The organism is Serratia sp. UGAL515B_01, assembly GCF_033095805.1.
Taxonomy (GTDB): domain Bacteria; phylum Pseudomonadota; class Gammaproteobacteria; order Enterobacterales; family Enterobacteriaceae; genus Chania.
In genome coordinates this window covers 2,879,675-2,995,017 of the sequence record NZ_CP109901.1, presented here as the reverse complement: position 1 = coordinate 2,995,017, position 115,343 = coordinate 2,879,675, and the positions used below count along the sequence as shown (strand labels likewise).

Annotated in this window: 99 protein-coding genes, 1 other RNA gene, 3 pseudogenes and 1 other annotated feature (2 of these 104 running past the window's edge); of the genes and pseudogenes, 64 read left to right on the top strand and 39 right to left on the bottom strand. The window is 47.9% G+C overall.

Features of this window, described 5'->3' with window-relative positions; translation table 11 throughout:
- The 6 genes from OK023_RS13460 to ppnP form a co-directional block, all read left to right on the top strand.
- Positions 1 to 182, top strand: the 3' portion of a protein-coding gene (locus OK023_RS13460; protein ID WP_317693221.1) for an ABC transporter ATP-binding protein. The gene continues 73 nt to the left of window position 1, outside the view; only the last 182 of its 255 coding nucleotides appear in the window; the start codon falls outside the window, past its left edge; the stop codon is at positions 180 to 182.
- Positions 183 to 306: 124 nt separating this feature from the next.
- The gene (locus tag OK023_RS13455; RefSeq protein WP_317693220.1) at positions 307 to 1,077 is read left to right on the top strand and encodes a class I SAM-dependent methyltransferase; all 771 of its coding nucleotides are present in this window, start codon (positions 307 to 309) and stop codon (positions 1,075 to 1,077) included.
- Between the two features lie 560 nt (positions 1,078 to 1,637).
- Positions 1,638 to 2,105 carry a type VI secretion system amidase effector protein Tae4 gene (locus OK023_RS13450; RefSeq protein ID WP_317693219.1) on the top strand — a complete coding sequence of 156 codons (468 nt, stop codon included), beginning with the start codon at positions 1,638 to 1,640 and terminating at the stop codon, positions 2,103 to 2,105.
- Positions 2,090 to 2,449, top strand: a complete 360-nt coding sequence (locus OK023_RS13445) for a T6SS amidase immunity protein Tai4 family protein (RefSeq protein WP_317693218.1) — start codon at positions 2,090 to 2,092, stop codon at positions 2,447 to 2,449. Before OK023_RS13450 ends, OK023_RS13445 begins: the two co-directional genes overlap by 16 nt.
- 631 nt (positions 2,450 to 3,080) lie before the next feature.
- Positions 3,081 to 3,605, top strand: a complete 525-nt coding sequence (aroL, locus tag OK023_RS13440) for a shikimate kinase AroL (protein ID WP_317693217.1) — start codon at positions 3,081 to 3,083, stop codon at positions 3,603 to 3,605.
- Positions 3,606 to 4,047: 442 nt separating this feature from the next.
- Positions 4,048 to 4,338 (top strand): pyrimidine/purine nucleoside phosphorylase, encoded by a 291-nt coding sequence (ppnP, locus tag OK023_RS13435; RefSeq protein ID WP_317693216.1) that lies wholly within the window; start codon positions 4,048 to 4,050, stop codon positions 4,336 to 4,338.
- Between the two features lie 34 nt (positions 4,339 to 4,372).
- Here the strand turns inward: ppnP and rdgC are convergent, their stop codons facing one another.
- On the bottom strand, positions 4,373 to 5,284 hold the full coding sequence (gene rdgC, locus OK023_RS13430) for a recombination-associated protein RdgC (protein ID WP_317693215.1): 912 nt from the start codon (positions 5,282 to 5,284) through the stop codon (positions 4,373 to 4,375).
- Between the two features lie 255 nt (positions 5,285 to 5,539).
- Here rdgC and mak point away from each other — a divergent pair, with 255 nt between their 5' ends.
- Positions 5,540 to 6,448, top strand: a complete 909-nt coding sequence (gene mak / locus OK023_RS13425) for a fructokinase (protein WP_317693214.1) — start codon at positions 5,540 to 5,542, stop codon at positions 6,446 to 6,448.
- Between the two features lie 95 nt (positions 6,449 to 6,543).
- Here mak and licT read toward each other — a convergent pair whose 3' ends face one another.
- From licT to sbcD, 3 genes are all read right to left on the bottom strand, one after another.
- Complete coding sequence (gene licT, locus OK023_RS13420) at positions 6,544 to 7,401, bottom strand: BglG family transcription antiterminator LicT (RefSeq protein ID WP_317693213.1); 858 nt, start codon at positions 7,399 to 7,401, stop codon at positions 6,544 to 6,546.
- A 225-nt stretch (positions 7,402 to 7,626) separates the two neighbouring features.
- Positions 7,627 to 10,878, bottom strand: coding sequence for an exonuclease subunit SbcC (gene sbcC / locus OK023_RS13415; protein ID WP_317693212.1), 3,252 nt, complete (start codon positions 10,876 to 10,878; stop codon positions 7,627 to 7,629).
- Positions 10,875 to 12,104, bottom strand: a complete 1,230-nt coding sequence (gene sbcD, locus OK023_RS13410; RefSeq protein ID WP_317693211.1) for an exonuclease subunit SbcD — start codon at positions 12,102 to 12,104, stop codon at positions 10,875 to 10,877. The genes sbcC and sbcD overlap by 4 nt, the downstream gene beginning before the upstream one ends.
- A gap of 204 nt (positions 12,105 to 12,308) precedes the next feature.
- Here sbcD and phoB point away from each other — a divergent pair, with 204 nt between their 5' ends.
- The 5 genes from phoB (at position 12,309) to malZ (ending at position 20,150) form a co-directional block, all read left to right on the top strand.
- Positions 12,309 to 12,998 (top strand): phosphate response regulator transcription factor PhoB, encoded by a 690-nt coding sequence (gene phoB / locus OK023_RS13405; protein WP_317693210.1) that lies wholly within the window; start codon positions 12,309 to 12,311, stop codon positions 12,996 to 12,998.
- Between the two features lie 24 nt (positions 12,999 to 13,022).
- Positions 13,023 to 14,339, top strand: a complete 1,317-nt coding sequence (phoR, locus tag OK023_RS13400) for a phosphate regulon sensor histidine kinase PhoR (RefSeq protein WP_317693209.1) — start codon at positions 13,023 to 13,025, stop codon at positions 14,337 to 14,339.
- Positions 14,340 to 15,244: 905 nt separating this feature from the next.
- Complete coding sequence (gene brnQ / locus OK023_RS13395) at positions 15,245 to 16,564, top strand: branched-chain amino acid transport system II carrier protein (protein ID WP_317693208.1); 1,320 nt, start codon at positions 15,245 to 15,247, stop codon at positions 16,562 to 16,564.
- A gap of 71 nt (positions 16,565 to 16,635) precedes the next feature.
- Positions 16,636 to 18,042 carry a proline-specific permease ProY gene (gene proY, locus OK023_RS13390; RefSeq protein ID WP_317693207.1) on the top strand — a complete coding sequence of 469 codons (1,407 nt, stop codon included), beginning with the start codon at positions 16,636 to 16,638 and terminating at the stop codon, positions 18,040 to 18,042.
- A 281-nt stretch (positions 18,043 to 18,323) separates the two neighbouring features.
- Positions 18,324 to 20,150 carry a maltodextrin glucosidase gene (gene malZ, locus OK023_RS13385; RefSeq protein ID WP_317693206.1) on the top strand — a complete coding sequence of 609 codons (1,827 nt, stop codon included), beginning with the start codon at positions 18,324 to 18,326 and terminating at the stop codon, positions 20,148 to 20,150.
- Between the two features lie 51 nt (positions 20,151 to 20,201).
- Here the strand turns inward: malZ and ggt are convergent, their stop codons facing one another.
- The 3 genes from ggt to OK023_RS13370 form a co-directional block, all read right to left on the bottom strand.
- On the bottom strand, positions 20,202 to 21,965 hold the full coding sequence (ggt, locus tag OK023_RS13380; protein WP_317693205.1) for a gamma-glutamyltransferase: 1,764 nt from the start codon (positions 21,963 to 21,965) through the stop codon (positions 20,202 to 20,204).
- A 211-nt stretch (positions 21,966 to 22,176) separates the two neighbouring features.
- A complete protein-coding gene (locus OK023_RS13375) occupies positions 22,177 to 22,779 on the bottom strand; it encodes a peroxiredoxin C (protein WP_317693204.1) in 603 nt (200 codons plus the stop codon).
- A 367-nt stretch (positions 22,780 to 23,146) separates the two neighbouring features.
- The gene (locus OK023_RS13370) at positions 23,147 to 23,728 is read right to left on the bottom strand and encodes an ACP phosphodiesterase (RefSeq protein ID WP_317693203.1); all 582 of its coding nucleotides are present in this window, start codon (positions 23,726 to 23,728) and stop codon (positions 23,147 to 23,149) included.
- Positions 23,729 to 23,924: 196 nt separating this feature from the next.
- Here OK023_RS13370 and queA point away from each other — a divergent pair, with 196 nt between their 5' ends.
- The 5 genes from queA (at position 23,925) to secF (ending at position 29,762) form a co-directional block, all read left to right on the top strand.
- Entirely contained in the window at positions 23,925 to 25,013 is a 1,089-nt protein-coding gene (gene queA / locus OK023_RS13365; protein ID WP_317697705.1) for a tRNA preQ1(34) S-adenosylmethionine ribosyltransferase-isomerase QueA, read from the top strand.
- Positions 25,014 to 25,168: 155 nt separating this feature from the next.
- Positions 25,169 to 26,296, top strand: a complete 1,128-nt coding sequence (gene tgt / locus OK023_RS13360; protein ID WP_317693202.1) for a tRNA guanosine(34) transglycosylase Tgt — start codon at positions 25,169 to 25,171, stop codon at positions 26,294 to 26,296.
- Positions 26,297 to 26,577: 281 nt separating this feature from the next.
- On the top strand, positions 26,578 to 26,910 hold the full coding sequence (yajC, locus tag OK023_RS13355; RefSeq protein ID WP_015671164.1) for a preprotein translocase subunit YajC: 333 nt from the start codon (positions 26,578 to 26,580) through the stop codon (positions 26,908 to 26,910).
- A gap of 25 nt (positions 26,911 to 26,935) precedes the next feature.
- Entirely contained in the window at positions 26,936 to 28,783 is a 1,848-nt protein-coding gene (secD, locus tag OK023_RS13350) for a protein translocase subunit SecD (RefSeq protein ID WP_317693201.1), read from the top strand.
- Between the two features lie 10 nt (positions 28,784 to 28,793).
- A complete protein-coding gene (gene secF, locus OK023_RS13345) occupies positions 28,794 to 29,762 on the top strand; it encodes a protein translocase subunit SecF (protein WP_317693200.1) in 969 nt (322 codons plus the stop codon).
- 75 nt (positions 29,763 to 29,837) lie between these two features.
- Here the strand turns inward: secF and OK023_RS13340 are convergent, their stop codons facing one another.
- Positions 29,838 to 30,392 (bottom strand): DUF3251 domain-containing protein, encoded by a 555-nt coding sequence (locus OK023_RS13340; RefSeq protein WP_317693199.1) that lies wholly within the window; start codon positions 30,390 to 30,392, stop codon positions 29,838 to 29,840.
- Positions 30,393 to 30,632: 240 nt separating this feature from the next.
- On the opposite strand from OK023_RS13340, the gene nrdR reads away from it, so the two are divergent.
- The 6 genes from nrdR to pgpA all read left to right on the top strand — a co-directional run bounded on the left by nrdR (position 30,633) and on the right by pgpA (position 34,825).
- Complete coding sequence (gene nrdR, locus OK023_RS13335) at positions 30,633 to 31,082, top strand: transcriptional regulator NrdR (RefSeq protein WP_317693198.1); 450 nt, start codon at positions 30,633 to 30,635, stop codon at positions 31,080 to 31,082.
- Between the two features lie 10 nt (positions 31,083 to 31,092).
- On the top strand, positions 31,093 to 32,202 hold the full coding sequence (ribD, locus tag OK023_RS13330) for a bifunctional diaminohydroxyphosphoribosylaminopyrimidine deaminase/5-amino-6-(5-phosphoribosylamino)uracil reductase RibD (protein ID WP_317693197.1): 1,110 nt from the start codon (positions 31,093 to 31,095) through the stop codon (positions 32,200 to 32,202).
- Between the two features lie 187 nt (positions 32,203 to 32,389).
- Positions 32,390 to 32,860, top strand: coding sequence for a 6,7-dimethyl-8-ribityllumazine synthase (ribE, locus tag OK023_RS13325; protein ID WP_317693196.1), 471 nt, complete (start codon positions 32,390 to 32,392; stop codon positions 32,858 to 32,860).
- 21 nt (positions 32,861 to 32,881) lie between these two features.
- Positions 32,882 to 33,298: a transcription antitermination factor NusB gene (gene nusB, locus OK023_RS13320; RefSeq protein ID WP_317693195.1), complete on the top strand. Its 417-nt coding sequence runs from the start codon at positions 32,882 to 32,884 to the stop codon at positions 33,296 to 33,298.
- A 46-nt stretch (positions 33,299 to 33,344) separates the two neighbouring features.
- Positions 33,345 to 34,331 carry a thiamine-phosphate kinase gene (gene thiL / locus OK023_RS13315; RefSeq protein ID WP_317693194.1) on the top strand — a complete coding sequence of 329 codons (987 nt, stop codon included), beginning with the start codon at positions 33,345 to 33,347 and terminating at the stop codon, positions 34,329 to 34,331.
- A complete protein-coding gene (pgpA, locus tag OK023_RS13310; protein ID WP_317693193.1) occupies positions 34,328 to 34,825 on the top strand; it encodes a phosphatidylglycerophosphatase A in 498 nt (165 codons plus the stop codon). The genes thiL and pgpA overlap by 4 nt, the downstream gene beginning before the upstream one ends.
- A gap of 39 nt (positions 34,826 to 34,864) precedes the next feature.
- Here the strand turns inward: pgpA and dxs are convergent.
- The 3 genes and pseudogenes from dxs to xseB all read right to left on the bottom strand — a co-directional run bounded on the left by dxs (position 34,865) and on the right by xseB (position 37,932).
- Positions 34,865 to 36,726 (bottom strand): annotated as a pseudogene (gene dxs, locus OK023_RS13305) (1-deoxy-D-xylulose-5-phosphate synthase).
- 34 nt (positions 36,727 to 36,760) lie between these two features.
- Entirely contained in the window at positions 36,761 to 37,663 is a 903-nt protein-coding gene (gene ispA, locus OK023_RS13300) for a (2E,6E)-farnesyl diphosphate synthase (protein ID WP_317693192.1), read from the bottom strand.
- A 5-nt stretch (positions 37,664 to 37,668) separates the two neighbouring features.
- Positions 37,669 to 37,932 carry an exodeoxyribonuclease VII small subunit gene (xseB, locus tag OK023_RS13295; RefSeq protein ID WP_317693191.1) on the bottom strand — a complete coding sequence of 88 codons (264 nt, stop codon included), beginning with the start codon at positions 37,930 to 37,932 and terminating at the stop codon, positions 37,669 to 37,671.
- 292 nt (positions 37,933 to 38,224) lie between these two features.
- Here xseB and thiI point away from each other — a divergent pair, with 292 nt between their 5' ends.
- The gene (gene thiI, locus OK023_RS13290; RefSeq protein ID WP_317693190.1) at positions 38,225 to 39,673 is read left to right on the top strand and encodes a tRNA uracil 4-sulfurtransferase ThiI; all 1,449 of its coding nucleotides are present in this window, start codon (positions 38,225 to 38,227) and stop codon (positions 39,671 to 39,673) included.
- A gap of 61 nt (positions 39,674 to 39,734) precedes the next feature.
- Here thiI and yajL read toward each other — a convergent pair whose 3' ends face one another.
- Together yajL and panE are read right to left on the bottom strand one after the other, a co-directional pair.
- Complete coding sequence (gene yajL / locus OK023_RS13285) at positions 39,735 to 40,325, bottom strand: protein deglycase YajL (RefSeq protein ID WP_317693189.1); 591 nt, start codon at positions 40,323 to 40,325, stop codon at positions 39,735 to 39,737.
- Positions 40,288 to 41,199, bottom strand: a complete 912-nt coding sequence (panE, locus tag OK023_RS13280) for a 2-dehydropantoate 2-reductase (RefSeq protein ID WP_317693188.1) — start codon at positions 41,197 to 41,199, stop codon at positions 40,288 to 40,290. Before panE ends, yajL begins: the two co-directional genes overlap by 38 nt.
- A gap of 168 nt (positions 41,200 to 41,367) precedes the next feature.
- Here panE and OK023_RS13275 point away from each other — a divergent pair, with 168 nt between their 5' ends.
- Entirely contained in the window at positions 41,368 to 41,859 is a 492-nt protein-coding gene (locus tag OK023_RS13275) for a YajQ family cyclic di-GMP-binding protein (RefSeq protein ID WP_317693187.1), read from the top strand.
- A 35-nt stretch (positions 41,860 to 41,894) separates the two neighbouring features.
- Here OK023_RS13275 and OK023_RS13270 read toward each other — a convergent pair whose 3' ends face one another.
- The 8 genes from OK023_RS13270 to OK023_RS13235 all read right to left on the bottom strand — a co-directional run bounded on the left by OK023_RS13270 (position 41,895) and on the right by OK023_RS13235 (position 50,941).
- Complete coding sequence (locus OK023_RS13270) at positions 41,895 to 43,259, bottom strand: MFS transporter (protein ID WP_317693186.1); 1,365 nt, start codon at positions 43,257 to 43,259, stop codon at positions 41,895 to 41,897.
- A gap of 251 nt (positions 43,260 to 43,510) precedes the next feature.
- Positions 43,511 to 44,401, bottom strand: coding sequence for a heme o synthase (cyoE, locus tag OK023_RS13265; RefSeq protein WP_317693185.1), 891 nt, complete (start codon positions 44,399 to 44,401; stop codon positions 43,511 to 43,513).
- Between the two features lie 17 nt (positions 44,402 to 44,418).
- Complete coding sequence (locus OK023_RS13260; RefSeq protein WP_317693184.1) at positions 44,419 to 44,757, bottom strand: cytochrome o ubiquinol oxidase subunit IV; 339 nt, start codon at positions 44,755 to 44,757, stop codon at positions 44,419 to 44,421.
- Entirely contained in the window at positions 44,757 to 45,371 is a 615-nt protein-coding gene (locus tag OK023_RS13255; protein ID WP_317693183.1) for a cytochrome o ubiquinol oxidase subunit III, read from the bottom strand. Before OK023_RS13255 ends, OK023_RS13260 begins: the two co-directional genes overlap by 1 nt.
- On the bottom strand, positions 45,361 to 47,352 hold the full coding sequence (gene cyoB, locus OK023_RS13250; RefSeq protein ID WP_317693182.1) for a cytochrome o ubiquinol oxidase subunit I: 1,992 nt from the start codon (positions 47,350 to 47,352) through the stop codon (positions 45,361 to 45,363). The genes OK023_RS13255 and cyoB overlap by 11 nt, the downstream gene beginning before the upstream one ends.
- A 4-nt stretch (positions 47,353 to 47,356) precedes the next feature.
- Positions 47,357 to 48,292, bottom strand: coding sequence for a cytochrome o ubiquinol oxidase subunit II (gene cyoA / locus OK023_RS13245; protein WP_317693181.1), 936 nt, complete (start codon positions 48,290 to 48,292; stop codon positions 47,357 to 47,359).
- Between the two features lie 433 nt (positions 48,293 to 48,725).
- Positions 48,726 to 50,204, bottom strand: a complete 1,479-nt coding sequence (gene ampG / locus OK023_RS13240; protein ID WP_317693180.1) for a muropeptide MFS transporter AmpG — start codon at positions 50,202 to 50,204, stop codon at positions 48,726 to 48,728.
- A gap of 158 nt (positions 50,205 to 50,362) precedes the next feature.
- Positions 50,363 to 50,941 carry a lipoprotein gene (locus OK023_RS13235; protein WP_317693179.1) on the bottom strand — a complete coding sequence of 193 codons (579 nt, stop codon included), beginning with the start codon at positions 50,939 to 50,941 and terminating at the stop codon, positions 50,363 to 50,365.
- A gap of 382 nt (positions 50,942 to 51,323) precedes the next feature.
- Here OK023_RS13235 and bolA point away from each other — a divergent pair, with 382 nt between their 5' ends.
- The 9 genes from bolA to OK023_RS13190 all read left to right on the top strand — a co-directional run bounded on the left by bolA (position 51,324) and on the right by OK023_RS13190 (position 62,108).
- Positions 51,324 to 51,638, top strand: a complete 315-nt coding sequence (gene bolA, locus OK023_RS13230; RefSeq protein WP_317693178.1) for a transcriptional regulator BolA — start codon at positions 51,324 to 51,326, stop codon at positions 51,636 to 51,638.
- Between the two features lie 365 nt (positions 51,639 to 52,003).
- The gene (tig, locus tag OK023_RS13225) at positions 52,004 to 53,308 is read left to right on the top strand and encodes a trigger factor (protein ID WP_317693177.1); all 1,305 of its coding nucleotides are present in this window, start codon (positions 52,004 to 52,006) and stop codon (positions 53,306 to 53,308) included.
- 431 nt (positions 53,309 to 53,739) lie between these two features.
- Complete coding sequence (clpP, locus tag OK023_RS13220; protein WP_317693176.1) at positions 53,740 to 54,363, top strand: ATP-dependent Clp endopeptidase proteolytic subunit ClpP; 624 nt, start codon at positions 53,740 to 53,742, stop codon at positions 54,361 to 54,363.
- Positions 54,364 to 54,510: 147 nt separating this feature from the next.
- Positions 54,511 to 55,782: an ATP-dependent protease ATP-binding subunit ClpX gene (gene clpX / locus OK023_RS13215; protein ID WP_317693175.1), complete on the top strand. Its 1,272-nt coding sequence runs from the start codon at positions 54,511 to 54,513 to the stop codon at positions 55,780 to 55,782.
- A gap of 196 nt (positions 55,783 to 55,978) precedes the next feature.
- Complete coding sequence (gene lon / locus OK023_RS13210) at positions 55,979 to 58,333, top strand: endopeptidase La (protein WP_317693174.1); 2,355 nt, start codon at positions 55,979 to 55,981, stop codon at positions 58,331 to 58,333.
- Positions 58,334 to 58,549: 216 nt separating this feature from the next.
- Positions 58,550 to 58,822 carry a nucleoid-associated protein HU-beta gene (hupB, locus tag OK023_RS13205; protein WP_024913884.1) on the top strand — a complete coding sequence of 91 codons (273 nt, stop codon included), beginning with the start codon at positions 58,550 to 58,552 and terminating at the stop codon, positions 58,820 to 58,822.
- Between the two features lie 249 nt (positions 58,823 to 59,071).
- A complete protein-coding gene (gene ppiD / locus OK023_RS13200; protein WP_317693173.1) occupies positions 59,072 to 60,955 on the top strand; it encodes a peptidylprolyl isomerase in 1,884 nt (627 codons plus the stop codon).
- A 138-nt stretch (positions 60,956 to 61,093) separates the two neighbouring features.
- Positions 61,094 to 61,486, top strand: coding sequence for a ComEA family DNA-binding protein (locus OK023_RS13195; RefSeq protein ID WP_317693172.1), 393 nt, complete (start codon positions 61,094 to 61,096; stop codon positions 61,484 to 61,486).
- Between the two features lie 208 nt (positions 61,487 to 61,694).
- Entirely contained in the window at positions 61,695 to 62,108 is a 414-nt protein-coding gene (locus tag OK023_RS13190; protein WP_317693171.1) for a YbgC/FadM family acyl-CoA thioesterase, read from the top strand.
- Positions 62,109 to 62,373: 265 nt separating this feature from the next.
- Here OK023_RS13190 and queC read toward each other — a convergent pair whose 3' ends face one another.
- Both queC and OK023_RS13180 read right to left on the bottom strand, forming a co-directional pair.
- Positions 62,374 to 63,072 (bottom strand): 7-cyano-7-deazaguanine synthase QueC, encoded by a 699-nt coding sequence (queC, locus tag OK023_RS13185; RefSeq protein WP_317693170.1) that lies wholly within the window; start codon positions 63,070 to 63,072, stop codon positions 62,374 to 62,376.
- Between the two features lie 370 nt (positions 63,073 to 63,442).
- Positions 63,443 to 64,369, bottom strand: coding sequence for a DMT family transporter (locus OK023_RS13180; protein ID WP_317697702.1), 927 nt, complete (start codon positions 64,367 to 64,369; stop codon positions 63,443 to 63,445).
- 284 nt (positions 64,370 to 64,653) lie between these two features.
- Between OK023_RS13180 and OK023_RS13175 the strand changes: the two genes are divergently transcribed.
- The 5 genes from OK023_RS13175 (at position 64,654) to amtB (ending at position 70,672) form a co-directional block, all read left to right on the top strand.
- On the top strand, positions 64,654 to 65,115 hold the full coding sequence (locus tag OK023_RS13175) for an Lrp/AsnC family transcriptional regulator (RefSeq protein ID WP_317693169.1): 462 nt from the start codon (positions 64,654 to 64,656) through the stop codon (positions 65,113 to 65,115).
- A gap of 72 nt (positions 65,116 to 65,187) precedes the next feature.
- Positions 65,188 to 66,963 carry a SmdA family multidrug ABC transporter permease/ATP-binding protein gene (locus OK023_RS13170; RefSeq protein WP_317693168.1) on the top strand — a complete coding sequence of 592 codons (1,776 nt, stop codon included), beginning with the start codon at positions 65,188 to 65,190 and terminating at the stop codon, positions 66,961 to 66,963.
- Positions 66,956 to 68,734 carry a SmdB family multidrug efflux ABC transporter permease/ATP-binding protein gene (locus tag OK023_RS13165; RefSeq protein ID WP_317693167.1) on the top strand — a complete coding sequence of 593 codons (1,779 nt, stop codon included), beginning with the start codon at positions 66,956 to 66,958 and terminating at the stop codon, positions 68,732 to 68,734. The genes OK023_RS13170 and OK023_RS13165 overlap by 8 nt, the downstream gene beginning before the upstream one ends.
- 275 nt (positions 68,735 to 69,009) lie before the next feature.
- Positions 69,010 to 69,348: a P-II family nitrogen regulator gene (gene glnK, locus OK023_RS13160; RefSeq protein WP_317693166.1), complete on the top strand. Its 339-nt coding sequence runs from the start codon at positions 69,010 to 69,012 to the stop codon at positions 69,346 to 69,348.
- Positions 69,349 to 69,385: 37 nt separating this feature from the next.
- Positions 69,386 to 70,672 (top strand): ammonium transporter AmtB, encoded by a 1,287-nt coding sequence (amtB, locus tag OK023_RS13155; protein ID WP_317697699.1) that lies wholly within the window; start codon positions 69,386 to 69,388, stop codon positions 70,670 to 70,672.
- Between the two features lie 71 nt (positions 70,673 to 70,743).
- Here the strand turns inward: amtB and tesB are convergent, their stop codons facing one another.
- Together tesB and OK023_RS13145 are read right to left on the bottom strand one after the other, a co-directional pair.
- Positions 70,744 to 71,607: an acyl-CoA thioesterase II gene (gene tesB, locus OK023_RS13150; RefSeq protein ID WP_317693165.1), complete on the bottom strand. Its 864-nt coding sequence runs from the start codon at positions 71,605 to 71,607 to the stop codon at positions 70,744 to 70,746.
- 123 nt (positions 71,608 to 71,730) lie between these two features.
- Positions 71,731 to 72,048, bottom strand: a complete 318-nt coding sequence (locus OK023_RS13145) for an MGMT family protein (RefSeq protein WP_317693164.1) — start codon at positions 72,046 to 72,048, stop codon at positions 71,731 to 71,733.
- A 152-nt stretch (positions 72,049 to 72,200) separates the two neighbouring features.
- On the opposite strand from OK023_RS13145, the gene ffs reads away from it, so the two are divergent.
- An RNA gene (gene ffs / locus OK023_RS13140) (signal recognition particle sRNA small type) lies at positions 72,201 to 72,297 on the top strand.
- Between the two features lie 1,354 nt (positions 72,298 to 73,651).
- Here the strand turns inward: ffs and OK023_RS13135 are convergent.
- From OK023_RS13135 to OK023_RS13110, 6 genes are all read right to left on the bottom strand, one after another.
- Positions 73,652 to 73,855, bottom strand: coding sequence for an HHA domain-containing protein (locus OK023_RS13135; RefSeq protein WP_317693163.1), 204 nt, complete (start codon positions 73,853 to 73,855; stop codon positions 73,652 to 73,654).
- 51 nt (positions 73,856 to 73,906) lie between these two features.
- On the bottom strand, positions 73,907 to 74,275 hold the full coding sequence (tomB, locus tag OK023_RS13130; protein ID WP_317693162.1) for an Hha toxicity modulator TomB: 369 nt from the start codon (positions 74,273 to 74,275) through the stop codon (positions 73,907 to 73,909).
- 831 nt (positions 74,276 to 75,106) lie between these two features.
- Positions 75,107 to 75,247, bottom strand: coding sequence for a type B 50S ribosomal protein L36 (gene ykgO / locus OK023_RS13125; RefSeq protein ID WP_317693161.1), 141 nt, complete (start codon positions 75,245 to 75,247; stop codon positions 75,107 to 75,109).
- Positions 75,248 to 75,259: 12 nt separating this feature from the next.
- Positions 75,260 to 75,517 carry a type B 50S ribosomal protein L31 gene (locus OK023_RS13120; RefSeq protein WP_317693160.1) on the bottom strand — a complete coding sequence of 86 codons (258 nt, stop codon included), beginning with the start codon at positions 75,515 to 75,517 and terminating at the stop codon, positions 75,260 to 75,262.
- Between the two features lie 160 nt (positions 75,518 to 75,677).
- Entirely contained in the window at positions 75,678 to 78,824 is a 3,147-nt protein-coding gene (acrB, locus tag OK023_RS13115) for a multidrug efflux RND transporter permease subunit AcrB (protein ID WP_317693159.1), read from the bottom strand.
- Positions 78,825 to 78,841: 17 nt separating this feature from the next.
- Positions 78,842 to 80,038, bottom strand: coding sequence for an efflux RND transporter periplasmic adaptor subunit (locus tag OK023_RS13110; RefSeq protein WP_317693158.1), 1,197 nt, complete (start codon positions 80,036 to 80,038; stop codon positions 78,842 to 78,844).
- A gap of 142 nt (positions 80,039 to 80,180) precedes the next feature.
- On the opposite strand from OK023_RS13110, the gene acrR reads away from it, so the two are divergent.
- The 4 genes and pseudogenes from acrR to OK023_RS13090 all read left to right on the top strand — a co-directional run.
- Positions 80,181 to 80,843, top strand: coding sequence for a multidrug efflux transporter transcriptional repressor AcrR (gene acrR, locus OK023_RS13105; RefSeq protein WP_317693157.1), 663 nt, complete (start codon positions 80,181 to 80,183; stop codon positions 80,841 to 80,843).
- A gap of 14 nt (positions 80,844 to 80,857) precedes the next feature.
- The gene (locus OK023_RS13100) at positions 80,858 to 81,211 is read left to right on the top strand and encodes a DsrE/DsrF/TusD sulfur relay family protein (protein ID WP_317693156.1); all 354 of its coding nucleotides are present in this window, start codon (positions 80,858 to 80,860) and stop codon (positions 81,209 to 81,211) included.
- A gap of 22 nt (positions 81,212 to 81,233) precedes the next feature.
- Positions 81,234 to 81,371 carry a hypothetical protein gene (locus OK023_RS13095; RefSeq protein ID WP_317693155.1) on the top strand — a complete coding sequence of 46 codons (138 nt, stop codon included), beginning with the start codon at positions 81,234 to 81,236 and terminating at the stop codon, positions 81,369 to 81,371.
- Positions 81,372 to 81,385: 14 nt separating this feature from the next.
- Positions 81,386 to 81,899: pseudogene (locus OK023_RS13090) on the top strand (hypothetical protein); the annotation flags it as partial.
- A gap of 47 nt (positions 81,900 to 81,946) precedes the next feature.
- Here OK023_RS13090 and rsmS read toward each other — a convergent pair.
- Positions 81,947 to 82,135, bottom strand: a complete 189-nt coding sequence (gene rsmS, locus OK023_RS13085) for a pleiotropic regulatory protein RsmS (protein WP_317693154.1) — start codon at positions 82,133 to 82,135, stop codon at positions 81,947 to 81,949.
- 153 nt (positions 82,136 to 82,288) lie between these two features.
- Positions 82,289 to 82,825 carry a primosomal replication protein gene (gene priC, locus OK023_RS13080; protein WP_317693153.1) on the bottom strand — a complete coding sequence of 179 codons (537 nt, stop codon included), beginning with the start codon at positions 82,823 to 82,825 and terminating at the stop codon, positions 82,289 to 82,291.
- A 229-nt stretch (positions 82,826 to 83,054) separates the two neighbouring features.
- On the opposite strand from priC, the gene OK023_RS13075 reads away from it, so the two are divergent.
- The 10 genes from OK023_RS13075 to OK023_RS13030 all read left to right on the top strand — a co-directional run bounded on the left by OK023_RS13075 (position 83,055) and on the right by OK023_RS13030 (position 94,303).
- Complete coding sequence (locus OK023_RS13075; protein ID WP_317693152.1) at positions 83,055 to 83,435, top strand: DUF454 family protein; 381 nt, start codon at positions 83,055 to 83,057, stop codon at positions 83,433 to 83,435.
- 146 nt (positions 83,436 to 83,581) lie between these two features.
- Complete coding sequence (gene apt, locus OK023_RS13070; RefSeq protein ID WP_317693151.1) at positions 83,582 to 84,133, top strand: adenine phosphoribosyltransferase; 552 nt, start codon at positions 83,582 to 83,584, stop codon at positions 84,131 to 84,133.
- 155 nt (positions 84,134 to 84,288) lie between these two features.
- The gene (dnaX, locus tag OK023_RS13065; RefSeq protein WP_317693150.1) at positions 84,289 to 86,241 is read left to right on the top strand and encodes a DNA polymerase III subunit gamma/tau; all 1,953 of its coding nucleotides are present in this window, start codon (positions 84,289 to 84,291) and stop codon (positions 86,239 to 86,241) included.
- Positions 85,574 to 85,638, top strand: a sequence feature (DnaX frameshifting element). Its footprint overlaps the gene before it by 65 nt.
- A 40-nt stretch (positions 86,242 to 86,281) precedes the next feature.
- Positions 86,282 to 86,611, top strand: coding sequence for a YbaB/EbfC family nucleoid-associated protein (locus OK023_RS13060; RefSeq protein WP_004940264.1), 330 nt, complete (start codon positions 86,282 to 86,284; stop codon positions 86,609 to 86,611).
- Positions 86,611 to 87,216, top strand: a complete 606-nt coding sequence (gene recR, locus OK023_RS13055) for a recombination mediator RecR (protein WP_317693149.1) — start codon at positions 86,611 to 86,613, stop codon at positions 87,214 to 87,216. Before OK023_RS13060 ends, recR begins: the two co-directional genes overlap by 1 nt.
- A 264-nt stretch (positions 87,217 to 87,480) precedes the next feature.
- Positions 87,481 to 89,346, top strand: a complete 1,866-nt coding sequence (gene htpG / locus OK023_RS13050; RefSeq protein WP_317697697.1) for a molecular chaperone HtpG — start codon at positions 87,481 to 87,483, stop codon at positions 89,344 to 89,346.
- A 311-nt stretch (positions 89,347 to 89,657) separates the two neighbouring features.
- Positions 89,658 to 90,302: an adenylate kinase gene (adk, locus tag OK023_RS13045; RefSeq protein ID WP_317693148.1), complete on the top strand. Its 645-nt coding sequence runs from the start codon at positions 89,658 to 89,660 to the stop codon at positions 90,300 to 90,302.
- A 403-nt stretch (positions 90,303 to 90,705) separates the two neighbouring features.
- Complete coding sequence (locus OK023_RS13040; RefSeq protein WP_317693147.1) at positions 90,706 to 91,854, top strand: glycerate kinase; 1,149 nt, start codon at positions 90,706 to 90,708, stop codon at positions 91,852 to 91,854.
- Positions 91,855 to 91,972: 118 nt separating this feature from the next.
- Positions 91,973 to 92,935 (top strand): ferrochelatase, encoded by a 963-nt coding sequence (hemH, locus tag OK023_RS13035; protein WP_317693146.1) that lies wholly within the window; start codon positions 91,973 to 91,975, stop codon positions 92,933 to 92,935.
- Positions 92,936 to 92,998: 63 nt separating this feature from the next.
- Positions 92,999 to 94,303, top strand: a complete 1,305-nt coding sequence (locus tag OK023_RS13030; RefSeq protein ID WP_317693145.1) for an inosine/guanosine kinase — start codon at positions 92,999 to 93,001, stop codon at positions 94,301 to 94,303.
- A 63-nt stretch (positions 94,304 to 94,366) separates the two neighbouring features.
- Here the strand turns inward: OK023_RS13030 and ybaL are convergent, their stop codons facing one another.
- Entirely contained in the window at positions 94,367 to 96,058 is a 1,692-nt protein-coding gene (gene ybaL, locus OK023_RS13025; protein ID WP_317693144.1) for a YbaL family putative K(+) efflux transporter, read from the bottom strand.
- Between the two features lie 235 nt (positions 96,059 to 96,293).
- Positions 96,294 to 97,508, bottom strand: coding sequence for an MFS transporter (locus OK023_RS13020; RefSeq protein ID WP_317693143.1), 1,215 nt, complete (start codon positions 97,506 to 97,508; stop codon positions 96,294 to 96,296).
- Positions 97,509 to 97,744: 236 nt separating this feature from the next.
- On the opposite strand from OK023_RS13020, the gene ushA reads away from it, so the two are divergent.
- Positions 97,745 to 99,397 (top strand): bifunctional UDP-sugar hydrolase/5'-nucleotidase UshA, encoded by a 1,653-nt coding sequence (gene ushA, locus OK023_RS13015; RefSeq protein ID WP_317693142.1) that lies wholly within the window; start codon positions 97,745 to 97,747, stop codon positions 99,395 to 99,397.
- A gap of 188 nt (positions 99,398 to 99,585) precedes the next feature.
- Here ushA and OK023_RS13010 read toward each other — a convergent pair whose 3' ends face one another.
- Positions 99,586 to 99,774, bottom strand: a complete 189-nt coding sequence (locus OK023_RS13010) for a hypothetical protein (protein WP_317693141.1) — start codon at positions 99,772 to 99,774, stop codon at positions 99,586 to 99,588.
- Between the two features lie 1,178 nt (positions 99,775 to 100,952).
- Here OK023_RS13010 and OK023_RS13005 point away from each other — a divergent pair.
- The 8 genes from OK023_RS13005 to OK023_RS12970 all read left to right on the top strand — a co-directional run bounded on the left by OK023_RS13005 (position 100,953) and on the right by OK023_RS12970 (position 112,761).
- Positions 100,953 to 101,525 carry a LuxR C-terminal-related transcriptional regulator gene (locus tag OK023_RS13005; protein ID WP_317693140.1) on the top strand — a complete coding sequence of 191 codons (573 nt, stop codon included), beginning with the start codon at positions 100,953 to 100,955 and terminating at the stop codon, positions 101,523 to 101,525.
- Positions 101,526 to 101,915: 390 nt separating this feature from the next.
- On the top strand, positions 101,916 to 102,515 hold the full coding sequence (gene ecpA, locus OK023_RS13000) for a common pilus major fimbrillin subunit EcpA (protein ID WP_317693139.1): 600 nt from the start codon (positions 101,916 to 101,918) through the stop codon (positions 102,513 to 102,515).
- A 64-nt stretch (positions 102,516 to 102,579) separates the two neighbouring features.
- Positions 102,580 to 103,263 (top strand): hypothetical protein, encoded by a 684-nt coding sequence (locus tag OK023_RS12995; protein WP_317693138.1) that lies wholly within the window; start codon positions 102,580 to 102,582, stop codon positions 103,261 to 103,263.
- 199 nt (positions 103,264 to 103,462) lie between these two features.
- A complete protein-coding gene (locus tag OK023_RS12990; protein WP_317693137.1) occupies positions 103,463 to 105,973 on the top strand; it encodes a CS1-pili formation C-terminal domain-containing protein in 2,511 nt (836 codons plus the stop codon).
- 11 nt (positions 105,974 to 105,984) lie between these two features.
- Complete coding sequence (locus tag OK023_RS12985; RefSeq protein ID WP_317693136.1) at positions 105,985 to 107,574, top strand: fimbrial protein; 1,590 nt, start codon at positions 105,985 to 105,987, stop codon at positions 107,572 to 107,574.
- Between the two features lie 5 nt (positions 107,575 to 107,579).
- On the top strand, positions 107,580 to 108,251 hold the full coding sequence (locus OK023_RS12980; protein ID WP_317693135.1) for a hypothetical protein: 672 nt from the start codon (positions 107,580 to 107,582) through the stop codon (positions 108,249 to 108,251).
- Between the two features lie 440 nt (positions 108,252 to 108,691).
- On the top strand, positions 108,692 to 109,456 hold the full coding sequence (locus tag OK023_RS12975) for a hypothetical protein (RefSeq protein WP_317693134.1): 765 nt from the start codon (positions 108,692 to 108,694) through the stop codon (positions 109,454 to 109,456).
- A 281-nt stretch (positions 109,457 to 109,737) separates the two neighbouring features.
- The gene (locus OK023_RS12970; RefSeq protein ID WP_411569358.1) at positions 109,738 to 112,761 is read left to right on the top strand and encodes an autotransporter outer membrane beta-barrel domain-containing protein; all 3,024 of its coding nucleotides are present in this window, start codon (positions 109,738 to 109,740) and stop codon (positions 112,759 to 112,761) included.
- Between the two features lie 508 nt (positions 112,762 to 113,269).
- Here OK023_RS12970 and OK023_RS12965 read toward each other — a convergent pair.
- Positions 113,270 to 113,696, bottom strand: a pseudogene (locus tag OK023_RS12965) (IS1 family transposase); the annotation flags it as partial.
- Between the two features lie 764 nt (positions 113,697 to 114,460).
- On the opposite strand from OK023_RS12965, the gene OK023_RS12960 reads away from it, so the two are divergent.
- Positions 114,461 to 115,000 (top strand): fimbrial protein, encoded by a 540-nt coding sequence (locus tag OK023_RS12960; RefSeq protein WP_317693133.1) that lies wholly within the window; start codon positions 114,461 to 114,463, stop codon positions 114,998 to 115,000.
- 77 nt (positions 115,001 to 115,077) lie between these two features.
- On the opposite strand, the gene OK023_RS12955 is transcribed toward OK023_RS12960, so the two are convergent.
- Both OK023_RS12955 and OK023_RS12950 read right to left on the bottom strand, forming a co-directional pair.
- Positions 115,078 to 115,206, bottom strand: a complete 129-nt coding sequence (locus OK023_RS12955; protein ID WP_317693132.1) for a hypothetical protein — start codon at positions 115,204 to 115,206, stop codon at positions 115,078 to 115,080.
- 4 nt (positions 115,207 to 115,210) lie between these two features.
- Positions 115,211 to 115,343, bottom strand: a protein-coding gene (locus OK023_RS12950) for an IS3 family transposase (RefSeq protein ID WP_317692555.1); it runs 1,033 nt beyond the window's last position. Within the gene, positions 115,211 to 115,343 belong to an annotated coding region that runs on past the window's edge; the region does not span the whole gene.

The following is a 115,343-nucleotide window of genomic DNA, read 5'->3' as shown; positions in this document are numbered from 1 at the left end:
GGGTGGCAATTGTTTCGGCGGTTTATTTTGTATTAATGCTGTTTTACGGCCATCCGATCGGTGTTCTTGCCATGTCCGGTTCGATTTTTATTGTTTCTGCTGCCACTTGGTTTAAGAAGCGTCAGAAGGTAAAAGCCTATCGCCTCGCGTTAGCCAAGATCAGCAATAGCGAAACGCCCTGATCTGCATTTAGCACTGAGGTCGTGTCCCTTAATCTCGCAGTCCCAAAAGCTCATTTGAGTGATGGATATAATACGGTGTAAGTCATCCGGCACAGGTATAGACCAGATAAAGATGGTAGTCACTATGAGTATCAGCAACAGCCATAAAAATGCGGTTGAACGTCAGTTTGGTGAACAGGCTAATGCCTACTTAAGCAGCGGAGTACATGCGCAAGGCAGAGATCTGCAGCGCTTAGCTGTCCTGTTGGCGGACAATTCCTCTGCCCGGTTACTGGATCTGGGATGCGGAGCTGGTCATGCCAGTTTTACCGCCGCATCTAATGTGGCTGAAGTTGTCGCGTATGATCTCTCGCCGCAAATGCTGGAGGTTGTTGGCCACGCAGCCCAGCAAAAAGGGCTGGCGAACATTCAGGTGCAACAAGGTGTGGCGGAATCGCTGCCATTCGATGATGCGAGTTTTAGCGTAGTGATTAGCCGTTATTCTGCACACCACTGGCATGATGTTGGCCGGGCCTTACGCGAGGTGGAACGCGTGTTGAAGCCAGGTGGAAAGGCCATCTTTATGGATGTGATATCGCCTGGGCACCCGTTACTGGATATCTATCTGCAAACCGTCGAAGTTTTACGTGATACCTCGCATGTAAGGAACTATGCGCCAGGGGAATGGCTGGGTATGTTCACTGAGGCAGGGTTGTTGGTGCGGGAGGCTACTGCTGACCGCCTGGATCTGGAATTCAGCAGTTGGATAGCTCGAATGCGAACACCGGATCATTTTGTCACAGCTATTCGCGCGTTACAGCAAGGTGTAGCGGAGGAAGTTCGCCAGCACTTTGCTATTCAGGACGATGGCTCGTTTACCAGCGACATTATGATGTTTGTCGCGGTGAAAGGATAAATTGGTCACCGTGTCATAAGCGGCAACTGTCCCAAAATGTCATCAAAGTGTGATGGAAAAAGGGCATCGGAGAATTGATAGGTTCTTTAATGTCCTGTTCCCGGCAAATTTGTCTTGGTGGCGCAGTGAGTGATTTTTGGCCTTGCTACCTTGATGCAAGGTCAAGTATGATGCCAAGCACTCGTCAATACTTCAGATCGCATGTGCGTTGGCTACACTCGTTTGCTCCTGTTACATAGCTATCTATACCCAAGTTCATTCAAGTTGCAGTTAGGCGTCAACTGAGCGAAGCCCTAGGTGCTTGATAAACCAAGGTGACTGGGGGATTGATGGCAACCAACACCGTTGAATGGTGAAGGCTATATACCAAGTTACGTCAAGATGTAGGTAAGTGGCAACGGAATGAAACTTGCTGGTGTGCTGAGCAACATAACCAATCCCTCTACAACTTGAAGTCCAGCGTATGTGTTCTTGGGACTCTCGAATTTGCTACTTTCTTGCAACTTGAAAGGCGATGGGGTTAGATAATTAAACATATACAATATAAAAAGGAAATTCAAATGGCATCAAGGCCTAGTTTTAATAGTATGTGGAGTAGCTTTTCAAAGGTTAATGTAGCTGTTCCCCAAGTTGGAAATATCATTGGTGGAAAAGTCAAAGCCAATATAGATAGTGGTATATTCCAAAATGCTTGCGCGATTCGCATGAGCTACGCGTTAAATAATGCAGGCATTAACATACCTAGAAATGAGAGCAAGTGGAAAACGTCATCTGGCGCTGATAATAAATGGTATATATATCGGGTCGAAGATATGATTAAATTCCTTAATGATCAGTTCTATCAAGCAGATGTGATAAGCAAACTGAGTGTTAATAAAAGTGATTTTAGTAATAAGAAAGGTATTCTTGCATTTAACGTTAATTGGAGTGATGCAACAGGTCATGTCACACTGTGGAACGGGGTTTTGTGTTCTGATTCCTGTTACTTCGAAAAAGCAGGTGGTGCTCAATTATGGCTTCTAAAATAATAGCACTTATATTTTTATTTTCTTTCTCTGTTATTGCTGGAGAAAATGATAAAAATAATGATCCACAGAAATATAATTTAGAAAACTATGCTTTAAGCATGTGTTTAGCTAAAGGCTTTACCGATGGTGAAATAAATAAGGAGGCATTTTCTGCTGTTGGTGCTTATGTGGAACTAGGCCCTTATCCTGTTGAAGCTTATGAAGAAGTTAGTGAGCTTGCTAAAAGGTTCTTGGCTAAGAATTATATAAGTAAAAATGGTAATTCAAAGCTTACGGTAATGAAATGCATTGACTTATCGAGAAGTGAACAGTTAAAAGCGATTAAAGATAAGTATGCCCAGTAAGGGGACTCGACTTTACCGTATTAACGCTATTAAAGTGGGTGAGTACTGCGCTACTGATTTATTCAGTAGCTAACCCTTGTATCTTGAGTGGTGATGGGTATTTACTCAAGTTTATAGGCAGAGGGCAGTTGAACGATAAATCGGTTAAGCATCGATTTGAACTGCGTTTGAGTTACTGGTATGAGTGAAATTCAAGGATGATACACGTTCCCACGGACGGGGCGATTATGTGCCGGTATTCCTCACACTCCACCGGCCTGAAGCTTAAAGTAAAACGTTATTAAGTAAACTCCTTGTCGAAAACATTTCACTGGATGAGATGCTCCGTGGTATACCGCTTTTTTTGTTGCGGTTACTGCAGCGTAATCTTTTATTGCCATCGTTAGTTTCTGCCGTCGATAAAATCTGTTTAAATATGGCTTCTTGACTTAAACAAGGAGTAAGCGATGCGAAAAGATGAAACAGATTTTGCTTTTAGTCGCAGTAGAGCAATTTAGTTTACACTGTTGTAAATATCTAAATGCAAAAGTAAGGGGCATGATGAATCAACAGCGGCAATTTTTGCCCTGGCTGCTAACACTCTCGCATGCAAACCCATGCATTCGAGCCATCGTATAAAGGACGACCCGTAATGACACAAACCATTTTTATGGTAGGCGCTCGCGGAGCAGGTAAAACAACGATAGGCAGCGCATTAGCGCAGACATTGGGTTATCACTTTATTGATACCGACCTGTTTATGCAGCAGACAGTGCAAATGAGCGTGGCAGAAATCGTTTCGCAGGAAGGTTGGCAGGGTTTTCGACGCAGGGAAACGCTTGCTCTGCAAGCGGTAACACAACCGTCAACCGTTGTTGCTACCGGTGGCGGGGCAATCCTGGCCGAAGAAAATCGGCATTTCATGCGGCAGCATGGGACGGTAATTTACCTGCGTGCACCAGCCAGCATTTTGGCACAACGTTTGGAAGAGGTTCCCGAGGAAGGGCAACGTCCAACCTTGACCGGAAGGCCTATCGCCGAAGAAATCTCAGAAGTGCTTACCACGCGCGAAGCGTTATATCAAAATGCTGCACATCACGTTATTGATAGCAGTGCTAATCCGCAGCAAGTCGTTGAGCAGATCCTCACTGTACTTCGTATCGTAGCGATAAAGTAAATGTTATTGGTCATGAGGCTATTTGAACGCGCTATGCTGTGTTATTTATGCTCACTTGGCCCACCAAACCTTATACTCTTTTCTTTGTATCGTGCGTATATGCCCCGTGAAGTCGGCGAGATCACCGGGGATTTACCTGTCAGCCAACCCAATGGCGAAGCCCTTTTTAATTTAATATGAGCGCTGCTGGCGGTCATCTGAGTACAAGGTGATGCGTGAGCTGCGCTGTAAAGTGGGCCAAATAAGCGACGAACGATGCAGACGATGGGCTTTTGGGGTATTGAAGGCACTACGGCCAATTAAACTATACAACCTAATTATTTCATCCTGTTGATGTTTTGTCGTGCGCTGCGATCGCATTTTGTACGAAAAATCAGTGACAGACCTACTTCCATCCCCCAATATGGATCTTCCACAAAGTTAATTACGCGGGTGCCAGTCTATGCTGAAAGTAAACGAATATTTTTCAGGAAAAGTTAAGTCTATCGGTTTTGATAGTAGCAGCATCGGTCGTACCAGCATTGGGGTTATGGAAGAAGGGGAATATACCTTCAGTACCGCGCAACCGGAAGAAATGACGGTGATTACCGGTGCTTTAAAAGTACTGTTACCGGGAGCGCCTGATTGGCAAGTGTTTACGCCAGGTGAAAAGTTCTTTGTGCCTGGACAGAGTGAATTTAATCTGCAGGTTGCCGATGCAACGTCATACCTGTGTCGTTATCTGAGTAAATAAATGTGTGCCGGGCTAACCCCGGCTTTCCGCTGCCTTAGCGCTGTGCTTCTCCTCCTAAGGCTTCAATTGTATTGCCGATCATTGCTGCCAGTTCGCTGGTCATCAGAATGAAATCTGCATCGAAACGCTGCGCATAATCGTCACGATCAATATCATCGTTTTGATCGCGTAAGGTATCGGCAAACTTCAGGCGTTTGAGTGAACCGTCATCGGTCAGTACCACTTGAATGCGTTCCTGCCAGTCTACCGCCAGTTTGGTGACCAGTTTACCGGCCTCAATATGTACGGCAATTTCATCGCTGATCAGGTTTTGTTTTTTGCAGCGGATCACACCACCATCCTCCAGAATCGCTTTGAGTTCAGCTTCATCCTGAATAATAAAACCGGCTGGCAGTTGGCCAGAACGAACCCACTCTGTCAGCGTCAGTTCAATCGGGCTTTCCATGGTGAGAGGGACAACGGGTAATGAACCTAAGCTTTTACGCAGCAGTGCCAGCGTGTCTTCTGCGCGTTTGGCACTGGCTGCATCCACCATAATCAGGCTGTTAACGGTATCGATCCACATAAAAGTCTGGTTAAAACGACTGAAGGCGCGTGGTAGCAGGCTGTGCAGCACTTCATCTTTCAGGGAGTCTTTCTCGGTTTTTTTCAACTTGCGGTGCTGCTCACCTTCCAGTTTTTCGATCTTTGCCTGCAATTCTTGTTTGATTACCGGCGAGGGTAGAATTTTCTCTTCTTTACGGGCGCAGATAATAATTTGACCGTTAACTGCATGCGTTAGAGAGTCGCTGTGTGAACCCATTGGGGAAACCCAGCCGGTTTTCGCCATGTCTTGGCTGCCGCACGGGGTGAAAGCAAAGGCACTGAGCTGTTTTTCCATTTCATCCGCATTTAGCGTAACGTCGCGGCTCAAACGGTAAACCATCAAATTCTTAAACCACAGCATAGTTTTATCCCCTGGCTGGGCGTGCATTTGGCACGCTATTTCGTCAAAAGCAAGGCGACATGATAACGAATTGATGATGAAAAATCGCCTTATTCCCGCTGATTTGCCTCCGCTCCCGTATTTTTACCGTGATCATGCGAATGCGATGCAAAAATCGCCATCGTGGTTACACTTTGGTGCAATGCGTGATTCGAACACTAGGTTGTATTAGGCTGTGGCAGAGAGTCTTGTCGTTGTGCTTTTAGGAGAGAAATTGTGCGGATTGGTGTCGATTTGGGTGGTACTAAAATTGAAGTAATTGCCTTAGCCAATGATGGACAAGAACTGTTCCGTCATCGTATTGCAACGCCGCGTGATGATTATCAACAAACATTACAGGCTATTTCCGGTCTGGTGAGGTTGGCGGAGGATAAAACCGGTCAACAGGGCTCGGTAGGGGTTGGCATACCCGGCACACTGTCGCCATTTACCGGCTTGGTTAAAAATGCCAACTCAACCTGGCTTAATGGGCAGCAGTTAGACAAGGATCTTTCCGTAATGCTGGCACGTGAAGTGCGGCTTGCCAATGATGCCAACTGCCTGGCCGTATCGGAAGCGACTGATGGTGCGGGAGCTGGGAAGGCAACCGTCTTCGCGGTGATCATTGGAACCGGATGTGGTGCCGGGGTGGCGATTAATGGGCAGGCTCATGCCGGAGGAAACGGTATTTCGGGTGAATGGGGTCATAATCCTCTGCCATGGATGGATGCTGATGAACTGCGTTTCCGTGCTGAAGTGCCTTGCTACTGTGGTAAACAAGGGTGTATTGAAACTTTTATCTCTGGTACCGGTTTCGCCAACGACTATGCGCGTTTAAGTGGTAATGTGTTGAAAGGCCATGAAATCATGCTCTTAGCCGAGAAGCAGGATGAAACAGCAAAGTTGGCTATCCAGCGCTACGAAATGCGCTTGGCGAAGTCATTGGCTCATGTAATCAACATTTTTGACCCTGATGTTATAGTCCTGGGTGGAGGGATGAGTAACGTTGAACGCCTCTACCAAAGGGTGCCGCAACAGGTAAAGCCTTGGGTATTTGGCGGTGAGTGTGAAACGCCAATTCGCAAGGCCGTTCACGGTGACTCGAGTGGTGTGCGCGGAGCAGCCTGGCTGTGGCCGCCCGTGTGATCCTACCCACGTTTGAACTTTGCTTTACGGCAGACCGCACTAACGCGCTAAATTGTTTGGCACTGTCTTGCGAAGGACAAGGACTGAGGCGAACTTCAGTCCTTCGGTATGTACTGATCCTCGCTTTCGCTGCGTACCCTCTCGATGTGGATCGTCAGAAACATCATTTCTTCACTGGTTAACGGGTGCTGGTAGTGTTTTTCGATATGCCGATTGATCTTAACGGCGCAGGCGAATGATTCATGATATTTGTCTTTCACCATTTGATACAGAGAGTCGTCTTCACTGCTGACGTAGTTGGTCCCTAGTAACCGTTGAGCAAAGAATTTCAGATGCGTTACGAAGCGGTGATAGCTGAGTGAGTCCTCGTTGTAATCAAAACGGAAATGATATTTAACAATGTTAAGGATCTCATGCATGATGCGGGTGATGTTTAACGTGTTGTGCATTTCGTCATTGAGTTGAGCATTAACCAGATGCAAAGCAATAAACCCCGCCTCGTCTTCTGGCAGCGTGGTTTCTAGACGTTCTGCAATGATAGCCAAGGCCTCCAAGCCAAGTGCGAACTCCTTTGGATAGAGTTTTTTGATGTCCCACAGTAGGACATTTTTGATATCCACGCCTTGCGCATGGCGTTGTAAAGCAAAGTGGATATGATCGGTCAGCGTGATGTAAACGATGTTGTGCAGTTTTCCTGGTAGCCGTTGACGGGCTAAAGCAATGATCTTGTCAGCAGTAGCGACGCAGGTTAATGGGATCTCTGCCAGCAGTTCTTTATAGCACTCGCTCATTTCACTGTTGTTGAGGGTAAATACCTTCTCGATCAGACTTTCATCCACACGATCCCCGGCTTTCTTTTTAAAGCCAATACCACGCCCCATGACTACTGTCTCTTCATGGTGCTCATTCTGCGTAATCACTACGTTGTTATTGAGTATTTTAGCGATTTCCATGGTTTTCCCTGGCGTTTTCCAAACGGTGAAAACAAAAAAACCTGGCACCCGAGAACCATCCCGAACGCCAGGTTTTGCCTGTATTTACAGTAACAATCCTATTATCCGCTGCATGATAACCGTTCTCAGCTGAGGCTCAATGCTTTTCACTGCGTACTGCCGCTGAGATCACACTTTACGCTGTAGGTGGAAAACTGCATATTATGCTGCTTGTTTCTGCCGCAGTTACTCGACGCGAAACCGCTCGTCTAACCGGCTAACCCCCAGTCCGTTGACCTTCTTCACCTTAATTTGTACTGGGATACGTTCTTTCATTGCATCAACGTGGCTGATGACTCCGATGGTTTTGCCTGTGGCATTAAGGCTGTCCAGTGCATCTAGCGCTGTATCCAGTGTTTCTGCATCCAGAGTGCCGAAACCCTCGTCCAAGAACAGCGAATCGATGCTGGTCTTATGGCTGACCAAATCTGACAAAGCCAGAGCGAGAGCTAGGCTGACTAGGAAGCTTTCACCGCCAGAGAGGGTACGAGTATCACGCAGGACATCGGCCTGCCAAGTGTCCACCACTTGCAATTCGAGTGTTTCACTGATTTTACGTTGTAGCAGATAACGCCCATGTAACCGGCTGAGTTGGCGATTTGCAAGATACACCAAGTGATCAAGCGTAAGGCCTTGGGCAAACTTGCGAAATTTATCGCCGTCTTTTGAACCGATCAACTGATTAAGCTGGCTCCAGTCGTCATACTGCTGCTGACTTTGGGCGATCTGTTCAAACAGAGATTGCTGATTGAGACGACGTTGGGCATTGCTACTCAGTTGGTTACTGATTTCTCCTTGGTGCAACTGTAACGCCTTTAGCTGTTCTGCTAGCCTGTTGAGCGCGGTTGTGAGTTGTTCAACATCCGCCGTTGTTTCATCAAGGTTAACGGGACGGTTTAGCCGTTGTTGCTCCAGCATTTGCACCGCCTGCGTCAAGAGTGTACTGGCCTCTACCTGGCGTTGCTGTAACTGCTCTTTGCGCTGCTGTAGCAGCTGGCGTGTATCATCATCAAGCAGCGCAGCAAGCAGTTGTTTTTCATCATCAAACGTACTACTGGCTAACGCTTGCAGCCACTGTTGCTCGGCCCGTAGCAACCGTTCGGTTTGCTGTTGCTGCTGTTGGTGTAATGTGACCCGTTGACCCGCCAGAATATCGCGCTGTTCCTGCGCTTTCTGTAGCTGTTCGCTCGCCTGCTGCTCGGCTTTCTCGCAAGCGCTCAGTGCTTTTTGTAGCTGCTCGCGTACCTCGGGGATCGATTGCTCGCCAAATAGCGCGACGCGCTTACCGTGTAACTCTGCCAGTGTTGTTTCGCTGTCCTGACAGCGTTGTTGCCACTGTGCAAGCAGGCGCTGCGTCTCTTGCTGACTGATTTCCAGCAGCTCAAAACGCTCATTCAAGCGGGCTACTTCTTGCTGGGAACTCTGTTGCTCTCCTCGCAGCGTATTCAAGGTATCTTTGGCCTGTTGTACTGCAACGATGGCCTGTTGGTGCTGCTGCAAGCGTTGCTGATTAGCCTGCTCCTCGCTTTCGCAAGCATCTAACCATGTACCTAAGCGGTCGGGTTCTTGCAAGGTAAAATCGAAAGCAAGTGGCGCGGTGAGCGATAGCCAACTTTGCAGATGCTCTTCCCGTTGCGCCAATGTCTGAACTAACTGAGGTTGCAGGCGCTGTTGTTGCTCTTTCAAACTGTCACAGCGAGCCCGCAGTTCAGTGCCCAGTGTATGCAATCTATCGGTTTGACTTCTCAACTCAGCGGCACGTTGCTCTGTTTCTGACGGTTTTAGCGCCTGATACTGCTCGATTGCCGGATGGTAAGTGGAACCACATAGCGGACAGGGCATTTCTGCCTGTAGGTGGGCGCGTTCAGCCTCCAGACTGACAATACGCTTTTCCATCTCGAGCACCTTCTCGACATCAGTCTGGTGCGCTTTTTGCTGTTTGTATTGCAGGCGAACTGCATCGAGTTGCGCTTCTATTTCAGCCAGTTGCTTTTGGTTGGCAGCAAACTCCAACTGTTGCCGATCAATTTGTTGTTGGTTTTGTGCAAACAGCAACGCCAGCTCGGAGAGCTGCTGGCGTAATGGACGTAGCCCGGTTAATTCGGCCTGACGATGACGCAGTTTCTCCGTTGGGGATTGCGTTTCTAGCTCAGCCTGCTGTTGTAACTGCTTATCAAGCGCTGCGGTCAGTTCCGCCTGCTTGATCTGATACTGTCCTGCCAACGCGGCGAGCTGCGTACGTTTTGCGCTCAGTTGTTCCAGTTCTAGCCGCTGTTTTTCACTTTGCTGCCAAGATCCATCACGGTGCTTTTGCACTTCGGCTAAGGTTGTACGCAACAGGGCGATTTGCTGGTCAAGTGGCTGTACCTGTTTATCGATCAGGGTTTGCTGCTGCTGGTTATGACTGTTCTGTGCCTGTTTTGCCGTTTTGGCCTGTTCCAGACGCTGTTGCAAGGGGAACAGTTCAGTTGCTTGCCTCTGTTGTTGTTGCTCCAACTGTTCAAGCTGTTGCTGCAAAATGAGATTATCCCGTTGGCAACGTTGGCGTTCATCCAGCAATGGGCGCAACTTTTCTGCGGGCTCACTGCGCGCCAACCGCAACAACTGTGGTTCAGCCTGCTGATAATCCTGCTGAACGGCGACAAGCTGTTGCTGATAGCGCTGAACCTGCTGTTCGGTGCTATGCCATTGCTGCAACCAGTTCAACTGATGTTGCTGCTGCTGTAGTTGCTGGTTGATCGAAAGCGCTTCGTTGCCGAGCGCACTGAGTTGGTTTTCCAACGTTTGGTGCTGCTCATCGTTGAGCAGTTCAATACCGTTGGCCCGGTGGTGCAAAGCATCAAGCTCTGCTTTGGCCTGTTTATGCTGTTCAAACACCCGTGACGATAGCTGGCCATAAATTTCGGTGCCGGTCAGTTCTTCCAATAGCTCGGCGCGCTCGTTAGGTTTTGCATTTAGAAAAGCGGCAAACTGCCCCTGCGACAGCATCATCGATTTGGTAAAACGACCAAAGTCCAGGCCGGTTATTGAGGCGATCAGCTCTTTTTTATCGGAAATTTTGTCTGCCAGGATTTTTCCATCTTCCCGCAGCGCCAGTTCGACTTTGGGGGCTTGCAAATTTCCGTCAGGATCGTTTTTAGCACGGCGTTGGCTCCAGAAAGCACGATAACCGATCCCTTTGACCTCAAATTCCACTTCTGCCAGTGACTCTGAGGTATGGCGTGTCATCAGCTCATTCTGGTTGGCGCTGATTTCCAAACGTGGCGTTTGGTGATACAGCGCTAGACAAATAGCATCCAGTAGCGTGGTTTTACCCGCGCCCGTTGGGCCGGTAATAGCAAAAAGGCCATTACTGGCAAAGGGTTCTGCAGAGAAATCAATTTTCCACTCACCTTGCAGGGAGTTGAGGTTTTTCAGCCGTAGGCTCAGTATTTTCATGCTGAAGGCTCCTCGCCGTGGTGCAGGCTTTCTACCACCTGTTGAAACATTTGCCGCATCCGTTGCTGGCGGGGTTCAGTCATTTCTTCTTCGATTGTCAACCGGCGTTCGAATACTTCGCCGACGCTCAATTCGTTCAACGTTTCTTTGTCCTGTTGGACAAGAGTCTGTGAGCGTTGCTCCTTGCTGCGTCGAAGCAGGAGAACTTCAACCGGCAGATCGTCAACTAACTGTTGGATCCGCCGCTGGATATCACCCAGGTAATCTTGGGTAGCAACTTCAATATCCAACCAAACCGGCAAATCGCCTTGGTAATCGCTAAATTGCTGCAATTGGGCGGTAATTTGTTGCAAGTTGCCCTTGATTAACTGCATGGGTTGGTAGGTGGGGATTTCTAGCGAGGTGACCTGCTGCAATACGCCGTCAGCAAAATCAACCATAAATACACTTTTGTTTTTACCCAACTCATCAAAACTTAATGGGATTGGTGAACCGCTATAACGGATATGTTCAGATTTTGCTACGTTCTGCGCTCGGTGAATATGACCTAATGCAATGTAGTCGGCGGGAGGGAATAACTGCGCTGGGAAAGCATTAAGCGTACCAATGTAAATATCGCGCACTGAATCGGAGGTGTTCACTCCTACCGTCGTCAGATGGCCGGTTGCGATTATCGGCAGTTTTAGACCCAGTGTCTGGCGGCATACACAGGCAGCCTGATACAGGCCGTGATAATGCTCGGCAATTGCATTTTGTAAGGCCTGTTGTTTCTGGTTACCAGACTCTCCTGCACGGCTTGAGAGCAGATCTCGTTGGCGCAGAAAGGGGATTGCACACAGTACCCCCCCTGGTTGACCATTGCGTTGATTCAGGACCACAATTTGCTGTTCTGGGTCTGTTTGCGCATTGGCAATCACGGTGGTATTCAGATAGGAAAGCAGCTCACGCGATTCATTCAGCGTTGCAACGGAGTCATGATTGCCGCCGAGTATCACCAGTTGGCAGCCGGTGCGCTGAAGGTCCACGACAAAACGGTTATACAGTTCACGAGCGTAGCTTGGGGGGGAACCGGTATCAAAAAGATCCCCTGCGACGATCACGGCATCAATCTGCTGTTGTTCCACGATTTCGATCAGCCAGCCTAAGAAAGCCTGATGCTCTGCGGCGCGGCTTTTAGTGAAAAAGTGCTGGCCCAAATGCCAGTCAGAGGTATGGATCAGGCGCATATAAGGCTTCTTGGCTAATAAGAGGATAGCGGCGATTATAAGCGCGTAGACATCTCCTGTCGTGGCGCAATCAAATGGCAATAAAAATAATCACTATGCTTAAGGCTATCCGCAGAGCAACGTATTCATAAAATTGTCACAAAATTGACGCATAATAACGTCACACGACCTAAATAGATCGCAAACTCATTGGCAGGATGGACAATGGCAAGACGCATACTGGTGGTGGAAGACGAAGCGCCGATCCGTGAGATGGTGTGTTTTGTGTTGGAGCAGAATGGTTACCAACCGTTGGAAGCCGAGGATTATGACAGTGCAATAATGCGCCTGTCTGAGCCGTTCCCTGATTTAGTTCTCCTGGACTGGATGTTGCCTGGTGGCTCCGGGATCCAGCTCATAAAGCACATGAAGCGTGAGGCGATAACTCGTGATATTCCAGTGATGATGCTGACTGCGCGCGGCGAAGAGGAGGACCGGGTACGTGGTCTTGAGGTGGGGGCGGATGATTATATCACTAAACCGTTCTCTCCCAAGGAGTTGGTGGCGCGCATCAAAGCAGTGTTGCGCCGTATTTCACCGATGGCGGTGAATGAGGTGATTGAAATGCAGGGGCTTAGTCTTGATCCCTCCTCGCACCGGGTGATGGCCAGTGAACAACCACTGGATATGGGGCCGACAGAATTTAAACTGTTGCATTTTTTTATGACTCACCCAGAACGTGTTTACAGCCGTGAACAGTTGCTTAATTACGTTTGGGGCACTAACGTTTATGTTGAAGACCGTACCGTTGATGTGCATATTCGCCGGCTGCGCAAGGCGCTGGAGGCCAGTGGTCATGACAAGATGGTTCAAACCGTTAGGGGCACCGGTTATCGGTTCTCAACGCGCTACTGACAGCACAGCGCTGGAGAATTTACTGTGTTAGAACGTTTATCGTGGAAGAGACTGGCGAGCGAGCTGGCTCTTTTTTGTTTGCCTGCCTTTTTACTAGGGCTGATTTTTGGTTATCTGCCTTGGTTCCTGCTGGTGTCCGTGTTGGTTACCTTAGTCTGGAATTTTTATAATCAACTCAAACTTTCCCACTGGTTGTGGGTTGATCGTAGCATGACGCCACCGCCCGGGCGTTGGAGCTGGGAGCCGCTGTTTTATGGCCTCTATCAGATGCAACAACGTAATCGCCATCGCCGGCGTGAGCTGGCGCTGTTGATCAAACGTTTCCGCAGCGGTGCTGAATCCTTGCCCGATGCTGTTGTGATGACTACCGTTGAGGGCAACATTTTTTGGTGCAATGGATTAGCGCAACACCTGTTAGGTTTTCGCTGGCCGGAAGACAACGGCCAACACATTCTAAACTTGATACGTTATCCGGAATTCAGCCAATATCTACAACAGCAGGCATTTACCAAACCTTTAACGCTGCAGTTGAATAATGAACACTTTGTAGAATTTCGTATTATGCCGTATTCCGAAGGGCAGTTGCTGATGGTGGCACGTGATGTTACCCAGATGCGCCAGTTGGAAAGAAGCAGACGTAACTTCTTTGCCAACGTCAGCCATGAGCTTCGTACACCTTTAACGGTGTTGCAGGGGTATCTGGAGATGATGAGCGACGAAGAGTTGGATGGCTCGTTACGTGGAAAAGCGTTGAGCACTATGCAAGAGCAGACCAAACGCATGGATGGTTTGGTGACGCAGCTATTAACGTTGTCACGTATTGAAGCTGCGCCAAACATAGATATGAATGAGAAGGTTGATATTCCATTGATTTTGCGCGTATTACAGCGTGAAGCTCAGTCACTCAGTAATGCCTGTCACGAGATCAACTTTCGAGTTAACGAAAATTTGAAAGTGTTTGGTAACGAAGAACAGTTACGCAGTGCGGTATCTAATCTGGTATATAACGCTGTAAGTCATACAGCTAAAGGCACCCATATTGAGGTGAGTTGGCAGCAGACCCCGCAAGGGGCACAGTTTCAGGTGAGTGATAACGGGCCAGGTATTGCCGCGGAACATCTTCCTCGTCTTACGGAGCGTTTTTACCGTGTTGATAAAGCGCGCTCACGCCAGACTGGGGGGAGTGGACTGGGGCTGGCTATTGTCAAGCATGCGCTTAGTCATCATGATTCGCGTCTGGAGGTTCTCAGCGAGCCTGGTCTTGGCACGCGCTTTATATTCACCTTGCCTAACAGATTAATTGTTGAAGAAAATATATCAGAGAGTACAGTGAACAACTAGGCTGTGTTCCTAAATTATCCGCTGTGCCATCGCAGACTCAAAAGCCTGTCATCAAGGCATGTGGCTCCATAACCTGACTTCACCGATCGCTGTTGTTTTGTGCGATGTTAGTCAAGACGTTAAGGTGTCGTTTTCGCCGTATACGTTGTGTCAAACCTGCACTTTTCTGGGATTAGGCAGTGAACCATAACTGGCTTGTGGCAGATCTGGTTCCCCCCTTATAGGTGTTTCTACCGTCCTTTGCTGTGCTTTTTGTCAGCTACAGGCTGAGAAATAGCAACCAATGGGGAGATCATGTATTTTATGGTGGTGTTTGCGTCAGGTAACGCTTTGTTTCATATTTTATGATTTTAGTGTTTAAAAATAATACAAATCATGTAGTGTATATTTATTGATAACCATTACGTTTAACTGGCTATGTAATATTATTTGGTCAATTACTCTGCTTTTAGCATTGAGTATTGCCTTTCAACGCTATAAATATTTTACTTAGAGCCTGTTCCAGTAGGCGTTATTGGTGCAAGGTATTTTGACACAGAACGTGCACAGAAACCGTAGCGTGCAAGCAGTACGTGAGGGTTTTTAATACGGCTCAGGGCCAGGATGGTCAGTAATTAGCCTTAAGGGATGGGTTCTTAGCCTCCGTTTTTGGATTAAACCTCCGTCTATCCCACCGTTTTCAGACCACATAATTGTTGGCTGCAACGTGAAAACTAACGGGTAAATAATAACTAAAACCTCCGCCTATCATCATGAGTGGTCTTTTTTCACAAGGATGACTGTCTGGCAGTGCAAGATTTTGTGTCTGTCGGTCTCGAGATGAAATGGTAACCAGCAGCCAGGATGAGCATTTTCAACACCATACCGGGTAATTTTTTACTTTTTAACAGGCAACACAACATCGTATGAGTCATCGTTTAACATCAAAAGATATTCTGGCTTTGGGTTTCATGACCTTTGCCTTATTTGTCGGCGCTGGGAACATAATCTTTCCGCCGATGGTGGGTTTGCAGTCTGGTGAGCATGTATGGACTGCTGCTCTTGGTTTTCTGATCACTGCCGTTGGTTTACCGGTGATCACCGTGATTGCACTAGCGCGTGTAGGCGGCGGTGTTGATGCGCTGAGTTCGCCGATTGGTCGCAGTGCCGGTTTGTTGTTGGCAACGGTATGCTACCTTGCCGTCGGCCCGCTGTTTGCAACTCCACGTACGGCGACCGTCTCTTTTGAAGTGGGTATCGCACCATTGACCGGTGACGGTGCAATGCCGCTGTTTATCTACAGTCTGGTGTATTTTGCGCTGGTGATCGGCATCTCACTCTATCCCGGCCGTCTGCTCGATACGGTGGGGCATTTATTGGCTCCAATGAAGATCCTCGCATTGGCAGTGCTGGGGATTGCTGCGTTGATCTGGCCCGCAGGCAGCCCGATCCCTGCTGCTGAAGCTTATCAGAGCGTCCCATTCTCTTCCGGTTTTGTTAATGGTTACCTGACGATGGACACGCTGGGGGCCATGGTATTCGGCATCGTCATCGTGAATGCAGCACGTTCGCGTGGTGTTAAAGATGCAGGTTTGCTGACTCGTTACACGATCTTGGCTGGTCTTATTGCTGGGTTGGGGTTAACTCTGGTTTATTTGAGCCTGTTTAAATTGGGTTCCGGCAGTGGCGTTTTGACTCCTGATGCCACCAACGGCGCGGTGATCCTACATGCCTATGTGCAAAATACTTTCGGTGGCGTGGGTAGCTTTTTCTTGGCTGCATTGATTTTTATTGCCTGTATGGTAACTGCGGTCGGTCTGACTTGCGCTTGTGCGGAGTTTTTTGCGCAATATCTGCCGCTGTCATACAAAACGCTGGTGTTTATTCTTGGTGTGTTCTCCATGGTGGTTTCCAATCTGGGGCTGAGTCACCTGATTCAGATTTCTATCCCAGTACTGACCGCTATTTACCCACCTTGCATTGTGCTGGTTGTGTTGAGCTTCACCTTGCGTTGGTGGAATAGTTCATCACGTATTGTTGCGCCGGTGATGTTAGTCAGCCTTTTGTTTGGTATTCTTGATGCCGTGAAAGCGTCCAGCTTCCAGCACTTGATGCCAGCATGGACCGATCACTTGCCGCTTGCGGCGCAGGGGCTGGCTTGGTTACCCCCTTCGCTGTTAATGTTGGTACTGGTCGCAATTTATGATCGGGTTTTTGCGCGCAGCCAAGTGACTGCTCACTCCTAAACCGACGGTCTTGATTCTGGGCCACGGACTTGTCCGTGGCTTTTTTACGTTTAAAAAGACGGGTCATTTTCATGCCACAACAGTCATTCACTCCCCCCACCGTCAATAAGCTGAAACGTGGCCTTACTACGCGCCACATCCGCTTTATGGCTCTCGGTTCAGCTATCGGAACCGGTTTGTTCTACGGTTCTGCTGAGGCCATCAGAATGGCGGGCCCCAGCGTTCTATTGGCTTACCTGATCGGCGGTATTGTTGCTTTTATCATCATGCGCGCACTGGGCGAAATGTCGGTCAATAACCCGCAAGCCAGTTCGTTCTCACGTTATGCTCAGGATTACCTTGGGCCAATGGCAGGTTACATTACCGGTTGGACTTATTGCTTTGAGATCCTAATCGTCGCTATTGCTGATGTAACAGCGTTTGGTATCTATATGGGCGTCTGGTTCCCTGAGGTGCCGCACTGGATTTGGGTATTAAGTGTGGTATTGATCATCGGTGCCATTAACCTGATGAGCGTGAAGGTTTTCGGTGAACTCGAGTTCTGGTTCTCGTTCTTCAAAGTGGCGACCATTATCATCATGATCGTGGCCGGGATCGGTATCATTGTCTGGGGGTTCGGCAATGGTGGGCAACCGACAGGAATACATAATCTGTGGACCAATGGTGGTTTTTTCAGTAACGGCTTCGTAGGCATGATACTGTCGTTGCAATTAGTGATGTTCGCCTACGGTGGCATCGAGATCATTGGTATCACGGCTGGGGAAGCAAAGGATCCGAAAGTGTCGATCCCCAAGGCTATCAACTCAGTACCTTGGCGTATTCTGGTGTTCTATGTCGGTACTCTGTTTGTCATCATGTCAATTTACCCGTGGGATCAGGTTGGCACTAACGGTAGTCCTTTTGTGTTGACCTTCCAGCATATGGGGATCACTATTGCCGCGGGTATTCTTAATTTTGTGGTAATCACTGCTTCACTGTCAGCCATTAACAGTGACGTGTTCGGTGTCGGGCGTATGATGCATGGTTTGGCAGAACAAGGTCATGCACCGCAGGTATTCAGTAAAATCTCCAAACGTGGTATTCCGTGGGTCACCGTGGTGGTGATGATGGCGGCAATGCTGATCGCTGTGTATCTCAACTACATTATGCCGGAGAGTGTGTTCCTGGTGATTGCTTCGTTAGCGACCTTTGCTACCGTGTGGGTATGGATCATGATCCTGTTCTCGCAGATTGCTTTCCGTCGCAGCCTCAGCAAGGAGCAGGTGAGCAAGCTGGCATTCCCACTGCGTGGCGGTGTATTTACGTCGGTCATCGCTATTATCTTCCTGGTATTCATTATCGGCCTGATCGGTTACTTCCCGACCACGCGTATTTCCCTCTATGCTGGGTTAGTATGGGTAGTGCTTCTATTGTTGGGATATTACGTTAAGGTAAATCGCCAGAAGAAGAAAAACATCCAGGCACCTGTGCAAGAATAAGGCAATCTCTTTATCTGAGTATGCTGTTCCAGGGGAGAATCGATTTGCGGTTCTTCCTTGGAAGATGGCTACTTATCGTCCCGGCTCCAATCCACCTACTTGTTTTCAGTTGTCAGCGTTTGGACACGGTGTATGTCTACAGCGCTGTTCAGCGTCTCCACCCCTCGACTCATCCCCCGAGTTTATCGCCCAGAGATGAGGGGGAACTGCACTCGACGTGGCATTGTGCCAGGCACATGCACAATGTTGTCGATTTCGTTTTGTACATCAGGAGAAGAGTTATGCTTAACGCCTGGCATCAACCGGTTCCGCCATTCTTGGTTAATAATGGACACCGTCTGGATATCACCCTGTGTTTACAAGGTGATGATTTGCCTGAGCAGGTATTCTTGCGCGCCGAACCGGACAATGAAGAGTGGCTGCTGATTATGAAAGGGCAGGTTGCCGACGGGGTATGGCACTATCAAGCCAGCCTGTCACTGCATCAAGGGGAATCGGTACGTCGCTATTGCTTCAAGTTACTGTGGGCCGATCGTCAGTTGTGGTTTGGCCCACTAGGCTGGTCGTTGGTGCCGTTGGGGCAACTGGCACAATATGCGCTGGATGAGCCGGACAACAGCCCATCCTGGGTGGCCGATCAGGTATTTTACCAGATCTTCCCTGACCGCTTCGCCTGTAGTGGAGGAGATCACGGTATTAAGAGTGGCAGTTATCATCATCATGCTGCAGGTTGTGATGTGGTGCGCCGCGATTGGCAACATCCCTTAGAAGATGATCAGGATGCGGCTTCTACCTTCTATGGTGGAGATCTGGATGGCATTAGTGAGAAGTTGCCCTATTTGCAACAATTGGGTATCACCGCACTGTATTTGAATCCGATCTTCACCTCGCCGAGTGTGCATAAATACGATACTGAAGATTACTACCATGTCGATCCTCACTTCGGTGGTGATGAGGCATTACAGCGTTTGCGAGTGAACACTCACAAGGTAGGAATAAAACTGGTGCTTGATGGTGTGTTTAACCACACAGGGGATTCGCATCCATGGTTTGACCGTTATCAACAGACGGTGAATGGAGCCTGTCACAACCCTGATTCCCCTTATCGCGGCTGGTTCAACTTCTATCCAGATGGAACCGCACTGACTTGGAAAGGGCATACCAACTTGCCAAAGCTCAACTTTGCTGAGCCGCAGGTGGTTGATGCGATTTATCGGGCGGAAAACAGTGTGGTTCGCCATTGGCTAAGGCCACCGTACAGTATTGATGGCTGGCGGTTGGATGTTGTACACATGCTGGGTGAGAATGGTGGAGCAAAGGGAAACCTGCATTACCTTGCTGAGATTTATCAGACGGTCAAGCAGGAAAACCCCCAGGCCTATGTGTTGGGCGAGCATTTTGGTGACGCGCGCCGCTGGTTGCATGCCGGAGTTGAAGACGCCGCCATGAACTACATGGGATTTGCTTTACCGGTGCGAGCTTTTCTGACAGGAGTAGACGTAGCCTACCATCCGATTCAACTGGATGCGGCCACCTGTGCGCAGTGGATGGACGGTTACCGCGCGGGGTTACCACATAATCTTCAGATTATTCAGTTCAACCAGTTGGACAGCCACGATACTGCGCGTTTTCAGACGCTACTGAAAAACAATCCGCAGCGCATGAAAATGGCAGCAATATGGCTATTGACCTGGATTGGCGTCCCTTGTCTCTACTATGGTAATGAAATTGGTTTGGATGGTGGCAATGATCCCTTCTGCCGTAAACCGTTCCCGTGGGACGAGAAACACTGGGATCGGCATCTGCTAGCCCTGTTTAGCCGTCTCTCCGCATTGCGTAAACAGAGCAAGGCGTTAAGACGTGGAGGTTGCCAGGTACTTTATGCGCAAGGGGAATCTTTGGTGTTTGTGCGTACTTACCAGCAAGAACAGGTATTGGTCGCTTTACAGCGTAGCGGTGAAGGGGAAATAACCTTGGCCTATAATCCATTGTTGCAAAAGGGAAAATGGCAACGATTGGAGGGTGAGGCCGACTTGACCACAACGAAAAATGGCTTACAACTTACACTAACTGCTGAATCGGCCAGCGTGTGGCGGTTACCTGGTTAATACTGAACAACCGTTTTACCTGCCAATGGCGGGTAAAACGGTACTTAACTATTAATACCCCACGGCGGATCCTGCCGGGCGGCGTACGTCATTGGCTCCGTAGATAAAACCTTCGCGTACTCGGCCAGACACAGCTGAGTCATTGCCAGAATCAGCGGTGCTGACGCCTGCAGCCCCGGGTAACCCTACCAGGATCAGCTCAGCGGCTCCCCAAGGGGTTTGCTCAACCATGTTGTAACCCATCTCTTTAAGTATTTTCAGGGTGTCCGCAGAAATGCCACGTTGTTCGTAATACACCTCATCCGGTAACCACTGGTGGTGGATCCTTGGTGCATTCACCGCTTCCTGCGGTGCCATGCCATGGTCAATCACGTTGAGGGTGGTTTGCAGTGTGATAGTGATGATGCGTGAACCGCCCGGCGACCCTAGAACCATAAAGATCTTGTTGTCTTTGGTGACCAGCGTCGGGCTCATTGAGGATAGTGGGCGCTTACCTGGTGCGATGGCGTTAGCTGTTCCTTGTACCAGGCCGTAGAGGTTCTTCTCGCCAACTTTAACCGTAAAATCATCCATCTCATCATTGAGGAAGAATCCGGTACCCGGAGCGATCACCACGGCACCGAAGCGACCATTAACGGTATAGGTGGTTGAAACCGCATTACCCTCATGATCGACAATAGAATAGTGGGTTGTTTCCGGCTTTTCGTGCGGCTCCATGCCAGGTTGCACGTTGATAGAAGGTGTGGCTTTATCCGCAACGATTTTTTTTCGGATTTCATCGGCGTAGCTTTTACTTACCAGACGTTCAATCGGATTATGGATAAAAGCCGGATCGCCCAGATAGGTGTTGCGGTCCATATAGGCATGGCGCATGGCCTCACTCATGGTATGAATGGCAGCTGCTGAGTTGATGCCCATGCTTTTCAAGTTGTAACCTTCAACGATATTGAGAATTTCACACAGTGTCACCCCTCCCGAGCTGGGGGGCGGTGCTGAAACGAATTTATAGCCGCGATAGCTACAGGTAATGGGGGGGGGTTCTGTCACTTTATAGTTGGCAAAATCGGCGGCAGTCAGTACCCCACCGCTTTTTTGCGCGGCAGCTTCTACCGCCTGAGGGATCTTTCCATGGTAGAAGGCTGAAGGGCCTTCTTTGGCGATGGCTTGCAATGTGTTAGCCAAGTCCGTTTGTACCAACCGATCGCCTGGCTGAAGGGCCGAACCATCTGGACGCAGGAATATTTTAGCAGACTCGGGGTCCTGCTTAAAACGTGTGATTGTGGTGTCGAGGATATCGGTATCGGCGCGCGTTAGGATAAAGCCTTCACGCGCGAGTTTGATGGCTGGTGCCATTACTTGTTCACGGCTTAGCTTCCCGTACTTTTCCCGTGCGGTCTCCATTCCCAATACCGTACCGGGTACCCCAGCAGCCAGATAGCCGTATAGACTGGCATCTTTTTTGACTTTACCGTCCGCGTCTAGATACATGTTTACACTGGCCGCTGCTGGGGCAGTTTCGCGGAAGTTGATAAAGGTATCAGTACCGTTTGCCAGATGCAGGGTCATAAAACCTCCGCCGCCAATATTCCCGCAGCACGGGTTGACCACGGCTTGAGCATAGCCAACCGCAACGGCAGCATCGACCGCATTGCCCCCCATTTTGAGAATGTCTACGCCGACCTGCGAAGCCAGATGTTGTGATGTCACCACCATCCCATTCCGTGCTTCTACGGCCGGGTTAGAGGCGGCGTACAGGTCGCTGCTGAGCAGACATACTGCCAATGTCAGTGGCTGACCCCATTTTTGCAAAACCATAACGACTCCTGTCAGTTTTTATCGTGATTGATGTATCCCGCCAGTAAAGCGCAAAGCAGGCTAATGCATAGAGAGTAGCGAGGTATAGAGGGGCAAATGAATAAAAGGGGAGAAAATGTGAAGCAAAACAAATAAATGGAAATTTTTTTGTGGATGGGTATAAAAAACCGGCCAGCGTAGCTGACCGGCTTCGGACGTTTACAGGCTGAAATTACAGCTTGGAAGCGTTTTCAGACAGATATTTTGCAACGCCATCTGGGGATGCGCCCATACCTGCTTTGCCTTTTTCCCACTGAGCTGGGCATACTTCGCCGTGTTTTTCGTGGAATTGCAGTGCATCAACGGTGCGGATCATTTCGTCAATATTACGACCAATTGGCAGATCGTTAACGATCTGAGAACGAACAATGCCGTTTTTGTCGATCAGGAAGGAACCGCGCAGTGCAACGCCGGCATCTGGATGTTCAATGCCGTAAGCTTTCTGAATTTCGCGCTTAGTGTCAGCAACCATTGCGTATTTCACTTCACCAATGCCGCCTTTTTCGACAGGGGTTTTACGCCATGCGTTGTGGACGAATTCTGAGTCGAAAGAAACACCTACAACTTCAACACCACGCTTCAGGAATTCTTCATAACGGTGATCGAAAGCGATCAGCTCAGAAGGGCATACGAAGGTGAAGTCCATTGGCCAGAAGAACAGCACGGCTGGTTTACCGTTCAAGTGCTTCTTCAGGTTGAAGTTTTCTACGATTTCGCCACTGCCTAATACGGCAGCTGCAGTGAAGTCAGGGGCTTGACGAGTTACCAGGACCATAATTACTCCTGTAATAGTAGTTCAAGGGGTTGATGTAAAAGCAGGGGCCAGTATAAGGGCCACTATCCGGTGAATAAAGGGTAAAAGACCAATCAATGAGATAGTTTTTACCTATCAAACCGAGAGTTTAAATATGACAGGCTTTAAAAATAACCTTTTCGTACAAAAGCGCAAGCACTATATATGCCCGAGTTTATTCATGTTACAGGTCAGCAGAAAATGAGCCCATCGCTTTACTCTGTGGCCGAGATGAAAAACAAAACTGTTGTTTGCCTATTTAAACGCTGCGAACAGCGGCTTTTCAGGGCGAATCCTGCTGATGGACGGATCACCGTAACCAACACTGCTGTCGTTTGGCGACGCTATATCACAATGACTTGCTTTTGGCCTGTTGCATCATACGTGGATAAAACTGCCAGAAATATGTTTCAAGTTGATGATAATGGCGTTCCACTTCCGTAAAGGAGCCTGCCAGTGCTGACAAACGCGGGCGGCGGCTGGCCATGCCTTGCAACACTTCGGCGATAAATGGCAATTCTGCATAACGCTCCAGCCAACGTTCTGGCCAAAGATAGCTATTCAGCTTCTGGAAACGCTGAGGTGTTTGCAATAGATAAGGTTCAATCAGGCTTTGTGCTTGTAGTGTGAAATCCCTAAGGCTGCAGGTTGGTTCGAGCTGTTGCCAGTGGCGAGCCAGAAAATGATCCCAAACCACGTCGAGTGTAATCGGTGCGACGCGACGAAATTCTGCACTAAAAGCGTCGCGGCAGGCTTTGACTTCTGGCAGGGTATCGGTGATAACATCGACCCTGCGGTGCATCATGATACCAGTTACTACTGCAGGATCGTATATACCTGCCGGGTTGCCGCGCACGAAGTCGGCAAGCAGATTGCCTAGCAGAGAGCTTTCCGCAAGCTGGGCCAAATGGAGATGAGCAAGAAAATTCATTGCGTAACTATACGCTAAATAATTCGTATTGCGTAAAAATGAGCTGCGCATTTAACGTATCCGTAACATAACCAATAGCCAAGCAATCACCTAAGTAGCGCAATTGTTCCTTATTCCTTGCTGCTTATCGCCCACGGCTTTAGACTGTAGCGCTTGTTTTTCTCCAACCTGCTAATTATTGAAGAAGTGAATGTCCATGCGCGTTGCCGATTTTTCTTTTGAGCTTCCCGAGTCCTTGATTGCACGTTATCCCCAACCTGAGCGCAGCGCCTGCCGTTTGCTGCAGTTGGACGGACCGAGCGGAGCCTTGACGCATGGTGTGTTCACCGATCTGCTGGATAATCTGGAAGCTGGCGATCTGCTGGTGTTCAACAATACTCGAGTCATCCCTGCACGCATGTTTGGTCGTAAGGTCAGCGGTGGCAAGATAGAAGTGCTAGTGGAGAGAGTGCTGGATGAGCACCGGGTGTTGGCACACGTGCGAGCCTCCAAATCCCCCAAGCCTGGGGCAGAATTGTTGCTGGGCGATGACGAAAGCATTGCTGCGACGATGGTTACCCGGCACGACACGCTGTTTGAACTACGCTTTAATGACGAGCGCGATGTGTTTACCCTGCTGGATGCCGCTGGCCATATGCCACTGCCGCCGTATATCGATCGTCCTGATGAAGAGGCTGACCGTGAACTGTATCAGACCGTCTACAGTGAAAAACCTGGTGCCGTAGCGGCACCCACTGCCGGGTTGCACTTTGATGAATCGCTGCTGGCGGCGTTACGTGCCAAGGGTGTTGAAATGGCATTCGTGACGCTGCACGTTGGGGCAGGCACGTTTCAACCTGTGCGGGTCGAAACGATTGAAGAGCACGTAATGCATGCCGAATATGCTGAAGTATCGCAAGAAGTCGTGGATGCGGTGCTGGCTTGTAAAGCGCGGGGCAAAAGAGTGGTCGCCGTAGGCACCACCTCGGTGCGTTCGCTGGAAAGTGCTGCTAATGCCTGTCAGAATGCGCTGATCGCACCTTTTTTTGGTGATACCCGCATCTTTATCTATCCTGGATACCATTATCAGGTGATCGATGCGCTGGTAACCAACTTCCATTTGCCTGAATCGACCTTGATTATGTTGGTTTCGGCGTTTGCTGGTTATCGAAATACCATGAATGCTTATCAGCAGGCAGTAGCGGAACAGTACCGGTTTTTCAGCTATGGCGATGCGATGTTTATCAGCCGTAATCCATTGGCGGAGAGTGAATCCGTTGGCGAAGGCCTGGCGTCTTTCAAGTAGTCGCAATATTGACGGTAATAGTCCACCTCAGTCACTTACTTGAGTCAGCTCCGGCAGTCTGGCTGCGACTTGAAATCCATATGAATCCCCGGGCTAGGCGTATGCCTGGCCCTGTTTTAAACACGTTAGACTGTTTATCTAACGCTGGAGGTTTTGTGAAGTACGAATTACAAACAACCGATGGCCGTGCTCGTCGTGGTCGTCTGGTTTTTGAACGTGGTGTGGTAGAAACCCCGGCCTTTATGCCAGTAGGAACTTATGGCACGGTCAAGGGGATGACGCCGGAAGAAGTGAAAGAAACCGGTGCGCAGATCCTGTTAGGCAATACGTTCCATTTATGGCTTCGCCCTGGGCAGGAGATCATGAAACTGCACGGTGATCTACATGATTTCATGCAGTGGCACGGACCGATCCTGACTGATTCCGGTGGCTTCCAGGTTTTCAGCCTGGGTGCGATGCGTAAAATTAAAGAGGAAGGTGTTTATTTCCGTAATCCTATTAACGGCGATAAAGTGTTCCTTAGTCCGGAAAAATCGATGGAGATCCAGTACGATCTGGGGTCGGATATCGTGATGATTTTCGATGAATGCACGCCTTATCCGGCAGATTGGGACTATGCCAAACGTTCAATGGAAATGTCGCTGCGCTGGGCGCAGCGTAGCCGCCAGCGTTTTGATGAGCTGAACAACAAAAATGCATTGTTCGGTATTATTCAAGGTGGAGTTTACGAAGATTTACGGGATGTTTCTGTAAAAGGGCTGGTGGATATTGGCTTTGATGGTTACGCTGTGGGCGGTTTGGCGGTAGGTGAGCCAAAAGAGGATATGCATCGCATTCTTGAACATGTTTGCCCACAAATTCCACAAGATAAGCCACGCTATCTCATGGGGGTAGGCAAACCGGAAGATTTGGTTGAGGGGGTGCGCCGCGGCATTGACATGTTTGACTGCGTGATGCCAACGCGTAATGCACGTAATGGTCATTTATTCGTGACTGACGGCGTGGTAAAAATCCGTAATGCCAAGCACAAGGATGATACTTCACCGTTGGACAAAGAGTGTGATTGCTATACCTGTCGCCATTACAGCCGTGCCTATTTGCATCATCTTGACCGGTGTAATGAAATACTCGGTGCGCGATTAAACACAATTCATAACCTGCGTTACTACCAGCGGTTAATGGCGGGTTTACGCCAGGCTATTGAAGAAGGTAAATTAGAGCAGTTTGTTACGGATTTTTACGGTCGGATCGGCAAACCGGTTCCACCTTTAAATACCCAATAGATTTCAAACGGTAGAAAGGCGGTGACCGAACGAATCCCCAGGAGCTTAGCTAGCTAAGTGGCTAGGGTGAAGGAGGGAAGCCAATACAGCTATAGTTTGAAAGATGGCGGGTATATACCCAAGCGAATTCAAGTTGCAGGTAGGCGGCAACTGAGCGAAGCCCCAGTCACTTGGTAAACCAAGTGACTGGGGTGAGTGAAAGCAGCCAACACCCCTGCAGCTTGAAAGGCGATGGGGATAACGCTTGAATTAATAATCGATAACTTAATGAGGGAATTTCAATGAGCTTTTTCATTTCTGACGCCGTCGCATCCGCAGGGGCTCCGGCTCAGGGAAGCCCGTACTCTCTGATCATTATGTTGGTGGTGTTTGGTCTGATTTTCTATTTCATGATCCTGCGCCCACAGCAGAAACGTGCAAAAGAGCACAAAAAACTGATGGATTCCATCAGTAAGGGCGATGAAGTGTTGACCACTGGTGGCCTGATTGGCCGTGTCACCAAAGTGGCCGATACGGGTATCATTGCCATCGCGCTGAATGACACCACGGAAGTGATGATCAAGCGTGACTTCGTGGCGGCCGTTTTGCCGAAAGGTACTATGAAGGCCCTGTAATTTTGTCTTCCCTAAGGGAATTGCCGTGCTAAACCGTTATCCTCTGTGGAAGTATCTGATGTTGATCGTTGTGATCCTCGTCGGTCTGCTTTATGCGCTTCCCAACATCTATGGCGAGGATCCGGCCGTACAAATCACTGGCGCGCGCGGTGTCGCCGCCAGTGAAGCTACGCTGGACCAAGTCCGTAACGTATTAGAAAAAGATAATATTGCGATCAAATCGATTGTGCTGGAAAACGGCGCCATCCTTGCTCGTTTTAGTGATCCTGACGTTCAGTTGCGTGCCCGTGAAGCCTTGATGGCAGAATTGGGTGATAAATATGTTGTGGCATTGAACCTCGCTCCTGCTACGCCAGCCTGGTTAACCCTGATCAATGCAGAACCGATGAAGTTGGGTCTGGACTTGCGCGGTGGTGTTCACTTCCTGATGGAAGTGGATATGGACACAGCTCTGAGCAAGTTACAAGAGCAAACCATGGATACCTTGCGTAGCGAACTGCGCGAAAAAGGTATTCCTTACGCTGCTATCCGTAAGCTGGAAAATAACGGCGTGGAAGTCCGGTTTCGTGACGATGCTGCTCGCGATCAGGCAATAAGCTTTGTGACGCCGCGTCAGCGTGATTTAGTGCTCTCAGCTAACGGTGCCAACACCCTGAAAGCCACGATGACAGATGCCCGTTTGAGTGAAGCGCGTGAGTATGCGGTACAACAAAACATCACGATCCTGCGCAACCGCGTTAACCAACTCGGCGTTGCTGAACCGTTGGTGCAACGGCAGGGGGCCGATCGTATTGTTGTTGAATTGCCTGGTATTCAGGACACGGCTCGCGCCAAAGAGATTTTGGGGGCGACAGCCACGCTTGAATTCCGCCTGGTTAACACTAATGCTGATGTTACTGCCGCAGCGAATGGCCGTGTTCCCGGCGATTCCGAAGTGAAATTTACCCGTGAAGGCCAACCTATCGTGCTGTACAAGCGCGTGATTTTGACGGGTGACCATATCACGGACTCCACCTCAAACACCGACGAATATAACCAACCGCAGGTTAATATTTCGCTGGATAGTGCTGGTGGTACTGCCATGTCTAACTTCACCAAGGATAACATCGGCAAGCCGATGGCAACCCTTTTTGTGGAGTATAAAGACAGCGGCAAGAAAGACGCCAATGGTCGAGCGATTCTGGTGAAGCAGGAAGAAGTGATCAACGTGGCGAATATACAGTCGCGCTTGGGTAACAGCTTCCGTATCACCGGTATCAATAATCCGAACGAAGCGCGTCAGCTCTCTCTGCTGCTGCGTGCCGGTGCGTTGATTGCCCCGATCCAGATTGTCGAAGAGCGGACTATCGGGCCAACATTGGGTCAGCAGAATATTACCCAAGGCTTGGAAGCTTGCCTGTGGGGACTGGTGGCATCCATCGTGTTTATGGTGGTTTGGTACCGCAAGTTTGGCTTGATCGCCTCAAGCGCATTGCTGGCTAACCTGGTGCTGATTGTCGGTGTCATGTCATTGTTGCCAGGAGCAACGTTAACCATGCCGGGTATTGCCGGTATCGTGTTGACACTCGCCGTGGCGGTTGATGCCAACGTGCTGATAAACGAGCGTATCAAGGAGGAACTTAAGAATGGACGATCCATTCAGCAGGCTATCCATGAAGGTTATAAAGGCGCGTTTTCTAGTATCGTTGATGCCAACATTACCACATTGATCACTGCGGTCATTCTTTACGCAGTGGGCACTGGGTCGATCAAGGGCTTTGCCATCACCACCGCAATTGGAGTGGTAACGTCTATGTTCACTGCGATTGTTGGTACTCGTGCCATCGTCAATCTGCTTTACGGCGGCAAGCGCATTAACAAGCTGTCTATCTGAGGAGTGCGTTGTGGCACAGGATTATACTGTAGAACAACTCAACTACGGCCGTAAAGTCTATGACTTTATGCGCTGGGATTACGTGGCCTTCGGCATTTCATTGGTGCTGTTGATTGCATCAATCGCCATCATGTCCGTACGCGGTTTTAACTGGGGGCTAGATTTCACCGGTGGTACGGTGATTGAAATCAACCTGGAACAACCCGCAAATCTGGATCTGATGCGTGATACGTTAGAAAAAGCCGGGTTTAACGATCCGATTATCCAGAACTTTGGCAGCAGCCGTGACGTGATGGTGCGTATGCCACCGGCAACCGGTACCGCAGGTCAGGAACTGGGTAACAAAGTGATCGGCGTGATCAACGCCTCGGTCGATAAAAACGCCACTGTCAAGCGGATTGAGTTCGTCGGCCCAAGCGTAGGGAATGAATTGGCGCAAACCGGTGGCATGGCGCTACTGGTGGCGCTGATCTGTATCCTTATTTACGTTGGTTTCCGTTTCGAATGGCGCTTAGCACTGGGGGCGGTTATCGCTCTGGCGCACGATGTGGTTATTACTATGGGTGTGCTGTCGTTATTCCATATTGAGATTGACCTGACTATAGTTGCTTCTCTTATGTCGGTTATCGGTTACTCTCTGAACGACAGTATTGTGGTATCTGACCGTATTCGTGAGAACTTCCGCAAAATACGTCGCGGGACGCCTTATGAAATCATGAACGTCTCTCTGACACAGACACTGAGCCGAACCATCATGACCTCTGCTACTACGCTAATGGTCGTACTGATGCTGTACATTTTTGGCGGTGCTATGTTGCAGGGCTTCTCTCTGACCATGTTGATCGGCGTCTCTATCGGTACCGTGTCCTCTATCTACGTTGCCTCTGCTTTGGCGTTGAAACTGGGTATGAAACGTGAGCACATGCTGCAGCAGAAAGTCGAGAAAGAGGGTGCTGACCAGCCTTCTATACTGCCGTGATTGAGTCGGTTGTATGTTTAATTAAATAAAGAGGGCGCCAAAACGGCGCTCTCTTTATTTACCTACTTTACCTTACTATTGAATGACGGTAGGCGCTGATAGTGGGATTATGTTGTGCAGATGAATATAACCCAGCTGTTCCAGGGGGACTCCGCTCAAACGTAACTCGAACACTTGCTCGGTTTTTGGTAAGAGGGCACTGCGGCTTTGTAGCTGTTGTGATTGACTGCCTTTTTTGAGCGGCATTCCGGTAGTGGTATCTAACTGACCCCATTCTAAGGTAGCAGTAAAGCCGCGCAGGGATTTACCTGACAACGTACGAACATATAGCATTGCCTGGCTTCCATCGGCTTCGCTCTTCAGGTTGTTCAGTGAAACGCTCAATTCGCCCACGTCGCTGTTTAATCTGGCGGCATTATTGGCATTCGGTAGCAGGTAAACACCATCAGAGGCGTTCTGGTTAAGCCTGTTTTGACGCTCCAGAATAAAAGCCTGGTCGGCCAACGTCCCTAACATTTGTTTCAGCTCAACCACCTGGCTTTTAAGTTTCGGTACTTCACGATTCTGTGTACAACCCGCAAGTAGAATCAAAACACCGAACATACAGATCTTACGATAACTGATTGTCATGTTTGTAGTTTCCTTTTTATTAGTGCCGTAACAGCTTAACGATATAGGTGGGTAAAGTCATGTTGTCATCCTGCCGTCGTGAGGCTATGTTCTTTACCTTTGGGGTGTGACGACAAGAGATACAAACTGGTTTATGAAACCCCTTGGCCTAAGTACGTCACAAAAGGCTGGTGGCCTTTGTTGTGACCTCAGTTCGGGGTAAACTGTTTTTAATCATAAAAACGTTTATCAGGACGAGTTATGCACTGCCCTTTTTGTGCTGCCATTGATACCAAAGTTATTGATTCACGCCTGGTGGGAGACGGTTCACAGGTGCGCCGTCGTCGCCAATGTGTGGTCTGCAATGAGCGTTTTACCACTTTTGAGGTGGCTGAGCTGGTAATGCCCCGGGTAATAAAAAGTGATGAGGTTCGCGAACCTTTCAATGAGGATAAACTGCGTCGTGGCATGTTGAAAGCGTTGGAAAAGCGTCCGGTCAGCGCCGACGATGTGGAAAATGCCATCAATCACATCAAATCCCAGTTAAGAGCTACAGGTGAACGCGAAGTGCCAGCCAAGATGGTCGGCAACCTGGTGATGGATGCGCTCAAAAAATTGGATAAAGTAGCTTATATCCGTTTTGCTTCGGTTTACCGCAGTTTCGAAGATATTCGCGAATTTGGCGAAGAAATCGCGAAGTTGCAGGACTAACGGGATCTTCATGCATAACGACGAATTTTACATGGCTCGTGCCTTTGAACTGGCACGATTGGGACGTTTCACAACAACGCCGAATCCGAATGTAGGCTGCGTTATCGTGCGCGATGGTGAGATTGTTGGTGAAGGCTATCACTTACGAGCGGGTGAACCTCATGCTGAAGTTCATGCCCTGCATATGGCTGGCGAGCGAGCTCAAGGTGCTACGGCTTATGTTACGCTTGAGCCTTGTAGCCATCATGGGCGAACACCGCCTTGTGCTGATGCGCTGATAGCGGCGGGTATCTGCCGTGTGGTTGCTGCAATGCAGGACCCTAATCCACAGGTTGCCGGGCGTGGGTTATACCGCTTACAACAGGCAGGAATTGAAGTCTGCCATAGTATCATGCTGGCAGAGGCCGAGGCGGTTAACCTCGGTTTTCTCAAACGTATGCGTACGGGATTCCCTTATGTACAGTTAAAACAGGGGGCATCATTGGATGGCCGTACTGCCATGGCATCCGGTGAAAGTCAGTGGATCACTTCATCGCAGGCCCGGCAGGACGTGCAGCGTCTCCGGGCCGAAAGCTCAGCGATCCTCAGCACCAGTGCTACCGTTCTGGCAGATGATCCTGCGCTGACAGTGCGTTGGGATGAACTGAGTAGTGAAATCCGCCAAATCTATCCGCGTGAAAACCTTCGGCAGCCTCTGCGGATTATTTTGGACAGCCAGAACCGGATAACGCCGCAACATAAAGTCATACAACAACCCGGCACCACTTGGTTGGCACGGCGGCAACCGGATGATCTAGCCTGGCCAGAAAGTGTTGAACAGCTGTCTTTCCCTGCTTATCGTGATGGCATTGATCTGGTTGTCATGATGATGCAATTAGCCAAGCGACAGGTGAATAGCATTTGGGTTGAGGCTGGCGCACATCTTGCCGGTGCATTACTGCAAGCCGGACTGGTGGATGAACTCCTGCTCTATGTAGCACCCAAATTATTGGGAGATGATGGCCGCGGCCTGTGCCATCTGCCTGGGTTGGATCGATTGGTCGATGCGCCGGAGTTTGTGTTCAGTGAAGTGCGTCAGATTGGTCCCGATTTGCGTCTGCGTCTGCGTTTAAAAGACTAGGCTGTGTCCCTTAACTGCGCGCAAATGGCCACAGCTCTGCGTGTTTACGACGGCACGAGGACTCCAGCCAATGTAACCTTTGTTTGCATGTAGTAGGTGTTTTACAAAACCGCCGCGCAGGCAGGCAAAGAATATGATAGAATCCGCCCCCCTGCGGGGTTATTGAACCCATTTTTAAGGAAAGCCCATGAAAGTGATCGAAGGTGTTGTTGCTACTCCTAATGCCCGTGTGGCGATCGCAATTGCACGTTTTAACAATTTCATCAACGACAGTCTGCTGCAAGGTGCTATTGATGCGCTGAAACGTATTGGTCAGGTTGCCGATGACAATATTACCGTTGTCTGGGTTCCAGGGGCATACGAATTGCCATTGACCGCTCGCGTTCTGGCTAATACTGGCAAGTATGATGCGGTTATTGCTTTAGGGACCGTGATCCGTGGGGGAACCGCGCACTTCGAATACGTGGCGGGGGAAGCCAGTTCTGGCCTGGGTAATGTCTCACTGAATACTGAGATCCCAGTTGCCTTTGGCGTTCTAACCACCGAAAGCATCGAACAAGCGATCGAGCGTGCAGGCACCAAAGCAGGCAATAAAGGTGCAGAAGCTGCCCTCACCGCACTTGAAATGATTAATGTTATCAAAACTATTAAAGCCTGAATTTAGTTTAAGGGGAATTCCGTGAAACCTGCTGCTCGTCGCCGTGCTCGTGAGTGCGCTGTTCAAGCGCTTTACTCTTGGCAGTTGTCTAAAAATGACATTGCTGATGTTGAACACCAGTTCCTGACGGAGCAGGATGTCAAAGATGTTGACATCGCCTATTTTCGTGAGCTGCTATCAGGTGTGGCAGTGAACGCGGGTATGTTGGATGACCTTATGGCCCCATACCTGTCACGTCTGCTCGACGAGCTGGGCCAGGTGGAAAAAGCGGTGTTGCGTATCGCGCTGTTTGAGCTAAAAATGCGTGAAGATGTCCCTTATAAAGTGGCTATCAATGAAGCCATCGAACTGGCGAAGACCTTCGGGGCCGAAGATAGCCATAAGTTTGTGAATGGTGTGCTTGATAAAGCAGGTCCTAACATTCGTAAGAAAAAGTAAAAATCAGGGCCGGGAAACCGGCCCTGATTTATTTGGAATATCAATCATGGCATGCGGCGAATTTGACCTCATAGCCCGCTATTTTGACCGGTCCAAGAGTTTGCGCCGGGATGTACAGTTGGGCATTGGAGATGACTGCGCACTTCTAACAGTGGCAGAAAAACAGCTTTTAGCTATCAGTACTGATACTCTGGTTTCAGGTGTTCACTTTCTGCCGGATATTAATCCGGCCGATCTTGGTTATAAGGCATTGGCGGTTAACCTGAGCGATCTGGCCTCAATGGGGGCAGACCCCGCGTGGCTTTCGTTGGCGTTGACGCTACCAGAAGTCGATGAAGAGTGGCTCAAGGCATTCAGCGATAGCCTATTCGAACAGCTTAATTACTACGGCATGCAGTTGATTGGTGGTGACACTACCCGTGGGCCACTCAGCATGACCTTGACAATCAATGGGTTTATCCCAGCAGGCCGTGCATTAACGCGTTCAGGGGCCAAGATTGGTGATTGGATTTATGTGACGGGTACTTTAGGTGACAGTGCAGCCGGTTTGGCCATCCTGCAACAACGTCTGGAAGTGAGTGAGCCTACTGCCCGTGAATATCTGGTCGCGAGGCATTTGCGTCCTCAACCGCGTGTGCTGCAGGGCCAGGCGTTGCGTGATTTAGCCAGTTCGGCGATCGATATTTCTGATGGTTTGATTTCAGACTTAAAGCACGTACTGAATGCGTCTAAGTGTGGTGCGCGTATCGTACTGGATGAATTACCTATGTCACAATTTTTGACCGATAACACGGATACTGATCAGGCAGTATGCTGGGCTTTAACCGGAGGTGAAGACTATGAACTGTGCTTTACGGTGCCAGAGATTAATCGTGGTGCGCTGGAAGTGGCGCTCAGTCATTTAGGCGCAGATTATACTTGTATTGGTCAAATCGCTCCGCATTCCGAAGGGGTAAAATTCTATCTTGATAATCAAGAGACCGAATTGCCATGGCGTGGATACGATCACTTCAGTGCCGTGCAACCATTATGAAAGATGAAGCTAAAAACCGGTTGCGCATAAGTAACCCATGGCACTTGCTAGCTACTGGATTCGGCAGCGGTCTTTCGCCAATGATGCCTGGAACCATGGGGTCACTTGCAGCAATACCAATCTGGTTGCTGCTGATCCAGTTGCCGTGGCAGCTTTATTCGTTATTGGTCATGTTCAGTATCTGTATGGGTGTGTATTTGTGCCACCAGACAGCTAAAGATATGCGAGTACACGATCATGGTAGTATCGTCTGGGATGAGTTCGTTGGTATGTGGATCACCCTGATGGCGCTGCCGGTAAACAGTTGGCAATGGGTGGCTGGCGGATTTGTATTGTTTCGTGTTCTGGATATCTGGAAACCCTGGCCGATCCGTTGGTTCGATCGCAATGTGCACGGCGGTATGGGGATTATGATCGACGATATTGTTGCAGGTGTGCTCGCTGCCGGGATTATTTATCTGATTGGCCATCACTGGCCGATAGATTTATTCTGATATTTTAGTCGATGGGGTTCAGTATGAACCCCATAAAGATTATGCCAACCAGGTCTCGATCTGGCGTTGAATACCGGCGGCATCCAGACCCAAGTCGCTGCGGATTTCTTCTTGACTCCCTTGTGGGATGAAATAATCAGGCAGGCCAATGTTCAGCACAGGTACCATACGGCGTTTCACCATGAGTAACTCGTTAACTCCGCTGCCTGCTCCCCCATAATGGCATTCTCTTCCAGTGTGACCAGTATCTCATGGCTTGCAGCCATCTCCAGTACCAGTTGTTCATCCAGCGGTTTTACAAAGCGCATATCTACCAGCGTGGCGTTCATCGCTTCGGCTACCTGATGGGCTTCTGGTAGCAAAGTACCGAAATTGAGGATTGCGATTTTCTCACCTTTGCGGCGCACGATGCCTTTTCCTAACGGCAAGTTGGCCAATGGCTCCAGATTTGCTCCAGTGCCACTTCCACGCGGGTAGCGAACTGCCGTTGGACCCTCATTATAGTGATAACCGGTATACAACATTTGACGGCATTCATTCTCATCACTTGGCGTCATGATCACCATATTCGGGATACAACGCAGGAACGAGATGTCAAATGCGCCCTGATGAGTTTGGCCGTCGGCTCCTACTATACCGCCGCGATCAATAGCAAACATTACGGGTAAACTCTGGATCGCTACATCATGGATCAGCTGATCGTAGGCGCGTTGCAGGAAAGTAGAGTAGATCGCTACAACCGGCTTATAGCCACCAATTGCCAGACCTGCGGCAAAGGTGACCGCATGTTGTTCGGCAATCGCGACATCAAAGTATTGCTGTGGATATTCACGAGAAAACTTCACCATGCCCGAGCCTTCGCGCATGGCTGGGGTGATAGCCATTAACTGACTATCTTTGGCCGCAGTTTCACACAGCCAGTCACCAAAAATTTTTGAATACGTAGGCAACCCTCCGGCACTTTTTGGCAGGGTGCCGCTGGCCGGATCAAATTTCGGTACGGCGTGGAAGCTGATTGGGTCTTTTTCAGCGGGTGCGTAACCACGACCTTTCTTGGTCATGATGTGCAGCAATTGCGGACCTTTCAGATCACGCATGTTTTTCAGTGTGGCGGCCAACCCTTGCACATCGTGGCCGTCTACTGGCCCAATGTAATTGAAACCCAGTTCTTCAAACATTGTGCCGGGTACAACCATGCCTTTCAGATGCTCTTCGGTTCGTTTCAACAGCTCTTTTATAGGGGGGAGGCCAGAAAGCACCTTTTTGCCCCCTTCACGGAGTGTTGCGTATAGCTTGCCGGACAAGAGTTGTGCCAGATGATTATTTAATGCACCGACGTTTTCGGAGATCGACATTTCGTTGTCGTTCAGTATTACCAACATATCTGGGGTGATATCACCGGCATGGTTCATGGCCTCAAAAGCCATGCCTGCGGTGATGGCACCGTCACCAATGACACAGACGGTACGGCGGTTTCTGCCTTCGAGTGCCGCCGCTACGGCTATACCCAAACCAGCACTGATCGAGGTTGAAGAGTGACCAACAGACAATACGTCATATTCGCTTTCGGCACGCCATGGGAAGGGATGTAAGCCCCCTTTTTGACGGATGGTAGAGATGCGATCCCGTCGGCCAGTCATGATTTTATGTGGGTATGCCTGATGGCCCACGTCCCAGATCAATTGATCAAATGGGGTATTGTAGACGTAATGCAATGCCACCGTCAGTTCGACGGTACCCAGCCCAGAGGCAAAATGACCACTGGAACGGCTAACGCTGTCCAGCAAATATTGCCGCAGTTCATCACACAGCTTAGGCAGGCTTTCTTTCGGTAACAAACGGAGTTCTTCCGGTGTTTCTGCGAGAGCTAAGGTCGGGTATTTGGCTATATCAAGACTCATTCGATGCTCATATCAGAGGTGTTGACGTCATACGTTAATTATCGCGTTCAATAATGAAACCGGCTAACGCACGCAGTGGCGCTGTGTTGTAAGATTGTGTTGCCAAAGAGGCTAATGCTGCCAAAGCTTCCTGATAGAGATCCCACGCTTTTAACTTCGCGCTGTCAAGCCCAAGTAGGGCAGGATAGGTACTCTTTCCAAGTTGCTGGTCTGAGCCTTGACGTTTACCGATTTTTGCGGTTTCACCTACTACGTCAAGAATGTCATCCTGAACTTGAAATGCCAGGCCTATTGCGGCTGCATAACGGTCAAGCTCTGGCAGCGCTGTACGGCCTGGCTCACCGGCTGCCAACGCACCCAGGCGAATTGCAGCACGGATTAGCGCACCCGTTTTATGGCGGTGGATCTGTTCCAGCGTGTGCAGGTCGATCTGTTTACCTTCGGCTTTCATATCCAAGTATTGACCACCGCACATACCCCCCACACCGCTGGCACTAGCCAGTTCGGAAATCATGGACAGACGGTCGCGCAAGGTAACATCGGGCATATCTGCATCGGCCAGGATCGAGAAAGCCAGCGTTTGCAGAGCATCGCCCGCAAGAATAGCGTTGGCTTCACCGAATTTTATATGGCAAGTTGGCTGACCACGGCGCAAATCATCGTTATCCATGGCAGGTAAATCGTCATGGATCAGCGAGTATGCATGAATGCACTCCACCGCTGCAGCGGGAGCATCCAGACTGTCCAGACTCAGGCCGAACATTTGCCCGGTGGCGTAAACCAGGAAAGGCCGTAGCCGTTTGCCCCCTAACAGTGTGCCGTGGCGCATAGCTTCAACCATTTTGCCATCATTGAACGGTAACGGAGCGATATAGTCCAGCAATACGCGATCGCTGCGCTTTTGGAAGGCCTGCAACTGTTCGTGAAACTCAGACATTGTAATTACTCAGCGTCCGGGGTGAAAGGAGCCAGGGCGGCATCATCGTTATAGTCGTTAAGCAGGATCTGAACGCGTTGCTCTGCCTGCTGCAGTTTTTGTTGCCCCTGCCGCGCTAGCTGTACACCGCGTTCAAATTCATTAAGTGCCTCCTCAAGTGTTAACTCGCCAGACTCCAGACGATTCACGATACTTTCGAGTTCACTGAGGGAGTGTTCAAAGCTAATGCTTTGCTCTTTACCGTCTGACGTTACAGGTTTTTTTGGCATAGTTATCTTCTACATCATTGTGTGAACCGTGAGGCCTGAGCCTATCCTAGCGGATACTGATTAGCAAATTATGGCACGCATGTGTGGTTTATCCGCGCGGTATACCATCAGATGATGATATACTTCGCGCCCGGATAAGATTGATAAAACTGCGGGCTTGCCGAACGTTTTATCAATCTTATCGTCATTGTATACCTAATAGCTTATCAGTTGCAGCCAACCGCCGCCGCTCGGAAGACAGAGGGTATTAAACTTTTACCCCGTAATTTCTTATCAGATAATAAAGACCGCCATGAAGTTTATCATTAAATTGTTCCCAGAAATCACCATCAAGAGCCAATCTGTGCGCTTGCGCTTCATTAAAATCCTGACGACCAATATCCGTAACGTCTTGAAGCAATATGATGAAACACTAGCGGTAGTCCGCCACTGGGATTGTATTGAGGTTCGCGCCAAAAACGAACAACAGCGCCCGGTAATTGCTGAGGCGTTGACGCGTATCCCCGGTATTCACCATATTCTGGAAGTTGAAGATCGCGTTTATACCGATGTGCATCATATCTTTGAGCAGGCTTTGGAAACCTACCGTGAACAGTTGGAAGGCAAGACATTCTGTGTACGAGTAAAACGGCGTGGCAAGCAAGATTTCAGTTCTCAGGATGTAGAGCGTTATGTTGGCGGGGGGCTGAATCAGCACATTGAAAGCGCACGCGTCAAGTTGTCAGACCCACAGGTAACGGTGAATCTTGAGATTGAAGATGACAAATTGATGCTGGTTAAATCGCGTCGTGAAGGTATTGGCGGTTATCCAATTGGTACGCAGGAAGATGTGTTGTCATTGATTTCTGGTGGTTTTGATTCCGGGGTTTCCAGCTATATGCTGATGCGACGCGGTTGTCGGGTGCATTATTGTTTCTTCAATCTTGGAGGCGCTGCACACGAAATCGGTGTGAAACAAGTGGCGTACTATCTGTGGAGTCGCTTTGCGAGCTCTCATAAAGTGCGTTTTGTTGCGATCGACTTTGAACCTGTCGTAGGGGAAATCCTGGAGAAAGTGGATGATGGTCAGATGGGGGTCGTGCTCAAACGTATGATGGTCCGTGCCGCTTCTCAGGTTGCCGAACGCTACGGTGTTCAGGCTTTGGTGACCGGCGAAGCACTGGGGCAGGTTTCCAGCCAGACGTTGACGAACCTGCGTCTGATCGACAATGCTTCTGATACGCTTATTTTGCGCCCACTAATTTCGCATGATAAAGAACATATCATTGATGTTGCTCGTAAAATCGGCACGGAAGATTTTGCCAAAACCATGCCGGAGTATTGCGGTGTGATCTCAAAAAACCCAACGGTTAAAGCAATCAAGAGTAAGATTGAAGAAGAAGAAAACAACTTTGACTTCGAGATCCTGGATCGAGTAGTGCGTGAAGCGCGTAACGTTGATATTCGTACTATTGCCGAAGAAGCGCAGCAGCAAATCATTGAAGTAGAAACTGTTGCTGAGTTTACCGCTGATGAGGTAATTCTGGATATTCGTTCTATCGATGAACAAGAAGAGAAACCGTTGCAACTGACTCAAGTCGACGTTAAACATTTACCCTTTTACAAGTTGAGCAGCCAGTTCGGCGATCTTGATCAAAGCAAAATCTATCTGTTGTATTGTGACCGTGGTGTGATGAGCCGTCTGCAAGCACTGTATCTTCATGAACAAGGTTATACCAACGTTAAAGTATATCGTCCTTAACTTGTTCTCAGATAATAGCAATGCTGAATTTCAGCGGCATTGCTATTCGGGTAATCAAGGCTCAATCACGGAAATCGTACATGCCGGGGATAAGTACCAACTGTGCAGCTATCTCTGCGGCTTTGGCTTTTCCCAGAAGTAAATCGATCAGTTTCAAAGCGAACTCCATTGATGTTCCTGGTCCCTGGCTGGTTAACAGGTTGACACGCTGATCGAAAACCACGCGTCTTTCCATCCATTGTTCCTGCGGGATCTGCTCTTTCAAGCCAGGAAATCCAGTCATATTACCCACTGGGAAAAGGTTGTGATGTTGTAATACCAAGGCCGGAGCAGCACAGATGGCTGCCACAATTTTGCCTTGTAGATGCATTTGACGCACTTTTTCTACTAAAAGTGGGCTATCACGGAAGCACTCGGCACCTTTTAAGCCCCCAGGCAGTACAATAGCGTCAAAGGCTTCGTCAACGATCGCGACAAGTGGTGCATCGGCCAGCAATTTCACACCACGCGAGCAGACAATCGTTAAGCCACCATCTCCGGCTACGCTGGCAGTAGTCACGTTTACCCCAGCGCGGACTAACAAATCTATTACAGTAACGGCCTCGGTTTCTTCGCTACCAGGCGCTAGGCAAACGAGTGCCGAAACGCTCATACTCATCTTCCTTTTGTTTCACCATTTCAAACAGGCGGGTATTTTCTGGCAGCGTCATGCCATGACTTCGCCCGCAGCGGAGTAGATACCCGGTAATGTAGTCGATTTCGGTATGTCGCTGAGCACGAATGTCTTGCAGCATAGAGGATATGTTGTCCGCCGTGATCTGAATTACCTGCATGACATAGGCGACCAGTCCTTCACATGAGGTATGGTAGCCTTCCATTTCCATTACGCTGATAACTTCACGACAGATGCATTCTATCTGTTCAGGATAATATTGCAGATCACCATTACGGCAGTTATACATGACAGTCAATGGATTGATGACACAACTTACTGCTAGTTTACGCCAATTGGTAGCGGCAATATCGTTATGCCACGCAACATCAGGTAAAGCTTGATGTAGTATATCTGCTAAGTCGCTTAGGTGTGTCGCCTGAGGTGTCGTGGGGCCAATATGGGTGATCCCGTTGGCGACATGAACAATGGTGTTTCCCTCGTGGCGTGCGGCATGGGTGGTTGTACCATGAAGTATCGGTTGACTATGCGGTGGTAACTCATCTTGTGCTCCCATGCCATTATGCAGGAGCAAAATAGTGCATTGTGGATTTAGCTTTGGGAGTAATGCCGCCACCGCGCCAGAAATTTGCCAGGCTTTCAGCGTTACCATTAACAGTTCACTCTGTGACAGGTGCTCAGGGTCGTTAGTTGGCAAATTGTGGTTAAACGACGTGCCATCAGGTTCAATCACGTTTACCGCACAAAATGGCTGAGGAACCCGTAACCATCCCTGTACATCGTGGCCCCGTTGATAGAGCCTCGAGAGCCAAAGTTGTCCGAGTGCACCGCAACCAAGAATTGTTATTTTCACTCAATCTCCTTGGTGTTTGGGGAGCGCAGATTAATTTCTCTGATTATAGACATTCCGGAAGCGTAACGTCTTCACCATAATCTTGCCTGCAGCTACAAAGCGCGTATTATGCAACACATTTAAATTATTGTGCCTCAGAAGGCAGACGTCCATTCAGGAGGAAGAAGTATGCCATCTTTCGATATCGTTTCCGAAATTGATATGCAGGAAGTTCGTAACGCCGTTGAGAACGCCACTCGCGATCTCAGTACCCGTTGGGATTTCCGCAACGTACCCGCCAGCTTTGAGTTGAATGAAAAGAACGAGAGCATTAAAGTTGCCAGCGAGTCTGACTTTCAAGTGCAACAATTGTTAGATATTTTGCGTGAGAAATTGAGCAAACGCAGTATTGAAGGCGGAGCTCTAGAGATCCCTGAAGAGATGACCCACAGTGGTAAAACCTACAGTGTTGAAGCGAAATTAAAGCAAGGTATTGAAACCACATTGGCGAAGAAAATCGTCAAGCTGGTCAAAGACAGCAAGTTGAAGGTGCAGGCACAAATTCAAGGTGATGAAGTCCGTATCACCGGTAAGTCACGCGATGATCTGCAGAGCGTAATGGCACTGGTGCGTGGTGCCGACCTCGGACAGCCTTTCCAATTCAAGAATTTTCGCGATTAATCGGCAAAGAAGGGCCGGTTTAGTGGCCCTTTACTTTAAAGCGCTTCGACCAGTGCTTCCAACTGTCCACGGTTGGTCTGCCGTGTATCCACTTTAACGTAAGCACTGCGTTCCTCAGGGACCACAACCGCTTCTGCCACGCCTGGCTGGGCCATTAGACGGCTTTGCAATGCTGAATCTTTCACGGCCAGTTCAGACAGTGTAATACGTAGGCTGCTGACATAAGGTGGCTCTTTCATGGTGCTACTGATCATAAACCAGATTGCTGCAATTATTGCTCCTGCAATAAATACTAGCCCCGCACCTTGCATACCATATAGCCATCCACCAAGGCTACCACCGATGGCAACACCAATAAACTGGCTGGTGGAATAGACCCCCATTGCGGTTCCTTTATAACCTGCGGGAGATTCTTTACTGATTAGTGAAGGCAGAATAGCCTCCATGACGTTAAATGCCATAAAGAACAGCTGTACTCCGGCAATAATGCCCCAAAGATGCAGACCGGAGAACCACAGCAATACCTCGGCACAAAACAGTACGGCGACGCAGCCCATAAAGACCTGTTTCATGCGACGGTATTTTTCAGCGTAGATGATAAAGGGGATTACGGCAGCGAAGGAAACCAGCATGGTAACCAGATAGACCTTCCAGTGTGCGCTTGCCGCCAGCCCTGCTTTTTCCATTGCCAGAGGCAGTGCGATGAAGCTGGACATCAGTAAAATATGCAGACACATGATGCCAAAGTTGAGTTTAAGCAGGCGAGAATTGTTCAGCACCTTGCTAAAACTTCCCTGTACGATACTCGATTCGCGGTTCAAAACGTGATTGCTTGCTGAAGGGACTATGATCACGGTGATGACGATCCCCATCAAAGCCAATACGGCAATCATCCAGAATAGTGCATGCAAGCCGAAAGCGTGGGTGACTATTGGCCCTACAACCATGGCAATAGCAAAGGTAATGCCGAAACTGACCCCGATAAAGGCCATCGCTTTGGTGCGATTCTGTTCACGAGTTAAGTCTGATAGTAATGCCATAACCGCAGCTGCAATAGCTCCAGAACCTTGCAATGCGCGGCCAAGGATAATCCCCCAGATAGAATCGCTTAGCGCAGCGATTACGCTGCCAATCGCAAAGATCAGCAATCCGCCAACGATTAACGGTTTGCGGCCTACACGATCAGAAACCAATCCAAACGGGATTTGGAATACAGCCTGCGCCAGACCATAGATGCCAATGGCAATACCAATCAGGGCCTCACTGGCGCCGTTTAGTGCCATACCATAGGTGGTGAGAACTGGCAGCACCATAAACATACCGAGCATGCGTAGTGAAAAAACGGCCCCCAGCCCCCAGGTTGCACGACGTTCCTGTGACGTCATTACATTGTCGTTCATTGTGACCTCAGCATACCCGTCATCTTTCAAACAGTAGCGTTATTGATAGAAGTTAAATATGAAAGCGCTAAGGTTTAGTCCCCATAAGACCTGCCTAAACAGCGTGAACCTGAAGGAGTTTTGCCTGCAAATTTGCGCCATTTTAATGTGTGGGTTAGGAGGGGTAAATTAAATGTTGTTTAGCAGATATTTCATCAACTGTAGGATAAATAAAATGGGCCGCTCAGCGGCCCATTCACAGAGAAACGCATTTACCAAGCGTAGGACAGCAAGGCTTCTGGCGTTGCACTTGCACTAAAGTCGATAGACATCATCACACTCAATGACGTAATGGCAACGATTGAGAACACGAAGAGTTTTCTTGCCCAAACGCTGTCATTTTCGGTTTTGTAACCACGCAATGCCATGCCAAGCCACCATACACTGACTGCTGCCGCCACGATCAGGTATTTGTAACCAGCATATCCCCCGAGAGTCAGCATCAAGGTCGCAATCATAAACGCCAGAATATAGAGAGTAATGTGATTCTTGGCGACAGATATCCCTTTTACCACCGGAAGTACCGGGATATTGGCTGCTTGGTAATCTTTAAAGCGGAAGATAGCAATCGCATAGGAGTGGGGCATCTGCCATAAGCTAAAGATGGCCAGTAGGATCAATGCACCAGCATCAAACTCGTTAGTTACAGCGCAATAACCAATCACTGGTGGAGCAGCACCCGATAAGCTGCCGATCAACGTGCCATACACCGAATGACGTTTCATATATAGGCTGTAAACGCCAACATAAACGACAAAGCCCATTACCGCCAGCCACATGGCCAGCGGATTGGCAGCGATATAGAGCAGTGCAAAACCAGCAATACCTAAAATGGTAGCGTAAACCAGGCTCGCACTTGGCGCGATCAGGCCTCTAACCAGCACCCGATTCTTCGTTCTCTCCATTTTCTTGTCGATGTCACGGTCAATGTAGTTGTTAAATACACAGCCCGATGCAACCACCAACGAGACACCCAAAAGGGTAGCGAGAAACAGGGGATAGTCGATGCTTCCTTTGGAAGCAAGCAGGAATCCCCCAACGACAGAAATTAAATTGCCAAAAATAATTCCTGGTTTGGTTACTTGCAGGTATTGCTTAATCATCACGTCCAGCTCGGCTCTTAATCAACCATCATATTGATGTTGAGGTTGTACATAATCCACAATGAACCCACAACAACGATACCGATGATCAAAGCAGTGAACAGTAATGCCACCAGGTTCCAGCGTTCCGCCGATGAAGTGTTCATGTGTAGGAAGTAAACCAGATGAACGATCACCTGGATCACCGCCATACCGACCACTACCGCCAGGATAGTAGAGTGAGAGGCTGAACCGCTCATCACCATCGCAAATGGAATTACCGTCAGAATTATCGACAGGATAAAGCCGATAAAGTATGACTTCACGCTGCCATGGCTTGCGCCGCCATGAGAGGTTTCATGGGATGAATGGCTCATTACATAACTCCCAGCAGGTAGACAACGGTAAACACGCAGATCCAAATCACATCCAAGAAGTGCCAGAACAGACTCAGACACATCAGTCGGGTTTTATTGGTTGAATTCAGGCCACGTTTGCTCACCTGAACCATCAATACGACCAGCCAGATCAACCCAGCACTCACGTGTATGCCGTGGGTACCAACCAGCGCAAAATAGCTGGAGAGAAACGCGCTGCGGTCAGGACCAAAACCTTGAGCGATCAGATGATGGAATTCATAAATTTCAATTGCCACGAAAGCTAGGCCGAAGATGAAAGTCAACATCAGCCAATTGTTGACGCTGCTGGCCTTGCCTTTACTCATCCCGATCATCGCCATCCCATAAGTGATGGAACTGAACAGAAGTAGGAAGGTTTCAACCAGCACCAACTTCAGATCGAAGATGTCTTTACCAGTGGGACCGCCAGCGGTCCCATTGACTAGAACCGCATAAGTTGCGAACAAGCTCGCAAACAAAATACAGTCGCTCATCAGGTAGATCCAGAATCCAAAGACTTTGGTCTCTCCTGCATCGTGGTGCCCATGCTCTGCATGGGCTGTATTATGCTTAGTCAGGATATCAGTTGACATGTTTCACGCCTGCTTTGCTGATTTGTTCATAGTGTTGGTTTTCAATGCGCTCGATTTCATCGATTTGCACGTAATAGTCAACATCTTCATCGAAGCTCTTGATAATCCAGACAACGATCATGCCAACGAATCCGACAATCGCCATCCACCAGATTTCCCAGATCATCGCGAAACCAAATACCAAGCTGAAACCTGAGATAATCACACCGGCTCCAGTATTCTTCGGCATATGGATAGGCTCGTATTTTGCCGGTTTCTTGTATGCTTCGCCTTTTTCTTTCATGTCCCAGAATGCATCACGATCGTGAATTTCTGGCACTACGGCAAAGTTATAGAAAGGCGGTGGAGATGATGTTGACCACTCCAGCGTACGTCCACCCCATGGATCGCCGGTCAGATCACGGTTCTGTTCACGATCACGAACACTGACGATGATCTGGACTACCTGGCACAGAACACCACAGGCAATAAGAGCTGCCCCACCGGCTGCGACTAACAACAGAGTATGGAACTCAGGGTTGATATTCTGGCTTAAACGGCGTGTCATACCCATAAAGCCCAGTATATACAGTGGCATGAATGCAATGAAGAAGCCGATGATCCAGAACCAGAATGCCCTGATGCCCCAGGTTTCATTCAGGCGGAAACCGAATGCTTTAGGGAACCAGTAAGTCAGGCCAGCAAAACAACCGAAGACTACGCCACCGATAATGACGTTATGGAAGTGTGCAATGAGGAACAGGCTGTTATGCAGTACAAAGTTTGCACCTGGAACTGCCAGTAACACACCTGTCATCCCACCAATAGAGAAGGTGATGATGAAACCGACAGTCCACAGCATTGCAGAGTTGAACTGAATACGCCCTTGGTACATCGTGAACAGCCAGTTGAAGATTTTCACCCCAGTCGGGATGGAAATAATCATCGTAGCGATACCAAAGAAGGCGTTAACGTTAGCGCCGCTACCCATGGTGAAGAAATGGTGTAGCCAAACGATGAACGACAGCAGGGTGATAGCGATGGTTGCCCACACCAGTGACGTATAGCCGAACAGACGTTTCCGTGAGAAGGTTGCCGTCACTTCAGAAAACACACCAAACACTGGCAGAACCAGGATATACACCTCTGGGTGACCCCAGGCCCAAATCAGGTTGATGTACATCATCATGTTGCCGCCCATATCGTTGGTAAAGAAATGGGTGCCCAGATAGCGATCTAGAGTTAGCAACGCAATGGTGACGGTCAGAATAGGGAAAGAAACGATGATCAGTACGTTGGTACACAATGCGGCCCAAGTGAACACGGGCATTTTCATCATTGGCATACCAGGAGCGCGCATCTTCATAATGGTAGCGAAGAAGTTCACGCCAGTCAGTAGTGTGCCCAGACCTGAAATCTGTAGGCTCCAGATCCAGTAATCGACCCCAACCCCAGGACTGTATTCCTTACCAGAAAGCGGTGGATATGCCAGCCAGCCGGTCTGTGCAAATTCACCGACAGCCAGCGAAAGGTTGATCAGCACGACACCTACCACGAAGAACCAGAAACTCAGTGAGTTCAAAAACGGGAAGGCAACGTCACGAGCACCGATTTGCAGCGGAACGACCAGGTTCATCAGGCCTACCACCAGAGGCATTGCCATGAAGAAGATCATGATAACGCCGTGAGCGGTAAATATTTGGTCATAGTGGTGTGGCGGAAGGAATCCGGCTTCACCGGCTGATGCCAATGCCTGCTGACCACGCATCATGATGGCGTCGGCAAAACCACGTATCAACATCACCATAGCGACAATGATGTACATGATACCAATTTTCTTATGGTCGACAGACGTCAGCCATTCGCTCCATAGCCACTTCCACTTGCCGAAATAAGTAATTAGCGCCAGCAGCGCTAAGCCGATAACGGCAATTACAGCAAGAGTGACCATGACGATCGGTTCATGAAACGGAACCGCATCAAGTGTTAATTTTCCGAACATCAGATTATTCCTCGGCTCCGGTGTTAGCATGTTCATTCATGTCCATGCCTTCATGCGCTGAAGACTCTGCGCCTTTGTGCATGTGCATGCCGCCCATGAATTTGGCGATGGTCTCTTTGAACAAATTCGGTTTGACACTGGAGAAGTACTCAACCGGGTTATTTTCACTCGGTTTGGCCAGTTCGTTAAAATCGTTAATCGTGTTGAGGGTATTCTGCGACTCTTTCACTTTAGCAACCCACTGTTCGAAGTCGCCTTCGCTCGGGGTGACAATGGCAGTGAATTTCATGCCAGAGAAGCCATGCCCACTATAACTACTCGAAATGCCATCATATTTACCGGCTTCATTACCGATTAGATGCAGTTTAGTTTGCATCCCGGCCATTGCATAAATCTGCCCACCTAACTGAGGAATAAAGAAAGAGTTCATTACCGAGTTAGAGGTGATTTTGAATTCAATAGGGACATCTTTCGGGAATGCCAGCTCATTTACCGTTGCAATACCTTGCTCTGGATAAATGAACAACCATTTCCAGTCCAATGACATCACTTCGATGGTCATTGGCTTTTTGTCGGTAACAATTGGCTTGAATGGGTCCAGGTCGTGGGTCGTTTTCCAAGTTATGGTACCCAGTATTACGATGATTATGATCGGAATGGTCCAGACAACCGCTTCGATCTTATTGGAGTGTGACCAGTTTGGTGTGTACTTGGCTTCTTTGTTAGAAGCTCGGTACTTCCAGGCAAAGGCGAACGCCATAACGATAACTGGGATCACTACGATCAACATTAAGCCGATTGCGGTGAGAATCAGTGTTCGTTGTTCGACACCTATTGCGCCTTTGGGATTCATCAAAACCATATTACAGCCGCTAAGCATTACAGTTGCTGTAATTAGAGATAGCATCCCAAAAATTTTATTGTATTTCTTAAGTCTCATCTAACGACCTCAATTACAAAGGCACTATTGTCGTTTCATGTGTGCGTGCATTTTACGGGAAGGTTGCAGCACTGTAAACATACTTAAGGGACTGTAAGCACCTTGTAGACTCTTTCTGTTAAGGGAGTCACATATGTTACGCGACATGATAATTTATTAATAGCAACAATGTGTTGGCGAGCTGAATCGTGCAGTGTCTGGCTTTCGCAAGGAAAACCAACGCTATGTGGGATAATGTTGGAAGAAGTTACTATTATAAGCGCAAAAGAAACGTTTAATTAATGTAAAATATTTGTTTAATAAAGGTGAATTTAATTTTATTTCTGAGTATAACGCTCAAGTAAAAATAAATTTTTCCATTTTATTATTTTTTAGGAAATTAATTCGGTTCTTGATTTTTTCATCGACCAACATAAATTGTTGGTCGATGAAATCAGACAACCTGTATGCGGCGAAGTGCTAGGTAGTCCAGCAGGCTACCCATAATAATACCTACAACGCTCAAGATGGCGCCTGTTTGAAGTAGCTTAATGGCAAAGTTTGGCCACTCGGTCCAACCCAGTGCGTTGGTTATCAATAACAATAACCATAGCGTGAGGAGCGCACAACCTAAGGTCAGCAGACGCAGCGCCCACCGGTAAGCATGGCTGAATTCAGTACGTTGCATAAAGTTATCAGTCTGTTGCGTATATTCCAGCGTTTGACGGCAAATGGCTAACAACAGCAAACCCGGCAGAGCTGCAATAATAGAAAACAGATAAAATAACTGCCAACCATGAGCTTCGACAAACCAACCTGCAATCGGGCCTACGTAAACACGTCCAACAGCGGAGAGTGCAGAAAGTAATGCAAATTGGGTAGCAGAAAAAGACTTGTTGCACAAAGTCATCAGTAGGGCAACAAACGCTGCTGTACCCATCCCTCCACATAGGTTTTCTAGAAAGATAGCGCTGCCCATGGTGATAATATTTTTATCAGTAACGGCTAATAGCCAGTAACCAATGTTTGAAACGGCCTGGAGAATACCGAATAACATTAATGCTCGGAATAGGCTCAAACGCTGCATCAGTAGACCTCCAAACAAGGCACCGATGATCGTGGCAAACAGGCCGAGCGTTTTATTGACTAGGCCGACTTCTCCAGCATCGAACCCTACGCCACGGATCAGAAAGGTTGTGCTCAGGCTACCGGCAAAAGCATCGCCCAGCTTATACATCACGATCAATAACAAGAGCAGCCAAGCATTATTGCGTGCGAAAAAATCACGCAATGGGGCAACTACCGCCTGCTCCATAGTTCGTGGTGCTGGAATATTGTCGTCTGGCTCTGGCGCCATTAATGTTGCAGCTACGCCAATTAACATTAACCCCGCCATCAACCAGTAAGTAGCCTGCCAACCTAAATAGCGGTCTGCCAGCCACAGAGCCAAGCCGCCAGAAACCAGCATCGCCAGCCGGTAACCCAGTACCGAAACCGCTGCACCTGCGCCACGTTCCTCTGCCGCCAGTAGATCGGTTTTATAGGCGTCAAAAACAATATCCTGCGAGGCAGAACAGAATGCGACTAACACAGCCAGTACAGCGAGCCACCACAAATGTTGGCTTGGATTGACAAATCCCATGGCGACTATGGCAAATACCAACAATAGTTGGCTAATTAACAACCAGCCGCGCCGCCGCCCGAGAAAGGAAGGTGTGTAGCGGTCCATAAATGGTGACCATAGAAATTTGAATACATAGGCCTGACCAACTAGTGAGAAAAAACCAATAGTTTTCAGATCGATGTTTTCGACAGTCATCCAGGCTTGCAGTGTGCCGGAGGTCAGCGCTAAAGGTAGTCCTGACGCAAAGCCCAGAACCAAAAGGATGACTGAATTACGTTGGGTAAAAATATTCAGATACTGTTTTGGCATGAGATCCTTGTTTTGTACTGCCCGTTGCCGAACAGCACAAAGTCTTTGACACGTAATATTTAAAGTTGCAGTTATGATGGAATTATTTATCTTTTAATCAGTGTATTAGTCATGTTTTCCACCTAACTTCAACTCGCGATATTTAGGGTAATGGCTGATTAACGCGCGTTTTGTTTGATGAACTGACTGACGCTGGTATCTTGTGCCATGTCTGCGATCACGTCGCCAAGTACCGTATTGACCGCATTAGCAATTTTGTCGTTAGTTGCAGCAAAAGCACCTTGAACGTTGTAAGTAGAACGATAGGTTTTCACCTGCTTATTACCGTTTTTCGCTTGAGCGATAATTGAAATATCCGCTTTAGTTGTAATGTTATAACGTAAGTTACCTTCGGATACATCGGCAAATAACCCGTTCACTACGATTTGCAAATCAACCGCACCAGCAGGCCCAATCATGTAGCCACGCGCCCCCATTTGTTTCTCTAGTACTTCCTGAAGCAGGAAACGTAGGTCTCGTGAGGGAGTCAGAGTAATCAAGTGACCATCACGGTTCACTTTCGCGAGTGCCTGGTCTGGACGCTGGTCAGCACCATTAATGCTAATGGTGATCCCTTGCAAAGTAGGATCCTGCTGTGGCAATACGATTTTCGGGGTAACGTTCAGCGTATTGGTGCTGGTAACACAGCCAGCAAGCATTAATGCAGCTAACAGTGGGAAAAAAAGTTTTTTAAACATATAACTGTCTCATCAATCGTGGTTTTATACCCTTTATCTTTCGAGTCACTTAACACTGACAGTGGAGCGAAATTTATCAGGTACAACGTATGGGGACTTGGTAAACAAAGCGATCAATCCAACAACACATTGTCGACATCATAGCATCGCAAGCAACGGGAGGAAGCGCCGAACGTTGCCAAAGCGTAAATTTTTACTCAGCAAGAATAAAAAAACCATTTCACGCCTCTGACATGGATAAAACTCATTAACTGCAAATGTTGGCTGTTTTATCCACTATCAGTGGTTGTGGCTGTGATAGTGATGTTCTCGCACGTATAAAACCGGACTAATATTGAGCAAGATGGCATAGTAATTCGCTGGTGCTGTTTAAGGAGGTCCCATGGTTCGTGAACAAATAGAAACAAAATTGAGGGCTGCTTTTGAGCCCGTATTCATGGAAGTCGTCGATGAAAGCTATCGTCATAATGTCCCCAAAGGTTCAGAAAGCCATTTTAAAGTCGTTTTGGTCAGCGATCGCTTTGTTGGTGAGCGGTCTTTGGCTCGTCATCGCTCAATTTATGCCACGTTAGCGCAAGAGTTAGCAGACGGCGTACACGCACTGGCGTTGCATACCTACACAACCAAGGAGTGGGAAGGTTTGCACAACACTGCGCCTGTTTCGCCGCCTTGTCGTGGTGCTGGAACTCAGGCTTGAAATCTAAAATTTACGGTATCAGTGGAACTTTAACCGTAAATTAAGGTATTACTACTGACGAATTTTGCGACGGCCTGCGGGCCGTTGCTGTTTTTGATGACGACAAAGCCGATATTCCATGCGGTGCTGATTACCTTGTAACAACAAAGGTATCGGGAGAGTAAACCGGCAAAGGATGAATTTTAACGCGCCAGCAACGTCTTGCCATCCTCGACTAGCTCTGTTTGCACCGCTATAATGTCGCGTCTTATTTTTCCAGAATGGTTTCGGGACGCTCTCGACATCAGGGAACTCGGTTTTAATTTAGCCGTCCTGGTTCTTGGAACGGAGTTTACCGAGCACTGTGATTTTTTTGAGGTAACAAGATGCAAGTTTCAGTAGAAACCACTCAAGGCCTTGGGCGCCGTATCTCTATTACTGTACCCGCTGATGTTATCACTCAGGCGGTAAAGAAAGAGCTGAACAACGCAGCTAAAAACGTACGTATCGACGGTTTCCGTAAAGGTAAAGTGCCGTTGAACATCGTTGAACAGCGTTATGGCGCTTCTGTTCGTCAGGATGTGTTGCGTGAACTGATGCAGCGCAACTTCGTTGATGCGATCATCAAAGAAAAAATTAACCCTGCTGGAGCACCGAACTACGTACCTGGCGACTATACAGAGGGCGCAGATTTCGAATTCTTCGTCGAGTTTGAAGTTTATCCGGAAGTTGAGCTGAAAGGTCTGGAAAGCATTGAGGTCGAAAAACCCGTTGTTGACGTCAAGGACGCTGATGTTGATACCATGCTGGAAACCCTGCGCAAGCAACAGGCAACCTGGAAAGCAATTGACGGTGCAGTCACTGCGGAAGATCGCGTGACTATCGACTTTAGTGGCTCTATTGATGGTGAAGAGTTCGAAGGTGGCAAAGCCACAGATTTCGTTTTGGCTATGGGCCAAGGCCGTATGATCCCTGGTTTTGAAGATGGGCTGGTCGGTCATAAGGCGGGTGAAGAGTTCACGATTGATGTTAACTTCCCTGAGGATTACCACGCAGAAAATCTGAAAGGAAAAGCGGCTAAATTCGCTATCATTCTGAAGAAAGTTGAGCAGCGTGAATTGCCAGAACTGACGGCAGAGTTCATTAAGCGTTTCGGTGTTGCTGATGGTTCTGTCGAAGGATTGCGTGCTGAAGTGCGTAAAAACATGGAACGCGAACTGAAAGGTGCGGTGCGTAACCGTATCAAGTCTCAGGTAATCGATGGGTTGGTGAGTTCAAACGAAATCGAGGTGCCTGCTGCTTTGATTGACAGCGAAATCGGCGTGTTACGTCGTCAGGCTGCTCAGCGTTTTGGTGGCAATGAGAAACAAGCGATGGAACTGCCCCGCGAACTGTTCGAAGAGCAAGCCAAACGTCGCGTCGTTGTTGGCCTGTTGTTGGGCGAAGTGATAAGCCAGAACGAACTGGAAGCTGATGAAAACCGCGTAAAAGCGCTGATCGAAGAAATGGCTTCCGCTTATGAAGAACCGAGCGAAGTTATTGAGTTCTACAGCAAAAACAAAGAGCTGATGAACAACATGCGCAATGTTGCTTTGGAAGAGCAAGCGGTTGAAGCTCTGCTGGCTAAAGCGAAAGTGACAGATAAAGTGACAACGTTCAGTGAGCTTATGAACCGCACTCAACCTGCGTAATAGCGGGTAAGTCATGAGGAGCACAGCCTGTTATTAAACGCGATACAAAGTGTAAAGCAGCACAGGTAGTTCCTTAAAAAGCCCGTAGCTCCGGTTACGGGCTTTTCTTTTGCCACGTGACTGATTAATAAAAGGTTAACTGTGGCAACATGCACTATATTTATTTTGTCACGGGTAAAACGATGGTGGAGCAATGCAGGCTATCCATCGCTTTACCAAATAAAGAAGCTGGCTTAAATTGTTGCAGGACTTGAAATTCAGTCCATTGTCCACCATTTCTTCAACAGCCATGGCTTTACCCGGAAATCGGGATGATAACGCCGTCAAATCAGTGTGGGAGCCTGTCGGTAGCTTGAACGTAGTCATGATGACCGTTCTCAAGTAGAATCGACAGACAATAGCGCCAAGGCAATTTCTATTAGGAGACGGTTATGTCATACAGTGGCGAAAGAGATCAATTTTCACCTAACATGGCACTGGTGCCAATGGTGGTAGAGCAGACTTCGCGTGGGGAACGCTCTTACGATATTTATTCCCGCCTGCTGAAAGAGCGGATTATCTTCCTGACCGGTCAGGTTGAAGACCATATGGCGAACCTGATTGTGGCGCAGATGTTGTTCCTGGAAGCAGAAAGCCCAGAAAAAGACATTTTCCTTTATATCAACTCTCCAGGTGGAGTAATCACTGCAGGTATGTCCATTTATGACACCATGCAGTTTATTAAACCCGATGTCAGCACCATATGTATGGGCCAGGCATGTTCAATGGGGGCGTTCCTCCTGACTGCTGGCACTAAAGGTAAACGTTTCTGTCTGCCTAACTCACGAGTGATGATTCACCAACCGTTGGGTGGCTATCAGGGACAGGCGACGGATATTGAAATCCACGCACGCGAAATCCTGAAAGTAAAAGCACGTATGAATGAATTGATGGCACAGCATACTGGTCAATCGTTGGAACAGATTGAGCGGGATACTGAGCGCGATCGCTTTATGACCGCAGAAGAATCGGTAGAATACGGTTTGGTGGACAGCATTCTGACACACCGCAGCTAGAAATACGCGGCATGCGAGCCGATAGGCTATAGTATTCAGAGCATGTGTTGCGTGCTTTGGACTGCATTATCGACGTTCCCAGTAAAACATTGGGCGCACTGCCGCCGTGATAATCTGCGGGACAAAGACAAAAGAAGAGGTTTACTGATGACAGATAAGCGCAAAGACGGTTCAGGAAAGCTGCTGTACTGCTCTTTCTGCGGCAAAAGCCAGCATGAAGTGCGTAAGCTGATTGCCGGTCCGTCAGTGTATATCTGCGATGAATGTGTTGACCTATGTAACGACATTATTCGCGAAGAGATCAAAGAAGTTGCGCCGCATCGCGAGCGCAGCTCATTGCCGACACCGCACGAAATCCGCCATCATCTCGATGACTATGTTATAGGTCAGGAGCAGGCGAAAAAAGTATTGGCTGTAGCGGTCTATAACCACTATAAACGTTTGCGCAACGGCGATACCAGTAATGGCATAGAGTTGGGCAAAAGCAATATTCTGCTGATCGGTCCGACCGGTAGTGGGAAAACGTTATTGGCTGAAACTTTGGCGCGTTTTCTGGATGTGCCCTTTACCATGGCCGATGCTACCACGTTAACTGAAGCGGGTTACGTTGGTGAGGATGTGGAGAATATCATCCAGAAACTCTTGCAGAAATGTGATTACGACGTGCAAAAGGCTCAGCGCGGTATCGTTTATATCGATGAGATTGACAAAATTTCACGTAAGTCTGACAACCCGTCTATTACCCGAGACGTATCTGGTGAAGGCGTACAGCAGGCGTTGCTGAAGCTGATTGAAGGCACCATAGCGGCGGTCCCACCTCAGGGGGGGCGTAAGCATCCTCAGCAGGAGTTTTTACAGGTAGATACTTCTAAGATTCTGTTCATCTGTGGTGGGGCGTTTGCAGGCCTGGATAAAGTGATTGGTCAGCGGGTAAATACCGGTTCTGGTATTGGCTTCGGTGCTACGGTGAAAGGTGAGTCTGAAAAAGCAACCGAGGGTGAGCTGCTGCTGCAGGCAGAACCGGAGGATTTGATCAAATTCGGTTTGATCCCTGAATTCATTGGTCGTTTGCCAGTGGTAGCCACCCTCAGCGAACTGAGCGAAGAGGCTCTGATTCAGATCCTTAAAGAACCGAAGAATGCCCTAACCAAGCAGTATCAGGCCTTGTTCAATTTGGAAGGCGTGGAATTAGAGTTTCGTGAGGAAGCGTTGACGGCGATTGCCAAGAAAGCTATGACGCGTAAAACCGGTGCTCGTGGTCTGCGTTCTATTGTCGAAGGCGCACTGTTGGATACGATGTACGATCTGCCGTCGCTGGAGAGCGTTGATAAAGTGGTGATTGATGAGTCTGTTATTGCTGGGCAATCCAAACCGTTGCTGATTTATGGAAAACCAGAAGCTCACGCTTCTGGCGAATAATTAGCCACTAAAACCAGCGTATTAGTCGCAAAATGGGGGATTTTATCCCCCATTTCTTTTTCTGTGCATTCTTGCCGTTGAATGTAAGAGAATCATCCCCATATACTCGTAATCAAGATTTTGTGAAACGTTTGATGCTTGCGTCTCATGAGATTCCCCCTAAAACTTGGCGGAAATTAAACTAAGAGAGAGCTCTATGAACCCTGAGCGTTCCGAACGCATTGAAATCCCCGTTCTGCCATTGCGCGATGTGGTGGTTTATCCGCATATGGTGATCCCGTTGTTTGTTGGTCGGGAAAAATCGATTCGGTGCCTCGAAGCCGCAATGGATCACGATAAAAAGATCATGCTGGTGGCACAAAAAGATGCCTCGACGGATGAGCCTGGCATTAACGATTTATTCTCTGTTGGTACCGTTGCATCTATTTTGCAGATGCTGAAACTGCCTGATGGTACTGTCAAAGTACTGGTCGAAGGCATGCAGCGTGCGCGTATTACCACGCTTTCCGACAGCGGTGAACACTTTGCGGCACAGGCTGAATATCTTGAGTCACCTGCTATTAACGAACGTGAGCAGGAAGTTTTGGTGCGCACGGCCATCAACCAGTTTGAAGGTTACATCAAACTGAACAAAAAGATCCCACCGGAGGTGCTGACGTCTTTGAACAGCATCGACGATGCTGCGCGCTTGGCAGATACGATAGCTGCACACATGCCGCTGAAACTCAGCGACAAACAGTCTGTGCTGGAGATGTTCGATATTACTGAGCGTCTAGAGTACCTGATGGCGATGATGGAGTCGGAAATCGACCTGCTGCAGGTTGAAAAACGTATCCGTAACCGCGTCAAGAAGCAGATGGAAAAGAGCCAGCGCGAGTATTACCTGAATGAGCAGATGAAGGCCATCCAGAAAGAATTGGGTGAGATGGATGATACACCAGATGAACACGAGGCTCTAAAACGCAAGATTGAAGCGGCGAAAATGCCGACGGAAGCTCGTGAGAAAGCTGAAGCAGAATTGCAAAAGTTGAAAATGATGTCCCCGATGTCTGCGGAAGCAACCGTAGTACGTGGTTACATCGACTGGATGCTACAGGTGCCGTGGAATGCGCGTAGTAAGGTGAAGAAAGACCTGCGCAAAGCTCAGGAGGTACTCGATACCGATCACTATGGTTTAGAGCGTGTTAAAGATCGTATCCTTGAGTACCTTGCCGTGCAGAGTCGTGTCAGCAAAATCAAAGGGCCTATTCTGTGTTTGGTAGGTCCTCCAGGTGTAGGTAAAACCTCATTGGGGCAATCCATCGCTCGTGCAACGGGTCGCCAGTACGTGCGTATGGCACTGGGTGGCGTGCGTGATGAAGCGGAGATCCGCGGTCACCGCAGAACCTATATCGGTTCTATGCCGGGTAAGCTTATCCAGAAAATGGCCAAGGTCGGTGTCAAAAATCCACTGTTCTTGCTTGATGAAATTGACAAAATGTCATCCGATATGCGTGGTGATCCGGCATCTGCCCTGCTAGAGGTACTGGATCCAGAGCAAAACGTGGCGTTCAACGATCATTATCTGGAAGTGGATTATGATCTGTCTGACGTGATGTTTGTCGCAACCTCTAACTCAATGAATATTCCTGCACCATTGCTTGACCGTATGGAAGTTATTCGTCTTTCCGGTTATACCGAAGATGAGAAACTTAATATAGCCAAGCAGCATCTTTTACCAAAGCAGCTTGAGCGCAATGCGTTGAAGAAAGGTGAGTTGTCAGTCGATGATAGCGCTATTATTGGCATAATCCGTTATTACACTCGCGAAGCAGGGGTACGTAGCCTAGAGCGTGAAATATCTAAATTGTGTCGTAAAGCAGTGAAATCACTGTTGATGGATAAAAAACTCAAGCATATTGAGATCAATGGTGAAAACCTGAAGGATTATCTGGGTGTTCAGCGCGTTGATTACGGCCGTGCGGATACCGAAAACCGAGTAGGGCAAGTCACTGGTCTGGCCTGGACAGAAGTAGGGGGCGATCTTCTAACGATTGAAACCGCCTGTGTTCCGGGAAAAGGCAAACTAACTTATACCGGCTCTTTGGGTGAAGTCATGCAGGAATCCATTCAGGCTGCACTGACAGTTGTACGTGCACGTGCGGAGAAATTGGGTATCAATGCCGACTTCTATGAAAAACGTGATATTCACGTTCATGTGCCAGAAGGTGCAACACCGAAAGATGGTCCGAGTGCGGGTATTGCCATGTGTACAGCACTGGTTTCCTGCCTGACAGGTAACCCGGTTCGCGCTGATGTTGCTATGACCGGTGAAATCACACTGCGTGGTCAGGTATTGCCGATCGGTGGTTTAAAAGAGAAGCTCTTGGCTGCGCATCGTGGAGGGATTAAAACCGTGCTTATCCCTTACGAGAACAAGCGTGACTTAGAGGAGATCCCGGATAACGTGATTGCCGATCTTGAGATCCATCCGGTACAGAAAATAGATGAAGTTTTGAACATTGCGTTGCAAAACCCAGCTTTCGGAGCGCAGCCTGTCGCGACGAAATAGTGACAGTTAGCATAAACCATCGATAAAACTTACGCTGGCAAGGCATTTCGGACTTGCCAGCGTTTTTTTGTGCCGTTAAGTTAGTAACCTGTCGGGCCACATTTTGCCTCTGTTTGGTAGCTTGCCAAGGCGCGATGGGATTGATATAACAGCTGCGCTGTCGCAACCGTCGAGGTTTTTTCGGTGCGACGTTTGAATTCTAGAGGGGATGATAGAGTGAATAAGTCACAACTGATCGACAAAATTGCCGCAGGTGCTGATATTTCCAAAGCGGCGGCAGGGCGTGCTTTAGATGCAATCATTGCATCCGTTACCGAGTCCTTGAAAGAAGGTGATGATGTAGCTTTGGTTGGTTTTGGTTCTTTCACCGTACGTGAGCGCTCAGCTCGTACTGGTCGCAACCCGCAAACGGGTAAAGAGATCAAAATCGCAGCAGCCAAAGTACCCGCATTTCGTGCAGGTAAAGCGCTGAAAGACGCAGTAAACTGATTCCCGCATTGATGCCCTGATTTTTTCTTCAAGTTGCACAACTGAACGTAGTCAATACCACGGCAACTCGAAGGGAAGGGTATAATGAGTTAGCGCTAAAGGTTTTGGTGTAAACAATCACCTGACTCAGCGGTATTGGTAAGGTAATATATAAGGCGCATCGTATTGATGCGCTTTTTTATTTTTGTAGCAGGGAACGCGCCTGCACAAGGGTTTTTAATCCATATCACAGCGGAGTGTTGTCACACTATGATGGACAATTTACGCGCGGCTGCTAACCACGTCGTGCTAAAAATCATCCTGGCCCTGATTATCTTGTCATTTGTTTTGACTGGGGTGGGTAACTACCTAATCGGTGGTTCCGGCGGTTATGCAGCGAAAGTAAATGGCCAGGTGATTGAACGCGCCCAACTGGAACAGGCTTTTCAGAGCGAACGCAGTCGTATGCAGCAACAGTTGGGAGACCAGTTTTCGGTGTTGGCTGGCAACGAAGGCTACATGCAGCAACTACGCCATCAAGTATTGTCTCAGATGATCGACAAGATACTGCTTGATCAGTACGCTAAGAAATTGGGGTTGGCAGTCAGCGATGAGCAGGTGAAAGATGCCATTCGCAAGGAGCCTTACTTCCAGACCGACGGTCAATTCGATAATGCCAAGTATCTCGATCTTATTAACCGTTCGGGCTTTAGCGCTGAAGATTACGCACAGTCTATGCGTCAGCAGCTAATTAATCAGCAGGTGATCCAGGGGTTCGGCAGTTCTGACATTATCCCACCCAGTGAAACACAGGCGATGGTGGCACTGATGATGCAAGAACGAGATGTTCGACTGGCGACGATCGACATTAAAGCCCTGCAGGCAAAACAAACGGTCAGCGATGATGCGTTGAAGGCCTACTACGAGCAGAACAAAAATAGTTTCATCGAGCCAGAACGTGTAAAGGTGAGCTATATTCTGCTCGATGCAGCGGCACTGCAAGATAAAGAGACAGCCACTGAGGCAGATATCACCGCATATTATGAACAACACCAAAGCAGCTATGGCCAACCAGAGCGTAAAAAATACAGCATTATCCAGCTGAAAACTGAAGCAGAAGCTAAGGTCGTTCTAGAGCAATTGAAGAACGGGGCTGATTTTGCTGTGCTAGCAAAGGAAAAATCTACCGATATCATCTCTAGCCGTAACGGCGGTGCGATGGATTGGATGGAGCCGGATACCATGCCAGACGAAATAAAACAGGCTGCTCTGACAGAAAAAGGCCAGTTGTCTGGCGTGGTGAAATCTTCGGTTGGCTACCTTATCGTCCGTTTAGATGATATTAAGCCAGCTTTGGTGAAACCATTGAGCGAAGTGCATGATGCAATCGCCAAGCAGGTGAAGCGGGAAAAAGCCATTGATGCTTATTATGCGTTGCAGCAGAAAGTGAGTGAAGCAGCAACCAGCGACAACGAATCCCTTGTTTCAGCAGAAGAAGTTGTGGGTAGCAAAGCTGTACAAACCGACTGGTTCACTCGTGATAACGTTCCTGCAACGTTGAATTTCAAACCGGTTGTGCAATCTATCTTTGATGGTTCCCTGATTGGTGAGAACGGTGCGCCAGGCAGTAACTCTGATGTGATCACAGTAGACGGTGATCGTGCATTTGTTATTCGTGTGGTTGACCACCAACCAGAAGGTATTGAGTCTTTCGATAAGGTGAAAGAGCGCATTATCGATATGGTAAAACGTAATCAGGCAGTGCAAGAAGCAAAACTCCAAGGTGAAAAACTGCTGGCTGCGCTGAAGCAAGGTAAAGGCGATGAGGCGATGAAAGCCGCGGGTCTTAGCTTTGGCAGCATACAGAAAATGACACGTTCTGCTGAGGACACCCAACTGGTAGAAACCGTATTCTCGTTGCCACATCCGCAGGAGGGTAAAGCGGTTTACGGCATGTCGCAGGACCGTCATGATAACGTAGTTCTGGTCGCTCTAGATGCGGTAAGACCGGGTACACTGCCGGAAAGCGAAATGAAGGCTTTTGTTGGTCAAATGGAACAAAGTGCTGCTGGCGTTACTTTTGATGCCTTGTTGGCAACCTTACGTAAAGACGCTTCAATCAAAATGGGTGCTACAGAGCAACAACCTCAATAAGTACCGCATTTCTCTGCAACAAAATGTAATACACTAAGGCCGCTTTCGCGGCCTTTTCCATATTTTCTCTTTGTTAATTGCTGATTATCTGAGCTTGTTGCAAGGTAGTCTTGCTGATAAACACAAGGAGGATCCAGCATGCAATTAACTAAAAATAAAGCTATTAATCGTTTCTATCTTATAGTGAAACTGTTTCTAGTCGCAGCATTGTTTAGTCTATCTGGGAGCTCGGTTTTTGCTGCAGAGGCGCCCTCGCAAGTGCAGAAACAGATTCTTTCTGTATCGCCTAAAACAGAAGAAGTTACTACGAGTAACAAGCTGCAGACAAAAGATGAAGATAAAGTGAGCATAAATCAGGCAGATGCTGAAAAGCTTGCTAGCGTAATGAAAGGTGTTGGATTGAAAAAAGCGGAGGCGATCGTCCGCTATCGGGAACAAAACGGGCCATTTACCGAGATTGATCAACTGCAGGAGGTACCAGGGATTGGGCCATCGATAATGGAGAGGAACCGTGAGCGGCTAAAAATGTGATCTCACTCGCGGCTGCATGGCAAAGTGCCATTGCTGCCGCTTTCCTCTGCTACATTTCTCAGGTCATACCAGTTTTTCATCATAGAAACACTTTATCTTACTGGCATGTAACCATTGCAAGATATGCTCGCACAACAGAATAGTCATAAGGTTCAGAGGGAGCCAAGTTTAGCTCACTATTATTAGAGGCAGGAGTGGTTAGTTTATTATGCAGACTTATATTAAGGTTCGTGGTTATCATCTTGATGTTTATCAACATGTTAATAATGCGCGTTATTTAGAGTTCTTGGAAGAAGCTCGTTGGGAATGGCTAGAAAATCTGGAGGCGTTCCATTGGATGACGCAAAATAACATCGCCTTTATCGTAGTTAACATCAATATCAATTACCGTAAGCCAGCAGTGCTAGGCGACAAACTGTGTATTGATAGTAAACTGTTGCAGTTAAATGGCAAGAGTGCAGTTTTAAGTCAGAAACTGACGTTAGAACCTGAGGGTACGCTGGTAGCTGATGCAACACTGACTTTTGTCTGTATCGATCTGAAAACCAAGCGTGCATTACCCATTGAAGGAGCGTTGCGTGAACATCTGGTTGCGCTACAGCATAAGGATACACAGGCCTGACTCTTTGGCGTAGCGCTACTCGTCTACTCAGGTTGCATGTGCTTTGATGGCACTCCGTTATTCGGCCAAAAGTGGGACTCGCTCTTCCAGAGTGGCACTAGTGCTGCTCAAAAACGCGGTGCGTTTTTCTCACGCAACTCGAATAACTCGAATTTTTTGGAGTAATGTACCCAACCTTTTTTAAGCAAAACTCGCTGTTTGAATGATGTCGAGTGGAAGGCCATGTTTCAGCCATGAGTTACACGCAGCTTTCATTTTATCTGCCTTAAACCATCCCGACTTTCTGTTTCATACTAGCTATAACAACAGCTTTGTTATGTTGGTATTGATGTAGTCCTTTAGCACGCAAATGGCAGGCTGCACATTTACCACAACCGTCGCCTTGAATACCGTTGTAGCAGGTGAGCGTGTCGTGGCGAATGCATTCCATTTGTCGATAATAATCTGCCAGGGCCCAAGTTTCTGCCTTATTTAGCCACATCAGTGGAGTTTCAAAGCGGATATTTCGTCCAATACCTAATATCATCGCGTGATTAAGGGCCTTAACGAATTCGTCACGACAGTCTGGATAGCCAGAGAAGTCTGTTTCACAGACACCTGTTATCACAGCTTCCGCTTGCACCTGATAAGCGTAAATAGACGCTAGCGTTAGGAAAAGGATATTGCGGCCGGGTACAAAGGTGTTCGGCAAGGCTTCTTGCGATGAGCTTTCATGATCCGGAATGGGTATGTTGCTACGGGTCAGGCTGCTGATTGCTAACTCATTAAGTAAACCAACATCTAAAATCTTGTGTGCTTTGGCACCTAGGGTTTGAGATAGCACTTTTGCAATCTCAATTTCAGCACGATGACGCTGACCATAATCAAACGTGATGCAGTGAACTTCATCATACTGTTGCAATGCCTGAATTAAGCATGTCGTTGAGTCTTGCCCACCGCTAAAAACGACGACCGCGCGTTTCATAGAATCTACCTTCTGTGTTGAAGCCATTCCCGATGTACATTCGAGCGGCTGTTCTATGTTTCTGAACCAGTGTCCAGCCCAAATAGTTGTTTTGAGAGCCATACGCATCATGCGTAAAACGGTTTTATAGGTATCATGTTGATTAAATTTAATAATCTTTTGATTCGTAAAAACATGATAAGGGAAGCGAACCACTTATATAAGTGGAAATATGATTCGTAAGTAAATAATGTGGCCACAAAGTTACAAATCAGCCAGCAATCGATATGAATGCTGCTGGTGGCTATGAAGGGGCAATTCTACAGTCAACTCCTTGTATTTTAGAAAGTATTGAGATAGCCGAGAATTATCACTCGGCTTTTTTAAATTTCTAGGTGCGAACAGGTTCTAATCTAAGCACTGTTCTAATCGTACTGATGGGCGTCAAAGTCAGTAATATACCGAGCAATAACGGCAGTATAAGCCATAACGAGGCTTGGCTGATTGTTGTACCGCTTACCATTCGCTCAACGCCTAAGGCAATGATGGGAAATACTAGGAAAACCAGGGAAGCTTGAAAAGCACTAGCACGCTGTTGTAAAGCAAAGTAGCATAAAATTCCAAAAACACCCGCTACAATGCCAAGATACCCTACAGATATCAATGATGATGTTGAGAACATTGCACTGTCAATTTTTTCCACCCAGGAGCCCAGTAGTAACAATAAGAAACCAGCACCGAGGCAAGGAAGTGTATTGAAGGTGAGTACTGAAATTTTTTGGCTGCGTTTCTTGCATTGTACATACATGATGGCATGAATAATTACAGCTGCCAGTAAAGCCGCAATGCCTTGCCAGCTTGTGCCGCTAGTTTGACTGGACTCTAAATATAAAATGGTAGACAAACTGACCACACCTAAAACTAACCCTAGCAACTGGGTCGGGCTGATGCGTTCTTTTAGCAAAAGTATAGACACGATTAATACGGCAACAGGCATGTTGGCAAAGATAATGGAGGCTAAGCCTGAACTGACGTAACTCTCGCCATAGATCATCAATGTGAACGGCCCGGCGAAATAAGCTAGGCAAATGAGCAATTGAAAAAGCCGGCTTCCTTTAGGAAAGAGTAGCGGGGTTTTGGTTAACCAGCTAAATAGCAGTAGCAGAGGTGAGGCTGCTAAAAAGCGCAAACCAGTGGCAAAAATAGGGGGGATTGTGGCGACGGCAATTTTCATCGCCATCCAAGTTGTTCCCCAAGTTAACGTGACCAGTATGAAGAGAAGTATCACAATACCGATTCTTTTAGCATTTTCTGTCATCATTGGCTCTTCTTTGTCCTAAATAGGTTCTTAATACCGCTACACATCACGCTTCTGTTGGGTAAGAGTGATCATGCGTGTCGGCACGCAAAGTCCCCCTCCTTAGGGACTTGCGTTGCGTATCCCTGAGCTCAACGGCTCCCCCCACCTGTAAGCACGATTACGTTCAGCTATTTAGAGATGGATTAAACAACAGTAAGACTACTGAATTTTTAGGGAAAAAAGATTGCTATTTTCACTGTTTAATTGCTTAAATAGAGAAAATTTTTCCAAAAAATGACGATATGTTGGATAAAATAGACCGAAAATTGTTACGCATGTTGCAGCAGGACTGCACTCAATCACTTCAGGTACTGGCCGAGTCGGTGAACCTGACTTCTACGCCGTGCTGGAAACGGCTTAAAAGGCTGGAAGATGAAGGCTACATTCGCGGGCGGGTCGCATTGCTGGATAATGAAAAACTCGGTCTTGGGCTAACGGCTTTTGTTTTGATAAAAACCCAGCAACACAGCAGTGAGTGGTATCATACGTTTGTCGAACTTACTGCACAGATGCCGGAAGTTCTTGCATTCTATCGTATGGCGGGAGAATACGATTACCTGATGCAGGTGGTAGTGGCAGATATGAAAAGCTATGACAACTTCTATAAACGCTTGGTGAATGGTGTGCCTGGTTTGATTGATGTCACCTCCAGCTTTGCAATGGAGATCATCAAAAATACGACGGTTTTGCCTGTTCCTGAGTGAACGGTTCTTACTACCTTTATCTTGAGTAAGCTGGACAGTGACCTGTTGTAAACGTATCTGGAATAAAACCGCGTGAGATTATTTGCTCAAATAGGTTGGTACTTTCGCCGCGAATGGCGCCGCTACTTGGGTGCCGTGGTGCTATTGATCATTATTGCCATGCTGCAACTGTTACCACCGAAGTTGGTTGGTATTATTGTTGACGGCATCACTGAGAAACAGATGTCTAATCATGTGCTGATGGCATGGTTGGGCCTCATGGTCTGCACGGCGATCGTTGTTTATTTGCTGCGCTATGTGTGGAGGGTACTGCTGTTTGGTGCATCTTACCAACTTGCTGTGGAATTGCGTGAAAATTTCTATCGTCAGCTCAGTCGTCAAAACCCGTCTTTTTATTTGCGTCACCGTACTGGCGATCTGATGGCTCGGGCAACCAATGATGTCGACCGCGTGGTGTTTGCTGCCGGAGAGGGCGTTTTGACGCTGGTTGACTCATTGGTAATGGGGCTGGCAGTACTGATTGTGATGAGTACGCAAATCAGCTTGCAGTTGACCCTAATTTCACTGATCCCTATGCCAATTATGGCAATTGCTATCAAGCACTACGGCGATCAGTTGCATCAACGCTTTAAATCGGCACAGGCGGCTTTTTCCAGCCTCAACGATCAGGCGCAGGAAAGCATGAGCAGTATTCGTATGATCAAGGCGTTTGGGCTTGAAGATCGCCAGTCCAGCCAGTTTGCTGAGGTTGCAGCACAAACTGGCGTGAAGAACATGTATGTAGCCCGAGTAGACGCGCGTTTTAACCCGACGATCTATATCGCTATCGGCGCCTCTAACTTGCTTGCCATCGGTGGTGGTGGCTGGATGGTGGTGAATGGCTCTCTTTCTCTGGGGCAACTGACCAGTTTTGTCATGTACCTTGGTCTGATGATCTGGCCGATGCTTGCTCTCGCCTGGATGTTCAATATTGTCGAGCGCGGTAGTGCTGCCTATAGCCGTATTCGCAGCTTGTTGGAAGAGGCACCTGCAGTACGGGATGGCGAACGCCAATTACCCATCGGGCGCGGTAATCTGGTGGTGGATATCAAGCTCTTCCATTACCCGGAAACAAACACATCAGCACTGCATGATGTTGCATTACAGCTACAACCGGGGCAAATGTTGGGATTATGTGGGCCAACCGGGGCTGGGAAATCGACGTTGTTATCTCTGATCCAGCGTCAGTTTGAAATTGATCGTGGTCAAATCAGTTATCACGGTTTGCCTCTCACCCAGATAAAACTCGACGAATGGCGTTCACGGCTATCTGTAGTAAGCCAGACTCCTTTTTTATTCTCAGATAGCGTAGCCAATAACATTGCACTGGGTAACCCTGCGGCAACCCAAGAGCAGATTGAGCAGGTAGCACGTCTGGCTAGTGTCCATGAGGATATTCTGCGTTTGCCTCAGGGCTATGAGACTGAAGTAGGGGAACGTGGGGTGATGCTTTCCGGTGGTCAGAAACAGCGTATATCCATTGCGCGAGCACTGTTACTGGATGCAGAAATCCTGATCCTAGATGACGCACTTTCCGCGGTAGATGGACGGACTGAGTATGAGATCCTTCACAATCTGCGCAGTTGGGGCAAAAACCGCACTGTGATTATCAGTGCACACCGTCTTTCTGCCTTGACCGAGGCCAGTGAGATTTTGGTGATGCAACATGGAACGGTTGTACAACGCGGGCAACACGCGCTATTAGCAGCAGAAAACGGTTGGTATCGTGATATGTATCGCTATCAGCAGTTGGAAGCTGCGTTAGATGAGTCTCCTGAAAATGCAGAGGAGGCCTTGGCCGATGAATAAAATGAAAAAGTTATGGCCAACGTTGAAACGGCTATTAGCTTATGGCTCTCCTTATCGTAAATCGCTGGGACTCGCGGTTATGATGCTTTGGATTGCGGCAGCGGCAGAAGTCGCCGGGCCGATCCTGATCGGCTATTTTATTGATAACTATGTCGCTAAGGGCCAATTACCGTTGATAATTGTCTGCGGTCTGGCAGTGGCCTATATCTTATTGGAACTACTCGCCGCGGTGTTACAGTATTTCCAGTCTATTTTGTTTAATCAGGCTGCAGTCAGTGTCGTGCAGAGGTTACGTACTGATGTGATGGATGCGGCACTGCGTCAGCCATTAAGTGCATTCGACACCCAGCCCGTCGGGCAATTGATCTCACGAGTGACCAATGATACTGAGGTTATCAAGGATCTCTATGTCATGGTGGTCTCCACGGTACTGAAAAGCGCAGCACTGATCGGTGCAATGCTGGTGGCTATGTTCAGCCTTGATTGGCGGATGGCGTTAGTTGCAGTTTGCATATTTCCTGCCGTATTTTTGGTCATGGGGATCTACCAATATTACAGCACGCCGATTGTTCGCCGAGTGCGCAGTTATCTGGCAGATATCAATGACGGTTTTAATGAAGTGATTGGTGGGATGGGCGTGATCCAACAGTTCCGCCAGCAGAGACGTTTTGGTGAACGAATGAGTGCGGCTAGTCGACAGCACTATGTTGCGCGGATGCAGACATTGCGGTTGGATGGCTTTTTGTTGCGGCCATTGCTCAGTTTGTTTTCAGCGCTGGTATTGTGCGGTTTGTTGATGTTGTTTGGCTTCAGTGGTGAAGGGGCTATCGGCGTAGGCGTGTTATATGCCTTTATTAACTATCTTGGTCGTCTGAATGAGCCATTGATTGAATTGACTTCCCAGCAGTCGATTTTGCAGCAGGCTATAGTGGCGGGAGAGCGTATTTTTGAACTGATGGATCGCGACCAACAAAGTTATGGGTGCGATGAACATCTGTTAAAAAGTGGGCATATCGATATCCACGATCTGAGCTTCAGCTATCGTAGCGACAAAAAGGTGCTACAGCACATTTCGCTGGCGGTCCCGCCACGTGGTTTTGTTGCATTGGTGGGGCATACCGGCAGTGGTAAAAGTACGCTGGCGAACCTTCTAATGGGGTATTACCCGCTAAGTGAAGGTGAAATTCGCGTGGACGGGCGCCTGTTATCCAGTCTTTCGCACCGAACCTTGCGGCAAGGTATTGCCATGGTGCAGCAAGATCCGGTGGTGATGGCCGACTCAGTATTGGCCAACGTGACGCTGGGCCGTAATATCAGCGAGGAAGTGGTCTGGAAGGCGCTGGAAACGGTGCAACTGGCGGAGTTGGTGAGAGCGTTTCCTGAGGGGATCCAGACGCGCCTTGGTGAGCAAGGAAATAACCTATCAGTAGGCCAGAAACAATTACTGGCCATGGCACGCGTATTGGTACAGGCCCCCAAAATTCTGATCCTTGATGAAGCCACAGCTAATATTGATTCGGGCACTGAACAGGCGATCCAGCGAGCACTTCGCTTGATCCGTAAACATACGACGCTGATCGTTATTGCTCACCGTCTCTCTACTATTGTTGATGCTGATTCTATCTTGGTACTGCATCGAGGTCACGCTGTTGAGCAGGGTAACCATCGGCAGCTCTTGGCTCAGCAAGGGCGTTATTATCAGATGTATCAGTTGCAATTGGCTGGGGAGGAACTTGCCGCAGGTACTGGCGAAAACTACCAACCGGTTTAGTCCTTACATCAAGGGCTCCTCAGTGAATGAGTCCTTGATTTTTGCATCATAAACAGACATCCAAGGCTTTACAGTTAACTCCTCTGCACTTTTTCATGGCGCAGTGCACCGAAATGGTGCGTAAAAAGATCCGCCATGTATACCGCAACGTGCAGCTAATACTAGAAATCCCCTTCGCCGTCCTTAATACACTGAATAATAATTTATGGCATAGCCTTTGCTTATTTAGAATGTACCAAGAGCAAGCTTTTTTGGCTAATTCGCGGAGAGGCAATATGAAACTGGTTACCGTGGTGATCAAACCATTCAAGTTAGAGGACGTGCGTGAAGCTTTATCCTCAGTAGGTATTCAGGGGATGACCATAACTGAAGTTAAAGGTTTTGGTCGCCAGAAGGGGCATGCTGAGCTCTATCGCGGGGCAGAATACAACGTCAACTTCTTGCCAAAAGTCAAAATTGACATTGCTATTGCTGATGACCAGTTAGATGAAGTAATTGATGTAATTAGCAAAGCAGCCTATACCGGAAAAATTGGTGACGGCAAGATTTTCGTTGCCGAATTGCAACGCGTCATTCGTATTCGCACCGGCGAAACGGACGAAGCTGCACTGTAAATACAGGCTCAGTCAAGTGAATGGGGATGGAACAATGATGAGAAGACTTTTATCCATGTTGTGCCTGAGTTTGGTAACTTTGTTTCCTTCTTTGGCTCTGGCCGCACCTGCGGTGGCAGATAAGGCTGATAATGCGTTTATGATGATTTGCACAGCGCTGGTGCTTTTTATGACGCTACCCGGTGTTGCGCTGTTTTATGGTGGTCTGCTACGTGGCAAAAACGTACTTTCGATGTTGACTCAGGTTACCGTTACCTTCGCTTTGGTGTGCGTACTATGGGTGATCTATGGTTACACGCTGGCTTTTAGCGCGGGCAATGCTTTCTTTGGCGGCTTTCAAACGGTAATGCTTAAAGGGATTGGTATAGACAGTGTGACCGGTACTATGAGTCAGATGGTCCATGTTGCATTCCAAGCTTCCTTTGCTTGTATCACCGTAGCGTTGGTCGTAGGCGGTTTTGCTGAGCGTATTCGTTTCTCTGCTGTGATCATCTTTGCCGCTATTTGGTTCACCATTTCCTATTTGCCGATTGCACATATGGTGTGGGGGGGCGGATTGCTGGCAAAAGACGGTGCTTTAGATTTTGCGGGTGGAACCGTTGTGCACATTAACGCGGCAAGTGCCGGTCTTGTGGGGGCTTATCTGCTCGGAAAACGTGCAGGATTTGGCAAGGAAGCGTTTAAGCCTCATAACCTGCCAATGGTGTTTACCGGGGCCTCTATCTTGTATATCGGTTGGTTTGGGTTCAACGCCGGTTCAGCCGGTGCAGCCAACGGAATTGCCGCTCTGGCATTCCTCAACACGGTCATCGCCACTGCGGGGGCAATTCTTTCTTGGACCTTTGCCGAGTGGATAATACGGGGGAAACCTTCTCTGTTAGGGGCGTGTTCGGGGTGTATTGCCGGTCTGGTTGCTGTTACTCCGGCGGCGGGTACGGTAGGCGTTGGTGGCGCATTGATCATTGGTTTGTTGGCTGGTGTGGCTGGTTTGTGGGGGGTGGTCACGCTGAAAAAATGGCTGAAAGTGGATGATACCTGCGACGTATTTGGCGTACATGGCGTATGTGGTATCGTTGGTTGCCTACTGACCGGAGTGTTCACTGCCTCATCACTGGGCGGGACGGGTTATGCAGCAGGGGTGACTATGGGGCATCAAATGTGGGTCCAGCTACTGAGTGTGGTAGTGACTCTGGTGTGGTCAAGTGTGGCGGCATTTATCGCTTTTAAAGTGGCTGGGGCTATTGTGGGGCTGAGAGTACCCGAAGAACATGAACGCGAAGGACTTGATGTGAATAGCCATGGTGAAAATGCCTACAATCAGTAACACCGATAAGACGATGGGCTGAACTATCGATAAGTAAAATGGGGGCGATGGAGACATCATCCCCTTTTTATTTATGCATCTCTTTGGCGGATAACGCCTTCTTGTGCGGTAGTGGCTATCAACACTCCATCACGGGTATAGAACTGCCCGCGAACAAAACCGCGAGCCCCAGAAGCTGAGGTACTTTCCACCGCATACAGTAACCAATCATCCATGCGGAATGGGCGATGGAACCACATGGAGTGGTCGATAGTTGCGACTTGCATGCCTGGTTCAAGGAACCCAACGCCATGTGGCTGTAGTGCTGTAGGTAAAAAATTGAAATCAGAGGCATAGCCGAGCAGATATTGATGGATACGTAGGTCATCTGGCATAGTGCCATTTGCACGGAACCAAACGTAGCGATGGGGTTCTTCTACACTTCCTTTAAGTGGATTGTGGAATTTTATCGGGCGCATCTCGATTGGTTTTTCACCAATAAACTTGTCGCGTACTTTTTCTGGCAACATGTATGAAAGTTTTTGTGCGATTTCTGACTCTGACATCAAACCTTCCGGGGGGGCAACATCAGGCATAGTGTTCTGGTGTTCAAAACCTTGCTCAGGGCTCTGGTAAGAGGCTGTCATGAAAAAAATCGGTTTACCGTTTTGAATGGCGCTGACGCGACGAGCACTGAAACTGTTGCCATCACGAAGGGTTTCCACGTCATAAATGATGGGTTTGCTACTATCCCCAGGGCGCAGAAAATAGCTATGGAATGAATGTACACTGCGTTCCGCGGGAACGGTTTGTTTAGCTGCGTACAGTGCCTGGCCAACGACCTGGCCACCAAATACCTGGCGCAAACCCAAATCTTCGCTCTGACCGCGAAATAAACCCTCTTCAATTTTTTCCAAATCCAGGAGGTTGAGGAGGTTTTTTAGTGCTTGGCTCATAAAGTAGCTTTCCCCTTGGTCATAATGTTGTGCAGTGTGCTGAATATGAGGGTAATACGTCAATATATTGCATTGTTCCGTTGGTAACTCTTGATGAATGACGGATATTGCAAACCTGTTGGTTTATTTCCAACACCAACCATAAACCGCCATATTGATGTTTCCTTGTGCAGAGAACTCAATTCCTTCGGCCAGTAATGCCTGTTTTTGCCGGGTATGATCATCGTCACGCAGCGAAATTTCTCCATAACGGTTAATAACCCGATGCCAAGGCAGAGAAGTGTCCGATGGCAGTTTTTTTAGTATCCCTCCGACCTGTCTTGCTGCTCGTGATGAACCCGCCAATCTCGCTACTTCACCGTAGGTTGTTACCTTGCCATAAGGGATGGCGGCAATCACGTGAAATACTCGTTGGCGAAAGGTGGCGTTTTCTGATGCCATACTTCTTTTCCTGTGATAGAAGCGATAGTGAAGTGTGCCACAGCTAGAGTGGGCAAGAAAACAGCGTTTGATCGTGGTTGGCTTGCTATTTGTATAGCCATCACCGATAATGCCCAGCGCTTTACAGTGAGTGAAGCCGTCAATGGGGGCTCTGTTGGTTCTCCCGCAACACTAATTTGTGAACTCGGTCAGGTCCGGAAGGAAGCAGCCGTAGCAGATGACGTGTGTGCCGGGATGTAGCTGGTAGAGCCCCCACCCAATTCTGTCTCAATAATCTGTTTCCTCTGGCGTTCATGCTTTTTGCTCTACCTCATTTTACGTTACAAAGTATTTGTCGATGTAACTTGCTTACATATAAAGCCTGACCAACGGTGATGTGCTTTTATGATGATATACCCGCCGCCATTCAATTCTTAGGTATTGGTTCATGCCGACGTCTCACGGTTTGGAGTGCAGCTGTTAGCAGCTTTCGAACTGGCTCCAGACAGTTTTATGAGTGTACCGGGTATACAAAGGGCCACTCTTCTCGCTACCCCCCTTGCCTGCTGACTATCGACAATTTAAATGAGCTTAAGTGTCTGTGGCTCTGTTGCTTTGCCCCGTACCTTCGTGCAGCCGCTTTGTAGTGCTAGGCTGTATCCCTTAACTGTCCGTGGTGTCGTCGCAGACCCAAAAGCCCATTATCAAGGCGGAAGGTGAAGGGCAGAGTGCGGTCCTCTGTTCAAGCCCGACAACACGGAGAATGGGCTTTTGGGGTGCGACCCTACGGGCTGGGGCCATTTGCGCGCATTGCTGCGTTGTTCGCCGCTTATTTGGCCCACCCAACCTCACGGCTCACGCCTTGCTCTGCGCGTAAATGATCGCCAGCGGCTCTCGCGTACAGTTAAGGGATACAGCCTAGAACAGTTTTAAGCGGACTGGCTACTATTTAGTTTAATTTTTCTAAATAATAGGCTTTATTATTCTGGGGAATTTAAAGCAATTACGATATTCATACCTAGCGAACTTTAATACGCTTGAGTTTTGAAGTGTAAAATTATTTAAATTCATAATGATAACTGTGTTTCGGGCATCTATGTCAAAGGAGGTTGAGTATAACTGGTACTCGTTAGCGGTGCTGTTACCGAAGCTACGCACATTGCCTTCTAGGTGAAGGGGATTACTGTCTGTGTTCACTCCATTCGCTTTGGAATATTTTAAAGTAAAGTAATCATGAGTTTCGAAAGGGAATACCAGCCTAGGGGGATCGTCATTGCGAAAAGTTACCACCTCAATTTAATCGCACGTTACCATGGCGGCTTTCTTAAAATCTCTCATAGGATGGCACTCTCAGGATTGGACATTGTTATTTTCTGCAGCTATATACAATACACTTGAATGATGACAAATTGTCCGTTGTTTATTCACAACATATGATGTTAAAACTCAAAGTAAGGTTAATATACTGAGTATAACTGAGTTTTCAATCATTAATTGAAACCCCTTTTCAATTGCTTCTGTAGCATTTCCTGCAAAGAAGCAACTTTTTAAAAATGTCTAAAAATAAGAAGTTAGTCAAAGTTTGAAGCCGATAGTATTATCGGCTCAACACGAATTGCTTTGATTATCTTACATATTTCCATACGGCAACGGGGATTTTGTCGTATAGCTTGTTCATGGTGAGCTCGGCAAGGCGATGGTCGGCTGCAGAGTAGAAAAGCTCCAGCTCATCGTTAGATAGCTCGTACTTGTTTTTCTCAATAACACGCTCTAGTGTTTCAATCGTGGTGCATTTACGCAAACGCATCAGATAGTCAATTTTAGTCATGATAACCTTTAATCTTATTAACTGTAGAATTGATCGGGGGACAAATATCCCCTAAGTTTTCATCGTGGTACAGGTGCTCTCTCCTGAGAACATTCTGAATGCTCGCGCCTTGGTTTTTTCCCAACGGCGTAAGTCTGAGTCATTAATACCGTAACTACTGAACAGAGTATAGGTATCGTCGAGGTATTCTTCAACTACCCCTGACAAATCACTTTCTTCCATGTATTTAATTTTAAAGCTCATTACAAATGAAGCAATATGCTCAATCAGCTCATTAAGCTGGAGATTGACAGAGGATGTTGGGTCGTTTACCCAACCGTGATGGCTGCCACCTAAGGTAGCTATGCCTTCATCATACAGATTTTCACACAAGAATTTGAGTTGAGCAATATCATGCCTTTTTGGCGAATACTCATCCATATCATCCCCCGTCAGTCTTAATTTCGGTGTTGATAACACTCTGTGAGTACATTGACTTACACCATAAGCGAAAAAAGCGAGTTACTTGTAGCGGCTTATTAAGCTTCCAGTATAATAAATATAAATCATTTTTTACCATCTGGCCTTTTACTATTACCTAAACTTACAATTCATCATTAGTAGAAGGGCGTATGTTGCCGATTACAACAAAAGCGAACCCTTTTCCTCAATGTGAAAATAACAGCGTTATTAATGTGTTTGTCACTATTGATGTCCAAGTATACATGAGAGATTGACGGGTGATGGTAGTAACTCATTGAATAATAATTATTATTGACATTATCAATCTTCATTATTTCTAATAATTTTCAGCAATAAACACTTTCTCTGAATAAAAAATAGACATTGCTATTGATTTAGGTATCAACACCGTCTACTGGAAAACAGAAAATTTCTTTAATAGCTTTACTAAAAATAGACCTGTTTTAAAACGACGTCTTGGTCTAGTTGCCGTTTGTTATCTGGTTCTATAACTTACAGCGCTCTATCTTACTCTTTTTCTCTCCTCGGTGGTTAAATTTTTTGTTGAATGACTCTTTTTTCACACTTTGGATATACCTTCAATCGGAAGATGGAAGGCTGGGGAAAGATCGAGATGGTAATGGGGAGGTGAAACTCGCGAGATGGTAATGCAATCTCTCAGGCTGATAGCGTAGTGTAGGTCATCTTTCAGTTCGGCCTGTTGGGAGCCGTAGTCACGACTCTTGTATCAATATAGAGACCCCGTTAAACAACACGGGGCCTTGATGAAAGATGGTATTGGGGTGGGGGTTAACGTTTTTTCTTGCGGCCTTGCACGGCTTTAAAACGTGGGTTGGATTTACAGATCACATAGATGCGCCCATGGCGACGTACAACTTTACAATCTGGATGGCGTTTCTTTGTTGAGCGTAATGAACTTAAGACTTGCATAATAATCCCTCGTTATTTTCTGCTGCCGATCAATCGACCAAAACGTTGTTGGAAGCGGGCAGTGCTACCCTCTTTCGAGAACTCTTTCTGCTTGCCAGTGTAGTAAGGGTGGGAAGCTGAAGAGACGTCAATAGTGACGTAAGGCAGACTTTCCCCATCGATTTCGATAGTACGATCAGTTTTGATGGTTGAACCGATTTTAAAATAAGTATCAGCACTGAGATCATGGAATACCACAGTACGATAGTTAGGATGAATGCCTGTTTTCATAAATAACTACCTGTTATGTTATAATATAACAAATATTATGCATCTCCTCGGTTTCATGTTCAATAGTAGAAAATATTTAATGAGAACTTTTTTCATTCATAAAGCGGTAGACAAAGAAAAGGCCGCATGGGATGCGGCCTTGTTTTAGCTAGAGAAGGTTTCAGTGCCGCACAATCGGATGAGCGTGCTCTACATCTTCAGATTTCTTGCCGAAGCGACGACGAACGACGACAAAGAACAATGGTACAAAGAAGATAGCCAATACGGTTGCGGCTATCATTCCCCCCATAACGCCAGTACCTACTGCGTTCTGAGCACCAGAGCCTGCGCCACTGCTGATAACCAATGGCAATACGCCTAGAATGAAGGCTAATGAAGTCATCAGGATAGGGCGCAGTCGCATGCGAACGGCTTCCAACGTGGCTTCTATAAGGCCTTTACCTTCCTTCTCCATTAGGTCTTTGGCGAATTCCACAATCAAGATCGCGTTCTTTGCTGACAAACCAATGGTGGTCAACAAGCCTACTTTGAAATAAACATCATTTTCCAGCCCACGCATTGTGGTTGCCAACAACGCACCCACAATGCCCAGCGGGACGACCAGCATAACCGAGAAAGGAATCGACCAGCTCTCGTACAATGCTGCAAGACATAGGAACACCACGACCAATGAGATTGCGTACAGCGAGAGTGCCTGATTCCCTGATAGTCGTTCCTGATAGGACATACCGGTCCAATCATAGCCTATGCCACTGGGTAGTTTGGCAGCCAGCTCCTCCATCAGATCCATAGCCTCACCATTACTTCTACCTGGAGCTGCCTGACCCAGGATCTCCATTGATGGCAGACCGTTATAGCGTTCTAGACGTGGCGAACCGAACTGCCACTTGGCACTGGAAAATGTAGAGAACGGTACCATTTGGCCGGAGGCACCGCGCACATGCCAGTTATCAATATCCCCTGGTAGCATACGGAATGGGGCTTCAGCTTGTAGATAGACCTTTTTCACGCGACCACGATCAATAAAATCGTTCACGTAGGCTCCACCCAAAGACGTGCTCAAGGTGGTGTTGATATCACTCAGGGAAATGCCCAGTGCCTGCGCTTTTTCCTGGTCAATTTCCAGTTTGAATTGAGGGGTATCTTCGAGACCGTTTGGACGCATGCCGACCAACATGTCGGGGTGCTTTGCCGCCATACCAAACAGTTGGTTGCGAGCTTCGGTCAATTTTTCATGGCCAAGGTTTGCCTGATCGAGCAGTTGGAAGTCAAATCCGGTTGCGCTACCTAATTCAATAATTGCAGGTAGATTAAAGGCGAATACCATACCATCTTTAATTTGTGAGAATGCCCCCATCGCTCGCCCTGAAATGGCTGGTACCTTGTTTTGCGCACCATGGCGTTCGGACCAGTCCTTCAGGCTGACGAAGGCTAAGCCGGTATTTTGCCCTTGGCCGCTGAAACCGAAACCGTTAACGGTAAACACAGAATTAACGTTGTCTTTCTCTTTGGTGAGAAAGTAATCGTTTACTTCGTCCAACACTTTCTGGGTACGCTCCTGAGTCGCACCAGCAGGGAGTTGCACCATGGTCAATAGGATCCCCTGATCTTCATCCGGTAGAAACGAAGAAGGTAAACGCATGAACAGCAAGCCCATGCCGACCACCAGTAGCACATAAATCACCAAATAACGGCCAGTGCTGCGCAAGATGTTTGCCACACTGTCTGTGTAGTGATGCGTGCTTTTCTCGAACATGCGGTTGAACCAACCGAAGAAACCTGTAGTTGCGCCATGATCGCCTTTTGCGATCGGTTTGAGCATTGTGGCACAAAGCGCAGGCGTCAGGATCAAGGCGACCAAAACAGAAAGTACCATCGCCGAAACGATAGTTATCGAGAACTGACGATAGATAGCTCCGGTTGAACCACCGAAGAATGCCATTGGAACAAACACTGCTGATAGCACCAGTGCTATACCTACCAGAGCGCCTTGGATCTGGTCCATCGACTTCTTGGTGGCTTCTTTTGGCGGTAAACCCTCTTCAGCCATAACACGTTCGACGTTTTCCACCACCACAATGGCATCGTCTACCAAAAGGCCGATAGCCAGCACCATAGCGAACATGGTCAGGGTGTTTATCGAGTAGCCGAAGGTTGCTAAGATTGCGAATGTTCCCAATAACACTACGGGTACGGCAATTGTTGGGATCAGTGTAGCGCGGAAGTTCTGCAGGAACAGATACATCACCATAAACACCAGAATAATCGCTTCGATCAGCGTTTTTACCACTTCGTAAATAGAAATCTTAACGAAGGGTGTGGTGTCGTAGGGGTAAACCACTTTCAGGCTCGCCGGGAAAAACGGTTCTAACTTGGTCAATTCAGCTTTGACAGCCGCTGATGTATTCAGCGCATTGGCACCGGTAGCCAGTTTGATACCGATACCAGAAGCCGGTTTACCGTTATAGCGGGCAATCACGTTGTAGCTTTCCCCGCCAAGTTCAACCCTGGCAACGTCTCGCAAACGCACCTGAGAACCATCGGCATTGACTTTAAGCATGATTTTGCCGAACTCTTCCGGCGAAGTCAGACGGGTCTGTGCAACGATTGAGGCGTTTAGCTGTTGGCCTTTAACCGGCGGTGTACCGCCAAGCTGACCGGCGGCAACCTGGTTATTCTGGACACGGATAGCGGTGACGACATCTCCAGGCGTGAGATGGTAATTGTTCAGTTTGTTTGGGTCGAGCCAGATACGCATTGCATATTGGGAACCGAATAACTGCACAGTTCCTACACCAGAAGTACGACTGATCGGATCCTTGATATTGGAACCTACATAGTCTGCGATATCTTCCTGCGTCATGCTGCCGTCTTCAGAAATGAAGCCTGCCACCATCAGGAAGCTACTGCTTGATTTCTCTACGCTAACGCCTTGTTGTTGCACTTCCTGCGGCAATAGCGGCATAGCCAGTTGCAGCTTGTTCTGTACCTGTACCTGAGCAATATCAGGATCGGCACCCGAGTCGAAGGTAAGAGTGATCTGAACATTGCCAGACGAGTCACTGCTTGAGGACATGTACAACAGGTTATCAATACCATTCATATTCTGCTCGATAACCTGTGTCACAGTGTCCTGCACAGTTTTAGCATCAGCCCCCCGGTAGTTAGCGGAAATCGTCACTGCCGGTGGCGCAATCGTAGGGTATTGTGCAACAGGCAGTTTCATTATCGACAGGATACCTGCCAGCATAATGATGATGGCGATTACCCACGCAAAAATAGGGCGATCTATAAAGAACTTAGCCATGTATTACCGGCTCCTTTTTAAGACTTCTTCGCGGGTTCAGACGCAGTCTGTGGTTGGCTAGACACTTGGCTATCAGCCTCTTGTACCTTGACTTGGGCGCCCGGTTTGACTTTTTGCAAGCCGGTCACAATAACGCGATCGCCCGCTTTCAGTCCGGCAGTCACTAACCATTTATCGCCGATTGCCTGAGTAGCAGTCAGCGTACGCAGTTCCACTTTATCGTCGGCACCAACGACCAGCGCGGTTGCTTCACCGCGGGGGTTACGAGTGACACCCTGTTGTGGAACCAGCAGCGCCTCGCTGCGAATTCCTTCTTCCAGACGGGCACGAACGAACATGCCTGGAAGTAAGCCATTGTTAGGGTTTGGGAAAATTGCGCGGATAGTGATAGAGCCAGTGGTCTCATCGACGGTGACGTCGGAGAACTCTAGCCTGCCCTCATGGGCATATTCTTGCCCATTCTCAAGCAGTAACTTCACTTTGGCCTTACCGTTTTCCTGTTGCAGGGTGCCGTCAGCCAGCTCCTGCTTCAAACGAAGAAAATCGTTGCTGGATTGTGTGACATCCACATACATCGGGTCTAACTGCTGTACTGTTGCCAGCGCGTTTGCCTGACCGGAGGTCACTAGGGCTCCTTCGGTAACTGTAGATTTACCTATACGGCCAGAAATAGGTGAGGTTACTTTTGTATATGCCAGATTGATACGTGCGGTTTCGACGGCAGCTTTGGCAGCAATAACAGCGGCATTAGCCTGTGTTTGCGTAGAAACAGCGGTGTCGAAGTCCTGTTTACTGATAAAATTGGTTCCCAGCAACGGCTTATAGCGGTTTACCGTCAGACGAGCGATTTCAGCCGCGGCTTGTGCTTTAGCCAGTTCACCTTTAGCGCTGTTGTAAGCCGCCTGATAGGTAGCGGGATCGATCTGATACAGTGAAACTCCCGCCTTGATATCGCTGCCTTCAGTAAAGTTGCGTTTCAGGATTATGCCACTTACCTGAGGGCGAACTTCGGCAACGCGATAAGCAGAGGTACGTCCAGGAAGATCGGTAGTAATATTGAGGGATTCAGCCTTCAATGTCACCACACCTACCGTTGGAGTAGGGGGCTTGGCACCTTGTTGCTGGTTTTCTTTGTCATTACACCCCGTAAGCACTAGGCCTAATGAAAGCATCAGAACTACCGCCAGAGGCGTTACCCCTCTGTTTTTGTTCATAGAAAAACCTCAAGTGTCCGATTTCAAATAGTTCAATGGATCACAAGCTTTTAAACCCATTGCTGCGTAAATTGATTGTGCGTGCTATGTTACATACATTCGCGAATGTATGTAAATCATACCCCTCCTAAAAAACAACGTCATGGCACGAAAAACCAAACAGCAGGCGCTAGAAACACGACAGCAGATCATAGACGCCGCGGTGAGAGAATTCTCTGAACGTGGCGTTTCAGCAACATCGCTGACAGATATTGCAACCGCGGCGGGGGTCACGCGGGGGGCGATTTACTGGCATTTCAAAAATAAGTCAGACCTACTTAGCGAAGTTTGGGAACTATCAGAATCCAAAATAGGTGATCTGGAAATAGAGTATCAAGCAAAGTTTCCTGATAATCCACTACGGATCCTAAGAGAAATTCTGATTTACATTCTTACCGCTACGGTTGTTGACAGCCGTCGCCGTGCATTGATGGAGATTCTTTTTCATAAATGCGAATTTATTGGTGAAATGATACCGTTGCATGAAGCGCGTAAGGTGTTATGCCTTGAAAATGATGAACGTATTGAGCGTGTTCTCCTTGATAGTATGGCGCGTGGCCAACTTCCTGGCGATCTTCATACTCGCCGTGCGGCTATCGTAATGAGAGCCTATGTGACTGGCCTGATGGAAAATTGGTTGTTTGCACCTGAAGGTTTTGATTTGAAAGCTGAAGCAGGTGTATTAATCGATACTTTTATTGAAATGATGCAGTTTAGTCCCTCTTTGCGCGTGGGATCCTCTGCGCTTAAAGGCACACAAATTTAAAAGGAGAACACGTCATGTCATCTGTTTTAGTGATTGCCAACGGTGCTGCTTACGGCCAAGAGTCGTTATTCAATGCGTTGCGGCTATCAATAACCCTCAAAGAGCAGGAGCCCACACTCAATCTTAAACTTTTTTTGATGTCTGATGCTGTGGTGGCAGGTATTGCTGGTCAACAACCGCGTGAAGGTTATCATCTACAACAAATGCTGGAGATCCTCACTGCACAGCAGATACCGGTAAAACTGTGTAAAACGTGTTCTGATGCGCGAGGCATAAGCAACTTGACATTGGCAGATGGTGTTGAGATTGGCACACTGGTGGAACTGGCCCAATGGACGCTCGCGGCGGAGAAAGTACTTACTTTCTGATCCGCATCAGGCTGTGCTCTTTATGAACTGTCTGTGGCGTTCATTTGAAACTGAGAAGCACAGCCTTAGCCTGGCAGCTTATCATCCTCCACGTTTTTCTTATCCGTTGCAGGTCAGTTGGCGTGGTAATCTTGGCGCTTCATTACCATATCAACGTTAAATCATGAGTTGCAGGCGTATCTTGATAGCATTTCACTGTGGCATTACACCTGTAGCGTTGCCGGCAATGTGATACCGCAAGCGGTGACACTGTGAAATATGCTGGTAGCGCTTCTCGCAGTGATTGTTGCTTACGTGATGACACGTAACTTGCCTGGACTGCTAGAAGTTGTGGTGTTGTCGCGGTTACAACTCCGGCAGGGGACATTTTATGCCATTACTACGATCCTGACTTACTTGATTACGGCAGTGGGAACGTTAACCGCGTTGGGGTCGTTAGGTGTGTCATGGGACAAGTGACAATAACTTTGGTGCCAACACGCTGGATCATGAGTTGCGTTTATACGTGCGCGAGTTGTGTGATCGCAGCTATACCGTGGATGAATTGAATCGAGCAATCGAGCGTTTATGCCGTGAAAACGGTATAAACATTGCTTTCAATCAGTTGGAGGTGTGCCTGCATAACCAACAGGGTAGTCAAGTACAAGAAGTGAAGAGGGCACAAGCGACAGGCAGTAATACTCTTTAAGGTAACCTAAGATTTTGAACATCGTTGAAAATGCCTGTAGGTCTTTATTATTGGCCCACAGGGACAACAGGTAAATAGGGGGATGTCATGCCTATACGTTGCATTTTCTCCTGAAAATCTCTTCTGACGATATCCAAGGCAGCCAGCGCCGTTGCAGGATCGATCTCGTTACATTCCAGTAGGTAGATTAAATCCACCGCCAGTTGTAATTCTGGTGAAGCATTTTCTAGCGACATAAGGCCAACGTTTGCGTCTGGGTAATGGTAATTACCTATTATCTTCCCGTGCTAGCAAAAACTTGAGTGTAAGAAAATAGGTACTGCGTTTTGCAGAGTATAGAGAACATGTGGCAGGGAAGGGAGTAATCATTAAAATAATGTGATAAATATTCAAAAACCGTTTTCTTTTTGTTCTATATTGCGTTCAATACGCGCCAATGCTTGCCTGCAACGTACCAGCCTGCCTTCGATCGTTGCCAGTTCTTGCTGTAATTTCTTTTGTGCCGCAAAGGTGGTTTGCTGGCCGAGTAGACTTTCACGATCTTCGATCATCGATATCAAACGGCGTTCATAGTCTTGATGTTCGGCAAGCTTGTGATAAAGATCAACGTCCATTACTTCTTTCGGCTGGTTTTGACGCCGCAACGTTAGGGTTGCCAGTTCGCGTTGCAGCGCGGTGAGTTGGGCCACCAGCTTTTCCGCCAGGAAAGCGACATGAGCGTTACGGTTACCATTCACCGCTGCTTGCAACTGAGCAAAATTCCTATGTACCTCAGCCAGGTAATCGCGCAACCGCGTACCGTGGCTGGAGAAAAGCACCGCATCGAACCTGGCCTGCGGGATTGGAACATCACCACGTGGCTGAATTTCGCTCGCTAATGCAGCTATTTGCTGTTCAAGCGTCTGTAACAGGCGGTGCGTACTCACGGCAGATCCTTCAATAAAGCGGTTAACAGATTATACTTCAGATAAGATGTGCGTTGGCTTTGCTATTCGCGTCTTTGGGTGCCGTTGCAAGCAGCATTACTGCCACTCGAATTATTTATAGTCGTAAGCTTGCCCGTGAAACGAGCATGAAACAAGTACCCGTTGGGTAAACCTGCCAATTAGCAGAGTAACGGACACAGCCTGGTCATTATGGCGCGCAAGGAAAGGCATGACACGTTGGTTTTTGATTATTATAGGTTGGTTAGCCGTAGTGTTGGCAACACTTGGTGTGGTATTACCGTTATTGCCGACGACTCCCTTTCTGCTGCTGGCTGCTTGGTGCTTTGCCCGTTCTTCACCCCGTTTTCATCATTGGCTGCTATACCGTTCCAGGTTTGGTAACTATTTGCGCTATTGGCAGCAGCACCGAGCCTTACCACCAGGAGTCAAGTGGAAAGCAACGTTAGTTATTGTATTGACGTTTGCTGTCTCATTGTGGCTGGTGAAGCTCTGGTGGATCCGCATTGTGCTTATAGCGATCCTGGTTACGTTACTGACGTTCATATTGCGTCTGCCGGTAATTGACCTGCCGCAACAAAAACAGCGCTGATCGTGCTGCATTGGTTGCATTTATCTGGCAATTTGCATAGATTTGAGCGTTTTCGTGCGCAGGTATCCTCCCGCCGTTTTTCTTTAGTACGGTGGCAGTTGAAGGCCTGTGTGGAAGTTATCAGAGTGTTTTATCAGGCAATAACTATGACCGCAACTGCGCAGCAGCTTCAGTATATTAAAGACAGTATCAAAACCATTGCCGACTACCCTAAGCCGGGCATTCTGTTCCGTGATGTGACTAGCCTGCTGGAAAACCCGCTTGCCTATGCTTCCAGCATTGAGCTGTTGGTTGAACGTTACCGTAATGCGGGCGTCACCAAAGTAGTTGGTACTGAGGCGCGTGGTTTTCTGTTTGGAGCGCCAGTAGCACTGGCGTTAGGTGTCGGCTTTGTCCCGGTACGCAAACCGGGGAAATTGCCGCGAGCCACCCTAAGCGAAAGCTATGAGTTGGAATATGGCACTGACAAACTGGAAATCCATACCGATGCCATCGTGGCCGGTGACATCGTGTTGGTGGTAGACGACCTGTTGGCTACCGGTGGCACTATTGAGGCTACCGCGTCACTCATCCGCCGTCTTGGTGGTGAAGTGAAAGACGCAGCATTTATTATCAACTTGCCGGATCTCGGTGGCGAAACGCGCCTGAATAAACTGGGCATTGACTGCTACTGTCTGGTTAATTTTGCAGGCCATTGATCTGTAGTGTTGTATCAACCATGCTGTGTTTCTTAACTCACTGTTTCCCTAACACTTAACATTGAAAGAGATAGCCTGATACCATATCGGCCTCGCGGATCGTCGCGGGGCTGTGTTAGCATGGTTTTTCAGATCACTCGACATCTCCGGTATTAATGAGCTATCAGGTTCTAGCCCGTAAGTGGCGCCCTCAAACGTTTGCAGATGTTGTAGGACAAGAACATGTCCTCACTGCACTGGCTAACGGCCTAAAGCTTGGGCGGCTCCATCACGCCTATCTATTCTCGGGTACTCGTGGCGTAGGCAAAACGACGATTGCGCGTTTGCTGGCCAAAGGCCTGAATTGTGAAACTGGCATCACCGCAACACCTTGTGGTCAATGCGATAACTGTCGTGAGATCGAGCAAGGGCGATTTGTCGATCTGATAGAGATAGACGCGGCTTCCAGAACCAAAGTGGAAGATACCCGCGATCTGTTGGATAACGTGCAATATGCGCCTGCGCGAGGCCGTTTCAAGGTCTACCTTATTGACGAAGTTCACATGCTCTCGCGCCACAGTTTTAATGCGTTACTGAAAACGTTGGAGGAGCCGCCCTCGCACGTTAAATTCTTGCTGGCGACCACCGACCCACAAAAGCTTCCGGTGACCATCCTGTCGCGTTGTCTGCAATTCCACCTCAAGGCGATGGATGTAGACCAGATCCGCGCCCAGTTGGAAACTATTTTGCAAGCCGAGCACATTGCCAGCGATGCTCGCGCGCTGCAACTGTTAGCAAGGGCCGCTGATGGTAGCATGCGTGATGCTCTAAGCTTGACCGACCAGGCGATTGCCATGGGACAAGGGCAGGTTACCACCGACACTGTTAACCAGATGCTCGGTACGTTAGACGATGAACAGCCATTGGCTATTCTGGAGGCTTTGGTCAGTGCCGACGGGGAAAAAGTCATGGCTCAGGTTGCCCAGGCGGCGTCGCGCGGTGTGGATTGGGAAAGCCTGCTGGTAGAAACGCTAGCGTTATTGCACCGCGTTGCCATGGTGCAATTATTACCCTCAATGCTGGATAACCATTTTGCGGTTATCGAACAGCGGCTACGTGTACTGGCGCGTACGTTACCACCAGCAGACGTACAGCTTTATTATCAAACGTTGCTGGTTGGTCGCAAAGAACTGGCTTATGCACCCGATCGCCGCATGGGTGTTGAAATGACCCTGCTACGTGCACTGGCGTTTCACCCTAAAGCTACTATTCCGGAGCCAGCCTTTACGGCGAGTGAACAAGTAGCACAGCGGCAAGGGAACATTGTTATTGAGGCACAATCTGATCTTCAGGATACTCCACCACCGCTAGGGCAAGTTGCACCAGCACAGAATCATCCACCTACGCATTTACCCGATGCCACCGCGCAATTACTCAAGGCGCGTACCCAGTTGCTAAGGCAGCAGGGAGCATCCACACCAAAAAAGAATGAGCCGGCGGCGTCAGGAAAAGCGCAGCCGGTAACCGCGGCATTGGAGCGGTTAGCTTCCGTGACCGAGCGAAGCCAACAGCGTCAGGTTGAGAAGCAAGTTGCAGAAAAACCGACCAAGCCTGAGGCCTATCGTTGGCGGGCGCAAACCGAGCCTGAAACCGTAACGGAATCATTGGCAACGCCAAAAGCGTTACGCACGGCGCTTGAACATGAAAAAACGCCCGAATTGTCAGCTAAACTGGTAGTTGAATCTTTGGCACGCGACCCTTGGGCGGCAGAAATCGACCAACTGAAAATACCGAAGTTAGTGCAGCAATTGGCATTGAACGCTTTTAAAGAACAGTTGGCGTCAGGCCACATTTGCCTCCACTTACGGTCTTCACAACGTCATCTGAATTCACCGTCAGCGCAAAAGATGTTAGCAGAGGCGCTAAGCGAATTGCACGGTTTCACCGTTGAACTCACCGTGGTAGAAGACGATAATCCAGCGGTGCGGACACCGCTGGAATGGCGGCAAGCTATTTATGAAGAAAAACTGGTGCAGGCTCGCCAGTCGATTGTTGCGGATACCCACATTCAGACCCTGTGCCGGTTCTTCGACGCAGAACTGGATGAAGAGAGTATTCGCCCTATTTAACGCGGCGCACAGTGTGCTGCCCATGCAATGAGAGACGACTATGTTTGGTAAAGGCGGTCTGGGTAACCTGATGAAGCAAGCCCAGCAAATGCAGGAAAAAATGCAGCAGATGCAAGAAGAAGTTGCCAAATTAGAAGTAACTGGCGAATCTGGCGCAGGCTTGGTTAAAGTCACTATCAACGGGGCGCACAACTGCCGCCGCGTGGAAATTGATCCAAGCCTGATGGAAGATGATAAAGAGATGTTGGAAGATCTGATCGCTGCCGCGTTTAACGACGCTGCGCGCCGCATCGAAGAAACTCAGAAAGAGAAAATGGCGTCTGTGTCCAGCGGGATGCAACTGCCACCTGGCTTTAAGATGCCGTTCTGATGCAGACCAGTCCGCTTCTGGAATCACTGATGGAGGCGTTGCGTTGCCTGCCTGGTGTTGGGCCTAAATCGGCGCAACGTATGGCGTTTCAGTTGCTGCAGCGCGATCGCAGCGGTGGAATGCGCCTGGCTCAAGCGTTGACTCGTGCGATGTCGGAGATTGGTCATTGTGCGGATTGTCGTACCTTTACCGAGCAAGATATCTGTACTATTTGCAACAATCCACGTCGTCAGCAAAATGGTCAGATCTGTATTGTGGAGAGTCCGGCGGATATTCACGCTATTGAACAGACTGGGCAGTTTGCCGGGCGTTACTTTGTACTGATGGGGCACCTGTCACCGTTGGATGGTATTGGCCCTGGTGATATTGGTCTTGACCGGCTGGAACAGCGGCTGGAAAAGGAAACTATCACTGAAGTTATCTTGGCGACCAATCCAACGGTTGAAGGAGATGCTACAGCGAACTACATCGCTGAAATGTGCGGCCAATATGGTGTGCTTGCTAGTCGTATTGCCCATGGTGTACCGGTGGGGGGTGAACTTGAGATGGTTGACGGCACTACACTGTCACACTCTTTGGCCGGTCGTCACGCGATCAAATTCTGATGTTTCTCTGCGGGGCGTTTTTCCAGCCCCGTTCTTAATTGCTAAAAATTTTCCCGTCAGCTGCTTGAAAAGCTTCAGTGTTAGCCCCACTTGATCCCCATTGTTCGTATCCCCTTCGCCTTTCACGTTGTGGCGTTGTTGACTGCACTCCTTCACCCCAGACACTTGGTTGATCTAAGCATCTGGGACTCACGAGTGGGTTGTCTGGCCACAACTTGAAATTTATTGGGTATAACATTACTACTTTTGAGGTTATCAATGAGTATGAAAGGTCAAGAAACCCGTGGGTTCCAATCTGAAGTAAAACAACTGCTTCATTTGATGATTCATTCACTTTACTCCAATAAAGAAATCTTCCTGCGCGAGCTGATCTCTAATGCTTCCGATGCCGCCGACAAACTGCGCTTTCTTGCTCTCTCCAAGCCAGAGCTGTATGAGGGTGACGGTGAACTGCGTGTGCGCCTCTCTTTTGATAAAGAAAAACGTACCCTGACGATTGCTGATAACGGCATCGGGATGAAGCGTGACGAAGTGATTGAAAACCTGGGTACGATTGCTAAATCCGGCACCAAAGCATTCTTGGAATCAATAGGTTCAGACCAGGCGAAAGATAGCCAACTGATAGGTCAATTTGGTGTTGGCTTCTACTCTGCGTTCATCGTGGCCGACAAAGTGACAGTACGTACCCGTGCAGCCGGTGCAACGGCGGATGAAGGTGTATTTTGGGAGTCCGCCGGTGAAGGCGATTACACCATCGCCGATGTTAGCAAGGCCGATCGTGGCACCGAAATTACCTTGCACCTGCGCGAAGGCGAAGATGAATACCTTGATGGCTGGCGCTTGCGTTCAGTGATTGGAAAATACTCCGATCACATTGCCCTACCGGTAGAAATCGAAACTAAGAATGAAGAAGACGACACTGTCACCTGGGAGAAGATTAACAAAGCGCAGGCTTTGTGGACTCGCAGCAAGTCAGACGTGACCGATGAAGAGTACAAAGAATTTTATAAACATATTGCCCATGACTTCACCGATCCACTGAGTTGGAGCCATAACCGTGTTGAGGGCAAGCAGGAGTATACCAGCCTGCTGTATATTCCGGCCCAAGCGCCGTGGGACATGTGGAACCGCGACCATAAACACGGCCTTAAGCTGTATGTTCAGCGCGTGTTTATCATGGATGACGCTGAGCAGTTTATGCCTAACTATCTGCGTTTCGTGCGTGGCCTGATAGACTCCAACGACCTGCCGCTTAACGTTTCCCGTGAAATCTTGCAAGACAGCCGTGTTACCCAAAGCCTGCGCGGCGCGCTGACCAAACGCGTTTTACAGATGTTGGATAAACTGGCAAAAGATGATGTCGAAGGTTATCAGAAATTCTGGCAGCAATTTGGCCTAGTGCTGAAAGAAGGTCCAGCTGAGGACGGTGCCAATAAAGATGCTATCGCCAAACTGTTGCGCTTTGCCTCTACGCACAATGATAGCTCTGCACAGACGGTTGCGCTGGAAGAGTACGTTGGTCGCATGGCCGAAGGCCAAGAAAAGATTTACTACATTACTGCCGATAGTTATGCAGCGGCGAAAAACAGTCCGCATCTGGAATTGTTCCGCAAGAAAGGCATTGAGGTTCTTCTGCTTTCCGAGCGTATTGACGAATGGATGATGAGCTACCTGACCGAGTTTGACGGCAAGACTTTCCAATCTGTCAGCAAAGCAGATGAAGCCTTGAACAAACTGGCAGATGAAACCGAAGAGCAGAAAGAAGCCGAGAAACAGCTTGAGCCATTCATCGAGCGTGTCAAGACGCTATTGGGTGAACGAGTGAAAGACGTGCGTTTAACACACCGTTTGACCGACACGCCGGCGATTGTTACCACTGATGCCGATGAAATGAGCACTCAGATGGCAAAACTGTTCGCGGCCGCAGGGCAAGCGGCGCCAGAAGTAAAATACATCTTCGAGTTAAACCCTGACCATGCGTTGGTGAAGCGGGCTTCGGACGTGGGTGATAACCAACAATTTGCCGAGTGGATTGACCTGCTGTTGGATCAGGCGTTGCTGGCCGAACGCGGTACGCTGGAAGATCCAAACCAGTTTATCCGCCGTATGAACAAGCTGTTGTCTGAATAATCTCTAAAAATACGCCCTGGCATGATGCTTAGGGCGTATTATCTTATTTTCAACACAAATCATTATGTTGCACACCTTGTTTTAGTCTGGTTTTTCCGTAATTGATTTCCTCCGCTTACCTTGAGCCGCCCCCCTCATAAATGGTAAGGTTGAGCGTTTTCGCAATTTTATAAAAACTCAAACCCAATAGACTTCAGGTCTAATACTTTAGTCACTTTAAGTGTTCTGCGGCCAAAACAGCTGCAACTTGATGTATGGCCAGTAAAAAGCTTGAAGGATGGAGGGAAATACATAGCAAGGGGATCTACGCAATGCGTATCATTCTGCTGGGCGCTCCGGGCGCTGGTAAGGGTACTCAGGCTCAATTCATCATGGAGAAATACGGTATTCCGCAAATCTCCACGGGTGATATGTTGCGCGCAGCCGTGAAGGCCGGTACAGAGCTTGGCAAGCAGGCTAAAGAAATCATGGATGCTGGTAAGTTGGTCACTGATGAACTGGTTATTGCGCTGGTAAAAGAGCGCATCACGCAGGAAGATTGCCGTAATGGTTTCCTGCTGGACGGCTTTCCGCGTACCATTCCGCAGGCTGACGCGATGAAAGAAGCCGGTATCAAGGTGGACTATGTACTGGAATTCGATGTGCCAGATGAACTGATTGTTGATCGTATCGTTGGGCGTCGTGTGCATGCACCTTCAGGGCGTGTATACCACATCAAATTCAATCCGCCAAAAGTGGAAGGCAAAGACGACGTTACGGGTGAAGAACTGACTACCCGTAAAGATGACCAGGAAGAAACCGTGCGTAAACGCCTGGTGGAATACCATCAGATGACTGCACCACTGGTGTCTTATTACAACAAAGAAGCTGCCGCAGGTAACACGCAATACCATAAAATTAATGGAACTCGTAAAGTGACAGAAGTGAGCGCTGAGCTGGCGAACATTCTGGGCTGATACGTTTATTGTTGCTGTAAAAAACGCCAGGCTTGATGCCTGGCGTTTTTTTGCTTCTTTTTACTCTTATAGGTCGATCCTCGCGGTATTTTGCAGGCGGTCACTCAGTGAGCCGAGCACACAGTTTTATGATGACTACCCGTTACCTTCACTGCTGTGTGACTTAGGTGAAGACTGGCGTGCACAGGAGCTTTCCCTACCAAAACTAAGCTGATTTACTCTTTTTATTTGTTTCTCACATCAAGATTATTGGTTGTCAGCAAGGTATGGTGTTCATTAATCAATGTATACCCATCGTTATTCAAATCGCAGCTGTGTCGGCTGCGGTTATTCGTTCCACCGGAGCTAGCGCTTGAATGAACTTGGGTATAAGACGCTATCTCTGAATATTGAGGTGCTGATAATGAACAAACTGAAAAAAGTGGTAATTGCTCCTGATTCATTTAAAGAGAGCCTGAGTGCTCTGGATGTTGCCACAGCGATCGAGTGTGGGTTTCGGCAAATCTATCCGACAGCACAGTATGTCAAGTTACCCATGGCTGACGGCGGTGAAGGAACTGTCGATGCTATGGTTTCGGCTACTGACGGTGAAATTATCAATGTCAACGTGAGCGGGCCGTTAGGGAAAACCACCAACGCATTTTATGGTTTGCTGGGCGAAGGGAAATCAGCGGTAATAGAAATGGCGGCAGCATCGGGCCTGCATTTGGTACCAGCTGATGAACGTGATCCGCGCGTCACAACCAGCTACGGCACTGGTGAATTGATTTTGGCTGCGCTGCAGCGTGGCGTGAAATCGATCATTCTTGGTATTGGCGGTAGTGCGACCAATGACGGTGGGGCAGGTATGATGCAGGCACTGGGAGCCCGGTTACTGGATAAGGACCATCAGGAACTACCGCCCGGCGGTGCAGCGTTGGCGCAACTGGCGCACATTGATCTCCGCCGGTTAGATCCCCGGTTGCAGCATGTGCAGATTACCGTTGCCTGCGATGTTGATAATCCGTTGTGTGGTGAGCAGGGGGCTTCGGCAATTTTTGGTCTACAGAAAGGGGCTACTGTAGAAATGGTACAAGAACTGGACCGTGCGATGTACCATTATGGAACCCTGTTGGAACAGGTGACGGGTCGAGAGGTATTGCTGACTCCTGGGGCGGGAGCGGCTGGTGGCATGGGGGCTGCGTTGCTTGGCTTCCTTGATGCTAAGTTGCGGCCTGGAATCGAAATCGTGATCGAAACGTTGCATTTGGCAGAGGCAGTACGTGACGCTGATTTGGTTATCACTGGGGAAGGGCGGCTTGATAGCCAGTCGATCCACGGCAAAACACCGATCGGTGTGGCGCGGGTGGCTAAACTGCATCAAGTCCCGGTGATTGCGATTGCAGGTAGCTTGGCCAAGGATTATCAAGTTGTTCACCAGCATGGCATCGATGCGGCCTTTTCGGTGCTCGACAGTATCGTTACCTTGCCTGAAGCGTTGGCAGATGCCGCGCATAATCTAGAAGTTACCGCACGCAATGTGGCGGCGGTATGGCAACTGGCCCAGCAATAACAGGGATAGCCTGTTGCTGATATCGGTTTAGGTTACCGACTTTTCCGCTACAATAGGCGTTACCGGTGGTTATTGATACCTTGATAAACAACAAGGTTTTTCCTAAAAGAGAACTGAGATGAGACAAGAAAAACACGGGGTTTTGCTGGTGAATTTGGGGACGCCAGACGCACCGACCTCGAAAGCGGTAAAACGCTATCTGAAAGAGTTTCTCAGTGATAACCGCGTTGTGGATACTTCGCCGTTGATCTGGTGGCCAATTCTCAACGGTATCATTTTGCCAATCCGCTCACCCCGTGTGGCTAAGCTTTACCAGTCCGTTTGGATGGATGAAGGATCGCCATTGCTGGTATACAGTCGCCGTCAGCAGCGCGAGCTGGCGGCACGGATGCCCAATACTCCGGTAGAACTTGGGATGAGCTACGGTTCACCGAGCCTGCCCCAGGCCATTGACAACCTGCTGTCGCAGGGGGTTACCAACCTGGTGGTATTGCCGCTCTATCCGCAATATTCCTGTTCGACCAGTGCTGCCGTTTGGGATGGTATTGCGCGGGTACTCAAAGGGTATCGTCGCTTGCCTTCGATTAGCTTTATTCGTGATTATGCTGAGCATCCTGCCTACATCTTTGCACTGCAGCAAAGTGTAGAGCAAGCCTTTGTCCAACATGGTCAACCCGATCGTTTGGTGATGTCATTCCACGGTATTCCTAAACGCTATGCTCGTTTGGGTGACGACTATCCGCAGCGTTGTGAAGATACCTATCGGGCCTTGGCGGCCACGTTGCCATTGGCACCTGATCGGGTCATGATGACGTATCAATCCCGTTTTGGCCGGGAACCCTGGCTGACGCCTTATACGGATGAAACGCTGAAAAGTTTGCCTGCACAGGGGGTGAAACATATCCAATTGATTTGCCCTGGTTTCTCTGCAGATTGTCTGGAAACCTTGGAGGAAATCAAAGAACAGAACCGCGAGATTTTCCTTGAAGCTGGTGGCGAGAAATTTGAGTATATCCCGGCACTTAATGATGATGTTGCCCACATTGATATGATGCAACAACTGGTGGCTCAGCGTCTGTAGGCCTAAATCGGGCAGAGATGTGCTAGTATTCTCTGCCTGTTTATAGCCAATACCACCACTCACATGAAATTTCCTGGTCAACGTAAATCCAAACACTACTTTCCGGTTAATGCCCGCGATCCGTTATTGCAGCAAACGCAGCTTGAGAATGAAATCAGCACTTCCTACGTGGTCGGCATCGACCAGACATTGGTGGATATCGAAGCTAAAGTAGATGATGCGTTTGTCGAACGTTATGGTCTCAGCCTTGGTCATTCGCTGGTGATTGAGGATGATGTTGCCGAAGCCTTATATCAAGAGCTAAGTGTAAATAACCTGATCACCCATCAATTTGCGGGTGGCACCATTGGCAATACCTTGCATAATTACTCGGTGCTGGCTGATGATCGTTCGATTCTGTTGGGTGTGATGTGCAGTAACGTTAAAATTGGTAGCTATGCCTACCGTTACCTGTGTAATACCTCCAGCCGTACCGATCTTAACTATTTGCAAGCCGTTGATGGTGCAATTGGTCGTTGCTTTACGCTGGTCGGTGAGAGTGGTGAGCGTACTTTTGCCATCAGCCCAGGACAGATGAACCAATTGCGTCCTGAAAGCGTTCCTGAAGAGGTTATTGCCGGGGCTTCAGCGTTGGTACTGACCTCTTATCTGGTACGTTGCAAAACGGGGGAGCCGATGCCTGAGGCTACCATGCAGGCCATTACGTTTGCTAAAAAGCATAATGTGCCGGTAGTTCTGACGCTAGGCACAAAATACGTTATTGCTGATAATCCGCAATGGTGGCGAGATTTTCTCAAAGAACACGTTTCTATTCTGGCAATGAATGAAGACGAGGCGCTGGAACTGACCGGACTGAGCGATCCGCTGATGGCGTCAGACATGGCGTTGGATTGGGTGGACTTGGTGCTTTGTACCGCCGGGCCAAGTGGCCTTTATATGGCTGGTTACACCGAAGAAGCTAATAAACGCATGACGCAGCACCCTCTTTTACCGGGCCATATTGCCGAATTTAACCGTTTTGAATTCAGCCGTGCAATGCGCCGTGAGAATTGCGAACAGCCATTGAGAATTTATTCCCATATCGCTCCCTATATGGGAGGGCCGGAAAAAATCATGAACACCAATGGTGCTGGTGACGGTGCATTATCTGCACTTTTGCATGATATTGCGGCCAATGGCTACCACCGTAACAACGTGCCAAACTCCAGTAAACACGTGCGTAGTTATCTGACCTATTCCTCTTTGGCTCAGGTGTGTAAATATGCCAATCGTGTGAGTTATCAGGTACTAAACCAGCATTCCCCTCGTTTGACCCGTGGGTTGCCAGAACGTGAGGATAGTCTGGAAGAATCATACTGGGAACGTTAACAACAAAGGCATGAAAATAAACAGGGGGCACTTTGCATTACGCCCCTTGTTTATTTATTGGATTTAGATTGGGCAACCCCCCTGTTTCTCCTCTTCCGATAGCGTATCCAGTTTGAGGGGATTGAGCATGCTGTTGGCAATCTCACGCTCGCCCATCACGACCTGATCGGCACCGCGCTCTGAAATATAGGGAACCTCGTCATCGCAATGCGCACGGGCAATAATCTCAAGATCGGGCCTTTTTGCTCGTGCCGAAGCCACGATCTCCCCGGCTTCATAGCCGTTCGGGATGGTCAGCAACAGCCAGCGTGCGCAGTCAATGCGTGCTAGATCCATGACTTCCGAGTTGGCAGCGTTGCCGAGCACCGCTTTAATACCCTGCTCACGCAGTGCTTCAACGCGGGGACGGGAGCTTTCAATCACCACTAATGGGATCCCTGCCTCGGTCAATCTAGCTTCCAACAGGCTACCCACGCGGTCATAGCCAACGACTAATGCGTGGTTACACATATCAACCGGGATCTGTTTTTCTTCCTCTATTGCTTCTTCCTGGATTTGTTCCTCGAGGGTTTCTGTTTTTGCCAGATAACGTTCTAGCAGGGCAAAAAGCAATGGGTTTAGTGTGATAGATAAAAACGCACCACCGAGTACTAGGTTGCGGCTATGCTGATCCAATATGCCCAGCGTGATCCCTAACCCGGCGAGAATAAAGGCAAATTCACCGATCTGAGCCAGACTGACGGAGATTGTTAGCGCGGTACGCTTTGAGTGACCAAACATTTTTACCAGTAGGAATGCCGCTACTGACTTACCAAACACGATGATTGCCAGCGTTGCCAAGACAGCCATGGGCTCGTTGATCAGTATCATCGGGTCGAACAGCATCCCGACAGAGACAAAGAACAGCACGGCAAAAGCGTCGCGTAGCGGTAACGTATCGTGTGCGGCCCGGTGGCTTAATTCTGACTCATTCAATACCATGCCGGCAAAGAAAGCCCCGAGAGCAAATGAGACATCAAACAGGCCTACAGCGCCGTAAGCAATGCCGAGCGCCAATGCCAGAACTGCCAGTGTAAACAGTTCTCGTGAGCCTGTACTGGCCGTTTTTGCCAAGATCCAGGGCACCAGACGGCGGCCGACGATAACCATCAGCGCGATAAAGGCGATAACCTTGCCGATAGTGATGGCCAGCTCAGTGATCAGATGCGTGGTGCTTGAATTATCACTGTTAAGCATATTGCTGAAAGCAGGTAACAGAACCAACGCCAAGACCATCACCAAATCTTCCACAATCAGCCAGCCGATGGCTATTTTTCCTCGTTGGCTGTCAACCAGTTGTCGCTCTTCCAGTGCACGCAGCAGTACCACGGTACTGGCAGTAGACAGACAGAGGCCAAAAACCAGGCCAGATATCAGGTCCCAACCCATCAATTTGGACAACCCAGTTCCTAACAAGGTGGCGACGGCAATTTGCGCGATGGCACCTGGGATAGCGATTGATTTTACTGCAAGAAGATCTTTGAGGGAAAAGTGCAGACCCACACCAAACATCAGAAGGATCACGCCTATTTCCGCCAATTCTGGAGCCAAAGAAATGTCGGCAACAAAACCGGGGGTAAACGGGCCGGCGATGACACCTGCTGCAAGATATCCCACTAATGGGGAGATCCGCAGGCGATTCGCCAGCATACCAAAGAGGAAGGCCAGTACTAACCCTCCGACAATAGTGGTGATCAAGGGGGTTGAATTATGCATCCAGACTCCTTCCAGCTGCGCGGCATGTCAATTTTACGAAAAGATGCAACTAGTTTATTGCATTTACGCTTGCATCGCTTGGCTAATTTTATTTTTTTTGTAAAAAAGAAGGTTATTACACTATTTTTCAGTCAAGTCTGAGAATGAGAGCTTAATCAGTGATATTTTTTTGACTTTATGAAGAGGATGCCCGGTATAACTACATTGCTATACCGGGTGAAGGAAGGATGCTAAGCTACTTATGTTCTATATTCGGTAGTAATGCGGTAACAATACCTATTAATGGCAGAAATGCACAAATTTGATAAACCAAATCAATGCTGGTCAAATCGGCAACATAGCCAAGAATCGCCGCACCTAAACCGCCCATACCGAAAGCAAAACCGAAGAATAACCCGGAAACCATCCCTACCTTTCCAGGGATCAGCTCTTGAGCGTATACCAGAATGGCCGAAAAGGCTGAAGCTAGAATAACCCCAATGATCACCGTTAATATCCCCGTCCAATAGAGAGTGGCATAGGGTAAAATGAGCGTAAATGGTGCAGCACCCAGGATAGAGCCCCAAATAACGTATTTACGTCCAAATTTATCACCCAAAGGCCCACCAATAATGGTTCCTGCGGCTACCGCGAACAGGAAGGCAAACAGGTGGAACTGAGCATTCTGTACCGAAATACCGAACTTATGTATTAAATAAAAGGTGTAATAGCTACTGATACTGGCAAGATAGAAGTATTTAGAGAAAATCAGTGTCAACAGAATGCCCAGAGAGAACATCACGGTACGTTTTGGTAGTGGATTGACCAATAAGGCAGGCTTAGGTTTGCCTTGCGCTGCTCGGTGTTGTTGTTGATACCATTTACTCACTTGCAGCAGCACGACGATGGCCAACAGTGCTGCCAATGAGAACCAGGCGACATTACCCTTACCGTAAGGCGCAATAATCAGCGCTGCTAACAGTGGACCGAGTGAACTCCCAAAGTTCCCCCCAACCTGGAATAGCGATTGTGCCAGGCCGTGTCGCCCCCCTGATGCCATACGTGCCACACGGGATGACTCTGGATGGAAGACGGAAGATCCTGTGCCAACCAGCGCGGCGGCCACTAATACTAATGGGAAAGTATTGGCAACCGCCAGTAACAATAGCCCTGACAGGGTAAAGCCCATACCAATGGGAAGCGAATAAGGCTGTGGGTGCTTGTCGGTATAGTAGCCAATCAGCGGTTGAAGCAGCGAGGCGGTAAGCTGATAGGTCAGTGTAATCATACCGATTTGTACAAAACTTAGGTTGAAATCAGCACGCAGGATTGGGTAAATCGCCAGGATCAGTGATTGGATCATGTCGTTGAGCAGATGAGAAACACTGATGGCACCCAGAATAGAAAAAGCAGTGCCCTTAACCGCACTGCTTTTTACCGTCGGCATGGCAGCTTCACTACGATCGGTCATGTTATTGTTAGCCTGGTATATATGAGGGGATAGGGCAGATATCTTATCCTGTTCATCTTTCAGCCGACAACCTTGTCCACGGCTTTCGGTTGACAATTTTAGGCAAAATGCTCCCTAGAAAGGAACCCTCGGCATAATCTGATCGGCGTCGCAAAAATTTGAAATCAGACGTTGTTAATTAGCGTTACAATTTTGTATTCATCAAGAATGCCCATCATTTGCAATGGAGATCTGCTATGCGTTTTTCGTTCAAAACCACCGCAGGTGTGCTGACTGCTTCCTTGACGTTATTTTCAGGAATAGCCGGAGCCTGGGAAAAGGATAAAACCTACGACATTACCATCCTGCATACTAATGACCACCATGGCCATTTTTGGCAGAACGACTATGGCGAGTATGGTCTTGGGGCGCAGAAAACGCTGGTGGATAGCATTCGCCAGGAAGTGGCTGCCAAGGGGGGAAGTGTACTGTTGCTATCCGGGGGGGATATCAATACTGGAGTTCCTGAATCAGACTTACAGGATGCAGAACCGGATTTTCGTGGGATGACACTGATCGGTTACGACGCAATGGCGATTGGTAACCACGAATTTGACAATCCGTTGAGCGTATTGCGCCAACAAGAGAAATGGGCCTCTTTCCCTCTGTTGTCTGCCAACATTTATCAGAAAAGTACCCAACAGCGACTGTTCAAACCTTATGCGTTATTTGATAAACAGGGGATTAAAATCGCCGTCATTGGCCTGACGACCGATGACACCGCCAAAATAGGTAACCCTGAGTATTTTACCGATATCGAATTTCGCGTTCCTGCACAAGAAGCCAAGAAGGTTGTCGAGCAGCTGCGTAAAGATGAAAAACCTGATGTGATTATCGCAGCGACCCACATGGGCCACTATGATGATGGTTACCATGGGTCTAACGCGCCTGGCGATGTGGAAATGGCGCGCAGCCTGCCTGCAGGCTATCTGAATATGATTGTCGGTGGGCATTCGCAGGATCCGGTTTGTATGGCGAGCGAAAACCATAAGCAGGTAGATTATGTTCCAGGGACGCCATGTGCGCCCGATCGTCAGAATGGAACTTGGATTGTCCAGGCCCATGAATGGGGAAAATACGTTGGTCGTGCAGATTTTCAGTTCCGCAACGGTGAACTCAAGATGACTCACTACCAACTGATACCGGTCAACCTGAAGAAGAACATAGAGAAAGCAGATGGCAGCAGCGAGCGCGTGTTTTATACCCAGGAAATTGCCGAAGACCCCGCAATGATGAAGCTGTTGACGCCGTTTGAGGAGAAAGGCAAGGCACAACTGGATGTGAAGGTTGGCACTGTCAACGGCAAACTGGAAGGCGATCGCAATAAAGTCCGCTTTGTACAGACCAACCTTGCCAGGGTGATCTTAGCCGCACAAATGGAAAGAACCAACGCAGACTTCGCGGTGATGAGCGGTGGCGGCGTACGTGATTCAATAGAAGCTGGTGATATCACCTATAAAAGCGTCCTGAAGGTACAGCCATTTGGTAACACATTGGCGTACGTTGACATGAAAGGCCGTGACGTTGAGCAGTATCTGGCGGAAGTCGCAAATATGAAGGTCGATTCAGGTGCCTATGCTCAGTTTGCCAATGTCAGCCTGGTCGCAGACGGTAAAGGCGTAAGCGATATCAAAATCAAGGGTGAACCGCTGCAGGCAGATAAAACTTATCGCTTGGCTACGCTGAGTTTTAACGCACTGGGTGGCGATGGATATCCCAAGCTCAATACGCTACCGAGCTACGTAAACACCGGGTTTATCGATGCAGAAGTGTTGAAACAGTATATCGAAAAGCATTCACCACTTGACGCGGGGAGTTATGAACCCAAGGGGGAAATTGTTTATAAATAACGCTATTCTAAGGCGATTTTTGTGTTCTTCTAAGCGATAAATCGCCTGGTTTTTTCCCGATAAGGATAAAGAGAGCTCTCTAAACACCGCTGCACCCTTTATGCTTCTTGATGGTCATCAGTCACACATATTTGAGGGCGGTGAAATTATCCCTGCTGAATACGCATGCCAATAATGGCATGACCCTATCAGTTCGGGGGGATAATCTCGGCGCCTGGTGCAGTATTACCGACGATCACCTGCGTAATGTGGCCTTCAACAATTCGTTCCAGATGCTGAATAATGCTGGCATATTGGACACTTACCTTCTGGTCATGCACCAGTTCAGAAGAAAATAATGCGTCACTGTCATGCGAAACCTGTAAGTGGCTGCTCACAGATAATATGAGCCGGTGTGGTCAAGCACAGTCTGGTAACTGGAACCGATGAGAAAGGTTTTGTCGCATTAGCGTAGGTAAATTAGCAAAAATTGCGCTGACGCTTTTTTAGGTAGACAAGGGATAAGATTGTTCCGCTGGGGATAAAACCTCGCCATCGGGAGCCTGAGTTATCCGTTGGCTATCTAGGAAAACGGTTTGCTAACTTGCGTACACTAGGCTGTGTCCCTCAATTGCACGCGAGCGCCGCTGGCGGTTATTTGCGCGCAGAGCAAGGCTTGAGCCGTGAGGTTTGGTGGACTCAATAAGCGGTGAATAACGCAGTAATGCGTGCAAATGGCCCCAGCCCAGCGGGTCGTGCCCTAAAATCCCGTTTTCTGCGTTGTTGAGCTTGAACAGAGGCCCACTCTGTCCTTCACTCTCCGCCTTGATAACGGGATTTTGGGTCTGCGACGGCACCACGGGCAATTGAGGGACACAGCCTAATACCAGAGCCAACACCCCTACCTAATAGGTATTTTTTGGCTAAAATTTGGACGTTAAAAGCCTTGCACGAATTATCCATGCGACCTAAAACTAAGTTTTTTCCGAAAATAAAGTGATATTCATCACAAAAAAAACACTTAAATCATCCCACCCCAAAAAAATGTTAATAAAATGTTAAATAAACGCCTGCATTTTAGAGAAATTTTTCGGTTAATAAATGAACTATAAAAGCAAAAAAATTTAACGTGCAGAAATACATTAATATTAAGATTTTTCTTTCTATTATCGTTTGATTTTTTCTTTTCATTAACGGTCACACAAGTGTCTTAGCGCGATTTACTTTTATTTAAAAAAGATTGACAAAGAAAATTCTCAATAAATTAGTGATGTGTATATTGATTGTGATTGTATGTTATCTGAGCTATTTAAATGGTATGTGCGTTCGATAAATAATAACAAATCAATAGACTGTGGCTATTAGTTTGTTATTAATTGAAAGTTATTATCTATTTGTGGAATTGTATTTCACCGTTAATATAATTTTACAGCTTAGGAAGCTTCTTAGCATAATATTGAGCAAGAGTTTTCATATTAAGCGTAATAGTGATTAGTGATTAGTGATTAGTGATTAGTGATTAGTGATTAGTGATTAGTGATTAGTGATTAATGTTTTAGGTAAGGAGTGAGTCTTTATGTTACATATGAAAAGTAATGACTGTACCTTGGCTCACTATGTTCCACTCAGAAATTTTGCAGTCTGGCCAGGTAATAATAGATATTTTTATAAGGGTATTTTAGAGTGTTTTAAATCTATCAACACACGCACTAAACAATCGAAATTTATTTTTATTGATTTTCAAATGTGTAATTTACTTCTCTTGCTTGACCAGGACTGGTTGATGTTTTGTATTTTTAATCGTATTGTTTTGATTACTGATAGACATCTCCTGCCATTAGCGAATTACTACAAAGACACTTTAAGTAAAGTTGATTCGGTGATTCTAGGGACAGGAACACCAGAAGAGTCTTTTAAAAAAATCAACCATGTGATTTCAGGGGAAAAGGTCATGCCACCATCAAAAATAAGATTCTCCTCACGTGAGATATGTTTACTCCGTATGTTAACCCGTGGTTTTACAGTACAGGTTCTCGCTGACAGGTTACAGTTAAACCCTAAGACGGTGTATGCATTGCGTCATAATATTTTGGAGAAAATGGGTTTAGCAAAGATTAATGATATTTTTATACGAGCATCTCCTAAATAGCTATGCGTAATGGTGCTACAGGTGGGGGTGATGCAAGTTCGCCGACCGTTGAGCGCATGGATGCGCGATACGATCCCCCTGGGAGGGGTTCACGGCGTGTCGGCGTTCCTCATCATTCCCACCGGCTGGAAGCCTATGTGTAGCGATATTAAGAACACCTATTTAGCTCTAATTAATGAGGTTTTTTACTGGAAATGGAGTGTCGATAATTTAAATAACCCATAATTATAAAATATAAAAATCTATCGTTCGATCAATAGTATTGTTTTATAAGAAATTTAGAACCTATTCGAAAATTTATTTTCGAATGCGTCCTTGCGTCGCATTTTTTGTACCACACCAGTAGATACTGACTGGAAATTGATTGAAATAAGTAAAGGAAGATAGTTTATGAAGAAGTTAGCTCTGGTTTTGATTGCAGCCTCAGTGATGGGAACAATTAATCTATCTAATGCAGACACGCGTACGGCGAATGCCACCGCTTCTTGGGATGCCAAAGCCATTAAAGACACCCACAGTATGCTGGTAGTAACACCACTGAAATCACTGACTTTTAATTATGCTGAAGGTCTTGAGCGTTTTAATACCCAAAATGGTGCGTTTGATATCACCATTGCTGGCCAGTCTGGCGCCAGTGATTTTAAACTGACCTCAAAAATAATCTCTAACACCATGAGCCGCACCAGTGATGACTCTGAGCTCACGGTCGGTGTGAAGTGGAACGACACCGAACTCTCCAAGAGTAGCGAAACCGTGATGGTCGATACTTCAAAAGGTATCAGCGCGGGTTTGGCTGCATTCGCGCAGGAAAGTGCTTACGCAGGTTCTGATCGTACCAGTACTCAGGGCGAGTTTGCTTTCAACATCGTGAAAGCGACCGTAGCCGGTGCTGAGACGACGTTTAAGGAGCTAACCGATGGTTACTGGGATGGTAATGTGAACGTTGAATTCACTGCCACATGGGATGGTGACTTCACATCAGTCATGTAATTGATTTTATTGCAATGAAATAGTCAGGATCGGGGTAAATAGCCCCGAACCTGTGGAAGGTATTATGAAAAGATGGTTTTCCGTTCTGATTAGCTCTGTGCTATTTACGTGTTCTTATGCCAATGCCATTAATGTGGGTGCTATTACTTCGATCATTACACCAGGCCAGAATTTTATCGCCAAGGAAGTCATCAATACTGTGAATGAAGCCCGGTTGGTTAGCCTGAGGGTCGAGCGTATTTCTTCTCCGATTGAAGGGGGAAAAGTGATCCCTATGGAGAGTAAACAGGAAATAATGGTCACACCTTCAAACATGATTCTTTCCGGCAATAGGAAAGATGTTTTCCGGGTCTTTTATGAGGGGAAAAAAGATGATAAGGAGCGCTATTATCGCTTAGTTTGGAGTGATCATCCTGTATTGGAAGAAGGGCAGTCAAAAACGCAGAAAACGGCCTCAGCAACCACATCAGCCACAATAAGCACCATTTTAGTGGTGACGCCTAGGCAAGATAAATTTAATTATCAATATCGTGATGGCGTAGTTTATAACACCGGTAATAGCGTTTTCCGCGTGGTGGCATTTGGCCCGTGCAAGAACATACAAACCAGTGAAGATAAGAAAAAAAATTGCCGTGAGCGTTACTATGTCATGCCGGGGCTTGGGGTATATTTAAAATTTGTTGATGTTAATAACAAAAAGCACAGCGTTGGTATTTGGCACAACGAAGACTATATCAATATAAAATAAGCTCTTTACACTCTTCATATTTCAAGTTGCATATGGTTGGCTACATTGCTTACCCGAGTGGCAGAGTTATCTATGCTGCTGGCTGCTGGAATTCCACGAGTTTGCCATGCTCCTGCAACCTGAATATATGCATAGCATGCAGTTTATACGCCCATTATTTGCGTTCGTGCAATGATAAAGATGTTGTTTGGGGAAATAGATGGGTAATAATTTCACTATCAGAACAAAGACTGTTGCATTATGTATTACGGCGGGCATTGTAGCTATGCAAGCCGATGCAAGAAACTTACAGGATGCTCGTTTAGGGAATTATCTCATCCCCGGCATTTTCGGTCAGGCTCTAGCTGAAGGTATGAGTATTCCTGTATTTCTGCGTTACAAAGGCGGCGATCAACAAGAGAAACAAAAGGTGGCTGATGCGCAGGTCGTGTTAGAAAAAGGCAGCCTTATGATAAAAGATATTACGTTGGTCGATAATCCCAATGGGGCAACGCTTACCGAAAATACGCGAACGCTAATCAGTAGTGTGAAGGATAGCTTTTTTAGTCAGAATACCCGTATTACACTTTCGCCTGATGCGGAACTGAATCTGGACCTGCGTTCGTTTGTTCTGACATTGGATGTGAGTGAAAAAAGTTTGTCTCCGACCATTCTCTCTCGCCAGAGTGTATTGGGTGAGTCTTCGGTACAGAATTTCAGTTCAGTATTGAATTACGATCTGGGCGTTTACCGCACGCAAGTAAAACAGGGGAATAACGCCTCTAACAGCTATTTGAATCTGGATAATACCTTTGGTATTGCAGAGCATCATTTTAATGTGAATGGTGCCTTTTATGGTATTGGAGATTCCCAACAAACCCAGCTTTACCGTGCAATGTATGAGCGGGATATGGACGGCTACCGTCTGGCGTTAGGGCTGGTCGATACCTGGAATCTGCAGTCGCTCGGTAGCCTGTCGGCACTCAACACCAGTAAAGTCTACGGCGTAACTTATGGTAATAAATCATCTACCAAGATCAGACATAATCAATATTCCTTGACGCCAATTACTGTCTTTTTACCTGATGCGGGCGAAGTGCACGTGTATCGCCAGGGGCGTCTGCTGAACATTCAAAACTTCCCGATGGGGAGCTTTGAAGTGGATACCAGCCGTTTACCATTTGGTATCTATGATGTTGATGTCGAGGTTGTAATAGATGGTAAAGTGCATTCGCGGATGCGTCAGACAATCAACAAGTCTTTCTCCGGTAATAATATTGAGGTGAATCAAAAAAGTTGGCAGCTGTATGGCGGTTATGTGCATTACGATAACCGCAGTCGCCGTACCAACACCACAACCCAAACCTATCTGGCAGGGGGTGCCGCGGCGATATCGATTCCAGAAATATTCAAGGCTACCTCAGTACCTGCAATTTTCGGTTTAGTGGTACAAACCTCCAGCTATATCTTTGATAATAATGTAGTGAACGAAACATCAGCCAATCTGAGCGTGAACCAATTCGCCACTCTGGGCTGGCAGGGCCTCATTTCACAGGGTGGACGTTACCGTAATATTTTCAGCATCAGCACTTCGTTACCAGACGGATACGGTTCTTTGTGGGCCAATCGCGAAAAGAGTCATATCGGTGACAGTCTGCCAGTATATGAGTCGGATGCTTATTCCTATGGCAGTACTTTCAGCCTGAGTCGATTCTTTGAACGTGGCGGACAGATCACGCTGAGCCGCATGGTAGATAAACGCGATCGCAGCATCTCGAACAACCTTGAATACTCCACTGCGCTGTTTTCAGGGCGCCTCGGCAGTGTGAATCTGCGTGCCGGGATACAGCGTTATCGCTATGACAATCAGTCCAGTTCCAGTCAGCGTTACGTCTCTCTGGACTTCTCATTGCCGTTGGCGGCCTGGTTGAGTACAGGGGTCTCCTCGAGCAACGGCAACGTGCGGGCCAATCTGGCGGCAAACAAAAGTTTTGATAATTCACCGCTCACTTCTGCAGGCTTCAATCTGGCGAAATTGGTCAAGGACAAGCATAACGGTGAAAGTGATTATTCTGCTTCCGGCTACGCTGCGTTCGATACCAAGTATAGCGCGGGTACGCTTTCGCTCTCCCGTCCGGACAGCAATCGTCTCAATGGCAACCTGACTGCGCGTGGTTCGGTGGCCTACAGTGATAAACATTTGGCCGCCAGCGGCATCCAGGAGAGATCGGGCGTCATTGTGAAAACCGACATCATGGATAATGCGGTACTTTCTGCCCAGGTCAATGGTCGCAGCTATCGCCTGACTGGGTCGGATAGCTTCATCCCATTACCTCCTTATGCCAGTTACAAAGTTGAACTGATGAACCACAAGAACACGATGGACAGCTTTGACATCGTGAAAGGACGCATCAGCAATGTCACGCTGTATCCGGGTAACGTTGCCGTCTACAAACCTGAAGTTAAACAACTGGTGACGGTATTTGGCCGTATGACAACCGAGAGTGGCCGGGCGCTTGCCAATGCGGCAGTGCGTAACCACATCGGCAAAACGACCACTGATGCGACAGGTGCATTCTCGATGGACGTGGATAAACGTTTCCCAAGCGTTTCACTGACCACTGAGGATTATGGTATCTGCGAAGTGGATCTGGATCTGAACCAGGCCAGAGGCGTGAAGTGGGTCGGCGATGTGGTTTGCGCAATGCAGACTATTCTGGCACAAGGGTAAGGACGGATTTGATGAAACAATGTAATTTTTACGGGCTGGCAGGGGCATTACTGCTGAGCTCATTCGCTACGCTAGCGGCCAACGTGAGCAACGAGTATTTCTTTATTGAGAATCAGGTGGATAGGGAGTACTTCATTACGCCGCAACGTACCGACCCACGTTTTAGCGGTGCTAACGTGTTTACCAAATATACCTCTGGCGATCAGCTCAGTCTGGGCTATATGGGGTATACAGGTACTCTACAGCTCAACTCCTTTGCCGATATCTGGCTGGAGGATTCCCCGATCAATCGGCCTTTTATCGGTAACCGTTGTATGCGTAATACAAGTGCTTGTCCATCGAATGGTTATTTACAGGGTTATATCGGTGAAGCGGGGGTGTATCACGTTGAAGTGAATACCAGTGGTGGGGAAGCACTCTATGCCCGTGGAATATTCTCTGATTCTGCCTATGAATATTTTAAGAATCTCACGGTAGGGTCGGTTGAAACTTATAAGTACCGTTCTTGCTCTACCCGCACAAATTATAATCCTGCCGCCGGTCAAACCTGCGTGTCTGTAGGAGGCAGGCAGACCAACCATGAATTTACCCTAACTAAAGCGGGTTATATGAGGCTGGAGTCCACCAACGCGCTACAAGAGATCTTTATCGACAGTAATGGTAATCCATCTCTTGGGTTGGGCTCACAATTTTGCAGCGTGGGTTATATTGGTTCACTGAATGGTGTTATCTGCAAACAGGTGTCTTATCATATTGAAGGTAATGCGCTACCGCAGATGCGCATGAGTCTGAGAGTCAATACCGGCTTGCTGGGGTTCACGCCTGCCGCAAACACCATTCGCCTGAGCGCAGACGGTGCCAGTGGTTGGGTGAACTATAACGCAAGGACCGTGGCTTCTACTCTGATCAAACCGGGTAACGATGGCATTTATGTCTTCTTCTCGCAAACCTTCCTGAAAAACCTGATCGATCGCGGGGTAGATTTGACCCGCAGCCAGGATTTATTCACCTTTCTGTTTACCAATACTGCGGCTCCACAGTCGGGGTATTATGAGTTTTCACCGTCCAATTCCATCATTCTTCGCCCACGCGATTTTGGTATCAGTATCATCTCCAAAGATCTGGTTCTCAACCCCAAGCGTGAAGGTAAAGTAGGCGGTAAAGAACCGCCGATCGTTTTCGATTACATTGTAACAACTTCTGGCCCTAAGCAGGCTAATGCGATCACTGCGCAAGTATCCGGCCCTATGGAACAGAAAGGAGGCCTACCATACTGTGTATTTTCTTCTAGCGATGGTAAGTTCCGTGTGCCGTTCTCGGCCTACCTGACTTATACCAACGACAGCGGGCAAACCATCAGTTCGCGCAACAGCTGTGACAATGTGCCGATCAGCCTTAATGCGGCGCGTTGGATGGAAATCCCCTGGCCGGACCCTTATCAATACGACGGCAGTTTTTATCGAACCGATTTATCACTCACATTCCCGATGAATGAGGCGGATTCTATGTGGACTCTGGACGGGCGGGATTGGATGGGTGTGGTGAGTGCCTCTGGTGAGGTACGGGTTACGGCGACTTGGACAGGTGCAGAGATCAAGTAATGCATATGATGAAATTAGCATTGTGCTTAGTGTTATTGGTGTCCCCGGCACGGGCGATTTATCTCTCCTCTAGCGTATTTACGCTAGAGAGCGACAGCACATTTTTCTCGCGCCAGTTTGTCAACAACACCAAAAATACCAATCTATATGTCATCAGCGCCTATCGGATCAATAAACCGGGTATTGATGAACGTCCTTTGCCATTGGAAAACGGCGAAATAATGTATACGCCACTAAAGAAAATTATTGAACCAGGCGGTTGGGAATATTTTAAAATCATCTACCGTGGCCCGGCGGATGATCGCGAACGTTATTACCGCATCGTGATAAAAGAGATCCCAGCCGATGCGATGGCGTTATCAAATCAGAGTAAAACCCCGCTGATTTCACCCATCGTTGCACTCGATACTATTCTGGTTATTCGGCCGCGCCAAATGCGTTTCACTTATCATTATGATAGGCAGGCCGGCGTGTTAAAAAACACCGGTAATACCTACTTCCGCGTTATGATCCACAAGAGCTGTGACGATAAAGATGATACCGCCAAAGTATTTAATCTATTACCTGGGGAAAAGTATGCTGGCACTGATCTGCTCGGGTTGCATCGCAAGTTTATTATCGCTTTCAACCAATATACTCGGCTAGGGGAGCAGTGTTTCGAGCAGAATGCGAATTGAGTTCGCGTTGAATAGAGAATACCTTTGACTTTGTCGCATTAGCGGGGATTGAGTTTAGCATACCTGCTGGTTACGCTAATGCGACACTACTGGTTCTCATCCTCAAGGTCTTTTATCCTGCTGACATCAGGTGTTTCATTACCGCCGTATTTCACTTTGCAGCTAAAGTATGAGGCATTCAGAGACGCCCGCCTCATGACATATCTCTTACTCATAGTGTCCGGTTTCAACAGACTGCAATGGGGTAATGAACGGGTGTTCAGTAAATCGTGTGTTACGTATAGTGCTGTCCTTGAATTGGCAAAGTGAGCATGCTCGAAGAGTGCAAAATATGAATTAATTTATTTATTGTATGATTACATACGTGCCACGATTCTTTCTTGATGCCACTTTCTAAACAAAAACAAAACAAATAACAGGTAATCATTGAGTGAACATGAGTGATGGGAGAATATGGAAATCCAAAGCATATTAAAGGGAGTAATACTTTGAAGGAGATTAATTTACTTTCAGTTGTCATTGCGATGTTGGTGGTATTACTGACTGGGTGCAATGATAAAAAGGAAGCTTCTGAGGGTGAGGATAACCTAAAGGTATACTCTTCCGGTGATAAAATTTACTACTCTGGCGAGATCAGTCAATCTGGGTATGAGGAATTTAAAGCGTTGCTGAGCGATAACATAGTTACTCTTGTTATTAATAGTAGTGGCGGCGATATCGTTCCAGGCATGGCGATGGGTGAATTGGTTTTCGAAAAAAAATTGAACGTTCAGGTCCAAGACTATTGCCTCTCATCCTGTGCGAACTATATTTTCCCTGCCGGAAAAACAAAATACCTTGCAAAGGGCAGCCAGTTAGGATGGCATGGAGGGGCTACGCAAAGTTTCAGTGATGAGATAGTTCCTGAAAAGACAGAGGATAGGCAGCGGTTTATAGAACTACTGACTGGACTTATTCAACAAGAAAACGCCTTTTTCAAAAAAATAAAGGTAAATCAACTTGTAACAACTTATGGACAAGCAGCAGAGAAACATCTAGAGGTGCTTAAAGCACATAAAATGAATTGTGCAGGATGGAGCTACACTGTTGATGGACTTGCCGCGTTTGGTATTAACAACGTCGTGTTGAAAGATGGTCAGTGGGAACCGAGTAGTACTTATAAGGACTCCTGTATTCATCACTTCGATATGGTCACAATCCGATAATTACCGTCTAGGGTGTCTATTACTTCATTTCTTAAGACGACTTCGAATGCCCAATCCTTTTGGATGCGAACAAGTAGTAGTCCCGTAATTAGCCATGTTTCCGTTAAATTTTTGTGCATGATAGGTTACCTTTGAAAGGGAGACAACAGTGCTCTAGCACAACCGGAAATCTTGCTTTGTTATCATAAGGTAAGCAGAGGGTATTTTCTCTCTACATGTTTTTTAGTAAAAAGAAAAACATTCATTAAAGGAAGTTACTAATAGAAGGGAGTATCATCAATATGATAGTTTTTCCATTTAAAAAGTACAGTTCACTCTTTTTGGTGCTGATTTCTTTCAGAGCACTTTCGACTGATAGCTATATAGAAACGGCTAAAATTGGTTCGCCAGAAAGCTGGATGACACAAGAGTTTAATAATCAGTGGGGGCTTGAAGCTATTGGTGCTCATTACGCTTATGCAAGGGGGTTTAATGGTGAAGGGGTAAGCATTGGCATATTCGATGAGTCTGTCTTTACCCACCCTAAATTTATAGGGAAGCTTAATAAAGTCGATGTGGCTGAGGCATATAATTTTTCGGGGCTTGATGATTTTCCTAATCTGGGGGAGTTTATTTTTGGTGATCATGGGACACATGTTGCAGGAATCGCTGCAGCGAGGAGAACTGGCCAGGAAATGCATGGTGTTGCTTACAACTCCAGCCATTTTTCAGCTAAGTTTTTAGATTCAAATAATAATTATTTTGAAGTGCTAATACAAAGCAATGCGCGTGTATTCAATAATAGTTGGGGGCCGGTTATTCCTATCAATATCGATGATAATGGGGAAGAGATATATTTTCCTGATGGGAGGCCATTTTATGTGAAAGTAACCAAAGAAGACGCTGTTGGTGATTACACTACAGATGATGTGAATACCATTAATTTTTTAAGTCATCATGCTGTACCATCAACAGGGTTGGATACTTTTCCTTCATTATTATCTGCAGCTTTAATCAGAGCTGTACGCTTTGGAAAATTACTCGTATTTGCTGCTGGCAATGGCAATAACTACAACGTTCCGGTAGGAGAGTCTTCCATACCCTACCTATTTCCTGATACGTTAAATAACTTTATTATTACCGCGAATTTAGGAAAAAATGACCTCCTGGATGAGTCATCCACAAGTTGTGGATATACCGCAAGTTACTGTATTTCAGCGCCAGGGACTGACATATACAGCACAACGGCACAAACGGATTATAATCACTATTTTGCAACGGGTGAAAAAAATATAATACCAACGTACGGCTTAAAAACCGGAACATCGATGGCCGCCCCAATGGTTACTGGTGCAGCGGCAGTGCTTATGCAACGTTTTCCTTATATGACAGCATCCCAAATAGCGACCGTGTTACTTACAACAGCGACTGACCTTGGTGAAAAAGGTATAGATGCGATGTATGGGTGGGGAAAACTCAATTTAAGAAGCGCGATAGATGGCCCGAAAATGTTGGTCACTGCTGCTGATATACCTAATGACTTGTATATCGATGGCTCTTATATGCAAACACAGTTTATCGCCAACATCCCCGGGGTGGGTGCTGTCGTTGAATCCGGGTCAAGTAATCAACGCATCTGCGGAAGTATCGAATGTAGTTATGATAAATGGGCCAATGATATCGGTGGGCACGGTGGACTGACAAAAATGGGTGCAGGGACATTGGAGTTAGCGGGTAAAAACAAGTACTTCGGGCCTACTATTATTAATCAGGGAACCTTGAAAGTGAGTGGTTCTGTTTACTCTGATGTAAATGTGCAGGGCAGCGGTACCCTAGGGGGAGTTGGCAGTATCGGCTCGCTGACTGCACGCAGTGGCGGTACCGTGGCCCCGGGTAACTCGAGTGGGACTTTGAGCGTAGACCGTAATGTCAGCTTTGAACTGGGCTCGCGCTACGTGGTCGATGTTGCTCAGAGCGGGCAGGGAGATCGGATCGTAAGCGGCGGTTCTGCGACGATCGGCGGCGGTGTGGTAGCGGTATCGCTGGAAACCGGTGGCAACCTGCTGACTCAAAGCAAAGTGCAGAGCCTGCTGGGGCAGCAGTACAAAATCCTGATAGCCCAACAGGGAGTCAGTGGGCAGTTTGACTCGGTTACGCAAAATTACCTGTTTCTTGACAGCGGCCTGAGTTACCAGCCGGACGGGGTGACATTGAGCGTCGGGCGCAATGACACCACCTTTACCAACGTGGCGCAGACGCAGAACGAACGAGCGGCGGCAACGGCGGTAGATGCGCTGCCGCCCGGCAACCCGGTGTATGAGAGCATCCTTTACAGCGGCACTGTGGCTGACGCGCGGCAGGCGTTTCGTCAGTTGTCGGGGCAAATCCATGCGGATATAACCTCGGCGCTGGTGAACGACAACCGCTATCTTCGTGAGGCGCTGAATGGACGCCTACGTCAGGCGGAGGGGCTGGCGGTCCCGTCGGAGATCAAGGTGAACCAAGGCGGTGCCTGGGCGCAATTGCTGGGCGCCTGGGACCACGCGTCGGGCGACATCAACGCCACTGGCTATCAGGCGTCGACTTATGGTGTGTTGCTGGGGCTGGACTCGGAGCTGGCGGACGACTGGCGGCTGGGAGGGGCGACCGGTTACACCCGCACCTCGCTGGATGGCGGCTATGGTTCGGGAGCTAACAGCGACAACTACCATTTAGCGACTTACGGCGGCAAGCAGTTCGGGGCGTTGGCGCTACGCGGTGGAGCCAGCTATACCTGGCATCACATCAAAACTACACGCTTGTTGAACTACGGCATCCAGTCTGATCGTGAAACAGCGAAGTACAGTGCGCGCACCGAACAACTGTTCGCTGAAACAGGCTACGGCATGAAAACCGATTGGGTGAGACTGGAGCCGTTCGTCAACCTCACGTATATAAATCTCAAAAACAACGGCATTGCGGAAGACGGAGGGGCGGCAGCATTGCAGGGCGACAAGCAGCACACCGAAGCTATGGTATCAACATTGGGACTGCGTGTTGACAACCAGTGGCTGGCAGGCAAAACAACGACGGTGGAGCTACGCAGCGAACTGGGCTGGCAGCATCGGTACGGCGAGTTGGACCCGGGCACAAGGCTGCGTTTCAACGGAGGGAAATCGTCGTTCATTGTCAATAGTGTGCCGTTATCGCGTGACGGTATTGTGCTGAAGGCTGGCGCGGAGGTGGCAGTGAACAACAACGCTACGTTGTCGTTGAGCTACGGTGGGCTGTTGTCGCAGAATCATCAGGACAACAGCGTCAACGCCGGCATCACTTGGCGTTTTTAATGGCTGATTTATAAAAGGAGCCGGCGGTAAATATGATTAGCGCCGCGTTTTTTGCAACACAACGCCTTAATCCGACATAATCCATTTTTATCAGTGGTTGACACTTAGGGAGGGGCATGAAAAATTTTTGGACGATTGTTATTTCAATAGCTTGCATTTTGTTGGCAATCTATTTTTATTTCCAAGCGAAAGATATTTTTTGCCGGGAAGTGCTGTTTTATAGCGTTCCGGGGCGTAAATGTGGGACTTTGGAATGGTAATCCCAGACGCTATCCCCGTGAACCATGAAGATGTTTGGTTTTGGACTCAGTCGAAAATATAAAGCTAAGTGATAGTGTCGACTAATAAATCCGAGTTAAGGTTGAATGATGCTCAGTTTCAAAGGTCGCCCCTTTCCTAAAGATCTTATCTTGATGGCTGTGCGTGGAAGTGTGCCTATTCGCTCACTTATCGCAATGTTGAAGAGCTACTGGAGGAACGTGGCGCGGACGTAGGTCGTGACGCAGATTTATTGATAGTGATGAATAGTAAAATACCCACCGATGATCTTATCGTGCATTTCCTCTGACTTCGAAAAGCAAAGGGTTCTGCGGGTCAGTCGTTTGATATGTGTGCGAAGATTAAGATTATGCCGTTCTATCCTTTGGGTATATTTCTTGCGCACCACGTGGCGGGTTGCGCTCAACAGGACCGTATAAACCGGCCAAGCATCTGTCATATAAAAGGCAATAATCTGTCATATAAAAGGCAATATTAAATGTGCTTAGCAGGACCAGCAATCGTTGCAGAGTCGAGGCATTTCTCGGGCCGAAGACGTGGGCCAGAGCCCGTTTGCAGATACGGTCATCAGCGTAGAACAACCACCGGGGATTGGCTTTACACCGCACGTAAGACCCCTGTTCATCGGCTTCACAGCAGATAACGACTTCCGCTTCAGCGTCGATATTCTCAGCTACCGACGGTTTATTTCTCAAACTCATTGATAACCGCGCAAGTAAATAAAACACAGTGGCACGCTGACTACATTTAACATGGTTTATAAACTGAATCATCATGCTACGGTAGGGATGCATATTTTATTGATAATAAAGCAACGGTAAGATATTGCCCTTGGAATACGTTAAAGTAACGAATTATATTTATTTATAACAATTAGTTTATTTTTGTTATTTTATATTTAAAGTTTTCCATTGGTTAATAAAAATATATTTACCGGAAATATTGAGGGGCGTTTTATTACTGATAGATTAAATCTATCAATTGATGTTGCATCGAGCGGTATAAACGTGTTTATTATAATGTACTTCCCCTCTATTCTGATTTTATAAATAATTACATCCTCAGCAAGATTGTTTTCGCACCCATCAAATTAATGATGGGGGTCGTTAAATAATGAAATCGACATTTGAAGTATCAATAATAATTATTTTTATTTAAAAAATAATTATATGGTTTTGTTTGGTAGAAGCCATTAAAAAACAAAAGGGACCCAAAAGAAATGAATGATCGGTCAGCGAGAGTTCAGTGGATGAGAAAAATATTTTATTTTACGGCTTATTTATTATTTTCGCCCCACTCCTACGCCGCAATGATCGTATACCCCATAGAGGTTGGGGTCGGTACTGACGGCTCTGCGTAAATTCAGGTTGAGTCAAAAAATAACGACGTTCAGTTCGTCAGAGTGATAGAAAAACAAATAATGCAGCCGGGAACAAAAAAAGAATCTGAAGGTGAGGTCAATATGGCCGATGAAGGTTCACTGGTCGTCACCCCTCAAAAACTTGCCGTGGCTGCCGGTGCCACGCGTATTGTTCGGCTGGTCACCATGAAGGCACCCGCCAAGGAAACCACATGGCGAGTTTATTTTGAAGGCGTGTCGGAAAAAGAATACAAGGGACAGACACAGGGAAAGGAAAACAGCACAGAAGTGGGTGTCAGTATTGTCTGGGGGGTATTGGCACATGTCGCTCCGGAGACAATTATTCCCCGTCTCAAATTTAATCCTGATACCGGCGAAATAGTTAACGACGGCACCATAAGAATGCCGCTGAATGAAATCGGTATCTGTGAGGGAAGCAAGCGCTGCGTGTGGAAAAAGGAAAAAGCAACCGTCTATCCGGATACATCAATAAGGTTGAAATCGGTCAGGTTTGAATCAGGCAAGACTTACCGGGCCAAGTATTTCAACTGGGTTAGCAATAAAAACGAAGAATTAACACTGTCTGCAATGAGCAGATAAATCAGGGTTCCGACAGACGGAACTGTAAACCAACCATCATCAGGAGATGATTACCCATGAAAAACATGATCAAATCTTTAATATGCTCGTCCATGCTGCTGGGCGCGGCGTCCGTTTATGCCGCCCAGACTGACATTACCGTTACCGCTGATATCGACCCGACCGTCTCCATGACGATGGCGGACGGTAACCCTGTAGTGGATCACAAAATCAGGACACCTTCGTAGCCTTTTTCCACTGCTCTTCGTATTCACAGGGCGGTAATCCACCATTGTGCCGATGGGGGCGTACCGTGTTGTAATAACTTTGTATCCATTCACCGATATCTCGTACCGCATGATGG

Bases quoted from the DNA above. Each gene is read 5' to 3' on its own strand.
- OK023_RS13455 (WP_317693220.1), top strand. From the start codon at position 307: ATGAGTATCAGCAACAGCCATAAAAATGCGGTTGAACGTCAGTTTGGT.
- OK023_RS13450 (WP_317693219.1), top strand. From the start codon at position 1,638: ATGGCATCAAGGCCTAGTTTTAATAGTATGTGGAGTAGCTTTTCAAAG.
- OK023_RS13445 (WP_317693218.1), top strand. From the start codon at position 2,090: ATGGCTTCTAAAATAATAGCACTTATATTTTTATTTTCTTTCTCTGTT.
- aroL (WP_317693217.1), top strand. From the start codon at position 3,081: ATGACACAAACCATTTTTATGGTAGGCGCTCGCGGAGCAGGTAAAACA.
- ppnP (WP_317693216.1), top strand. From the start codon at position 4,048: ATGCTGAAAGTAAACGAATATTTTTCAGGAAAAGTTAAGTCTATCGGT.
- rdgC (WP_317693215.1), bottom strand. From the start codon at position 5,284: ATGCTGTGGTTTAAGAATTTGATGGTTTACCGTTTGAGCCGCGACGTT.
- licT (WP_317693213.1), bottom strand. From the start codon at position 7,401: ATGGAAATCGCTAAAATACTCAATAACAACGTAGTGATTACGCAGAAT.
- sbcC (WP_317693212.1), bottom strand. From the start codon at position 10,878: ATGAAAATACTGAGCCTACGGCTGAAAAACCTCAACTCCCTGCAAGGT.
- sbcD (WP_317693211.1), bottom strand. From the start codon at position 12,104: ATGCGCCTGATCCATACCTCTGACTGGCATTTGGGCCAGCACTTTTTC.
- phoB (WP_317693210.1), top strand. From the start codon at position 12,309: ATGGCAAGACGCATACTGGTGGTGGAAGACGAAGCGCCGATCCGTGAG.
- brnQ (WP_317693208.1), top strand. From the start codon at position 15,245: ATGAGTCATCGTTTAACATCAAAAGATATTCTGGCTTTGGGTTTCATG.
- proY (WP_317693207.1), top strand. From the start codon at position 16,636: ATGCCACAACAGTCATTCACTCCCCCCACCGTCAATAAGCTGAAACGT.
- malZ (WP_317693206.1), top strand. From the start codon at position 18,324: ATGCTTAACGCCTGGCATCAACCGGTTCCGCCATTCTTGGTTAATAAT.
- ggt (WP_317693205.1), bottom strand. From the start codon at position 21,965: ATGGTTTTGCAAAAATGGGGTCAGCCACTGACATTGGCAGTATGTCTG.
- OK023_RS13375 (WP_317693204.1), bottom strand. From the start codon at position 22,779: ATGGTCCTGGTAACTCGTCAAGCCCCTGACTTCACTGCAGCTGCCGTA.
- OK023_RS13370 (WP_317693203.1), bottom strand. From the start codon at position 23,728: ATGAATTTTCTTGCTCATCTCCATTTGGCCCAGCTTGCGGAAAGCTCT.
- queA (WP_317697705.1), top strand. From the start codon at position 23,925: ATGCGCGTTGCCGATTTTTCTTTTGAGCTTCCCGAGTCCTTGATTGCA.
- yajC (WP_015671164.1), top strand. From the start codon at position 26,578: ATGAGCTTTTTCATTTCTGACGCCGTCGCATCCGCAGGGGCTCCGGCT.
- OK023_RS13340 (WP_317693199.1), bottom strand. From the start codon at position 30,392: ATGACAATCAGTTATCGTAAGATCTGTATGTTCGGTGTTTTGATTCTA.
- nrdR (WP_317693198.1), top strand. From the start codon at position 30,633: ATGCACTGCCCTTTTTGTGCTGCCATTGATACCAAAGTTATTGATTCA.
- ribD (WP_317693197.1), top strand. From the start codon at position 31,093: ATGCATAACGACGAATTTTACATGGCTCGTGCCTTTGAACTGGCACGA.
- ribE (WP_317693196.1), top strand. From the start codon at position 32,390: ATGAAAGTGATCGAAGGTGTTGTTGCTACTCCTAATGCCCGTGTGGCG.
- thiL (WP_317693194.1), top strand. From the start codon at position 33,345: ATGGCATGCGGCGAATTTGACCTCATAGCCCGCTATTTTGACCGGTCC.
- pgpA (WP_317693193.1), top strand. From the start codon at position 34,328: ATGAAAGATGAAGCTAAAAACCGGTTGCGCATAAGTAACCCATGGCAC.
- ispA (WP_317693192.1), bottom strand. From the start codon at position 37,663: ATGTCTGAGTTTCACGAACAGTTGCAGGCCTTCCAAAAGCGCAGCGAT.
- xseB (WP_317693191.1), bottom strand. From the start codon at position 37,932: ATGCCAAAAAAACCTGTAACGTCAGACGGTAAAGAGCAAAGCATTAGC.
- thiI (WP_317693190.1), top strand. From the start codon at position 38,225: ATGAAGTTTATCATTAAATTGTTCCCAGAAATCACCATCAAGAGCCAA.
- yajL (WP_317693189.1), bottom strand. From the start codon at position 40,325: ATGAGCGTTTCGGCACTCGTTTGCCTAGCGCCTGGTAGCGAAGAAACC.
- OK023_RS13275 (WP_317693187.1), top strand. From the start codon at position 41,368: ATGCCATCTTTCGATATCGTTTCCGAAATTGATATGCAGGAAGTTCGT.
- OK023_RS13270 (WP_317693186.1), bottom strand. From the start codon at position 43,259: ATGAACGACAATGTAATGACGTCACAGGAACGTCGTGCAACCTGGGGG.
- cyoE (WP_317693185.1), bottom strand. From the start codon at position 44,401: ATGATTAAGCAATACCTGCAAGTAACCAAACCAGGAATTATTTTTGGC.
- OK023_RS13260 (WP_317693184.1), bottom strand. From the start codon at position 44,757: ATGAGCCATTCATCCCATGAAACCTCTCATGGCGGCGCAAGCCATGGC.
- OK023_RS13255 (WP_317693183.1), bottom strand. From the start codon at position 45,371: ATGTCAACTGATATCCTGACTAAGCATAATACAGCCCATGCAGAGCAT.
- cyoB (WP_317693182.1), bottom strand. From the start codon at position 47,352: ATGTTCGGAAAATTAACACTTGATGCGGTTCCGTTTCATGAACCGATC.
- cyoA (WP_317693181.1), bottom strand. From the start codon at position 48,292: ATGAGACTTAAGAAATACAATAAAATTTTTGGGATGCTATCTCTAATT.
- ampG (WP_317693180.1), bottom strand. From the start codon at position 50,204: ATGCCAAAACAGTATCTGAATATTTTTACCCAACGTAATTCAGTCATC.
- OK023_RS13235 (WP_317693179.1), bottom strand. From the start codon at position 50,941: ATGTTTAAAAAACTTTTTTTCCCACTGTTAGCTGCATTAATGCTTGCT.
- bolA (WP_317693178.1), top strand. From the start codon at position 51,324: ATGGTTCGTGAACAAATAGAAACAAAATTGAGGGCTGCTTTTGAGCCC.
- tig (WP_317693177.1), top strand. From the start codon at position 52,004: ATGCAAGTTTCAGTAGAAACCACTCAAGGCCTTGGGCGCCGTATCTCT.
- clpP (WP_317693176.1), top strand. From the start codon at position 53,740: ATGTCATACAGTGGCGAAAGAGATCAATTTTCACCTAACATGGCACTG.
- clpX (WP_317693175.1), top strand. From the start codon at position 54,511: ATGACAGATAAGCGCAAAGACGGTTCAGGAAAGCTGCTGTACTGCTCT.
- lon (WP_317693174.1), top strand. From the start codon at position 55,979: ATGAACCCTGAGCGTTCCGAACGCATTGAAATCCCCGTTCTGCCATTG.
- ppiD (WP_317693173.1), top strand. From the start codon at position 59,072: ATGATGGACAATTTACGCGCGGCTGCTAACCACGTCGTGCTAAAAATC.
- OK023_RS13195 (WP_317693172.1), top strand. From the start codon at position 61,094: ATGCAATTAACTAAAAATAAAGCTATTAATCGTTTCTATCTTATAGTG.
- OK023_RS13190 (WP_317693171.1), top strand. From the start codon at position 61,695: ATGCAGACTTATATTAAGGTTCGTGGTTATCATCTTGATGTTTATCAA.
- queC (WP_317693170.1), bottom strand. From the start codon at position 63,072: ATGAAACGCGCGGTCGTCGTTTTTAGCGGTGGGCAAGACTCAACGACA.
- OK023_RS13180 (WP_317697702.1), bottom strand. From the start codon at position 64,369: ATGACAGAAAATGCTAAAAGAATCGGTATTGTGATACTTCTCTTCATA.
- OK023_RS13175 (WP_317693169.1), top strand. From the start codon at position 64,654: ATGTTGGATAAAATAGACCGAAAATTGTTACGCATGTTGCAGCAGGAC.
- OK023_RS13165 (WP_317693167.1), top strand. From the start codon at position 66,956: ATGAATAAAATGAAAAAGTTATGGCCAACGTTGAAACGGCTATTAGCT.
- glnK (WP_317693166.1), top strand. From the start codon at position 69,010: ATGAAACTGGTTACCGTGGTGATCAAACCATTCAAGTTAGAGGACGTG.
- amtB (WP_317697699.1), top strand. From the start codon at position 69,386: ATGAGAAGACTTTTATCCATGTTGTGCCTGAGTTTGGTAACTTTGTTT.
- tesB (WP_317693165.1), bottom strand. From the start codon at position 71,607: ATGAGCCAAGCACTAAAAAACCTCCTCAACCTCCTGGATTTGGAAAAA.
- OK023_RS13145 (WP_317693164.1), bottom strand. From the start codon at position 72,048: ATGGCATCAGAAAACGCCACCTTTCGCCAACGAGTATTTCACGTGATT.
- OK023_RS13135 (WP_317693163.1), bottom strand. From the start codon at position 73,855: ATGACTAAAATTGACTATCTGATGCGTTTGCGTAAATGCACCACGATT.
- tomB (WP_317693162.1), bottom strand. From the start codon at position 74,275: ATGGATGAGTATTCGCCAAAAAGGCATGATATTGCTCAACTCAAATTC.
- ykgO (WP_317693161.1), bottom strand. From the start codon at position 75,247: ATGCAAGTCTTAAGTTCATTACGCTCAACAAAGAAACGCCATCCAGAT.
- OK023_RS13120 (WP_317693160.1), bottom strand. From the start codon at position 75,517: ATGAAAACAGGCATTCATCCTAACTATCGTACTGTGGTATTCCATGAT.
- acrB (WP_317693159.1), bottom strand. From the start codon at position 78,824: ATGGCTAAGTTCTTTATAGATCGCCCTATTTTTGCGTGGGTAATCGCC.
- OK023_RS13110 (WP_317693158.1), bottom strand. From the start codon at position 80,038: ATGAACAAAAACAGAGGGGTAACGCCTCTGGCGGTAGTTCTGATGCTT.
- acrR (WP_317693157.1), top strand. From the start codon at position 80,181: ATGGCACGAAAAACCAAACAGCAGGCGCTAGAAACACGACAGCAGATC.
- OK023_RS13100 (WP_317693156.1), top strand. From the start codon at position 80,858: ATGTCATCTGTTTTAGTGATTGCCAACGGTGCTGCTTACGGCCAAGAG.
- OK023_RS13095 (WP_317693155.1), top strand. From the start codon at position 81,234: ATGAACTGTCTGTGGCGTTCATTTGAAACTGAGAAGCACAGCCTTAGC.
- rsmS (WP_317693154.1), bottom strand. From the start codon at position 82,135: ATGTCGCTAGAAAATGCTTCACCAGAATTACAACTGGCGGTGGATTTA.
- OK023_RS13075 (WP_317693152.1), top strand. From the start codon at position 83,055: ATGACACGTTGGTTTTTGATTATTATAGGTTGGTTAGCCGTAGTGTTG.
- apt (WP_317693151.1), top strand. From the start codon at position 83,582: ATGACCGCAACTGCGCAGCAGCTTCAGTATATTAAAGACAGTATCAAA.
- dnaX (WP_317693150.1), top strand. From the start codon at position 84,289: ATGAGCTATCAGGTTCTAGCCCGTAAGTGGCGCCCTCAAACGTTTGCA.
- OK023_RS13060 (WP_004940264.1), top strand. From the start codon at position 86,282: ATGTTTGGTAAAGGCGGTCTGGGTAACCTGATGAAGCAAGCCCAGCAA.
- recR (WP_317693149.1), top strand. From the start codon at position 86,611: ATGCAGACCAGTCCGCTTCTGGAATCACTGATGGAGGCGTTGCGTTGC.
- htpG (WP_317697697.1), top strand. From the start codon at position 87,481: ATGAAAGGTCAAGAAACCCGTGGGTTCCAATCTGAAGTAAAACAACTG.
- adk (WP_317693148.1), top strand. From the start codon at position 89,658: ATGCGTATCATTCTGCTGGGCGCTCCGGGCGCTGGTAAGGGTACTCAG.
- OK023_RS13040 (WP_317693147.1), top strand. From the start codon at position 90,706: ATGAACAAACTGAAAAAAGTGGTAATTGCTCCTGATTCATTTAAAGAG.
- hemH (WP_317693146.1), top strand. From the start codon at position 91,973: ATGAGACAAGAAAAACACGGGGTTTTGCTGGTGAATTTGGGGACGCCA.
- OK023_RS13030 (WP_317693145.1), top strand. From the start codon at position 92,999: ATGAAATTTCCTGGTCAACGTAAATCCAAACACTACTTTCCGGTTAAT.
- ybaL (WP_317693144.1), bottom strand. From the start codon at position 96,058: ATGCATAATTCAACCCCCTTGATCACCACTATTGTCGGAGGGTTAGTA.
- OK023_RS13020 (WP_317693143.1), bottom strand. From the start codon at position 97,508: ATGACCGATCGTAGTGAAGCTGCCATGCCGACGGTAAAAAGCAGTGCG.
- ushA (WP_317693142.1), top strand. From the start codon at position 97,745: ATGCGTTTTTCGTTCAAAACCACCGCAGGTGTGCTGACTGCTTCCTTG.
- OK023_RS13005 (WP_317693140.1), top strand. From the start codon at position 100,953: ATGTTACATATGAAAAGTAATGACTGTACCTTGGCTCACTATGTTCCA.
- ecpA (WP_317693139.1), top strand. From the start codon at position 101,916: ATGAAGAAGTTAGCTCTGGTTTTGATTGCAGCCTCAGTGATGGGAACA.
- OK023_RS12995 (WP_317693138.1), top strand. From the start codon at position 102,580: ATGAAAAGATGGTTTTCCGTTCTGATTAGCTCTGTGCTATTTACGTGT.
- OK023_RS12990 (WP_317693137.1), top strand. From the start codon at position 103,463: ATGGGTAATAATTTCACTATCAGAACAAAGACTGTTGCATTATGTATT.
- OK023_RS12985 (WP_317693136.1), top strand. From the start codon at position 105,985: ATGAAACAATGTAATTTTTACGGGCTGGCAGGGGCATTACTGCTGAGC.
- OK023_RS12980 (WP_317693135.1), top strand. From the start codon at position 107,580: ATGATGAAATTAGCATTGTGCTTAGTGTTATTGGTGTCCCCGGCACGG.
- OK023_RS12970 (WP_411569358.1), top strand. From the start codon at position 109,738: ATGATAGTTTTTCCATTTAAAAAGTACAGTTCACTCTTTTTGGTGCTG.
- OK023_RS12960 (WP_317693133.1), top strand. From the start codon at position 114,461: ATGCAGCCGGGAACAAAAAAAGAATCTGAAGGTGAGGTCAATATGGCC.